98 protein-coding genes and 1 tRNA gene (1 of these 99 running past the window's edge) are annotated in these 114665 nt (G+C 66.9%); 59 read left to right on the forward strand and 40 right to left on the reverse strand.

All coding sequences use genetic code 11. From position 1 onward, the window contains the following. Positions 1-547, reverse strand: a 547-nt coding sequence (locus tag QRN07_RS03750; protein ID WP_502934774.1) for a pyruvate dehydrogenase E1 component-related protein, incomplete at its 3' end; no start/stop codon positions are given. Between the two features lie 313 nt (positions 548-860). Between QRN07_RS03750 and QRN07_RS03755 the strand changes: the two genes are divergently transcribed. From QRN07_RS03755 to QRN07_RS03770, 4 genes are all read left to right on the forward strand, one after another. Next, the gene (locus QRN07_RS03755; protein ID WP_285240361.1) at positions 861-2426 is read left to right on the forward strand and encodes an NCS1 family nucleobase:cation symporter-1; all 1566 of its coding nucleotides are present in this window, start codon (positions 861-863) and stop codon (positions 2424-2426) included. A 27-nt stretch (positions 2427-2453) separates the two neighbouring features. After that, the gene (locus tag QRN07_RS03760) at positions 2454-3206 is read left to right on the forward strand and encodes an aspartate/glutamate racemase family protein (RefSeq protein ID WP_050684028.1); all 753 of its coding nucleotides are present in this window, start codon (positions 2454-2456) and stop codon (positions 3204-3206) included. A gap of 15 nt (positions 3207-3221) precedes the next feature. After that, complete coding sequence (locus QRN07_RS03765) at positions 3222-3983, forward strand: SDR family oxidoreductase (RefSeq protein WP_050684027.1); 762 nt, start codon at positions 3222-3224, stop codon at positions 3981-3983. A 67-nt stretch (positions 3984-4050) separates the two neighbouring features. Beyond that, entirely contained in the window at positions 4051-4776 is a 726-nt protein-coding gene (locus QRN07_RS03770; protein WP_197273502.1) for a Pr6Pr family membrane protein, read from the forward strand. Between the two features lie 8 nt (positions 4777-4784). On the opposite strand, the gene QRN07_RS03775 is transcribed toward QRN07_RS03770, so the two are convergent. The 3 genes from QRN07_RS03775 to QRN07_RS03785 are packed head-to-tail and all read right to left on the reverse strand — an operon-like array spanning position 4785 to position 7825. Beyond that, positions 4785-5162, reverse strand: a complete 378-nt coding sequence (locus tag QRN07_RS03775) for a sterol carrier family protein (RefSeq protein WP_285240362.1) — start codon at positions 5160-5162, stop codon at positions 4785-4787. 28 nt (positions 5163-5190) lie between these two features. After that, a complete protein-coding gene (locus QRN07_RS03780) occupies positions 5191-6213 on the reverse strand; it encodes an asparaginase (RefSeq protein WP_285240363.1) in 1023 nt (340 codons plus the stop codon). Between the two features lie 37 nt (positions 6214-6250). Continuing rightward, complete coding sequence (locus tag QRN07_RS03785; RefSeq protein ID WP_285240364.1) at positions 6251-7825, reverse strand: molybdopterin-dependent oxidoreductase; 1575 nt, start codon at positions 7823-7825, stop codon at positions 6251-6253. 99 nt (positions 7826-7924) lie between these two features. On the opposite strand from QRN07_RS03785, the gene purD reads away from it, so the two are divergent. Further along, positions 7925-9244: a phosphoribosylamine--glycine ligase gene (gene purD / locus QRN07_RS03790; protein ID WP_050684023.1), complete on the forward strand. Its 1320-nt coding sequence runs from the start codon at positions 7925-7927 to the stop codon at positions 9242-9244. Next, positions 9241-10179, forward strand: a complete 939-nt coding sequence (locus tag QRN07_RS03795) for a phosphoribosylaminoimidazolesuccinocarboxamide synthase (RefSeq protein WP_050684022.1) — start codon at positions 9241-9243, stop codon at positions 10177-10179. Before purD ends, QRN07_RS03795 begins: the two co-directional genes overlap by 4 nt. Positions 10180-10189: 10 nt before the next feature. On the opposite strand, the gene QRN07_RS03800 is transcribed toward QRN07_RS03795, so the two are convergent. Then, the gene (locus QRN07_RS03800; protein WP_050684021.1) at positions 10190-11455 is read right to left on the reverse strand and encodes a helix-turn-helix domain-containing protein; all 1266 of its coding nucleotides are present in this window, start codon (positions 11453-11455) and stop codon (positions 10190-10192) included. Between the two features lie 133 nt (positions 11456-11588). Between QRN07_RS03800 and QRN07_RS03805 the strand changes: the two genes are divergently transcribed. Next, a complete protein-coding gene (locus QRN07_RS03805) occupies positions 11589-11831 on the forward strand; it encodes a hypothetical protein (RefSeq protein ID WP_056596359.1) in 243 nt (80 codons plus the stop codon). 187 nt (positions 11832-12018) lie between these two features. On the opposite strand, the gene QRN07_RS03810 is transcribed toward QRN07_RS03805, so the two are convergent. The 5 genes from QRN07_RS03810 to QRN07_RS03830 all read right to left on the reverse strand — a co-directional run bounded on the left by QRN07_RS03810 (position 12019) and on the right by QRN07_RS03830 (position 19399). Then, positions 12019-12095 (reverse strand) — tRNA-Pro (locus QRN07_RS03810). Positions 12096-12161: 66 nt separating this feature from the next. After that, the gene (locus tag QRN07_RS03815) at positions 12162-13988 is read right to left on the reverse strand and encodes an ABC transporter ATP-binding protein (RefSeq protein WP_056596362.1); all 1827 of its coding nucleotides are present in this window, start codon (positions 13986-13988) and stop codon (positions 12162-12164) included. Further along, positions 13985-15793: an ABC transporter ATP-binding protein gene (locus QRN07_RS03820; RefSeq protein WP_056596365.1), complete on the reverse strand. Its 1809-nt coding sequence runs from the start codon at positions 15791-15793 to the stop codon at positions 13985-13987. Before QRN07_RS03820 ends, QRN07_RS03815 begins: the two co-directional genes overlap by 4 nt. A 288-nt stretch (positions 15794-16081) precedes the next feature. Continuing rightward, on the reverse strand, positions 16082-17029 hold the full coding sequence (locus QRN07_RS03825; RefSeq protein ID WP_050684017.1) for a metallophosphoesterase: 948 nt from the start codon (positions 17027-17029) through the stop codon (positions 16082-16084). Between the two features lie 6 nt (positions 17030-17035). Continuing rightward, on the reverse strand, positions 17036-19399 hold the full coding sequence (locus QRN07_RS03830) for a transglycosylase domain-containing protein (RefSeq protein WP_285240365.1): 2364 nt from the start codon (positions 19397-19399) through the stop codon (positions 17036-17038). Positions 19400-19436: 37 nt separating this feature from the next. On the opposite strand from QRN07_RS03830, the gene sp36 reads away from it, so the two are divergent. From sp36 to QRN07_RS03845, 3 genes are read left to right on the forward strand one after another with little or no spacing between them, the layout of a single operon-like run. Continuing rightward, the gene (gene sp36 / locus QRN07_RS03835; protein ID WP_009359196.1) at positions 19437-19592 is read left to right on the forward strand and encodes a Sp36 family protein; all 156 of its coding nucleotides are present in this window, start codon (positions 19437-19439) and stop codon (positions 19590-19592) included. Position 19593: 1 nt separating this feature from the next. After that, entirely contained in the window at positions 19594-20127 is a 534-nt protein-coding gene (locus QRN07_RS03840; protein WP_050684015.1) for a RidA family protein, read from the forward strand. 14 nt (positions 20128-20141) lie between these two features. Then, a complete protein-coding gene (locus QRN07_RS03845) occupies positions 20142-21053 on the forward strand; it encodes an NUDIX hydrolase (RefSeq protein WP_050684014.1) in 912 nt (303 codons plus the stop codon). 173 nt (positions 21054-21226) lie between these two features. Here QRN07_RS03845 and QRN07_RS03850 read toward each other — a convergent pair whose 3' ends face one another. Next, entirely contained in the window at positions 21227-21904 is a 678-nt protein-coding gene (locus QRN07_RS03850; RefSeq protein ID WP_050684013.1) for a Crp/Fnr family transcriptional regulator, read from the reverse strand. A 252-nt stretch (positions 21905-22156) separates the two neighbouring features. Between QRN07_RS03850 and QRN07_RS03855 the strand changes: the two genes are divergently transcribed. Beyond that, the gene (locus tag QRN07_RS03855; RefSeq protein WP_056596370.1) at positions 22157-23341 is read left to right on the forward strand and encodes a MarP family serine protease; all 1185 of its coding nucleotides are present in this window, start codon (positions 22157-22159) and stop codon (positions 23339-23341) included. A 21-nt stretch (positions 23342-23362) separates the two neighbouring features. Here the strand turns inward: QRN07_RS03855 and aroQ are convergent, their stop codons facing one another. The 5 genes from aroQ to QRN07_RS03880 form a co-directional block, all read right to left on the reverse strand. Next, complete coding sequence (gene aroQ, locus QRN07_RS03860) at positions 23363-23827, reverse strand: type II 3-dehydroquinate dehydratase (RefSeq protein ID WP_056596373.1); 465 nt, start codon at positions 23825-23827, stop codon at positions 23363-23365. 178 nt (positions 23828-24005) lie between these two features. Further along, entirely contained in the window at positions 24006-26198 is a 2193-nt protein-coding gene (locus tag QRN07_RS03865; RefSeq protein WP_285240366.1) for an alpha-galactosidase, read from the reverse strand. A 118-nt stretch (positions 26199-26316) separates the two neighbouring features. Beyond that, positions 26317-27657 carry an ABC transporter substrate-binding protein gene (locus QRN07_RS03870; protein ID WP_056596379.1) on the reverse strand — a complete coding sequence of 447 codons (1341 nt, stop codon included), beginning with the start codon at positions 27655-27657 and terminating at the stop codon, positions 26317-26319. Between the two features lie 60 nt (positions 27658-27717). Further along, complete coding sequence (locus QRN07_RS03875; protein ID WP_285240367.1) at positions 27718-28647, reverse strand: carbohydrate ABC transporter permease; 930 nt, start codon at positions 28645-28647, stop codon at positions 27718-27720. A 13-nt stretch (positions 28648-28660) separates the two neighbouring features. Then, positions 28661-29593, reverse strand: a complete 933-nt coding sequence (locus QRN07_RS03880; RefSeq protein WP_056596382.1) for a carbohydrate ABC transporter permease — start codon at positions 29591-29593, stop codon at positions 28661-28663. Positions 29594-29835: 242 nt separating this feature from the next. On the opposite strand from QRN07_RS03880, the gene QRN07_RS03885 reads away from it, so the two are divergent. From QRN07_RS03885 to QRN07_RS03910, 6 genes are all read left to right on the forward strand, one after another. After that, positions 29836-30858, forward strand: coding sequence for a LacI family DNA-binding transcriptional regulator (locus QRN07_RS03885; RefSeq protein ID WP_050684006.1), 1023 nt, complete (start codon positions 29836-29838; stop codon positions 30856-30858). A gap of 160 nt (positions 30859-31018) precedes the next feature. After that, on the forward strand, positions 31019-31354 hold the full coding sequence (locus QRN07_RS03890) for a hypothetical protein (protein ID WP_285240368.1): 336 nt from the start codon (positions 31019-31021) through the stop codon (positions 31352-31354). After that, on the forward strand, positions 31354-32931 hold the full coding sequence (locus QRN07_RS03895) for a sensor histidine kinase (protein ID WP_285240369.1): 1578 nt from the start codon (positions 31354-31356) through the stop codon (positions 32929-32931). Before QRN07_RS03890 ends, QRN07_RS03895 begins: the two co-directional genes overlap by 1 nt. Continuing rightward, positions 32916-33575, forward strand: coding sequence for a response regulator transcription factor (locus QRN07_RS03900; protein ID WP_050684004.1), 660 nt, complete (start codon positions 32916-32918; stop codon positions 33573-33575). Before QRN07_RS03895 ends, QRN07_RS03900 begins: the two co-directional genes overlap by 16 nt. After that, positions 33572-35104 carry an SLC13 family permease gene (locus tag QRN07_RS03905; RefSeq protein WP_285240370.1) on the forward strand — a complete coding sequence of 511 codons (1533 nt, stop codon included), beginning with the start codon at positions 33572-33574 and terminating at the stop codon, positions 35102-35104. Before QRN07_RS03900 ends, QRN07_RS03905 begins: the two co-directional genes overlap by 4 nt. A 20-nt stretch (positions 35105-35124) precedes the next feature. Then, a complete protein-coding gene (locus QRN07_RS03910) occupies positions 35125-36324 on the forward strand; it encodes a glycerate kinase family protein (protein ID WP_285240371.1) in 1200 nt (399 codons plus the stop codon). On the opposite strand, the gene QRN07_RS03915 is transcribed toward QRN07_RS03910, so the two are convergent. The 5 genes from QRN07_RS03915 to acs form a co-directional block, all read right to left on the reverse strand. After that, positions 36298-37107: a DeoR/GlpR family DNA-binding transcription regulator gene (locus QRN07_RS03915; RefSeq protein WP_050684002.1), complete on the reverse strand. Its 810-nt coding sequence runs from the start codon at positions 37105-37107 to the stop codon at positions 36298-36300. The two genes, QRN07_RS03910 and QRN07_RS03915, sit on opposite strands and share 27 nt — an antisense overlap. A 58-nt stretch (positions 37108-37165) precedes the next feature. Beyond that, positions 37166-38077 carry a carbohydrate ABC transporter permease gene (locus QRN07_RS03920; protein ID WP_050684001.1) on the reverse strand — a complete coding sequence of 304 codons (912 nt, stop codon included), beginning with the start codon at positions 38075-38077 and terminating at the stop codon, positions 37166-37168. Further along, positions 38074-39045 carry a carbohydrate ABC transporter permease gene (locus QRN07_RS03925; protein ID WP_050684000.1) on the reverse strand — a complete coding sequence of 324 codons (972 nt, stop codon included), beginning with the start codon at positions 39043-39045 and terminating at the stop codon, positions 38074-38076. The genes QRN07_RS03920 and QRN07_RS03925 overlap by 4 nt, the downstream gene beginning before the upstream one ends. Before the next feature lie 63 nt (positions 39046-39108). Next, on the reverse strand, positions 39109-40419 hold the full coding sequence (locus tag QRN07_RS03930; protein WP_050683999.1) for an ABC transporter substrate-binding protein: 1311 nt from the start codon (positions 40417-40419) through the stop codon (positions 39109-39111). A gap of 206 nt (positions 40420-40625) precedes the next feature. Beyond that, entirely contained in the window at positions 40626-42623 is a 1998-nt protein-coding gene (acs, locus tag QRN07_RS03935) for an acetate--CoA ligase (protein WP_050683998.1), read from the reverse strand. Positions 42624-43030: 407 nt separating this feature from the next. On the opposite strand from acs, the gene QRN07_RS03940 reads away from it, so the two are divergent. The 3 genes from QRN07_RS03940 to QRN07_RS03950 all read left to right on the forward strand — a co-directional run bounded on the left by QRN07_RS03940 (position 43031) and on the right by QRN07_RS03950 (position 45989). Continuing rightward, the gene (locus QRN07_RS03940; RefSeq protein WP_285240372.1) at positions 43031-44449 is read left to right on the forward strand and encodes a hypothetical protein; all 1419 of its coding nucleotides are present in this window, start codon (positions 43031-43033) and stop codon (positions 44447-44449) included. A 71-nt stretch (positions 44450-44520) separates the two neighbouring features. After that, positions 44521-45315, forward strand: a complete 795-nt coding sequence (gene nth, locus QRN07_RS03945; RefSeq protein WP_285240373.1) for an endonuclease III — start codon at positions 44521-44523, stop codon at positions 45313-45315. Continuing rightward, positions 45312-45989, forward strand: coding sequence for an NUDIX hydrolase (locus QRN07_RS03950; RefSeq protein WP_056596400.1), 678 nt, complete (start codon positions 45312-45314; stop codon positions 45987-45989). The genes nth and QRN07_RS03950 overlap by 4 nt, the downstream gene beginning before the upstream one ends. 35 nt (positions 45990-46024) lie before the next feature. Here the strand turns inward: QRN07_RS03950 and QRN07_RS03955 are convergent, their stop codons facing one another. Together QRN07_RS03955 and QRN07_RS03960 are read right to left on the reverse strand one after the other, a co-directional pair. Continuing rightward, a complete protein-coding gene (locus QRN07_RS03955; RefSeq protein WP_050683994.1) occupies positions 46025-46216 on the reverse strand; it encodes a YegP family protein in 192 nt (63 codons plus the stop codon). Positions 46217-46366: 150 nt separating this feature from the next. Next, on the reverse strand, positions 46367-48076 hold the full coding sequence (locus tag QRN07_RS03960) for a bifunctional 3'-5' exonuclease/DNA polymerase (protein ID WP_285240374.1): 1710 nt from the start codon (positions 48074-48076) through the stop codon (positions 46367-46369). A 142-nt stretch (positions 48077-48218) separates the two neighbouring features. Here QRN07_RS03960 and ssd point away from each other — a divergent pair, with 142 nt between their 5' ends. From ssd to QRN07_RS03995, 7 genes are all read left to right on the forward strand, one after another. Then, positions 48219-49526 carry a septum site-determining protein Ssd gene (gene ssd / locus QRN07_RS03965; protein ID WP_350224278.1) on the forward strand — a complete coding sequence of 436 codons (1308 nt, stop codon included), beginning with the start codon at positions 48219-48221 and terminating at the stop codon, positions 49524-49526. An 80-nt stretch (positions 49527-49606) separates the two neighbouring features. Beyond that, on the forward strand, positions 49607-50815 hold the full coding sequence (locus QRN07_RS03970) for a TadA family conjugal transfer-associated ATPase (RefSeq protein ID WP_285240485.1): 1209 nt from the start codon (positions 49607-49609) through the stop codon (positions 50813-50815). After that, complete coding sequence (locus tag QRN07_RS03975) at positions 50815-51597, forward strand: type II secretion system F family protein (RefSeq protein ID WP_056596407.1); 783 nt, start codon at positions 50815-50817, stop codon at positions 51595-51597. The genes QRN07_RS03970 and QRN07_RS03975 overlap by 1 nt, the downstream gene beginning before the upstream one ends. Beyond that, positions 51594-52199, forward strand: coding sequence for a type II secretion system F family protein (locus tag QRN07_RS03980; RefSeq protein ID WP_285240375.1), 606 nt, complete (start codon positions 51594-51596; stop codon positions 52197-52199). Before QRN07_RS03975 ends, QRN07_RS03980 begins: the two co-directional genes overlap by 4 nt. Before the next feature lie 143 nt (positions 52200-52342). After that, complete coding sequence (locus tag QRN07_RS03985; protein WP_285240376.1) at positions 52343-52732, forward strand: DUF4244 domain-containing protein; 390 nt, start codon at positions 52343-52345, stop codon at positions 52730-52732. Beyond that, positions 52732-53136, forward strand: coding sequence for a TadE family type IV pilus minor pilin (locus QRN07_RS03990; RefSeq protein ID WP_285240486.1), 405 nt, complete (start codon positions 52732-52734; stop codon positions 53134-53136). Before QRN07_RS03985 ends, QRN07_RS03990 begins: the two co-directional genes overlap by 1 nt. A gap of 161 nt (positions 53137-53297) precedes the next feature. Further along, positions 53298-53675 carry an Rv3654c family TadE-like protein gene (locus QRN07_RS03995; protein WP_285240377.1) on the forward strand — a complete coding sequence of 126 codons (378 nt, stop codon included), beginning with the start codon at positions 53298-53300 and terminating at the stop codon, positions 53673-53675. A 58-nt stretch (positions 53676-53733) separates the two neighbouring features. On the opposite strand, the gene QRN07_RS04000 is transcribed toward QRN07_RS03995, so the two are convergent. After that, entirely contained in the window at positions 53734-56160 is a 2427-nt protein-coding gene (locus QRN07_RS04000) for a DEAD/DEAH box helicase (protein WP_285240378.1), read from the reverse strand. 77 nt (positions 56161-56237) lie between these two features. Then, positions 56238-56930 carry a GNAT family N-acetyltransferase gene (locus QRN07_RS04005; protein ID WP_285240379.1) on the reverse strand — a complete coding sequence of 231 codons (693 nt, stop codon included), beginning with the start codon at positions 56928-56930 and terminating at the stop codon, positions 56238-56240. 142 nt (positions 56931-57072) lie between these two features. Between QRN07_RS04005 and trhO the strand changes: the two genes are divergently transcribed. Then, the gene (trhO, locus tag QRN07_RS04010) at positions 57073-57966 is read left to right on the forward strand and encodes an oxygen-dependent tRNA uridine(34) hydroxylase TrhO (protein WP_285240380.1); all 894 of its coding nucleotides are present in this window, start codon (positions 57073-57075) and stop codon (positions 57964-57966) included. Here trhO and QRN07_RS04015 read toward each other — a convergent pair. Then, on the reverse strand, positions 57963-58550 hold the full coding sequence (locus QRN07_RS04015; RefSeq protein WP_285240381.1) for a hypothetical protein: 588 nt from the start codon (positions 58548-58550) through the stop codon (positions 57963-57965). The two genes, trhO and QRN07_RS04015, sit on opposite strands and share 4 nt — an antisense overlap. A gap of 47 nt (positions 58551-58597) precedes the next feature. Continuing rightward, positions 58598-59104: a DUF6023 family protein gene (locus tag QRN07_RS04020; protein ID WP_285240382.1), complete on the reverse strand. Its 507-nt coding sequence runs from the start codon at positions 59102-59104 to the stop codon at positions 58598-58600. A 74-nt stretch (positions 59105-59178) separates the two neighbouring features. Between QRN07_RS04020 and QRN07_RS04025 the strand changes: the two genes are divergently transcribed. From QRN07_RS04025 to proC, 5 genes are all read left to right on the forward strand, one after another. Then, complete coding sequence (locus QRN07_RS04025; RefSeq protein ID WP_285240383.1) at positions 59179-60828, forward strand: N5-glutamine methyltransferase family protein; 1650 nt, start codon at positions 59179-59181, stop codon at positions 60826-60828. A gap of 123 nt (positions 60829-60951) precedes the next feature. Then, entirely contained in the window at positions 60952-63681 is a 2730-nt protein-coding gene (gene topA / locus QRN07_RS04030) for a type I DNA topoisomerase (RefSeq protein ID WP_056596439.1), read from the forward strand. A 113-nt stretch (positions 63682-63794) separates the two neighbouring features. Then, positions 63795-64247 carry an SseB family protein gene (locus QRN07_RS04035; protein WP_056596444.1) on the forward strand — a complete coding sequence of 151 codons (453 nt, stop codon included), beginning with the start codon at positions 63795-63797 and terminating at the stop codon, positions 64245-64247. Positions 64248-64332: 85 nt separating this feature from the next. Further along, on the forward strand, positions 64333-65337 hold the full coding sequence (locus QRN07_RS04040; RefSeq protein WP_285240384.1) for a Ppx/GppA phosphatase family protein: 1005 nt from the start codon (positions 64333-64335) through the stop codon (positions 65335-65337). A 281-nt stretch (positions 65338-65618) separates the two neighbouring features. Then, a complete protein-coding gene (gene proC / locus QRN07_RS04045) occupies positions 65619-66452 on the forward strand; it encodes a pyrroline-5-carboxylate reductase (protein WP_050687435.1) in 834 nt (277 codons plus the stop codon). 28 nt (positions 66453-66480) lie between these two features. On the opposite strand, the gene QRN07_RS04050 is transcribed toward proC, so the two are convergent. Both QRN07_RS04050 and QRN07_RS04055 read right to left on the reverse strand, forming a co-directional pair. Continuing rightward, positions 66481-67119, reverse strand: a complete 639-nt coding sequence (locus QRN07_RS04050) for a potassium channel family protein (RefSeq protein WP_018761823.1) — start codon at positions 67117-67119, stop codon at positions 66481-66483. Positions 67120-67159: 40 nt separating this feature from the next. Continuing rightward, entirely contained in the window at positions 67160-68593 is a 1434-nt protein-coding gene (locus QRN07_RS04055) for a TrkH family potassium uptake protein (protein ID WP_050687439.1), read from the reverse strand. 103 nt (positions 68594-68696) lie between these two features. Between QRN07_RS04055 and QRN07_RS04060 the strand changes: the two genes are divergently transcribed. Then, complete coding sequence (locus tag QRN07_RS04060) at positions 68697-69908, forward strand: acetoin utilization protein AcuC (RefSeq protein WP_050687441.1); 1212 nt, start codon at positions 68697-68699, stop codon at positions 69906-69908. 77 nt (positions 69909-69985) lie between these two features. Then, the gene (locus QRN07_RS04065) at positions 69986-70582 is read left to right on the forward strand and encodes an ArsR/SmtB family transcription factor (protein ID WP_285240385.1); all 597 of its coding nucleotides are present in this window, start codon (positions 69986-69988) and stop codon (positions 70580-70582) included. Between the two features lie 103 nt (positions 70583-70685). Here QRN07_RS04065 and QRN07_RS04070 read toward each other — a convergent pair whose 3' ends face one another. Further along, complete coding sequence (locus tag QRN07_RS04070; protein ID WP_285240386.1) at positions 70686-72023, reverse strand: alpha-hydroxy acid oxidase; 1338 nt, start codon at positions 72021-72023, stop codon at positions 70686-70688. Between the two features lie 97 nt (positions 72024-72120). On the opposite strand from QRN07_RS04070, the gene QRN07_RS04075 reads away from it, so the two are divergent. Beyond that, the gene (locus tag QRN07_RS04075) at positions 72121-72813 is read left to right on the forward strand and encodes a FadR/GntR family transcriptional regulator (RefSeq protein WP_056597393.1); all 693 of its coding nucleotides are present in this window, start codon (positions 72121-72123) and stop codon (positions 72811-72813) included. Positions 72814-72894: 81 nt separating this feature from the next. On the opposite strand, the gene QRN07_RS04080 is transcribed toward QRN07_RS04075, so the two are convergent. After that, complete coding sequence (locus QRN07_RS04080; RefSeq protein WP_050684348.1) at positions 72895-73929, reverse strand: LacI family DNA-binding transcriptional regulator; 1035 nt, start codon at positions 73927-73929, stop codon at positions 72895-72897. Positions 73930-74283: 354 nt separating this feature from the next. Between QRN07_RS04080 and QRN07_RS04085 the strand changes: the two genes are divergently transcribed. Genes QRN07_RS04085 through QRN07_RS04105 form a run of 5 tightly spaced genes read left to right on the forward strand, consistent with a single transcriptional unit; the run spans position 74284 to position 80222 of the window. Further along, positions 74284-75720: a Gfo/Idh/MocA family protein gene (locus tag QRN07_RS04085; RefSeq protein ID WP_050684349.1), complete on the forward strand. Its 1437-nt coding sequence runs from the start codon at positions 74284-74286 to the stop codon at positions 75718-75720. Between the two features lie 30 nt (positions 75721-75750). Next, on the forward strand, positions 75751-76713 hold the full coding sequence (locus QRN07_RS04090; protein WP_285240387.1) for an NAD-dependent epimerase/dehydratase family protein: 963 nt from the start codon (positions 75751-75753) through the stop codon (positions 76711-76713). After that, positions 76710-77615 carry a 5-dehydro-4-deoxyglucarate dehydratase gene (locus QRN07_RS04095; RefSeq protein ID WP_056596458.1) on the forward strand — a complete coding sequence of 302 codons (906 nt, stop codon included), beginning with the start codon at positions 76710-76712 and terminating at the stop codon, positions 77613-77615. The genes QRN07_RS04090 and QRN07_RS04095 overlap by 4 nt, the downstream gene beginning before the upstream one ends. Next, positions 77615-78724, forward strand: a complete 1110-nt coding sequence (locus QRN07_RS04100) for a mandelate racemase/muconate lactonizing enzyme family protein (RefSeq protein ID WP_056596460.1) — start codon at positions 77615-77617, stop codon at positions 78722-78724. Before QRN07_RS04095 ends, QRN07_RS04100 begins: the two co-directional genes overlap by 1 nt. 46 nt (positions 78725-78770) lie before the next feature. Further along, a complete protein-coding gene (locus QRN07_RS04105) occupies positions 78771-80222 on the forward strand; it encodes an aldehyde dehydrogenase (NADP(+)) (RefSeq protein WP_050684353.1) in 1452 nt (483 codons plus the stop codon). 84 nt (positions 80223-80306) lie between these two features. Here the strand turns inward: QRN07_RS04105 and QRN07_RS04110 are convergent, their stop codons facing one another. Genes QRN07_RS04110 through QRN07_RS04125 form a run of 4 tightly spaced genes read right to left on the reverse strand, consistent with a single transcriptional unit; the run spans position 80307 to position 86001 of the window. Further along, positions 80307-81440 (reverse strand): M24 family metallopeptidase, encoded by a 1134-nt coding sequence (locus QRN07_RS04110; RefSeq protein WP_056596463.1) that lies wholly within the window; start codon positions 81438-81440, stop codon positions 80307-80309. After that, positions 81437-83500 carry a DUF6807 family protein gene (locus tag QRN07_RS04115; RefSeq protein ID WP_285240388.1) on the reverse strand — a complete coding sequence of 688 codons (2064 nt, stop codon included), beginning with the start codon at positions 83498-83500 and terminating at the stop codon, positions 81437-81439. The genes QRN07_RS04110 and QRN07_RS04115 overlap by 4 nt, the downstream gene beginning before the upstream one ends. Further along, entirely contained in the window at positions 83497-84681 is a 1185-nt protein-coding gene (locus tag QRN07_RS04120) for a dienelactone hydrolase family protein (RefSeq protein ID WP_285240389.1), read from the reverse strand. Before QRN07_RS04120 ends, QRN07_RS04115 begins: the two co-directional genes overlap by 4 nt. 51 nt (positions 84682-84732) lie before the next feature. Next, entirely contained in the window at positions 84733-86001 is a 1269-nt protein-coding gene (locus tag QRN07_RS04125) for an ABC transporter substrate-binding protein (RefSeq protein ID WP_285240390.1), read from the reverse strand. 380 nt (positions 86002-86381) lie between these two features. Here QRN07_RS04125 and QRN07_RS04130 point away from each other — a divergent pair, with 380 nt between their 5' ends. The 3 genes from QRN07_RS04130 to QRN07_RS04140 all read left to right on the forward strand — a co-directional run bounded on the left by QRN07_RS04130 (position 86382) and on the right by QRN07_RS04140 (position 89902). After that, positions 86382-87326: a carbohydrate ABC transporter permease gene (locus QRN07_RS04130; protein ID WP_050684358.1), complete on the forward strand. Its 945-nt coding sequence runs from the start codon at positions 86382-86384 to the stop codon at positions 87324-87326. Continuing rightward, positions 87316-88263 (forward strand): carbohydrate ABC transporter permease, encoded by a 948-nt coding sequence (locus tag QRN07_RS04135; RefSeq protein WP_050684359.1) that lies wholly within the window; start codon positions 87316-87318, stop codon positions 88261-88263. The genes QRN07_RS04130 and QRN07_RS04135 overlap by 11 nt, the downstream gene beginning before the upstream one ends. Positions 88264-88543: 280 nt before the next feature. Further along, a complete protein-coding gene (locus QRN07_RS04140; RefSeq protein WP_285240391.1) occupies positions 88544-89902 on the forward strand; it encodes an ABC transporter substrate-binding protein in 1359 nt (452 codons plus the stop codon). 143 nt (positions 89903-90045) lie between these two features. Here the strand turns inward: QRN07_RS04140 and QRN07_RS04145 are convergent, their stop codons facing one another. After that, complete coding sequence (locus QRN07_RS04145; RefSeq protein ID WP_285240392.1) at positions 90046-91791, reverse strand: HNH endonuclease signature motif containing protein; 1746 nt, start codon at positions 91789-91791, stop codon at positions 90046-90048. 163 nt (positions 91792-91954) lie between these two features. On the opposite strand from QRN07_RS04145, the gene QRN07_RS04150 reads away from it, so the two are divergent. Beyond that, on the forward strand, positions 91955-92542 hold the full coding sequence (locus tag QRN07_RS04150) for a DinB family protein (protein ID WP_056597397.1): 588 nt from the start codon (positions 91955-91957) through the stop codon (positions 92540-92542). Between the two features lie 12 nt (positions 92543-92554). Here the strand turns inward: QRN07_RS04150 and QRN07_RS04155 are convergent, their stop codons facing one another. Then, the gene (locus QRN07_RS04155; protein WP_050686770.1) at positions 92555-94570 is read right to left on the reverse strand and encodes a beta-galactosidase; all 2016 of its coding nucleotides are present in this window, start codon (positions 94568-94570) and stop codon (positions 92555-92557) included. A gap of 176 nt (positions 94571-94746) precedes the next feature. Between QRN07_RS04155 and QRN07_RS04160 the strand changes: the two genes are divergently transcribed. From QRN07_RS04160 to QRN07_RS04185, 6 genes are all read left to right on the forward strand, one after another. Next, positions 94747-96036, forward strand: a complete 1290-nt coding sequence (locus tag QRN07_RS04160; protein WP_285240393.1) for an ABC transporter substrate-binding protein — start codon at positions 94747-94749, stop codon at positions 96034-96036. 30 nt (positions 96037-96066) lie between these two features. Beyond that, positions 96067-97020 carry a carbohydrate ABC transporter permease gene (locus QRN07_RS04165; protein ID WP_050686766.1) on the forward strand — a complete coding sequence of 318 codons (954 nt, stop codon included), beginning with the start codon at positions 96067-96069 and terminating at the stop codon, positions 97018-97020. Continuing rightward, complete coding sequence (locus QRN07_RS04170) at positions 97017-97934, forward strand: carbohydrate ABC transporter permease (RefSeq protein ID WP_285240394.1); 918 nt, start codon at positions 97017-97019, stop codon at positions 97932-97934. Before QRN07_RS04165 ends, QRN07_RS04170 begins: the two co-directional genes overlap by 4 nt. An 11-nt stretch (positions 97935-97945) precedes the next feature. Then, the gene (locus QRN07_RS04175; RefSeq protein ID WP_050686761.1) at positions 97946-98575 is read left to right on the forward strand and encodes a hypothetical protein; all 630 of its coding nucleotides are present in this window, start codon (positions 97946-97948) and stop codon (positions 98573-98575) included. Between the two features lie 202 nt (positions 98576-98777). Then, the gene (locus QRN07_RS04180; protein WP_502934777.1) at positions 98778-99950 is read left to right on the forward strand and encodes an MFS transporter; all 1173 of its coding nucleotides are present in this window, start codon (positions 98778-98780) and stop codon (positions 99948-99950) included. A gap of 105 nt (positions 99951-100055) precedes the next feature. Beyond that, complete coding sequence (locus tag QRN07_RS04185) at positions 100056-101342, forward strand: ABC transporter substrate-binding protein (protein ID WP_285240396.1); 1287 nt, start codon at positions 100056-100058, stop codon at positions 101340-101342. A gap of 107 nt (positions 101343-101449) precedes the next feature. Here the strand turns inward: QRN07_RS04185 and QRN07_RS04190 are convergent, their stop codons facing one another. Together QRN07_RS04190 and QRN07_RS04195 are read right to left on the reverse strand one after the other, a co-directional pair. Continuing rightward, positions 101450-104857 (reverse strand): family 78 glycoside hydrolase catalytic domain, encoded by a 3408-nt coding sequence (locus QRN07_RS04190; protein ID WP_285240397.1) that lies wholly within the window; start codon positions 104855-104857, stop codon positions 101450-101452. Further along, positions 104857-106071 carry a Gfo/Idh/MocA family protein gene (locus tag QRN07_RS04195; protein ID WP_285240398.1) on the reverse strand — a complete coding sequence of 405 codons (1215 nt, stop codon included), beginning with the start codon at positions 106069-106071 and terminating at the stop codon, positions 104857-104859. Before QRN07_RS04195 ends, QRN07_RS04190 begins: the two co-directional genes overlap by 1 nt. 239 nt (positions 106072-106310) lie before the next feature. On the opposite strand from QRN07_RS04195, the gene QRN07_RS04200 reads away from it, so the two are divergent. The 6 genes from QRN07_RS04200 (at position 106311) to QRN07_RS04225 (ending at position 112243) form a co-directional block, all read left to right on the forward strand. Continuing rightward, a complete protein-coding gene (locus tag QRN07_RS04200; protein WP_285240399.1) occupies positions 106311-107033 on the forward strand; it encodes a YesL family protein in 723 nt (240 codons plus the stop codon). A 250-nt stretch (positions 107034-107283) separates the two neighbouring features. Beyond that, entirely contained in the window at positions 107284-108813 is a 1530-nt protein-coding gene (locus QRN07_RS04205) for an extracellular solute-binding protein (RefSeq protein WP_056596495.1), read from the forward strand. 87 nt (positions 108814-108900) lie between these two features. Further along, positions 108901-109911: an ABC transporter permease gene (locus QRN07_RS04210; protein WP_231686099.1), complete on the forward strand. Its 1011-nt coding sequence runs from the start codon at positions 108901-108903 to the stop codon at positions 109909-109911. Continuing rightward, entirely contained in the window at positions 109911-110783 is an 873-nt protein-coding gene (locus tag QRN07_RS04215) for a carbohydrate ABC transporter permease (RefSeq protein WP_050686754.1), read from the forward strand. The genes QRN07_RS04210 and QRN07_RS04215 overlap by 1 nt, the downstream gene beginning before the upstream one ends. Before the next feature lie 89 nt (positions 110784-110872). After that, positions 110873-111577 (forward strand): rhamnogalacturonan acetylesterase, encoded by a 705-nt coding sequence (locus QRN07_RS04220; RefSeq protein WP_056596500.1) that lies wholly within the window; start codon positions 110873-110875, stop codon positions 111575-111577. After that, a complete protein-coding gene (locus QRN07_RS04225) occupies positions 111578-112243 on the forward strand; it encodes a DUF1961 family protein (RefSeq protein ID WP_056596502.1) in 666 nt (221 codons plus the stop codon). It begins immediately after the preceding gene. A gap of 81 nt (positions 112244-112324) precedes the next feature. Here QRN07_RS04225 and QRN07_RS04230 read toward each other — a convergent pair whose 3' ends face one another. Next, positions 112325-113341 carry a LacI family DNA-binding transcriptional regulator gene (locus tag QRN07_RS04230; protein ID WP_285240400.1) on the reverse strand — a complete coding sequence of 339 codons (1017 nt, stop codon included), beginning with the start codon at positions 113339-113341 and terminating at the stop codon, positions 112325-112327. 151 nt (positions 113342-113492) lie between these two features. On the opposite strand from QRN07_RS04230, the gene QRN07_RS04235 reads away from it, so the two are divergent. Then, a complete protein-coding gene (locus QRN07_RS04235; RefSeq protein ID WP_050686747.1) occupies positions 113493-113840 on the forward strand; it encodes an L-rhamnose mutarotase in 348 nt (115 codons plus the stop codon). Between the two features lie 134 nt (positions 113841-113974). Continuing rightward, positions 113975-114665 carry the 5' portion of an L-rhamnose isomerase gene (rhaI, locus tag QRN07_RS04240; RefSeq protein ID WP_285240401.1) on the forward strand. 476 nt of this gene lie beyond the right edge of the window, so 691 of the gene's 1167 nt are visible here — the first part of the coding sequence; the start codon lies at positions 113975-113977; its stop codon lies off the right edge, out of view.

Below are 114665 nucleotides of genomic sequence, written 5' to 3' on the forward strand. Positions count from 1 at the left end.
GGGACTTTTCCTGCCGGAACCCGTCCAGGTCCTCCTCGGTCAGCCGGCCTTCCATAAACGCCCGGGCGTACATGCCGGGGGAGGCGTGGCCCTGGAAGAACACCTGGTCCCCGCCGCCCGGGGCGTCCTTGCCGCGGAAGAAGTGGTTGAAGCCCACCTCGTACAGGGTCGCGGCCCCGGCATAGGTGGAGATGTGACCGCCCACCCCGATGCTGGGCCGCTGCGCCCGGTGGACCATGACCGCGGCGTTCCACCGCATGTAGGCCCGGTACCGGCGTTCGTATTCCTCGTTGCCCGGGAACGGTGCTTCCTGATCCACCGGGATCGTGTTCACGTAATCGGTGGTGGTCACCATGGGCACCCCGACGCTCTGCGCACCGGCGCGCTGCAACAGGCTCCGCATGATGAATTGGGCACGCTCCGTGCCCTGTTCCCTGATCAGGGAATCCAGCGACTCAACCCACTCGGCAGTCTCTTCCGGATCACGATCAGGCAGCTGGTTAGTCAACCCGCTGAGGATATGGGAGGTATCTTCTCCTGCAGCCACGGAGGCCTCATTTCATCGTTGAATGATTGGCGACTGTTTTTCATGATGTGAGAAAACAATCTTGCACAACGAGATTATCCAGAGGGGCCAAACCGGTCAACCGGAGCGGTGGTCCGCGGGGTTCCGGTGGCGAGATACCGCTTGCCCACCGATTGTGACCGCCGGCATGCCTGATCAACCTTGACCGAAGGTGATACAGATCATACTATTATTTCACTATTCAATATCTTGATTCCGCATTGTGGAATAACAGCGAGGGTCATTCGATCCGGTCTCACCACAGCGGCAGTACTCCCAGAATTGGAGCCCCCCAATGCAGACCAACCCCCCGGTCGGCGTCGAAACTGCAGACCTGACAGCGCCGTCAGTGCTTCCCACCCACCCCTCCGCTGGCGGTGATGCGCTCTGCGAGGCCGCCAGCGCCGCCTCCGGCGTCGAGATCAGTCCCACTCTCTACAACGCGGATCTTGCCCCCACCAAAAAAGCCGGCCGCAGCTGGTCCGGCTACAGCATCTTCACCCTGTGGGCCAATGACGTGCACAGCCTGGGCAACTACGCCTTCGCCATCGGCCTGTTCGCCCTGGGCCTGGGCGGCTGGCAGATCCTCCTGGCCCTGGGCATCGGCGCCGCCCTGCTGTTCGGACTGCTTAACCTCTCCGGCTTTATGGGCGTGAAGACCGGGGTTCCCTTCCCGGTCATGAGCCGCATCAGCTTCGGCATCCGGGGCGCACAGATCGCCGGCCTGCTCCGCGGCGCCGTGGCCGTGGCCTGGTTCGGAATCCAGACCTACCTCGCGTCCGTGGTGTTCCGCGTGATGCTGGTGGCCATGGTCCCGTCCCTGGCCGACCTGGACCGGAACTCCATCCTGGGCCTGTCCACCCTGGGCTGGATCGCCTTCGCCATCCTCTGGGTGGTGCAGCTGGTCATTGTCAGCTTCGGCATGGAAATGATCCGCAAATACGAGGCTTTCGCGGGTCCGGTCATCCTGGCAACCATGGCGGCCATCGCCGTGTGGATCTTCATCGAAGCCGGCGGCGCCATCGCCTGGTCCGCCAACAACGCGCTGGAGGGCCCCGAAATGTGGCTCACCATTTTCGCCGGCGGCTCGCTGTGGGTCTCCATCTACGGCACCTTCGTGTTGAACTTCTGCGACTTCACCCGCTCGGCGAAGTCGAAGAAGGCAGTGGTCCGGGGCAACTTCTGGGGCATCCCCATCAACATGCTGCTGTTCGGCGTGATCGTGGTGGTGATGGCCGGTGGCCAGTTCAGGATCAACGGCACCATCATCCAGAGCCCCTCGGACATCGTCCAGACCATCCCCAACACGCTGTTCCTGGTCCTGGCCTGCCTCGCCCTGCTGGTCCTGACCATTGCCGTGAACCTGATGGCCAACTTCGTGGCCCCCGTCTACGCCCTTACCAACCTGTTCCCCAAGCGGCTCAACTTCCGCAAGGCAGCAATCGTCAGCGCCGTGATCGGCCTGGTGATCCTGCCCTGGAACCTCTACAACAACCCGCTGGTCATCCTGTACTTCCTGGGTGGCCTGGGCGCACTGCTGGGCCCGCTGTTCGGTGTGGTCATGGCCGACTACTGGCTCATCCGCCGCAGCAAGGTCAACGTTCCCGAGCTCTACACCGCGTCCCGCGAAGGCGCCTACTTCTACAAAAACGGCGTCAATCCGCGGGCCATCACCGCAATGGTCCCGGCGGCTGCCGTGGCGCTGCTGATCGCCTTTGTTCCTGCGCTGGCCGCAGCCGCCCCCTTCGCCTGGTTCTTCGCCGCAGGCATCGCCGCAGTGGTGTACTTCTTCGTCGCAGACCGCGGGCAGCGACTGGTGGACCAGGACGGCGAGGCCATCGCCGTCGCCAGCACGCACTGACCGCCCACCCTCCAGCCAAGGAATCCCATGCGCATACTCGTTGCAAACGTCAACACCACCTCCTCCATGACCGAGGCGATTGCCGCCCAGGCCCGCAGCATTGCGGCGCCCGGGACGGAGATTGTGGGCCTCACCCCGAGGTTCGGTGCGGACTCGTGTGAAGGAAACTTCGAAAGCTACCTGGCGGCGATCGCCGTGATGGACGCCGTGACCTCCTACCCCGAGCCGTACGACGCCGTGATCCAGGCCGGCTACGGCGAGCACGGCCGGGAGGGGCTGCAGGAGCTCCTCGACGTTCCGGTGGTGGACATCACCGAAGCGGCGGCCAGCACCGCGATGTTCCTGGGCCACAAGTATTCGGTGGTCACCACCCTGGACCGCACCGTCCCGCTGATCGAGGACCGGCTCAAGCTCGCCGGGCTGGACGCCCGCTGCGCCTCGGTGCGGGCCAGCGGCATGGCCGTCCTTGAGCTGGAAGAGGAGCCGGAACGCGCGGTGGAGGCCATCATCGGCCAGGCGCTGCGGGCTGTCACCGACGACAAAGCGGAAGTCATCGTCCTGGGCTGCGGCGGCATGGCCGGACTGGATGAGGAGATCCGGCGGCGCGCCGGCGTGCCGGTAGTGGACGGGGTGGCGGCAGCGGTGACCATTGCCGAGTCCCTGGTCCGCCTGCGGCTCTCCACCTCCAAGGTGCGGACCTACGCTGTGCCGCGGCCCAAGACCGTCATAGGCTGGCCCCTGAACAGCGCACCGGTGGACGCCGCGCGCCAGGGCAGCTAGGTACAGGAGATCGGCGTGGAGAGTCCCCATCCCAACGGACGCGTGGCAGTGGTCACCGGGGCCGGCTCCGGCATCGGCCGGGAAGTTGCCCGGCAGATGCTGGCCGCCGGCTACCGGGTGGCCCTCGCGGGCCGTCGCCGGGAGCCGCTGGACGACGCCGCCGGCGGCCATCCCGCCGCGCTGGTGGTGCCGTGCGACGTCACCCGGCCCGACGCCGTCGAACGCCTTTTTGCGGACGTCCTGGGCACGTGGGGGCGCGTGGATGTCCTGTTCAACAATGCCGGCGTCTTTGGTCCGGCGGCGGGCGTGGACGAGATCAGCCTGGCCGACTGGGACGCCACGGTGGCGGTCAACCTGACCGGGTCCATGCTGTGCGCGGCAGCGGCGGTCCGGGCCATGAAGGGGCAGGAGCCGCAGGGCGGCCGGATCATCAACAACGGTTCCATTTCCGCCCACGTGCCGCGGCCCAGGACCGTTGCCTACACCGTCACCAAGCACGCCATGACGGGGCTGACCAAAAGCATTGAGCTGGACGGCAGGGGCTTCGGGATCACCTGCGGGCAGATCGATATCGGCAACACCAGCACCGGGATCATGGACACCATCGGGGTGGGCTCCGGCGCGCTCCAGGCGGATGGCAGCCGCCGGGTTGAACCGATGTTCCCGGTGGCCGACGCCGCCCGGGCCGTGCTGATGATGGCGGACATGCCGGCCTCCGCCAGCGTGGGTTCCGTGGTGGTCACAGCCGCGGGAATGCCGTTCGTGGGCCGCGGCTGAGCCTGCCCCCGCAGGAATCCGGGCCGGCTTCGGCCGCCCGGGAACCGATGTGGCCTAGGATCAGGCCATGACCGCAAACAAGGGACTGGCTCTTTTCCGCACCTGGTTCGCGCTGCTGGGCTTCGTGGCAGTCCTGTTCCAGTTCCTGTACCTGATGCAGAACGTCCCGGGCGCAAGCGCCGGCAACTACTTCAGCTACTTCACCATCGAGTCCAACATCATCGCCTTCGTCACGCTGGGCATCGCCGCCTGGTTCGCCTGGAAGGGGGCGAGCCCCCGCTGGCTGGAACTGCTCCGCGGCGCCGCCACCGTGTACATGACCATCACCGGAATCACGTACAGCCTGCTGCTGAGCGACGTGGACGTGAACACACCACTGCCCTGGGTCAACGTGGTGCTGCATTACACAGTGCCCACCATCATTGTGATCGACTGGCTGGTGGACCTGCCCAAGACCAGGATCTCCATCAGGACCTCGCTGCTGTGGCTCGCATTTCCGCTGGCCTACCTGGTCTACAGCCTGATCCGTGGCCCCTTCGCCGACTGGTACCCCTACCCGTTCCTCGATCCCCGGCTGGGCGGCTATGGCACCGTGGCCGTGATGTCCGTCCTGATTGCCGTGGCGGCGTTCGCCTTTGCCGTGATCGCAGCGTTGTCCACCCGGCTGCAGAACCTGGTGCCGCACCCCGCCACCGCAGCGGCAGGGAGCAGGGTGGCCGGCACCGGGCAGGGCCCGGACCGGATTACCGGCACTGGTCCAGGTACCGCCACAGGTCCCGGCAGCGTCAGCTAAGGCAGCAGCTAAAAGGGCAGCAGCGCCGACAGGTCCGCGCGGAGCCCGGACGCTGCCACCTTCCCTGCCGCGACGGCGTCTGCCCAGCGGATCCTGCCGCTGACCATCCCCAGCCAGGTGGCGGCGTCGCACTCTATGACGTTGGGCGGGGTGCCGCGGGTATGCCGGGGACCCTCGACGCACTGGGTGACGCCGAACGGCGGCACCCGCACTTCCACGGAGTTGCCGGGCGCGCGGGCCGTGACTTCCTCCAGTGAATACCGCACCGCCGTTGCGAGTGTCTGGCGCGGAACCGCTGCGTCCGAGGGGGCTTCCTGGGCGCGCTGCCAGGCGGCGAGCGCGGCAGCGCCTTCCTCAAGATCAATCCGACGGCGGGCTATGGCCATGCGTCGGGCCTCCTTCCGGTGGGGTGGGTCAGGGCTGGTCCAGCAGGGCGGACACCGAAGGGCCCAGCCGGATCTGGCCCACGGGCCGGCCACCGCCCAGGACGGGTTCCACAACTTTGGCCAGGACGTCCGCCACCTTATCCGGGTCCACGGAACCTGCGGCCGCGAGCAAGGTCAGCGCCACCAGCGAGGTGGCCCGGAGGTTGCCGTCCAGGACCTTGATGGCCACGGAAACGCCCTGCGGCGTGGCCATGGCCAGGACGCCTTCCGCCCCGATCTTGGCGATGACTTCCAGGTCCTCCATCACCACGGTGTTGGCCTCGCCCTTGCCCTGCACTGCCCATGGGTAGTCCAGCATGGAGGTGGCAATGGTGGCGGCCCGGGCGTTGGAGTGTTTGTCCCCGGGGGCCTTGGCCAGCTGCGAGTACGCGCGGGCCAAGCCTTTCAGGGACAGTGCGGCCACAGGGGCGCCGCAGCCGTCAACACCCAGGTGCGCGATCCGTTCGTCGGCGTTTTCCTCGATGGCGGTGCGGACAGCCTGCTGCAGCGGGTGGTTGGGCTCAAGGTAGCTGGCGGTGTCCCAGCCGTTTTCGGTGCACGCCCAGAGGAACGCGGCGTGCTTGCCGGAGCAGTTGAACGCCAGCCTGGACCTGCCGCGTTCGGAGCGGACCAGCCAGTTCCGTGCGGTTTCGTCCTGTGGCCAGGCCTCGGGGCAGAGCAGCTGGTCCTCCCGGACGCCCGCAGCCTTCAGCATCCCGGACACCACATCCATGTGGTCCAGGGACCCGGTGTGGCTGCCGCAGGCCACCGCCACCTGGGCGCCCCGCAGCGGGACGCCGCACTGCATGGCGGCCAGGGCCTGGAACGGTTTGAGGGCCGACCGGGCATAGACGGGGGTGGAGATGTCGCCCAGTTCCGTGACCACGGAGCCGTCCGCCGCGAGGAGCACGGCGGAGCCGAGGTGGCGGGACTCCACAAAACCGCTGCGTTCAATAACGGCCAGTTCGACGGCGGAGTCCACGGTGAAGGTGGCGTGCGGGTTGTGGGGCATGCTGCTTAGTCTATGGTCCGGCCGGGCCTGCACCGCGCTACTGGACGGTGACCATCACGGACTGCCAGCCGGATGCGCCGTCCGGCACGGGGTCGGCGCGCTGGTCCGTCTGGACCTCGCCGGTGCCGTCCGTTGCCCGGACCTTGATGTAGTGCGGGCCCGGGGTGGCGTCCCACTGGTAGGACCACTGCCGCCAGGTGACCAGTGAAGCCTCCGTGGACAGCTCGGCTTCCGCCCAGTCGTTGTTGTCGATCTGGACTTCCACTTTGGTGATGCCGCGGGTCTGCGCCCAGGCGGTGCCGCCCACGGCGACCTTCCCGGCCGGGACCTTAGCGAAGGACTTGGGCACGTCCACCCGCGCCATGGTCTTGATGGGTCCGCGCTCCGACCAGCCGCGGTCGGTCCAGTAGGCCTTGCTGTCCGCGAACCGGGTGACTTCGAGGTCAACCACCCATTTGGTGGCGGACACAAAACCGTACAGGCCCGGGACCACCATCCGGACGGGGTAGCCGTGCTCCAGGGGCAGCGGTTCGCCGTTCATGCCGATGGCCAGGATGGCGTCCCGGTCATCCTGCAGGACTTCCAGGGGCGTGGAGGCGCTGAAGCCGTCAATCGAGGTGGAAAGGACCATGTCGGCACCGTCCTTGGGCTTGGCCCGGCGGAGGACTTCGCGGATGGGCAGGCCCAGCCACTTGGCGTTTCCGGCCAGGTTGCCGCCCACGGGGTTGGACACACAGGTGAGGGAGACGTGGGTTTCGATGAGTTCGGCATCCAGCAGGTCCTGGAACGTGAGCCGGACTTCCTCCTCCACCATGCCGTGGATGCGCAGCTCCCAGTCGGCGGCATTGATCTCGGGGACGCTGAGCGCTGTATCAATCCGGTAGAACTCGTTGTTGGGGGTCAGCCAGGACGGCATGCCGGCCACCGGGGACTGCACGCCCTCGGGAACTGCTGCGGCAGCCTTGGCCGGGGCGGGTAGCTGCATCGCGCTGCGGGCCTGGGCAATGTTGCTCCTGGCCGCGCTGAGCAGCCGGCCGCCGGTTGCCGCGATACCCGCACCAACGGCGGTGATGCCGGCCGCGGCAAAAAACCTCCGCCGGCTGGTGGCGGGCCGCCCGTCGTCCGCGGACTGGTCGGCGGGGGCTTCGGGCCACGCCTTCAGGCGCCACAGGGGAGCCACAAGCAACCGGAGGGCCACCAGGCCGGCCAGGGTGCCCAGGATGCTGGGGATCGCGTCGACAGGGTTGACGCCGGCGCGGGTCACCACGGCGCCCACAATCACGGCGCCCATAAACAGGACGCCCAAGACACCGAGCGCCCATTTACGGAACGCCACCACACCCAGCACGCAGGCCAGCAGCGCAATGGTCACACCCATGCCGGCGAACAGGGCCGCCTTGTCATTGGTGCCGAACGTGGCGATGGCGAAGTCCTTCATCCACGGCGGCGTGAAGTCGATGAAGGTTGACCCCAAGGCAAAGAGCGGGGTTGCCCTCGCCGTGAAGAACGCTCCGATGAGTTCTGCCACTGCCAGCACGACGGCGGCAGCCACCACGCCTGCCAGCGCCGCCATGGCGGTGGTTCCCTTGGGCCAATTCCGTTGCGTCTTCATGTCAGCTATTCGGAGTGGCGGGTGCCGCGGATTGTCCGGGCAGGTTGGCAAAGACACAGCTTAGGCCCGCTAAGGGTGCACCACGTACCCTTGTTGACTGTGAAGGTACTCGTCATTGGCCCCGGAGGCCGCGAACACGCCATTGTCCGCTCCCTGCTCGCCGACCCCAACGTGTCCGAGGTCCACGCTGCACCCGGCAACGCCGGCATCAGCAAACTGGTCCCGACGCACCGGATCGACGGCAACGATCCGCAGGCCGTGGCGGCGCTCGCCACCCGGCTCGCCGTTGACCTGGTGGTGGTGGGACCGGAGGCGCCGCTGGCGGCAGGGGTCTCTGACGCCGTCCGCGCCACCGGCATCCCGGTGTTCGGCCCGGACAAGGCAGCAGCCCAGCTTGAAGCGTCCAAGGCGTTTGCCAAGGAAATCATGGCCGAAGCCGAGGTGCCCACGGCCATGGCCCTGGTGGCCACGAACGCAGCCGAAGCTGCCTCTGCCCTGGACACCTTCGGCGCACCTTACGTGGTGAAGGACGACGGCCTGGCCGCCGGCAAGGGCGTTGTGGTCACCAAGGACCGCGACGAAGCCCTGGCCCACGCGCAGACCTGCTTCGACGCCGGCGGAACCGTGGTCATCGAGGAGTTCCTGGACGGCCCAGAAGTGTCCCTTTTTGTCCTGTGCGACGGCCACAACACTGTGGCACTGTCCCCGGCACAGGATTTCAAGCGGATCTTCGATAACGACGAAGGCCCCAATACCGGCGGCATGGGCGCCTACACCCCCCTCGAATGGGCACCCGAAGGGCTGGTCCAGGAAGTCATTGACCGCGTGGCGCAGCCCACCGTCAACGAAATGGCCCGCCGTGGCACCCCCTTTGTGGGTGTGTTGTTCGTGGGGCTGGCCCTGACCACCCGCGGCACCCGCGTCATCGAATTCAATGTCCGCTTCGGCGACCCTGAAACGCAGGCCGTCCTGGCCCGGCTCAAGACCCCTCTCGGTTCCCTGCTCCTGGCCGCTGCCAAGGGCGAACTGGACCGGGTGGATGAGCTGCGCTGGTCGAAGGAAACGGCTGTCGCCGTCGTCGTGGCGTCCGAAAATTACCCGGACACCCCCCGGACGGGCGACCGGATCCGCGGCCTCAAGAAGGCGGAAGCGCTGGACGGCGTGCACGTCATCCACGCCGGCACGGCGCTGGACAACGACGGCAAAGTGGTCTCCGCAGGCGGCCGTGTCCTGGCTGTGGTGGCCCTGGGCAGCGACCTGGTGGAAGCGCGCGAAAAGGCGTACGACGGCGTGGAGCTGGTGCAGCTGGACGGCTCGCAGTTCCGCAGCGACATTGGCCGCAAGGCCGCACGCAACGAGATTAAGGTCTCCACCGCCACCGGAGCCCTCCCCGTGACGAAGGCGAAAGGCCTGGCATGAGCGAGACACCCGAGTTCCGCGGTCTCAAGACCGAAACCCTGGACCTGCCCGGCTGGACGCACGTCTACTCCGGCAAGGTACGGGACCTGTACGAGCCCGCCGACCCCGCCATCCTGGAGCAGGTGGGCCAGGAGTGCGTCCTGGTGGTGGCCAGCAACCGGATCAGTGCGTTTGACCACGTCCTGGCCAGCGAAATCCCGGACAAGGGCCGCATCCTCACGCAGCTGAGCCTGTGGTGGTTCGGGCAGCTGGGCGTGGAACACCACGTCCTGGCGTCCACCGTTGCGGACGGCGTGCCGGAGGCCGTTGCGGGCCGGGCCATGATCTGCAAAAAACTGGACATGTTCCCCGTGGAATGCATTGCCCGCGGCTACCTCACCGGCACCGGGCTCGTGGAGTACCGGGCCAGCGGGACGGTCTGCAGCATCCCGCTGCCGGACGGCCTGGTGGACGGCTCACGCCTGGAGCAGGCCATCTTCACACCGTCGGCCAAAGCCGAGGTGGGGGAACACGACGAGAACATCACCTACGAGGCAGTAGTGGGCATGGTGGGCGATGACATCGCGGCCCGGCTCAGCGAGCTGACCCTGAAGATCTACACGACGGCGGAGAAGATCGCCCGGGAACGCGGCGTGATCCTGGCCGACACCAAGGTCGAATTCGGCTACGACGCCGTGTCCGGGGCCATCACCCTGGGCGACGAGGTCCTGACGCCTGACTCGTCCCGCTTCTGGGACGTGGCCACGTACCAGCCGGGACAGGCGCAGCCGTCCTACGACAAGCAGTACGTCCGCGACTGGCTGACGTCCGCCGAGTCCGGCTGGGACCGGAGCTCCGACACTCCGCCGCCGGCACTGCCCGCAGAGGTGGTCAGCCGGACCCGCAGCCGCTACGTGGAAGCGTACGAAAAGATCACCGGCCAGGCGTTCGCCTGACCAGCCGGTGCTAACTGGCCCCGGCAGCCGCTGCGGCGCGCTGCTGGGCCAGCTTGATCTCCAGGACGGCATCCAGCGCCTGCTGGACCCGGTCTGCGGCTCCGGCCGCGCTGAACGCCTTCTGGGCCTCCTGCAGGTGCACCAGGGCCTCGTCCGTCTCGCCTGCGGCTTTCAGTGACTTCCCCAGCAGCAGCGAAACCTCACCGGCCGTGTGTTTGGCCAGGGAATCACTTTCGCTGTGGATGCCGCGCAGCTTCTCGACGGCAGCCACGATGTCCCCGGTCAGGTACAGCCAGCGGGCGCGGATGAACGCCACTTCCAGCTCATCGCTTTTGGTTCCGCCCACAATGGAAAATGCCAGTTCGGCCCGCTCGATGGAGGACAGCGTCTCCGGCTCCACGATGCCGGAGGAAAGCCGCACCGCCGCCGAGGCCTTGTTGAACCGGGCCCACAGCTCAATGTCGTTGGCGGGCGAGAGCAGTTTCGCTGCCCGTTCGTGGTGTTTGACGCCCTCCACGTAGTCGTGGCGCATAAATGCGACGTTGCCGATCACCCAGGCCACCTCGCCGGCGAGCTGCGACATGGAGTGCTCATCCACCTGCTCGTACAGGGCCTGGCAGAACTTCCAGGCCTCGTCCAGCCGGCCGCTTTCGGCCAGGGCGCCGATCAGGATCCGGTGGGCACCGATCAGCACGGTGGAGTTCCGCGGCAGGCTGACGGACAGCTTGACCGCTTCGAGGGCGTGCTCCACGGCGACGGACAGCTGGCCCTGGCCATGGCAGACGGCGGCCAGCATCTGGCGGGCACGGACGCCGAGCCCCACCGATTCGGTGGCCATGGGGTGCTCAAGCAGGCGTTCGATGATGTTGCGGCATTCCTGCAGGTCACCCTGCTTCATGAGGCATTCCGCCTGCATATAGGTCATGTTCCACCAGGCACTGGTGTTTTTGCCGTCCAGCGCGATCTGGGCGGCGGCCGCAGCGTGGCTGGCAGCGAGTTCGTAGTCCCGCAGGTCCCAGGCCTGGCGGGCGTACAGCCCGGCCAGTACGTACTCGGCGTCGCTGACGGAAATAGGCTGGCTCCAGGCTTCCAGCGCCTTGGGCGCCAGTTCCAGCCGGCGTGCCAGTTCCTCGATCACTTCTGCTGTCGGTTCCCTGCGGCCCGTCTCCAGCAGTGAGATGTAGCTGGGGGAATACAGATCCCTGCCCAGTTCGGCCTGGGTCAGCCCCCGTTCGAGACGCTCCGCGCGGAGCTTCTCCCCGAATCCGTTACCCACGGGATATCCTCCTCTTCTGGGACTGTCTTTGTGCAAATGCTTGACAGTCCCTGTGGAAAACATTTTACAATGTATGTCAACAAGGACAGTGCTGGCTTTGTAACGAATCCGACTCGTATTGAGGAACCCAAACATGTTCAAGAAGATCGCATCAGCAGCCGTACTGGCTGCCGCGCTGGCATTCTCCGCTGCGGCCCCGGCCGTCCTGTCCGCCGGGTCCGTCGTGGACAACTCGGCAACCTCCGTAGCCATTGGCAACTGGCCTGATCCCGCGTCCAAGAAGACCAAGACCACCACGGAGCCCACCACCACCACCGAGCCCTCGGGAACCACTTACACGGCTTCGCGGATCGGCAACTGGCCGGACCCCGCGTAAACAGCTTCCTCACCTAAACGGAGGCAGGGAACGGCCCCGGAGCGGACGCTCCGGGGCCGTTTTGTCTCCCGGCGCCGGGAGTATCAGTTACGGACTGTGTCCTGCGCCGTTATGGAACCGGGATCTGAGGGAAGCAGGCAATTAATACAAAAAGAGGGCCTCCGTGTGGAGACCCTCTTTTTGTAATTGGTCGGGATGACAGGATTTGAACCTGCGACCTCGTCGTCCCGAACGACGCGCGCTACCAAGCTGCGCCACATCCCGATCCGCTGCAAAAGCAACTTTACAAGAATAGCGGATGCCGGGTCCCGATGCGAAATCGGCGCCCGCTCAGACCAGGGAGTCCTTCCATGCGCCGTGCAGATCGGCGAACCGGCCGCCGCCGCTGATCAGGTCGGTGGGGCTGCCGTCCTCCACAATCCGGCCGTCGTGGACCACCAGAACACGGTCCGCGGTTTCCACCGTGGACAGCCGGTGGGCGATGATCAGCGCCGTCCGGCTCTCCGCGTCCGTGCCGGCCAGCAGCCGGGCCAGGCCGGTCTGCACCAGGCGCTCGGACGGGATGTCCAGGGAGGACGTGGCCTCGTCCAGGATCAGCACTGCCGGCCGGGCCAGGAATGCCCGGGCGAAGCTGATGAGCTGCCGCTGGCCGGAGGAGACCCTCCCGCCGCGCTTGTTGACGTCGGTGTCGTAGCCCTCCGGAAGTTCCAGGATGAAATCGTGGGCGCCCACCGCGCGGGCGGCGTCCTCGATTTCCTCCCGGGAGGCTTCCGGCCGGCCCAGGGCGATGTTGTCAGCCACCGACCCGCTGAAGAGGAAGGCTTCCTGCGTGACCATGGTGATGTTCCTGCGCAGGTCGGTGGTGCTCAGGTTGCGCAGGTCCACGCCGTCCAGGGTCAGGGAGCCGGAGGAGACGTCGTAGAAGCGGGCAATGAGCTTGGCCAGCGTGGACTTGCCCGCGCCGGTCTGGCCCACCAGGGCCACCGTCTGCCCGGCGGGGATGTGCAGGTCCATGGTGGGGACAATGACAGGGCCGTCGCCGTACCGGAATTCCACGCCGGTGAAGTCGACGGCGCCGCGGGCGTTCTTCAGCGCCACCGGGTTTTTGGGCGGCCGGACGGTGGGCACTTCCTCGAGCAGTCCGGAGACCTTCTCCAGGGCGGCCTGGGCACTCTGGAATGAGTTGTAGAACATGGCCATCTGGTCCACGGGTTGGAAGAACCGCTTGGTGGACAGGATCAGCGCCAGCAGTACACCCACCGCGAGTTCGCCGCCCAGCACGCGGAAGCCGCCGAAGAGCAGGACCACGGCCACGCAGACGTTGCCGATCAGCACCAGGCCGGGTTGGAAGATGCCGTTGAGGTTGATGGACCGGACCGTGACCAGCCGGTAGTCCTCCGCCAGCTCGCCGTACCGGTCGGCGTTCTCCTTCTCCTTGCGGAACGCCTTCACGGCGCGGATGCCGGTCATGGTCTCCACAAAATGCACAATCAGGCGGGCCGAGACAACGCGGGATTCCCGGAACGCAATCTGGGAGTGCTTCTGGTACCAGCGGGCCAGGAAGAACATGGGGACACCGGCGGCCAGGACCAGGAGGCCGCTGCGCCAGTCCAGGGCAAACACCGTGATGGCGGTGAAGATCATAAACAGCAGGCCGGAGGCGAGTGAGCTTACGCCGGAGTCCAGGAGTTCGCGGAGCGCCTCGAGGTCCGAGGTCTGCCGGGCGATGATCCGGCCTGAGGTGTACTTCTCGTGGAATTCAAGGCTCAGCCGCTGGGTATGGCGGAACACGCGCAGCCGCAGGTCCAGCAGCATGGACTGGCTCAGCCGGGCGGTGGAGGTGACGTAGAGGGCCGTGAGTCCCGCTGTCGCAATCGCGGCCAGCAGGTACGCGACGCCGGTGAACACCAGCGGGAGGTTGTCGCCGGCCTGGAGGGCGGGCAGCGCGTTGTCGATGCCGAACGCGATCAGCGCCGGGCCGGCAACGCGGGCGGCCTGGGACAGGACCACCATGGCAATGGTCAGCCAGAACCGCAGCCGAACGGGCCGGATCAGGGATCCCAGAAGTGCCAGCGACCGCCGTCGGACGGCCTTGCTTTCGTTTTTGCTGAGGTGGGCGTTGTCCTCGTTGGCGGTGCCGAAGGTAGCGGAGCTCATCGGGTGGCCTCCTCTGCCTGGTCTTCAAGGGCTGACAGTTCGGAGTCAAGGTCCCGCGGTTCCGGGTCGAGGCTCGCGATCACGTAGCGGTAGTGGCTGTTCGTGGCCAGCAGTTGGGTGTGCGTGCCGACGGCTGTGATCCGGCCCTCTTCCAGCAGGGCGACGCGGTCGGCCAGGGCCACGGTGGACGGGCGGTGCGCCACGATCAGGGTGGTGGTGTCGCGCAGCACCTCCCGGAGCCGGGTCTCCACGAGCTCTTCCGTGTGGACGTCCAGGGCGGACAGCGGATCGTCGAGCACCAGGACCTGCGGGCGGGCTGCGATGGCGCGTGCCAGCGCGATCCGCTGCCGCTGGCCACCTGACAGGCTCAGGCCTTCCTCGCCGATCAGCGTGTCCAGGCCTTCCGGCAGGGAGTAGGCGAAGTGTGCCTGTGCCACGTCCAGGGCCTCTTCCAGGACCTCGTCGGTGCGGTCCCGGGCGCCCAGGAGGACGTTGTCGCGCACGGAGTTGGAGAAGAGCGTGGTGTCTTCGAACGCCACGCCCACCACCCGGCGGAGGTGCGGGACATCGAAGTCGCGCAGGTCCACTCCGTCGATGCTGATGCTGCCCCCGGAAACGTCATAGAGCCGGGGGACCAGCTGGATCAGGGCGCTTTTGCCGCTGCCGGTGATGCCCACCAGGGCCATGGTCTCGCCGGGCCGGACCTCCAGGTTGATGTCCTTGAGGATCGGTTTGTCCGGTGCGTCCTCGAACGCGAAGGTGGCGTTGGTGAACCGGAGTGCCCCCGCCAGCCGGTCGGGCCGTTTGGCCTCGGCGGGGGACGTGATGGTGTTGGCGGCGTCCATCACTTCGTAGTGGCGGTCGACGGCGGTCTTCGCCGTGAGTGCCATGGCGAGGAGCATGCCGGAAAACTCCACGGGGGACGCAATCACGGCGGCGGTGGCGAAGAAGGCCACCAAGGCGCCGATGCTGAGCTGGCCGCTGGCGCAGAGCATCACGCCCACTACCAGGCCGGCCCCGAGGGCGAGTTCGGGCAGGAGCGTGACCACCATGGTGAAGGACGCCTGATGGCGGGCCTTCTCTATTTCGGTCTGCCGCAGCTCCTCGGCCTGTTCGTTGAAGTTTTCCAGGGCTTCGCGGCTGCGGCCGAAGGCCTTCAGCACGCGGATGCCGTGCACCGATTCCTCCACCGTGGTGGCGAGGTCGCCGGCCTGGTCCTGGCTGCGCCGGGCAACCTTGCTGAACCGGGTGCGGAACCGGAAGCTGTACGCCATGATGGGGACCGCCGCCGCCAGGAAGATCAGGGCCAGCTGCCAGCTCATGGAGAACATCACCGCGATGCCGATGACCACCGTCAGGGTGGTCACCACCAGCATGATGGCGCCAAACGCCATCCAGCGGCGCAGGAAGTTCAGGTCCGTCATGGCCCGGGAGAGCAGCTGGCCGGATCCCCAGCGGTCGTGGAAGGAGACGGTCAGGTCCTGCAGGTGGCCGTACAGCGAAACCCGCATTTTGGTTTCCACGGTGGTGGCGGGGTTGATGACGAACTGGCGGCGGAGGGCCACCAGGCCGGCCTCGGCGATGCCGAGGACCAGGATGACGGCGGCGGAGATCCACACGGCATCCGTGGCTCCGCCGGGCTGCAGGGAGTCATTGATCAGGACCCGGAGCACCTGCGGAATGGTCAGTGCCACCACGCTGGCCAGGAGTGCGCACAGGAGGCCCATGACCAGCCGAGGGATGATGGGCCGGATGTGCGGGTAGAGGCGGCTAATGGATCTGAAGAATGATGTTTGCTTGGCCATGCCCGCTTTTCAACCTAAACCGAATGTGATTACCCTTGGCAACTACCTTATGCCATTGAGTGAGACGATTCACAGGGGTTCCGGCTTTGGTGGTGGACTTGCCCAGTTATTATGATCCGCAATGCGCCGGGCCCAAACCCCACGCTACCCGCAGCCCCCGCCGCCCGTTTCCCCCCGAGTTGCACTATCACTTGTGGTCCCCAAAACCCCGTGTTGGGGACCACAAGTGATAGCGCAACTCGGGGTGGAGAGGGGTTGAGGGGGTGGTGGCACGGGTGGGGTTGCGGCTTAGGCTCCGGCGGTGAGGGTCAGCAGTACTGCTTCGGGGCGGCACGCGATGCGAACCGGTGCGAAGCGTGAGGTGCCGATGCCGCCGGAGACGTTGACCGGCGTCGTGCGGCCATTGCTGTGCCAGTCGTTCAGGCCCTTGGCCCGCCAGGTGGGCAGGTCGCAGTTGGTCACCAGGGCGCCGTAGCCGGGGATGCAGATCTGGCCGCCATGGGTGTGGCCGGCCAGCAGGAGATCCGCGCCCTCGGTAGTGAAGTGGTCCAGGACCCGCTGGTAGGGGGCGTGGATGACAGCGACCTTGAGGTGGTCGTTGGCGTCCTGGTTGACGGTGCCGCGCGGCCAGCCGGCGTACTGCTCCCGGTTCAGGTGCGGATCATCAACGCCGGAGAAATCAAACCGCATGCCGTCCAGCACCAGCGACTGGCTCCGGTTGGTCAGGTCCACCCAGCCGCCCATGCCGAACCCTGAGCGAAGGCGTGGCCAGTCCAGTTGCGTTGGGCCGCCCTTCCTCTTGGAGGGGCCCAGCAGGTAGGCGGCAGGGTTGCGGGGGGTGGGCGCGAAGTAGTCGTTGGAACCCGGCACAAAAACACCCGGAAATTCCAGCAGGGGGCGCAGTGCTTCGAGGAGCGGATCCACTGCCTTGACGTGGCTGAGGTTGTCACCGGTGTTGACCACGAGGTCCGGCTCCAGGGCGGCCAGGGAGCGGAGCCATTCAGCCTTCCTGTCCTGGCCGGGGACGAAGTGGATATCGCTGAGGTGCAGGATGCGGAACGGCCTGCGGCCGGCGGGCAGGATGGCCAGGGTCTCATCCCGGACAACAAACTGGTTCTTTTCCCACAGGCCGTACGCTGCAGTGGCGATTCCCGCTGCGGCGCCGGCGCCTGCGGTGACGGCCAAACCGCGCCCCAGGGACTGGGCGCGGCTTACCAGGGCGGGATCAATCCTCATGTGTGGTCAGCCGTTCCCGTTGCCGTTCCCGTTGCCATTTCCGTTGTTGCCCTCGGTGGTGGGGGCCGGAGCGGGCTGGGTGGCTGCGGGAGCGGGTGCCTGGGTGGCGGGGGTCGGCGCCTGCGTGGCGGGCGTGGGGACTGACCGCTGCGGGGCGCCGTTGATCATGTTGCTGGGCGGTGCGGGGAAGGCCTCGGTCCCGTAGTTCGGCGCAATCTGCGTCATGAAGTTGGAGAACATGGGCCCGGCAATCATGTAACCATCGATGCCTTGGTAGAACTTGCCGTTCACCGTGATGTTCTGGCCTGGACGTTGCTGTGCACCCAGCGGGTCGCCGAACCAGGCGGCGGTAGCCAGGCCCGTGGTGTGGCCCACCACCCAGGTGGAGCCGTTGTTGTTCGAGGTACCGGTTTTGGCGCCGATGGGGAAATTGGTGCGGGTGGAGAGCCGCGGCTGGATCAGCGAACCTGAACCGCGGTTCATGACTTCCTGCAGCGCGTAGTTGACGCCTCGCGCCACCTCCGGCTTGATCGCGTCGCGGCAGTTGGCGGACTGGGCGGGCAGATCCGCGCCGGTCTGGTCCTTCACACCCGTGATGGCGATGGGCTCGCAGTACTTGCCGTCGTTGGCGAACGTGGCGAAGGCGCTGGCCATGGTCAGCGGTGCGGTCTGGGTGGAGCCCAGCAGGTTGGCCAGCGTGGACATGTCGATGTTGGGGTTCGGCGCGGCGATGTTGCCGGCGTCGTCCAGGACGATGTTTCCGTTCTGGTCCAGTTCGGGGAGTCCGCTGTGGAGGCCGACGGCGTCCACAACCTTCTGGATGCCGCAGAAGTCCAGCTGGGCTGCCGAGGCGAACGTGACGGTGTTGATCGAGTTGTAGAGCCCCTCAAGGACAGACAGCGGCCGGTACCACTGCGGCTCTGCGTTCTGGAGGTCATCGGCTGTACCAAGGCCCTGGTTCTTTTGTGCCGTGCTGTAGCCGCCGGTGACCTGGCCGCAGGTGTTGCGCCAGTTGAAGCCCAGCGGGTAGACGCGCTGCGCGGAGTTAACCACGGTATTCATGGTTTTGCCCTCGTTCAGCCACTCGGCAAACGTGAAGGGCTTCATGGTGGAGCCGGGCTGCGCGCCGCCCATACCGTTGAGGTCGTTGCCGTCCTTGTCCAGCTTGTCCACGTTGAAGTTCACCTGCGAATCGAACCCGCCCTCGGCCGGGAGGAAGCTGGTGTTTTGGGCCATCGAGACGATCTTGCCGGAGCCGGGCTGCACCGTAACCATGGCGGCGCCCCATTTGTCCGGGTTGGCGCCGGCGGCCGTATTGACCTGGTCCTGTGCCACGTTCTGGGCTGCGGGGTCCAGGGTGGTGGTGATGGTGAGGCCGCCGCCGTAAATCAAGCGCTGGCGTTCCTCTTTGGTGGCACCGTACGCCGGGTTGTTCTCCAGCAGGTGCAGGATGTAGTCGCAGAAGTACGGCGCGGTGGAGGCGTACGCACAGCCTTGCTTGGGCTGGGTTACCACGGGCTCCACGGGAGTTGCCACGGCGGCGTCGTGCTCTGCCTGGGTGATTTTGTTCTGGCTCAGCATCAAACTCAGCACCAGGTCACGGCGGGCCTTGGCGTTCTCCGGGTTGGTCACCGGGTCAAACGCCGAGGGGCTGTTGACCAAACCGGCCAGCAGCGCGGCCTGGGGGAGGGTGAGGTCCTTGGCGGAGGTGCTGAAGAAGTAGCGGGAAGCGGCTTCGATGCCGTACGCGTTGACGTTGAAGAACACGATGTTCAGGTAGCCCTCAAGGATCTGGTCCTTGCTGAACTCCTTCTCCAGCGCGATGGCGAGCTTCATCTCGCGGAGCTTGTCGCCTACGCCCTTGTTCACGCCGTTGAGCTTGATGTCTTCGTCCTTGCCTTCGGCGGCAAGGTTGGCGTTGAGGACGTTGTTGACGTACTGCTGCGTGATGGTGGAAGCGCCCTGCTTGTTGCCGCGCGCCGTGGCAACAAGCGCACGGAGGATGCCGGTGGTGTCAACGCCGCCGTGCTCGTAGAAGCGGCTGTCCTCCACCGCGATGACGGCTTCCTTCATAAACGGCGAAATGTTGTCCAGGGAGACCTTGGTCCGGTTCTCCTTGTACAGGCTGGCGATCTCGCTGCCGTCCGCGGCCAGGATCCTGGTGGTCTGGTTGGGCGGATCAACCTTCAGCTCCGCGGGGAGCGTGTCGAAGAACTCGATCGAGCCGCTGGCGGCGCTGCCGGAAACGGCTGCCGCGGGGACCAGCAGGCCCGCCACCAGGACACCGCAAATAGCACTCACGCCAAGGAAAACAAGGATCTTTCCCAGGGTGGTGGCCGTGTCAAAAAGGGGGTTCGTGCGAGTCGCCATGTTTTCCACTTTACCGGCAAGGACTAGTCTTTAGCTCATGACCAAATGGGAGTACGCGACGATTCCGCTCATCATTCACGCTACAAAGCAGATCCTGGACCAGTGGGGCGAGGACGGCTGGGAGCTCGTCCAGGTTGTCCCCGGACCGGACGGCAACGGACTGGTTGCCTACCTGAAAAGGGAGAAGCAGTAATATGTCAACCCCCGCAGAAGCCCCTGCCGGCGCGGAAACAGCGCCAACATCGGCAGTGGAGCAACGGCTCGCCGAACTGGGACTGACCCTCCCTGCCGTGGCCGCACCCGTGGCCGCTTATGTTCCCGCAGTGATCTCCGGCAACCACGTTTACACCTCCGGCCAGCTGCCGTTTATTAACGGCAAACTCGAAGCTACCGGCAAGGTTTCGCTGGGCACCGAGGGGCATGCCGACGAGCCCACCGTCTCACCCGAGGACGCCCACCGCTATGCCGCTGTCTGCGCAGTGAACGCCCTCGCCGCGGTCAAAAGCGTCATCGGCGATTTGGACCGGATCACCCGCATCGTCAAGGTCGTAGGCTTTGTCTCCTCCGACCCCACGTTCACGGGCCAGCCGGGCGTCATCAACGGCGCCTCCGAACTGCTGGGCCGGGTCCTTGGCGACGCGGGCCAGCACGCACGTTCCGCCGTCGGCGTTTCCGTTCTTCCCCTGGACTCCCCGGTGGAAGTCGAACTGATCGCAGAATTCAGCTAGGTCCGGTCCTTCCCTTGCCACAACTAGCACGACGCCTCTTCGCCCTTCCCCAGGAATTGGAGGGAGCGGCTCAAAGCTGGCTTGAACACGGCGAACGGACCCCCCGGGCAGCCCGACTGGCATCCTCGGTGGTGCTGCTCCGGGATTCGCCGACCGGGCTGGAAACGTGGCTGGCTTACCGGCCCGGTTCCTCCCCGCTGGGCGTCCTCGCGTTCCCCGGCGGTTCGCTGGACGCGTCCGACGACGACCCCATCGGTTGGTTGGGCCCCTCACCGCAGCAATGGGCTGACCACATGGGTACGGCCGACGTCGGATTGGCCCGCCGGCACGTGGTGGGCGCCATCCGCGAACTGTTCGAGGAGACCGGTTTGCTGCTGGCGGGCCCGGACATGTCCGGAACCGTCGAGGCCACTTCCACCCCGGAGTGGATGCGCGCCCGGCTTGCCGTGGCCGAACAGGAGCGCAGCCTCGCCCAGATCCTGGACAAGCGCGGGCTCCTGCTGCGGACCGACCTGCTCAAGTCGCTGGTCAACTGGCGCACCCCCGACTTTGCGCACCGCCGTTTCGATACCCGCTATTTTGCGGCCACCGTGCCCATGGGCCAACAGCCCAGCCTCCTGGACGGCCGCGGCGTATGGGGCCGTTGGGTCAACGCCGGCACCGTCATCGGCGGGCGCGGCACCACCGCCCTTGGTGATGAAGTGGGGCAGGAAAACACCGTGGGGCTGCCGCTGGGCCAGTTACTGGTCCCCGGTTCAGAGATCATGCTCGAAAAGATGGCGGCCGCCAATGGCTGCATCGCCTACCTCAGCTACAAACGCAAGGCCCACGTGTACCAGCCTGCCCTCGTGGAGGAGGACGGACACCTGATGCTTGAGGTCGAAGCCGCCAAAACCACCCCCGGCGAACCGCAGCGGGAGCGCTGATCCAGCCTTCGCAGTGACCGGCCGGGCAGACTGGACCCACGGATCCTCTGCGTGCTGCTCCTGCGTCGCTTTGACGCACGCTGCCGGATCCCCGGGTCCAGTCTCATGGCGGACGCCCGCGTTAAACGCGAAAGGCCGCCCTGGTCAGGACGGCCTTCCGAAAGGTGCGTTGTCTAGCGTGAACGCTGGCGCAAGCGCTGCATGTCCAGGATGACGACGGCGCGGGCCTCAAGGCGCAGCCAGCCGCGCTGGACGAACTCGGCCAGTGCCTTGTTGACCGTTTCGCGGGACGCGCCCACCAGCTGTGCCAGCTCTTCCTGGGTGAGCTCGTGAGCCACCAGGACGCCGTCCGTGGCGGGACGGCCAAAGCGGTCGGCCAGGTCCAGGAGTGCCTTGGCCACGCGGCCGGGAACGTCGGAGAACACGAGGTCCGAGAGGGAATCATTGGTGCGGCGCAGGCGGCGGGCCAGAGCCTGCAGCAGCTGGGCCGAGACCTCCGGGCGGGTGCGCAGGAGCGTATTGAGGCTCTCGTTCCTGAGGCCGGCGAGGCGGGTCTCCGACACCGCGGTGGCGGTGGCCGTGCGGGGGCTGGGGTCGAACAGTGCCATCTCGCCGAAGAGCTCGCCCGGGCCGAGGATGGCCAGGAGCGATTCGCGGCCGTCCGGGGACGTCCGGCCCAGCTTCACCTTGCCGGAGACGATGAAGTAGAGCTGGTCGCCCTGGTCGCCTTCGCGGAACACCGATGCTCCGCGGGAAAGGTCCACCTCGGTCAGCTCATCCGTCAGCAGACGGAATGCGTCGTCGTCGAGCGTGGCGAAAAGGGGTGCTCGGCGCAGTACCTCGATGTCCATGAAATCTCCTGAATAAAAGTGTCGGCTGTGGCGCTTGTGCCATTGTTTCAGAATTTTCAAGGTTCTGTGACGAACTTGGCACCGGAAACGCCCGCATGACGCCTGCTGATGACGGAATCCACAACATATCCGACCCCGGAGGAAGGCGGGAACCGGCGGTGCAGGACGGGCCCGAGGGGCCGCGTTGGCTCCACAGTGGATTGTCAGATACCCCCACTAGAATGGGGGTTCAACTTCTGATAAGGAGCCTTCGTGGCTGGCTTGACTGTCCTGGACCTGGTGCTGATCCTGGCGCTGCTGTCGTACCTCGTATACGGGCTGCGCAACGGCTTCCTGGTGACGGTCGGCGGGATCGCGGGTTTCGCGGCCGGGGCCGTGGCAGCCTTTTTCGCCGTCCCCCTGGTCAGCGGGTTCGTCCCGGACCCCGGCTGGCGGCTCACTGCCATCGTCGCGGCCGGTGTTGTCCTGGTGGTCCTGGGCCACAGCCTCGGCACCATGGTGGGGCGCCTGATCCGCGGCGCCGTGCGGATTCCGCCCCTTCGCGCGGTGGACCGGATAGTGGGCGGCGCGGCCAACCTTGCGGTGTCCGCGCTGGTGATGTCCATGCTGGCCTTCAGTGTGGGCTCGTTGGGCGTGCCGGTGGTGTCGGAGCAGTTGGCCGATTCGAAGGTGATCCGCTTCATCGACGGGCTCACGCCCACGCAGGTGAAAGCCACCATGGCGCAGCTGCGCTCCACGGTGGTCGGCAACGGCATTCCGGTCCTGCTCCAGGGCCTCGGCCAGGGGCCCGCGGTGGCCGTCCCCAACGCCAGCACCGACACGCCCGCGCTGAACAAAGCCGCGGAATCCGTGCTGCGGATCGCCGGGACCGCCTACCAGTGCGGACAGAACCAGACAGGCACGGGCTTCGTGGTGGCCACCGACCGCGTCGTGACCAACGCCCATGTTGTGGCGGGCGTGTCGCAGCCCGTGGTGGAGCTGCCCGGCGGTGACGCCATGCCCGGCCGCGTGGTCTACTTCGACACCCGGCATGACCTCGCGGTGCTGGCCGTGGACGGCCTGCCCGCCCCGGCACTGCCCTTCAGCGGCGACCTGCCCGGCGGGAGCCCTGCAGCGTTCGCCGGGTATCCGCACGGCGGCCCGTTCCAGTCCAAGCCCGCCACAGTCCAGGACATCGCCACCATCCTGGTGCCGGACATCTACGGCAACGACCCCGCACCGGAGGACATCTACCGGCTCGCCGGGGACATCCAGCCCGGCAATTCCGGCGGTCCACTGCTGACCACCAACGGTGAAGTGGCCGGCGTGGTGTTCGCCAAGGCCACCTCCGACACCGAGATGGGATTTGCCATCACCATGGACGACCTCAACCCGGTGGCGGCCCAGGCGTCCGGGCTCTCGGCACCTGTTTCGTCCGGGCAGTGCATCCAGAAATAGCACCCGCCACTGGCCTGGCGCCTACAGCACCTCGGCCAGGTACTCGATGGCCAGCCGGTAGCCGGTGACTCCGGCGCCGACGATGACGGCGGCGCACACTCCTGACAGGTAGGAATGGTGCCGGAACTCCTCGCGCTGGTGCACGTTGGTGATGTGGACTTCGACGGTGGGCAGCTGCACCGCGGCGAGGGCATCGCGCAGGGCCACGGAGGTATGGGTAAAGGCGCCGGCGTTGATGACGATGCCCGCCGCGTTGCCCCGGGCAGCGTGGATGGCATCGAGCAGGACGCCTTCGTGGTTGGACTGGACGCACTCCACGGAAAAACCGTGGGCCCGCGCGGCGTTGGCGGCCAGTTCCTCAATATCCGCCAGGGTGGACGTGCCGTATTTTTCCGGTTCCCGGGTGCCCAGGAGGTTCAGGTTGGGACCGTTGATAACAAGGATGGCGCCGCGGGCGGCATCGGCGGCGGTATTGGCGGAAGTCATGGTGCCAATCTAGCCGTTTGCCCCCGCCCCGGGCATTTCTTACGCCGGCCCGCCTTCCACGCCGCCCCCTGCCCCCTGCCCACGCCCACGCCCGAGATGGCACTTCGCGGCAGTGTTCGGGGGAAACATCGCCGCGAAGTGCCATCTCGCGCAGGGTGGGAGGGCAGGGGCCGTGGGTTTAGAGGGCCGTGACCTGCAACAGCACGCCGTGCTCTGGGTGCAGCGGCGGCATGGGCAGCCCCACCTCGGCCAGGAACGTCCCGGTGGCCACCGCCCCGCCGGCCAGCCATTCCGGCGGCTGGACGTAGGCAAAGGTGTGGTTGTGGCCGGCGTCCGCCGCTGTGGGGTAGATGGCTTCCACGCGGTAGCTTCGCCCGCCCTCCAGCCCCGGGATGCCGATCCGGCCCGGCTGTTCGGCCGCGGCGGTGCGGGTGCTGACCAGGGCGAACAGCGCCGCCGTCGTGCCCTCGGCTGCCGGCCGGTCGGCCACCACGCCGTGGAGCAGCAGCGCGTCCCCGGGAAGGTCGGCGTGGACGCGGGTGCCGCTGTGGAGCAGGCCCCGGTGTTCCTTGTAGAGGCCCACAAAGCGGCGGAGCTCATCGCGGTCCTTGCCCTGGACCGTGCGGACGTCCCATTCCATCCCGAAGTGGCCGAAGAGGGCCGTGATGGCGCGGAAGGAGAGGTCGTGGGTGCGGGCGGTGGTGTGGGACGTGGTGGGGCCGATGTGGCTGCCCACGAGTTCGGGTGGGACCACGGCCCCGGTCCAGCGCTGGATTGTCTGCCGTTCCAGGGCGTCGTTGCAGTCCGAGGCCCAGATCCTGTCGGTGCGCTCCAGGATGCCAAGGTCAACCCGGCCGCCGCCTGAGGAGCAGCTTTCAATTTCGACGCCGGGATGGGCCGCCCGGAGCGCGTCGAACAGGCGGTAAGCGGCGAGGGTCTGCCCGTGGACGGAGGGCCGGCCGGCATGGCCGTGTTCGGTCTGGTCCCGGTTCTGGTCCCACTTGAGGTAACTGATGTTGTTGCCCGCGAGCAGGGCATCGATCCGGTCGTAGACATACTGCCAGGCCTCAGGGTTCACCAGGTCGATGACGTGCTGGTTGCGCCATTCGAGCGGGAGCCGGCCGCCGTCGCCGGGTGCTGCCGCCGACGGGCCCACGATCCAGTCCGGATGCGCGCGGGCCACGTCCGAATCGAGGTTGATCATTTCGGGCTCCACCCACAGCCCGAACTCCATGCCGCGGGTGTTAACCGCGGCGATCAGCGGGGTCAGCCCGTCCGGCCAGACCGTTTCGTCAACAAACCAGTCGCCCAGTCCCGCGTGGTCGCTGCGGCGGCCGCGGAACCAGCCGTCGTCGAGCACAAAACGCTCCACGCCGAGGTCGGCGGCTGAATCCGCCAAATCCACCAGGGTGTCCAGGTTGTGGTCGAAGTACACGGCTTCCCAGGTGTTCAGCACCACAGGACGCGGTTTCCCGGCGGGCAGGCCCGTCGCTGCGGCAGGCAGGACGTGGTGGGCCCTGGCGCGGAACCAGCTGTAAAAGGCGGCGGTGACGCCGTCGAGGCCCGAGCCGGAGTAGGCGGCAAAAAGCGCTGGTGCGCTGTAGCTCTCCCCGGGTGCCAGGACGACTTCGGCAGAGCCCAGGAGTTCGGCCGCGCCTACGACGGTGCGGCCGTCCCCGACGGTATCGGCGAAGTGTTCGTGGTTTCCGCTCCACGCAAAATGGGTGGCCCAGACCTGGCCGTGGCGGTTGCCGAAGCCCGTGGTGCCGGCGGCGAAGAGGAGTGAGGAGTCATGTCCGGTCCTGCCATGCCGGCCGGCCCGGACCCAGGTGCCCTGCTGGATGTCCCGGCGCTGGGGGTGGCGTTCGCGGCACCACCGGCCGGTGAGGTCCAGCAATTCGGTGGCTGCCGGTGCAACCGGCAGGACGGTGGCCAGCTCGTCCACCTGGAACGGCGTGCTGCCGTGGTTGGTGAGGGTATGGCGCAACTCGAGGAGGCCGCCGTCGTGCAGGGTCAAGGTGGACGCGACGCTGATGCCCGTGCCGTCGTCGGCCTGGACGATTGTTGCCGTGCTGCCTTCCTGCACGGCTGAGGTGACCCGGAGCCGGGAGGAGAAGTCCAGTCCGCCGGACCCGTCGACGACCCGGTGTCCGCGCACCGCCGGACGGCCCCGCCAGGACGAGGATGCCTGTGGGAGGAGTGCGGCGGGCACACGGGCATCGACGGCGGAGTTCGTTATCGGGGCGGTCAACAGTCCCAGGTCCGGAAGTGTGCTGCCCAGGTCGGCCCCCCAATGGATGACCTCTGCCTCCCCGCTGTCGAAGCTGATCAGCAGGCTGGTGCCGGCGGAACGGAGGTGCAGGGGATCCATGAACGTCTCTTTCGGGTCAAAGTCTGTTGGCCGCCGCGGAAGGTGCGGGGCCGGCCTGGTTACTACGGTAATGCCGTTCCGGGTGCCGCCGTGGCGGCGGCACCCGGAGCCTGTGGTGTTACTTGAACAGGGCGTTGACCTGTTCGTTTGCTGCGGTGAGGGAGCTGGCTGGCGCCTTGCCGGAAACTACCGCGTCCATGGCCGGTTTCATGATGCCATCCACCTTGGCAGCGTTGTCGGCGATGGGAAAGAGGAAGGTGGTCCCGTCGTCAACCTGCTGGCTGAAGGCGGTAACATCCACGCCTTTGGCCTTGAAAGCCTCCACGGCTTTGTCCGCAGAGGTGGTGATGGCAGGGAACACCACAGCCTTGGACGCGACGACGTCCTGGCAGGCGGTGGAGCCCAGGTATTCGACCCATTTGATGGCCGCTTCAGGCTTTTTGGTGCCGGCGTAAATGGAATCCGCCAGGCCGTTGTACATGCTGGCGCGCTTGCCGCTGACCCCCTTGGGGGTGGGCGCAATGCCCACCTGGACGTCCTTGTAGCCGGTGTACTGGCCGATCATCCAGGAACCATTCGCATTGATGACCGACTTGCCGGCGGCGAACGTGTCGGCCATGCTGGCGCCCACGGTGGTTTCGAGCTTGGGCATGTAGCCCTTCTCCACGAGCCCTGCGAACCAGTCGATGCTTTCCTGGAACTTGGGGTCGTCGTAGTTGAACTTCTTACCCCACGGGTTTTTGTCCGTGTGGGTCCAGCCGGTGGTGCCCGTAAGGTAGCTCCATTCCGTCTGGCCCTGCCCGGAACCGGAGCCGGTCAGGCCCAGGCCGTAGACCTCGACGTTGTTTTTGTCGAAGCCGGCCTCGTCACCGCGGACCCCGTTTTTGTCCACGGTCAGGTGGGCGATGGTTTTCTCGTAGGAGCCGCCGTCGTCCGGGTTCCAGGTCAGGTCCGCCATCTGCGCGGCGCTCACGCCGGCGTCCGTGGCGAGCTTGGTGTTGTAAAACAGCGCGATGGTGTCCCAGTCCTTGGGCAGCCCGTAGCGTTTGCCGTCCTCGCCCACCCAGAGGTCCGCGAGGCCTGCGTTGTAGGCACCGGTGTCCACGTTGTCCTTGGCGACGGCGTCGTCCAGGGCCAGGAGCTGCTTGTTTTTGATGAATTCGGGGTACTTGCCCAGGTGGTCGGTGAAGACGTCCGGCGCCGTACCGGCCACAAAACCGTTGGTGAGGGTGCCCCAGTAGTCGTCCCAGCCGCGCTGGGTGACCTTGACGGTGATGTCGGGGTTGGCCTTGGTGAAGTCCTCGGCGCACTGCTTGTAGGCGGGAAGCTGGTTGGCATCCCAGAGCCAGTAGTTGATTTCGCCCTTGCCGGCCTCGGCTGATGAGCCGCCGCCACAGGCGGAGAGGGCAAGGACTGCAGCGGCTGCGGCAGCCAGGCTGCCAATGGTCTTCTTCTTCATGGTGGGCCCTTTCAAAGGCGTGTTGTCCGGGCAGGCCGCCATGGCATGCCGGAGAAGGGGTTATTTGATGCCGGAAAAACCGATGGAATTCACGATCTTCTTGCCGAAGATGGCGAACAGGATGAGGACCGGAAGGGCCGAGACCAGGGTTGCGGCCATCAGTCCGGACCAGTCGGGGGCGCCTTGCGGCGACTGGGATTTGAAGACGCCGAGGCCCACGGTGAGGACCCGGACGGATTCGTCCTGGCCCACCAGCAGTGGCCAGAAGTATTCGTTCCACTGCCCGATGAAGGTGAGCAGGGCAAGTGTGGCGAGCGGGGCCGCGGCGTTGGGCAGGATGATCTGGAAGAAGATCCGAAGATGGCTGGCGCCGTCGAGCTTTGCTGCTTCCTCCACCTCCCGGGACATGTTCAGGAAGAACTGGCGGAGGAAGAAGATGGCGAACGGCGTCATAAAGATGTAGGGGAGCACCAGGCCGAGCATGGAGTTCAGCAGCCCCATGTTTTTGATCAGCAGGAAGTTGGGCAGCGCCGTGAAGATGGGCGGCACCATCATGGTGGCCAGGAAGAGGCTGAACACCACGTTCCGGCCGCGCCAGCGGAGCCGGGCGAAGGCGTAGGCGGCCATGGCGCTGAAGAACACGGCGCTGGCGGTGGTGATGGCGGCAAAAAGCACCGAGTTGCGCAGGTAAATCCAGAAATCGATCTGCGCGCCGGAACCGCCGTCCGCGATCGCTTCCTCGGGGCTTTGCAGGCCGAAGACCCGCTTGAAGGCGCCGAGGTTGAAGTCTGCCGGCAGAAGGTTGGAGGCGTTGGTGGCCAACGATCCGTTGGTGGACAGGGCGGTGCGCAGGACCCAGTAGAACGGCAGGACGGAGACGGCCACGGCAATGGCCACAAGGGCCCAGGCGCCGGATTTGCGCCAGTTGATCGGCCGACGGCGGCGGGTACTTTTGACGCGCGACGTTGCGGGTGCGTGTGTGGTGGTCATGGTGGTGGTGTCCTTAGTCCAGGTCCGATTCGTTGCCTTTGAGGAACTTCATCTGGATGAAGGCCACAATGGCGAGGATGGCGAAGAGGATGACGGCAAGTGCCGATCCGTAGCCGAAGTCCGATTCGGTGAACGCCTTTTGGTAGATGTAGAACTGCAGCACCCGGCTGGCGTTGACGGGGCCGCCCTGGGTGGTGACGGCCACGGTGTCGAAGACCTGGAAGGAACCGATGATGGTGACAATCAGGACCAGTGCCAGGACCGGGCGCAGCAGCGGCAGGGTGATTTTCCGGAACGTTTGCATGGGGGAGGCGCCGTCCAGGTTGGCCACTTCATAGAGGTGGCTGGGAATGGACTGCAGTCCGGCGAAGATCAGGAGTGCCGTGTAGCCCATGTGCCGCCAGGTATTGATGAGGGCCTGGGTGGGGATGGCCCATTCCGCGCTGCCGAAGAACGCGATCTTGGGCAGGCCGATGCTGTCGATCAGGAAGTTGACGATCCCGATCTGGTAATCGAGCAGCCAGAACCAGAGCAGGGCGGCGATCACGTTGGCCATGAGGTAGGGCAGCAGGAGCGCGCCCCGGATGATTGTTGACTTAGCCACCCGGTGCATCAGGAGGGCCAGGCCCAGGGCGAGTGCCGTCTGGAGCACGATGTTGATCAGGACGTACTGCGTGGTGACGCCGAGGGCGTTCCAGAAAAGCGGGTCCTTGGCGATGGCCTGGTAATTGGCGACGCCGATCCATTCCGGCTCACCCAGGATGCTGTATTCGGTGAAGCTGAGGTAGATGCCGCGGAGCGTGGGGACCAGGTAGAAGAGGACAAACCCGATCATGGCCGGCGCGATGAAGAACAGTGCGATCTTGACGTCGCCCCGTCCACGGCGCCGCCGTGTCCCGGGCAAAACCTGCTCCGCTGGACTTGCGTTCCTGGTAAGTGTGGTCATCTTCGACCCTTCCTGCATGTGATGGATGTAACAACTGGGGATGAATCTACACGAGTAGATTGGAAGTGGCAAGGAAAAGTTTCCTGCCTCAAAAGTCCATACACAGGCTCGAATGCCTGGTATCAACTCGAGTAGATCACTCGGTTCCGCGCTGGTGCTGGCGGAAAGCGCTTCCACCGGCGGCAGCGTGCGCACCTGCGCCCCTGCCGCCGTCGTGCCCTGCGATGGCTAGCATGGACACTATGACTTCCACCGCAACCCAGGCGCCGCGCAGCGGCCCGGTGACCCGCAAGGACGTGGCCCGGTACGCAGGGGTCAGCACGGCAGTGGTCAGCTACGTGGTGAACGGGGGCCCCAAACGGGTAGCTCCGGCCACCGAAGCCAAAGTCCAGGATGCCATCCGGGTCCTGGGCTACCGGCCCAACGCCGCGGCACGGGCCCTGAAACTGGGCTCCAGTGAGACGCTGGGCCTCATCATTCCTGACATCACCAACCCGTTCTTCTCCCTGTTCGCCCATGCCGTGGAAGACGCCGCGGCGGCGTTAGGCTACGCCCTGGTGCTGAGCAACTCGGACGGCAACGTTGCCAGGGAACGCAACAATGTCCGCAACCTGGCCGCACGCCAGGTTGATGGCGTACTGCTGGCCAGCGTGCTCTTCGAACCGGACCTGGCATCCCTGGAAACGGCAGATATCCCGTCTGTGCTGCTCAACCAGGAACGCGACGCACCTGGTTTCAACAGCATCGGCGTGGACCTGGCCGCGGGGGCCCGGATGGCTGTGGAGCACCTGATTGGCCACGGTCACACCAACATCGGCCTGGCTATGGGAACCAACGTCTCCGGCAGCAAGGACGGCCGTGAGCAGGGCTGGCGGGACGCCCTTCGGGACGCCGGGTTGCGGGAGGGCCCCATCACCTACAGCGAGTTCGACAGGTCAGGGGGATACGTTGCAGGACAGCGGCTGCTGGCATCGGTCAACCGGCCCACGGCCATCTTCGCCAGCTCCGACATGCAGGCCATTGGCATCCTGCGTGCGGTGCGGGAAGCCGGACTGGACGTTCCAGGGGACATTGCACTGGCGTGTTTTGACGGTTCGGTCGAGTCGGAATACTCCTGGCCGCCCCTGACCACAGTGGTGCAGCCCGTGACCGCCATGGCGGAAGCCGCGGTGGCCTCGCTGGTTGGCGCCGGCCGCGGCGAACCGCCCCGGCACCGGTTGTTTGCCACGGAACTGAAGGTCCGCCAGTCCTGCGGCTGCCCCTGACAATGCCCGCGGCCGTCGCGCCCGATTAGTCACTGGCCCTTGGTGGAGCCGGCAGGCTCCGGGCCCACCCCACTGGACTGGGCCGCAGGATTCCGGGTTCATGAAGACATCTTCATGCACGCTTCATGCTGGCCTCATACGCCCCTGCAACGATAAATGCATGCAAATGATCCGACGCGTGCTTCTGATGGTGGCGGTACTGCTTGTCCCCGCGCTCCTGGCAGTGGCCGGCACCATGCTGGCGGCCCCGGCCGGTCCGCCCCAGGTGGACAGCAGGACGGTGGAAATGGGGGCCGGTCCGGACGGCAAACCGGCCCCTGGCCTGGAGCCCACGCCCACACCTGATCCGGCGCCTCCGCAGGCACCCGCACCGCCGGCTCCGGAGCCTCTCGTGCCGGCTGCGCCCGAGGCGCCGGCCGTGCCACCCCAGCCCGTGCCGGTGGTCCCGCCGGTAGTGATCGATGACGATGACGATGACGACGTGGGGGACGACTGATGACGATTGTGGGCGAACCGACAGAGGCGCCGGCACCGGCGCAGCCAAGCCGGAAACCCCGCGGAAGTGCCTGCCGGGACCGGCAGGGTTCCAGCATTCCGGCCCGCTGGCGGATTGCCGCTTGGATCCTTCTGACCACCGCGCTGACCCTCCTTGCGGTGCTGCTGACCATCAGGTCGCTCCTGCTGAACGGCGCCCAGGCGCAGGCGCACCAGGAGATCAGCCAGGAACTTCAGGAATTCCGGGCGTTCGCCAAAGAAGGGGTGGATCCCACCACCGCGAAACCGTTCTCCTCGATTGAGAAGATGCTGGAAACCTACCTCAGCCGCCAGGCGGCCGGCCGGAATGAGGTCATTCTGGGCAGCGTGGGCCAGCGCATCCTTTACACCCCCACAGGGGCACTGGCGTCCCCGCCCGGCGGACACAGACTACCGCAGGACCAGACCATGCTGGACCGAATCCGTTCCGGCACCGCAGCGTCCGGCATCGAGCAGACCGCCGGCGGTGAGCTGCATTGGGCCAGGCTGCCTGTCACCTCGGGCACCGACACGGGCTACCTCATTGTGGGCGACTACATGGCCCCGCGCCAGGCTGAAGTCAGCGGCACCATCTTCACCATCTTCTTCGTTTCCCTGGGTGGCCTGCTGGTCACCGCCGGCAGTGCCTGGCTGGTGGCCGGGCAGATCCTGTCCCCGGTCCGTGAAGTCCGGAGGGTGGCGGACGACATTTCCGAGACGGACCTCACCGCAAGGGTCCCGGTCCACGGCAAGGACGATATTGCAGCGCTCGCCGTCACCTTCAACACGATGCTGGACCGGCTGGAAACGGCCTACCGGACGCAGCGTGCATTTGTGGATGACGCGTCCCACGAGCTCCGCACACCCATCACCGTGATCCGCGGCCACCTGGAGCTGATGGAGGACAACGCCGTGGACCGGCAACGGACCCTGGCGCTGGTGGACGATGAACTGGCCCGCATGGGCCGGATCGTGTCCGACCTCCTGCTGCTGGCCAAAGTGGACCGGCCCGGCTTTATCCAGCTGCGGCGCCGCGAAACCGCCACCCTCCTCCTGGACATCGAAGCCAAAGCGCAGGTCCTGGGGGACCGGGGCTGGCCCATCCTGGAGATCGCCGAGGGGCCGGTGCTGCTGGACGCCCAGCGGATCACCCAGGCCGTGCTCCAACTGGCCACCAACGCGTGCCAGTACTCCCCGGCCGGCTCCGTGGTCAGCCTGGGCTCCCGGTTCGAAGGCGAAGGCAGCGGACGCCTCTTCACCGTTTGGGTTGCAGACCAGGGCAAGGGCGTCGACGCCGAAGAGGCCGCCCGCATCTTCGGCCGGTTCCACCGCGGGCACGCCGCCCACCAGACGGACAGGGCCCGACCCGGCGCAGGGCTGGGACTTGCCATTGTCCGGAGCATCGCCGAGGCGCACCACGGAACCGCATGGCTCCGCAGCACGCAGGGCGAAGGGGCCACCTTCGGGATCAGCATCCCGGCCCCGGACGGCACCGGAGTTACCGAAGACCAGGAAACACGCCACAACAACGAGGAGCAGGCCGCATGCGCAAGATCCTGATTGCCGAGGACGACCGGCGGATTTCAGACTTCATCGAACGTGGCCTGCGGGCAGCTTCATACACGTGCCTCACCGTTGATGATGGAGCCAGCGCCCTGCTGCTGGCCCGGTCCGGGGAGTTCGACATGCTCATCCTCGATATCGGGCTGCCCACCCTGAGCGGCTTCGAAGTCCTCGAACGGCTCCGCAGCGAAGGCTCCCGCACGCCGGTAATCGTCCTGACGGCCAGCGACTCGGTGGCGGACACCGTCTACGGGCTGGAAAGCGGCGCCAACGACTACATGACCAAACCGTTCCAGTTCGCCGAACTCCTGGCCCGGATCCGGCTGCGCCTCCAGGATGACAACGATCCCGTCCCGGTCCTGACCCTGACGCACGGCGACATGGTCCTGGACCTCCGCAGCCGGCGGGTCCACTGCGGCGACGACGTCGCTGACCTGACCGCCCGGGAGTTTTCCCTGCTGGAAGTCTTCCTCCGCCACCCTGGCCAGGTCCTCACCCGCGAGCAGCTGATTTCGCATGCCTGGGACATGGATTTCGATCCGGCGTCGAACGTGGTGGACGTCTACGTCCGCGCCCTGCGCGGCAAAGTGGGTGCGGCGCGGCTGGAAACGGTACGCGGCGCGGGATACCGGTTGCTGTGAGCGAGGTCTATTACGCAGCCGAACCGCGCACGGCACCCCGGCCTCCCGGGAAGGACAAGGGCAGCAAGCCTTTCGGCTTCCTTGGCGCCCCGGCGCTGATCGCCCTGGCCGCCGCGCTGGCCTGCATGGGTGCGCTCGCGGTCAACGCCGCCAACGGATGGGGCCTGGGCGTCCCGGCAGCTGCAACGCTTAGCATCTTCGTTGCCGCCGTCTGGTTCTGGATCTTCTCCCCAGTGGAGGACACCTACGTTGCCTTGGGTGCAGCCGTGGCGCTGGTCATCAGCGGCACCCTGCCTGCCCAGAGCCTGTTCGATGCGCTCGGCGAGGACTCCATCTGGCTCCTGATGGCCGCGTTCGTGATTGCAGGTGCTGTGGCCGCCACCGGATTGGCAGCCCGCGGCGCTGCGTTCATTGTTTCCGGCGCACGTTCCGTCCGGCAGTTGGCCTACCTGTCCAGCCTGGGCCTGGTGGTCACGGCGTTTGCCATCCCCGCCACCTCAGGCCGCGCGGCGCTTGCGCTGCCCATCTTCCTGTCCCTCCGGGCCGCCCTGAAGGACCGGCCCCGGGTGGTGCGGATGCTGGCGATCCTGTTTCCCACCGTCATCCTGCTCTCGGCAGTGGCCTCGTTCCTCGGCGCGGGAGCCCACCTGATCACCAGCCAGGTGCTGCAGTCTGCCGGGTTCCAGGGTTTCGATTTCGCGTCCTGGCTGCTGCTGGGCCTGCCGTTGGCCCTGGCCGCCGCCTTCCTGGCCACTGAACTGGTGCTCCGGCTCTTCACCGGCCCCGCGGACCGTGCCCTGCGCCTGGACATCAGCACGGACACCCTGCAGCACGGCACCGGGACCGGGACCCGGATCACCGGGCCACTGGACCTCGACGAGCAACGTTCGCTGTTCCTGCTGGCCGCCGTGGTGACGCTGTGGTGCACCGAACCCATCCACGGATTGGACCCTGCCCTGGTGGCGCTGATGGGTGCCCTGGTAGTCAGCTCGCCCCGCTATGGTTCCGTGAAATTGGGAGCGGCCCTGAAAAAGGTGCCGTGGTCCATGCTGCTGTTCATGGCTGCCACGTTGGCGCTGGGGTCCGCCCTGGTGACGTCCGGCGCCGCCCACTGGCTGGCGCAGTCCATCCTGGGGCCGGTAGCGTTCCTCGGCGCGGCCAAGCCGTATGTTTTTGTGGTGGCAGTGGTGCTGATTTCCACTGCCGCGCACCTGGTGATCCAATCCCGGTCCGCCCGGTCTGCGGTGCTGATCCCCATTGTGATCGCCGCTGCAGGGCCGATGGGGGTGGAACCAATGGCGGCAGCATTCGCCTCCACCGCCGCCGCCGGGTTCTGCCACACCCTCACCAGTTCCGCCAAGCCGGTGGCGATCTTCGCCGAAACCAACGGTGAACCGAACTACGACCCGGCCGACCTCCTCCGGCTCTCAGCGTGGCTGGCCCCCGTGAGCGCCGCCGTCGTTATTCTCTTCAGCTTTACAGTGTGGCCCCTCCTGGGCCTGCCGCTGTTCACTCCCGCACAACCCTAGGTAAAGGTGCCCTCATGGTTATGTCAGTTCCCCAGCGAATCCTGGTTGCCCCGTCCGGTTTCAAGGAAAGCCTTGATGCCGTTGAAGTTGCCGCGGCCATTTCCGCCGGCATCAGGCGCGTTATCCCCGGAGTCCACATCACCGCCATTCCCATGGCCGACGGCGGTGAAGGCACAGCGGCAGCGCTGGCCGATGCCACCCGCGGCAAGATCATCCGGGCCAGGGTCACCGGACCGGTGGGCGCCGCCGTCGAATCGTATTTCGCAGTCCTGGGCGGATCGGACCGACCCACGGCAGTGGTGGAAATGGCAGCAGCCGCCGGCCTGCGGCTGGTTCCCGCCGATCTCCGCGATCCAGGGACCACCACAACGCGGGGGGTGGGGGAGCTGATTCTTGCCGCACTCGACCAGGGCGCCGAACGGATCGTGGTGGGCTGCGGGGACTCGGGAACGTCCGACGGCGGTGCCGGCGCCCTGCGTGCCCTGGGCGCCAGGATCCTGGGTGCGGACGGCGCGGAGATCGCCGAGGGCGGTGCGGCCTTGACCGGCGCAGAAGTCCTGGACCTCTCCGGCCTGGATCCGCGGCTGGCCGGGTGCACGATGGAACTTGCCCTGAACCCCTACAACGTTTTGTGCGGGCCCGGGGGAGTGGCCCGGGTGTTTGGGCCCCAGAAGGGTGCCGGGCCGGAGCAGGTTGAAGTGCTGTCCGCCGGGCTGGACCGCTGGGCCGCCCTGTTGTCCCGGACCACGGGGGTTTCCGAGGAGTACCTGCGGACCGGGCCGGGTACGGGCGCCTCCGGCGGACTGGGTGCCGGCCTCGCCGCTGTGGGTGCCCGGCTGGTGCCCCGTTTTGACCTGTTGCTGGATTCCGGGCTGGCCGGGGTTGACCTGGACGCGGGCATCGCTGCCGCGGACCTGGTGGTTACCGCAGAGGGGGCCATCGACTTTCAGACACCACGGGGAAAGGTGCCCGCGGAAGTGGCCAAGCGCGCGCAACGCGCAGGCGTCCCCGTTCTCGCTTTTGCCGGTTCGATCGGCAGGAACGCCACCGACGTCCATGCGGCAGGCATCGACGCGATTGCCGGGATCATTCCCATTCCCATGGACCTGGACAGGGCTGTTGCCGAGGGCGCTGCCCTCCTGCAGGAAGCCACCGAACGGACGTTCAGGGTCCTGCTCCTGGGCTCCGCGATCTCATCCCGCCTTGGCAGCGCTGCCTGAGCCGGCGAGCCGCAGCCGGCCCACTTTTTCCTGCAGCACGCGCCGGGCTTCCGTGCCGAGCCCTGGATCGCTGATGATTTCATCCGCTTCCTCCAGGCCGGCGATGGTGCTCATGCCCTGGGTGCCCCACTTGGTGTGGTCGGCCACGACCACCACCTTGCGGGAGGCCGCCACAAATGCGCGGTCCGTTTCGGCCTCCAGCAGGTTGGGCGTGGTGAAGCCCGCGTCGGGGTCCATACCGTGGACGCCAAGGAACAGGATGTCCAGGTGCAGCTGTTTCAGCGCCCCGGTGGCGATGGGCCCCACCAGGGCGTCCGACGGCGTCCGCTCGCCTCCGATCAGGATCACCGTGGAGGCGTAACGGGCCGGGCCCGCTGCCGCGGAGTGGTGGAACAGGTCCGCGATGCGCACCGAGTTGGTCACCACGGTGATCCTGGGCCCGCCGGCCAGTTCCTTGGCCAGCGCCCACGTGGTGGTCCCGGCGCTAAGTCCCACCGCCATTCCCTCATGGACCAGCCCGGCAGCCTCCACGGCAATGGCCCGTTTTTCCGCTGTCAGCTGGGTGGACTTGAGCTCGAACCCCGGCTCATGGGTACTGGCATCCCCCGGAAGCTTTGCGCCGCCGTGGATCCGCTCCAGTTTCCCGACGTCTTCCAGCACCTCGATGTCCCGCCGGACCGTCATGAGCGAGACGCCCAGCTGCTGGGCGAGATCGGACACGCGGACCACCCGTTCTCGCTGGACGGCGTCCACGATGGCCTGGTGGCGTGCTGCGGGGAGCATGGGGTTCCTTTCGGGCTGCGGGTGGGGAAGGGCTTTCCCCGTTACCTTCCATCTTGGTCTACCCCTTGCTGGAACCGAGAGTCAGCCCCGCAACAAAGTGCCGCTGGAGCACGAGGTAGATCACCAGCGTGGGGATGACGGTGATAACGGCGCCGGCGGCCAGCAGGTTGTAGTTGTTCAGGAACTGGCCCTGCAGGTTGTTGATGGCCGTGGTGATCGGGAGCCGGTTGCCGCTTTGGATGAACAGCAGCGGCCAGAAGTAGTCGTTGTAGATAAAGATGACCTGCAGGGTGCCCAGTGCGGCGAACGCAGGCCGGCAAAGCGGCATGATGATTTCGCGGTACTGCCGCCAGATGCCGGCACCGTCCACCAGGGCAGCCTCGGTAAGGTCGGCGGACAGGGCCTTCATGTAGTTGGACAGAACAAAGGTGCAGAACCCCATCTGGACCGCAGTGTTGACGGCAATCACCACAATGTAGGTGTTGAGCATGTTGCCCGAATCGCTGAACGAATACGGCACCTCGAAATGTTTGGCCATTTCGAACAGCGGCGCTGCCAGGACCTGCGGCGGGAGCAGGTTGCCGGCGGTGAACATGATGAGCAGCGTGATGTTGAACTTCCAGCTGACCCGGCTGACGGCGAACGCCATGAGCGAGGCGAAGAAGAGCGTCAGCAGCACGGCCGGAACGGTGATGATCACCGAGTTCAGGAAGTAGGTGGAGAAGCCGCCCTGGGTCCAGGCCTGGATGAAGTTGTCGAAGTTGAAGGCTCCGGCCAGGCTGAAGTAGCCGTGCTCGTTGGTGGAGGCCACCGGCCGGAGGGCGGTGAAAACGGACCAGCCCAGCGGAACCAGCCACATGATGGCCAGGACCGTCAGGAAGATGTGCGTTCCGTAGTGGCGTTTGGCCCGGTTGCCGGACCGGCCGGCAGCGCCCTGGCGCGTGGTGGCGCGGGTTGCGGTGGTGCTCATTCTTTGCTCTCCTTGCCGAAGGTGCGGCTGAGGTAGAAAACGATGGGGACAAGGGAGATGACCAGGAGAACCACTGCCAATGCAGAGCCCACGCCGATCACCTGGCCTTCACCCACCAGGTTCTGGATTACCAGCGCGCTGAGCATTTCCAGGCCGTTGGTGCCGCGGTTGATCACGTAGACCACGTCGAACGCGCGCAGCGATTCGATGATGGTGATGACCACAATGACGATGTTGATGGGGCGCATGGCCGGGAACACCACGCGGAAGAACGTCTGGTACGCGTTGGCGCCGTCAATGGAGGCGGCTTCCTTGAGGCTGGGGTCCACGCCTTTGAGCCCGGCCAGGTACAGGAGCATCACGTAGCCGGCGTGGCGCCAGGTGGCGGCGATCATGGCGGCCCAGATGTTCACCGATGAATCCCCGAACCAGTCCACTGCCTGCGGGGTGCCGGCCGTTCCGAGCAGGAAGTTCAGGAGTCCGTTGTCCCGCTGGTAGAAGAGCTGCCAGATGATGCCGATCAGGGCCAGCGACAGCATGACGGGGGCGAAGAAGATGCTTTGGTAGATCTTGCTGCCGCGGATGTTCTGGTCCAGGAGGACAGCCAGGAGCAGGCCCAGCGGGGTGGCCACCAGCGCCAGGAAGCACAGCCACAGCAGGTTGTGCTGGACTGCCGGCCAGAACGGCGGGTAGTCCTGGGTGATGTATTGGTAGTTGTCGACGCCGGCGGGCCGGATATTGCCCAGGTCCAGGCCGTTCCAGCGGGTGAAGCTCAGCCCCACGGACATCAGCATGGGCAGCCACACCAGCATCAGTTCGATCAGGGTGGGGATGCCCACCATCAGGGACAGGACCACTTTGTCCCGGGTGGAGAGCCGGCGGACGCGCCCGCTTTTGGTCCTGCGTGCAGGAGCCCCGGACGGCTCCCGGGATTCCGGCGGAATCAGTTCTCGTGCTGTGGTGCTCATGGAAGTCTTCCCTCTGTCTGTCAGGTGCACGCCGGCAACCGGACCCGGTTGCCGGCGGTGGAACTACTGGGCGGCGTAGAGGGTCTTGGCCTGGGCCTCGAGGTTCTTGACGTCCATGGAACCGTCTTTGATGAAGGCCTGCAGGGCAGGGATCATCACGTTGTTCGCCATGGCCGGGAGGGCATCCCGGTCAAAAAACTGGCTGATGTACTTCGCATCGGCGATGGTGTCGGCGCATTTTTTGTTCAGCGGCGAGAACTTGGACGTGTCCGTGCCCTTGGCGGTGGCGATGTTGGACGCATCCACGGCGGCGTAGGCGTCCTGGGCCTCGGCGGTGCCGAGGAACGCCATGAAGTCGCGGGCGGTCTGGTTCTCGCCGCCCTTCTTGGACAGCAGCAAACCGTCGATGGGGGCTTCGACGGCGTCGCGGCCTTCCATGGCGATCTCCGGGAACGCGAAGAAATCGATGTCGGCCAGGACGGCCGGGTCGGTGAACTGCTGGGTCACGAAGGAGCCCAGCAGGTACATTCCCGTCTTTTTGGCTTCCAGGGCCTTGGCGGCGTCCTGCCAGGTCTGGCCCAGTGCTGCCGGATCCTGGAAGGGGAGCAGTTCGGCCCACGTTTCGAAGACGGAGCTGACCTTGGGCTGGTCCCAGGATTCCTTGTGGGCACAGAGGTCCACATGGAACTGGTAGCCGTTGAGCCGCATGTTCATGTAGTCGAACGTGCCCATGGCGGGCCAGCCGTCCTTGTCAGCGAAGCCGATGGGAATGATCCCGTCCGCCTTCATTTTGGTGGCCAGCGCCTTGAGTGCATCAAAGGTCTCGGGGACCTCGTAGCCCTTCTCGGTCCAGAGGCTCTTCCGATAGAAGAACCCCCACGGGTAGTTGTAGTTGGGGATGAAGTACATCTTGCCGTCAGGTCCGGTGGAGGCCTTCTTCAGGGCGTCGGAGTAGTTGGCCCCGACACTCTCCCAAACATCATCGATGGGGGCCAGCAGGCCCTTTTCGGCGTAGTACTGCATGCGGTAGCCGGCGAACCAGGTGAACGTGTCGTCCGGGGAACCCTGCAGGTAGGAGTTGATCTTGTTCTGGAAATCGTTGTGCGGCACGGTGTTGATGGTGACGGCCTTGCTGTTCTTGGCCGTGAAGGCGTCGGCGACGGCCTGGTAGGCCCGCTTGGGCACATCGTCCGAGGAGCCGGAGCCGAACGTCAAACCGGAGGAGCTGCTGCCCGATGCGGAGGGGCCGCTGCCGCCGGTGCATGCTGCCAGGAACGGGATACCGGCAAGTCCGGCTGCACCGACCCCGACCGTTTTGAGGATGGTCCGCCTGCTGGGAAAAGCAGCCGCCGACGCATCAAACTTTGAAGCCATGTTCTCTCCCTTGAAAAATAGCCGTGTGTGAGACACCTCACACGACCTGACTATAACCTCTCAAAAGCGAACATGGAAGCACGGGAAATAACACTTTGGCGTCGGGAAATTTTTGAATCGTCACAAAAGGCAGCGGCCCCTTGATCGCCGTCCTGACGGGGATCATGGGGCCGCTGTGGTGGCCCGCCGGGGCCATGCTGCGGGTGTTACTTTTTGAGTGAAGCTGCGATCTGCTGCATCACCGTGTTGTCCGCCAGGGTGGTGGCGTCCCCCGGGTCGCGGCCTTCGGCAACGTCCTTGAGGAGTCGCCGCATGATTTTTCCGGAGCGGGTTTTGGGCAGCTCCGGGACCACCAGGATGTTCTTCGGTTTGGCGATCGGACCGATTTCCTTGCCCACGTGGTTCCGCAACTCCTGGACCGTGGCGTCGCCGTCGTCCACGGCATCCCCGCGGAGGATGACAAACGCAACAACGGCCTGGCCTGTGGTCTCGTCAGCGGCACCCACCACGGCTGCCTCGGCAACAGCGGGGTGCGAGACCAGGGCGGATTCGATCTCGGTAGTGGAAAGCCGGTGGCCGGAGACGTTCATGACGTCATCCACCCGGCCCAGGAGCCAGATGTCGCCGTCCTCGTCCTTTTTGGCGCCGTCCCCGGCGAAGTACATGGTCTCGAAACGGGACCAGTAGGTTTCCTTGAAGCGTTCGGGGTCGCCCCAGATGCCACGCAGCATGGCCGGCCAGGGTTCGCGGATCACCAGGAAGCCGCCGTGGCCGTTCGGGACCGACTGGCCCATCTCGTCCACCACGTCCACGGCGATGCCGGGCAGCGGAACCTGGGCGGAGCCGGGCTTCGCGGCCGTGACTCCCGGGAGCGGGGCGATCATCTGGGCGCCCGTCTCGGTCTGCCACCAGGTATCCACGATGGGGGTCCGGTCCCCGCCGATGACCTTCCGGTACCACATCCATGCCTCGGGGTTGATGGATTCCCCCACGGACCCCAGGAGCCGGAGGGAAGACAAGTCGTACTTGTCCGGGATGTCCCGGCCCCACTTCATGAACGTGCGGATGGCCGTGGGCGCCGTGTAGAGGATGGAGACCTTGTACTTCTCCACGATTTCCCACCAGCGGCCCTGGTGCGGGGAATCGGGGGTGCCTTCATACATCACCTGCGTGGCGCCGTTGATGAGCGGGGCGTAGGCGACATAGGAATGCCCGGTGACCCAGCCGACGTCGGCCGTGCACCAGTACACGTCCGTTTCCGGATGCAGGTCGAACACCGCCCGGTGCGTGTAGGCGGTCTGGGTCAGGTAGCCGCCGGTGGTGTGGAGGATGCCTTTGGGCTTGCCCGTGGTGCCGGAGGTGTAAAGGATAAACAGCGGGTGCTCGGAATCATGGCCCACCGCGGTGTGCTCGGTGGATGCCGTTTCCACGGTGTCCGCCCACCACTGGTCCCGGCCTTCGTGCCAGTCCACGTCCTGGCCGTTGCGCTTGACCACCACCACGTTCTGCACGGTGTGGCCATCGGCGGCGAGGGCCTGGTCCACTGCCGTCTTCAAGGCGCTGGGCTTGCCGCGGCGGTACGTGCCGTCCGCGGTGACCACCAGTTTTGCTTCGGCGTCATCGATCCGGGAGCGGAGCGCATCCGCCGAGAAGCCGCCGAACACCACCGAGTGGACGGCCCCGATCCGGGCGCAGGCCAGCAGGGTGATGACGGCTTCCGGGATCATGGGGAGGTACACGGCCACCCTGTCGCCCTTGGCCACACCCAGGGACTCGAAGGCGTTGGCGGCCTTCTTTACTTCCTCGGTGAGCTGCGCGTAGGTGTAGGTGCGGGTGTCGCCGGGTTCGCCCTCAAAATAGATGGCAACGCGATCGCCCAGGCCGTTTTCCACGTGCCGGTCCAGCGCGTTGTAGGCGGCGTTGACTTCGCCTCCCACGAACCACTTCGCGAACGGCGGGTTGGACCAGTCCAGGGCCTCGGTGAAGTCCTTGTCCCAGGTGAGCAGTTCACGGGCCTTCCTGGCCCAGAACGCGGGCCGGTCCGCTGCGGCATCCTCGTATTCCTGCGCGGAGACCACGGCGCCGGCGGCGAACTCCGGGCTGGGCGGGAAGGTGCGGGTCTCGTGCAGCAGGTTTTCGAAAGCATCGCCCTGTTGCTGGCCTGCCGGAGCGGTGGCCGTGGAGCTAGGAGTGTCCTGGGACATGTGAACCTCATCATTCATCGATCTTTGCTGCGCGGGACACCGGGCAGGCCGGGTCCGGCCGTTGCGCGGCGCCGGGCACGGGCCAGTCACGGGCATCCCGCAAAGAGCTGTTCCGGAATCAAGCGTAATGCTTGATGCCGGGCCCTGTGTGCCGTGTCACAGCCCGGCCCGCGAGCGGCAGCCATTAAGCGGTGAATGGTGTTGGCGGCGAATTTTTTTGGCATCCGTGGCGGCGCGTGGCCAGCTAGTGAACAGGTGGGCTGTTGGCTAGGCTGAGATGGAATCGTGACTTTACTGCAGTGCGCTTCGGCGGGGCCCTGCCAGGGCCCGCCGCTGCGGATCCGCTGCCACGACGGCGCCATCTGGGTTCCCCCGGACCCTGGCGCCGCCACGCTAAGGAGAGACAAATGAACCAGCAGAGCTTCGGCCAAAAGACCGGCCCCGAGACGAAGGCGGGGCCCGGCGCAGGTCCAGCGGGCAGCGCAGCGCCCGGTGGGCAGACCGGAAACCCGTCCGGTACGGTCAACCCAGTGGCCGGCAATGACACCAACCAGGCAGTGACGGGTCCGTTCACCGTCCGGGACCTCGCTGTCTTTGCTGCCACGCTGGTCATGTTCGTCGCCTCGCTGCTGCCAATATTCGGCGGCTTGAACCTGTGGAACCTGAACAACCTCTTTTTCCTGGGCCTGGGCATCGTCCTTCCGCTGGGCGTCAGCGCGCTTTTCGCCTCCCGCCGGTTGGCGCCAACCACCAGGATCCGGGTGGGCTCGCTGTCCATCGACCAGTTCGCATCCGTGGTGGCCTCCTTTGCGGTGGCCTTCTTCTTCCTGGCCGCAGCCAGCAGCTACGCCCCGGTGTTCCTTGTGGGCCTGATCGGCGCCTTGATCCTTTTTGCCGCCACGGTGCTGGGCCGGTTCCTGCCGTACATCTCCGCTGACTTCAAGGGCCGCGCCGAAGCGCCCGCCCACGTGGTGGCCCGCGAGGCCGCCGTGCCGGTTCAGAAGCCCCGCACCCCCAAGGCCCCGAAGCCTGAGGCCGTCACCAAAACGGGCACCGGTTCGACCACCGCAGGCGCCACCCCGGCCGGTTCCACCACGCCGGGCCTGGGTGGAAAAGTGTCTGGTGGGTCCGGCTCGGGTTCGTCCGCTGTACCGGCTGCCGGATCCAGCAATGGTCCTGCCGCGGCGGCTGCGGCCGGTGCCGCCGCGCCCGCTGCGCCCGCTGCCTCCACCGGTGCAACTGCCGGCAGCATCGGCGCCTCGTCCGCCGCAGCAGCGGGATCCGCCGCATCCGTCCCCTCCGCATCCGGTACCGCCGCGCAGGCCGGACGCACCTCCGGTGACTCAGGACCCGCGACCCAGGCCGCCGACGTCGTCCGCCCCGCAGCTGCCACCGCAGACGAACCCCACCATCACGGTTCTGCTGCCGCCAACGCGTCCGCGGCCCCCGCCACCGGCGTACTTCCGGCCAGCACGCCGGCCGCCGCCGGTTCGTCCGCCCCCGGGGACCCGGCCGGGCAGCGTACGGAGCCGCCGGCAGCCACCGCAGTGCATCAGCAGGTCCGCCGCGATGAGCCCATCGGCGCCACCGTGGATCCCGCGAACCGGCCCGAAGAGCAGGACGACCAGTCTGCCCACGAGGCCTTCTGGTTCGCCGTGGCCCAGCACCGCACCGCGTTCGATCCCCGTTCCGGCGAACCGGCATTTGTGATCGAACCCGGCGGCTGGGTCCTGGCCCTGGAGGACCGAGGGAACGAGTTCCTGGTCCAGCACACCGACGGCCGGCTGGGTATCCTTCGCGACCTCAGCAACATCGAGCGCGGCTAACTTCCATGGCCGCGCCCCGGGTTGCGAAAACACCGACGGCGGTTCCGCCAGCCGCAGGGCAAGCCGCCGGGATGCCGGTGGTTTCGTCCGAGTCGGTGCTTGCCCTGAAACGGCGGGCGCGGCGCATCAACGGGGCCCTGGCGGAGAAGTATCCGTACGCGCATGCCGAACTCGACTTCCGCAATCCGTTTGAGCTGCTGGTGGCCACCGTGCTGTCCGCGCAAACCACCGACGTGATGGTCAACCAGATCACGCCGCTGCTCTTTACCCGGTTCCCGGACCCCCAGGCCATGTCGGAGGCCGAAGCCGAAGAGCTTGAAGCCATCATCAAGCCCACCGGATTCTTCCGGGCCAAGGCACGGAACCTCCTGGCCCTTGCCACCCGGCTGGTGGACGAATACGACGGCGTGGTCCCCGGGCGCCTTGATGCGTTGGTGACCCTCCCCGGGGTGGGCCGGAAGACGGCAAACGTGGTGTTGGGCAACGCGTTCGGTGTTCCGGGGATCACGGTGGACACGCACTTCGGCCGGCTGTCCCGGCGGTTCGGGTGGACGCAGTCCGAGGATCCTGTGCGGATCGAATCGGACGTGGCGGGGCTCTTCGAACCCAAGGACTGGACCATGCTGTCCCACCGCGTGGTGTTCCACGGCCGCCGCGTCTGCCACTCCCGGAAGCCTGCCTGCGGGGCCTGCCCGGTCGCCAACTGGTGCCCCAGTTACGGCCTGGGCGAGACGGATCCGGCCAAGGCAGCCAAGCTCCTGAAATATGAGCTGGCGCCCGGCAGTGAGGCACTGCTGGAACGGTTGCTGGCGGAGACGGGCAATGCTGCCGAAATCCGGATGGAATCCCAGAGAAGGAACCCTTGAGCGCCCGCAACGACCTGATGGATCTTGCCAGGCGGGTTGCCGGCGGCACAAACCCCGCACCGGATCCGCGGTGGGCTGCACTGACAGTTGATGCGCAGACCGCCCGCGAAGCCGCGGTGCTGATGCTGTTCGGACAGTTGGACGATGTTCCGGCCGTATCCGGCAAGCCCTTGGCGCCGGCAGACCTCGATGTGCTGTTGCTGGAGCGGGCCCACACCCTGGGCTCTCATCCGGGGCAGGTTGCCTTCCCCGGCGGCGGCCTGGACGCGGGGGAATCAGCGGTGGCGGCGGCACTGCGGGAAGCCGAGGAGGAAACGGGACTGGACCCGGCCGGCGTCGAAGTGCTGGGTACCCTGCAGCAGCTCGGACTGGCGTACAGCAACTTCCTGGTGACGCCCGTGCTGGGCTGGTGGCAGGCACCCTCGCCTGTGCACGTCGTTGACTACGGCGAGTCAGCCCAGGTTTTCCGGGTACCGGTGCGCGACCTGCTGGACCCGGACAACCGCGCCATGGCCACCGTGCACCGTGCAGGCCGGACCTTCGACAGCCCGGCGTTTGTGGTTAACGGGGTGGTGGTGTGGGGTTTCACCGGCATTGTCCTGAGCGGGCTCTTTGACCAGCTTGGCTGGGCCGTCCCGTGGGACCATGACCGGCTGCACCCGATGGACGGGTGACGGCTGGTTCCGATTGCGGCTGGTTCCGATTCCGGTCAGGCCTGCTGCTGGCGCAGGTCCACCACAATTCCGGTGGCTGCATTTTCCCGCATGGCCTTGACGCCGTCCCGGAGCGTAGCCAGGGACTTGAAGTTCGGTGAGACGGCCACCGTATTGCCCTCTGCGTCGGTGAGCCGCAGCCTGTACGAGTTGTCGCCAACCCGGTGAATTTCGAATCTGCCAGCCATCGACCGGACCTCCTGTGTGCGTCATTGCATACGTCATCGCAGCACCGGTCTGCATCAGTCGCCAGTACAAACTGTAGTGGGCGTCACAGTGCCCGTCGAGCTACCGCCCGGTAGGTTACTCCGGGTTCCGTAGCATCCGGCGCGTGTTGACTACTTGGCGTTGTCGTAGGAGTCCACCACGGTTACGCTGACCGGAAATTCCACCGGAATCCGGCCGAACAGCAGCTCCTTGGCGGCACTGGCGGCGTCCTCGATGGCCTGGATGCACGCCCCCACGGCCGCTTCCGGTGCGTGGACCATCACTTCGTCGTGCAGGAAAAAGACGAGTTCCGCCCCGGCCGCACCGTCCGCCCGGATGGTGCGCAGCCGCCGTCGTAATTCCGCGAGCCAGCACGCCGCCCAATCCGCGGCGGAGCCCTGGACCACAAAATTCCGGGTGAACCGCCCTCGTGAACGGGCAATGGACTCGGCGCGGCGCTGCTCCTCCGCGCTGGCGGACTGCTGGCTCCGGTACCACAGGGGAGATGGTGGCGGGCTGCTTCGGCCCAGCCGGGTGGTGACGGTTCCGCCCGCTTCACCTGCGCGGGCGGCGCGTTCCACAAAGTCCACGGCACGCGGATACGTCCGGGCGAGCTGCGGCATCAGCCGGCCGGCCTCCCCGGAGGTGGCCCCGTACATGGCACCCAGCAGGGCCATTTTGGCTTTGGCCCGGTCCCCGCCGAAGCCCTTGGCGGCGATTCCGGCGTAGAGGTCCTGGTCCCGGGCGGCCTCGGCCATCACTGTGTCCTGGGCCAGGGCCACCAGGACCCGGGGTTCAAGCTGCGAGGCGTCAGCAACGATCAGCTTGTGGCCCGGATTGGCGTGGACGGCGGCTCGGACCTGGCGCGGAATCTGCAGGGCGCCGCCGCCCCGCGAGGCCCAGCGGCCCGACACCACACCGCCCACCACGTATTCGGGCCGGAACCGGCCGCCGGCCACCCAGGCGTCCAGCCAGGCCCAGCCGTTCGCCGAATGCAGCCGGGAAAGCTTTTTGTATGCCAGCAGGGGGCCGATGGCGGGATGGTTGGATTCCTTCAGTTCCCATTGCCGGGTGCTTTTGACCTCGATGCCGCTGCGGTGCAGGGCGCGCATCAGCTCCTGCGGTGAATCGGGGTTCAAACCGGGAGCGTTCAGCAGCCCGCGCAGTTCGCCGGCCAGTTGTTCGAGCTTTACGGGGCGGCGGCCGGCGGCAGGGCGCGGGCCGAGGTAGCCTGCCAGCAGATCCTCGTGCAGGTCCTCCCGCCACGGAACACCCGCGTGCTGCATTTCGGCGGCGATCATGGCCGCCGCGGATTCGGCAGCAAGCAGCAGGAAAAGCCGGTTGCGCCGGTTATCCTCCGTGCCGGCCTGCGCCAGGGTGTCCTGTTGGGCCGCGTATTCCAGCCGCAGCTCATCAGGCGTGAATCGTGGCGTGGCATTGGTGCCGGGGTCCTCGAACAGGGCGCCCTGGTCTGCCGGGGGAGGAGGCGGCAGTAACGCTTTGGGCGGGAGAAGGGTGTCCTCGGCGGGCGTCCGGTCGGCACTTTTCGCATACGCCGTGTGGGCGGTGAACTCCGAGAAAGCCAGGATGTTGCCGCACAAGGACAAGTCGTAGCAGCGTTCCAGCTCCACCCCTGCACCGAGAAGCGCCGGGTACCAGTCCTGGGTGCGGTGCCAGATCCAGCGGGGCGCCTGCCTTGTGTTTTCCAGGCTGCGGACGACGGCGGCCAGTTCCGCTGCGGGGATCAGCTGCGGTTCCGGATTGGCTGGCAGTGGATCGCCTGCCTGGGTGAGCTCCTGCAGTGACGCGCCGTTGGGGTGGGCGGCGAGCAGCAGGTACATGCTCCAATTGTGCCCTGTCCGGCGGGGGTTCCTGATCGGTGGCCCGGGTTGGGGCGCGGGTGGCCGGCGCTGCGGCGCGGGTTTTCCACATAGGGGCAGGGGCACCTGCCGGGTGTGTGCATTTCGGTGGAAAGTGGCAGTCATGAGCAGGCACCAGCTGGGTCCGCCCCACCCGGGATCAAAGACGCCGGAAATTCTTACCGTCGGCGTCACCGGTGACGCGTCCGGCGCCCACGGTCCGACGGCACCTGCTGGACCTGGCGAACCTGCCGAGACCGCCACACGACGGTCCGCAGCGTCGGGTCCGGCCGGATTTTTTGGGACCAGCCTCCGGGGCCGGACCCGCTCGCGTCCACAGGACAGCGATGAGCCGGCGGGTGTGTGGCTGCCCGGGGAAGCAGGGGAGGTACTGCTTGTCACCGGATCCGGCTTTCTGCGGGCGGAAGTGGAGCGGATCGCTGCAGCAGCGGGCGCCCATCTTCGGATCGCAGCTGATTCAGGAGAGGCCGCGCGCTACTGGGACCAGGTGCACTCGGTACTCGTGGGAAGCGATATCAGGGAGCTGCCGCCGCGGCGCAGGGCGCCAGCCGTCGTCGTCGGGCTGGACGGGGAAGGCGACAGCCTCTGGCACCTGGCCGCGGCCTTGGGGGCCGAGCGTGTTGCCGTCCTTCCGGATGCTGCCGCCTGGCTTGCCGGCCATCTCAGCCGGGCGCGGGCCCCGGGACCCGGCGGTTTGGTCCTTGGGGTGACAGGAGGCTGCGGCGGGGCCGGGGCAACCACCGCCGCCATCTGGATTGCGCAGGCGGCAGCAGCCCTGGGGGCAAGGGTGCTGCTGGTGGATGGCGATCCGTGGGGTGGCGGGCTGGAACTCGCCCTTGCGGCCGAGGAATCGCCGGGCCTCCGCTGGCCTGATCTTGCCGAGGCGCGCGGCAGCATCGACTCCGCCCAACTGGCGGACGCGCTGCCCGTCTGCGGAGGTTTCGCGTTCCTGTCCTGGCCCGCCAGCCGGGAGCAACCAGTATCTGTGCCACCGGCAACCACGGCGGGTGTTTTGGAAGCGGCCCGCCGGGGCTACGAATTGGTGGTGGTGGACATCGGCCGGGGCTCCGGTCCGTTGCGGACTTTCGCCTGGGACTGCGACCGCATCATGGTGGTGGTCCCGGCCCAGCTGAAAGCGGCCGTGGCTGCTGTCCGGTTGCTTCACGAACTGCCACCAGTGGAGGCTTCGCTATTGATCCGGAGCCGGCGCGGGGCAGACCTGGACGCGTTGCAGATCTCCGATGCCGTGGGGCTCCCGGCGCACGGCCGGTTACCGGACGTGCGCGGCGTGGCTGCGGCAACCGAGTCGGGCCGGCTCCTGGGCCTGGGCAGACGTCGCCGCGTCAGGGCCTTTACGGCCGCGGTTTTGGATGGCCTGGGCGACGGCCTGCCCGGTGAGGAAGGACCGTGAGGGAACGGGCCGAGCCTTGGGGAGGGGAGGGGGGAGGCGACCGCGATGCAGTGCAGGCGCGCCGAGCCTGGTCGGGCGGAATAACCGGCCGCCGGGCCGGGACTCCTTCTGCAGGCAGGCAGGACGCCGGTCCATCGGTGGATTCCGGCCTGCTCGAATCGGTCCGTGCTTCCGTCATGGCGGATCCCGGGGCTGTCACACCATCCCGTGTGGCTGCGGCGGTGCAGGCCACCGGCAGGTTGCTGGGAACTGCCGGCGCGCTGGCCGCCGTCGAACGGATCAGCGCGGAGCTGAACGGGCTGGGCCCGCTGCAGGAGCTGACCCGTGATCCCGCAGTCACCGACATCTTTGTGAACGGTCCCGGGTCGGTCTGGGTGGATCGGGGGCAGGGTGTTGAACGGGTACGGGTGTACTTCGATGGAGAGGCGCAGGTCCGGGCATTGGCGTGCCGGATGGTGGCTGCCGGTGGCAGGCGGTTGGATGACGGCTCACCCTGCGTGGATGTGCGGCTGCCGGGCGGCTACCGGATCCACGCGGTCCTGCCGCCCGTGTCCACTGCCGGCACGCTGCTCAGTATCCGGATCCGCAGGGAGCGGGTGTTCAGTATGGCTGAACTACGGCTGGCAGGCATGTTTGACGGGCTCCTGCAGGACGTACTTGAGGCAGTGGTGCGGAACCGGCTGAACTTCCTCATCAGCGGCGCGACCGGGTCAGGCAAAACCACGCTGCTGGCCACACTCCTGGGGCTTTGCGCTCCGGCTGAGCGGCTGGTGCTCATCGAAGATGCATCGGAGCTGAATCCCGTGCATCCCCACGTTGTGTCCCTGGAGTCGCGCCACGGGAACGTTGAGGGCGGCGGCACGGTTGATCTGGGCGAGCTGGTGCGCCAGGCACTTCGGATGCGCCCCGACAGGCTGGTGGTGGGCGAGTGCCGCGGCGCGGAAGTCCGGGACCTGCTGGCGGCGATGAATACCGGGCACAGCGGCGCTGGCGGGACCATTCACGCGAACGCTGCGGCCGCCATCCCGGCCCGGCTCACGGCCTTGGGAGCACTGGCCGGGCTGAGCCCGGAAGGAGTGCGGCTGCAGGCCAACAGCGCCCTGGATGTGGTCATCCATCTTGACCGGACTGCCCTGGGGAGGGCAGTGACGTGCGTGGGGATCATCGGAGCAGGGCCGGCCGGACTCATGGTGACGCCGGCCCTGCGGCTGGAAGGCGGCCGGACGGTGCGGGGCCCGGGATGGGCTGTCCTCGCCGGACGGCTGGAGCTGGACCAGGAGTTCGTGTGATGGAACTGGCCCTCGCCGTCCTGCTCTTCCTTGCTGCAGCACTGACCCTGCGGCCGCCAAATGGAGCGAGGGCGAGGCTCCGCCGTGTCCGGCAAACCGGGCCCCGGGTTGCCGCATACCCGCCAGGCCCGGTGGTCAGGGTTGGCTCCGGCTTGCGGTGGCCGCCGGGCCGCAGCCAGTCGATGCAGTCCCCGTCCATGACCTTGCTGGTCCAGCAGCTGGCAGCCCTGCTGAAAGGAGGACGCGCCCCCGCGCGCATCTGGGACGAACTGTCCAAGGTCCAGGACAGCAGCGGCGGACGGGGGCGTGGGAACTTGTCGGCAGGCTCAACAGCCATGGTGGCTGCGGCGCATGCCGCGGCTTTGGGCGGCATGCCCGTGTCCGCGGCGCTCCGCCGGGCACTGCCAAAGGTGTTTCCCCGGCAGGGGAGCGAAACCCGGATCTGGTGGAACCTGGCTGCGTGCCTGGACATTGCCGAAGCGAGCGGCTGTCCTCTGGCCGACGTCCTCACCAGGTTCGCGGCGCAACTGGAAGCCGAAGACGACGCAGAAGCCGCACGGCACACGGCGCTGGCCGGCCCAAAGGCCACAGTCAGCCTGCTCACGTGGCTCCCCGTCCTGGGGCTTGGCCTTGGCTCGGCGCTGGGAGTCGATCCCTTGTCTGTCCTCCTGCAGACACCGTTGGGGCTGGGTACGTTGGCTGCCGGCCTCGGCCTTACCGTCGCTGGAAGGCTTTGGTCCGCACGGCTGGTGGCGGCTGCCGCCGGTGCTGGACAGCCATGAGTGGCGAAGCTCCCGCGCTGGCACTTTTTGCCGTGCTCGCAGTAGCGGCCTGGATTGGTGTGTCCGGAAACGGGCGGTCAAGGCGTTGGATCCGGAACTGGCCGCCACCTGGAACTGTTGATGGGGACAATGAGGCGCGCCGCAGGGGTCCCCCCGGTGGCGTCGAAGGGCTGGCGGACACAGCCATGATCCTGGAGCTCGTGGCGGCCATGCTCGAAGCGGGAGCCGGGATCGGGCGCGCCCTTGAGCTGGTGGCCGCCTCAGCAGACCCGATGTATTGCCAGGCCCTGCGCCCGGTGGTCGCAGCGCTTGCAATGGGCGCCGACTGGGAGACCGCATGGGGGAGTACGGGCGTCCGGCCCCAAGGAATCCTGGACTTGCAGGAGGCCCTCGGATTCGCCGCCCTGACCGGGGCGCCGTCGTCGGCCATTCTCTATGCCCAGGCGGCCAGGCTGCGGCGGGAACGCTTCCGGGCGGCGGAAAAACGCGCCGCGACCCTGGGCGTCAAGCTTGTTCTCCCGCTGGGGTTGTGCTCCCTGCCGGCCTTCATTTGCCTCGGTGTCGTTCCGGTGCTGCTGGCACTGCTGCCATCCGGTGCCTGAGCGGACGCCGCTGTCCCGTCCTCCACAGAGTCGGGCCGCGGCAGGTTATCCACTTAGCCCGATTGCCTCCTTTCAGCAGCACGCCTGCCCCTGAAGACTCGATGGGAGCCGGTCATCCGACCGGCAACACGGAAGGAAAGCACATGGCCATGAACCATCGCCACCCACATTCCAACGCTTCCGATGCCAATGGCGGCCCGCCGCCCGGACCAAGGGAGAGACGGCGCGGGAAGCTCTTCAGGGGTTCCGGGGAGGAACCGGCCCGGACGGATCTTCCGGAGAATGTGGTGGAGCTGTATCCGGGTGCCAGCCGGACACGCCACACGCTGATGAGTGGTCCCCGGCTACGCACTGCCCGGATACGACAGCGTCGCGGCAGTGCTTTTGCCCAGGCCGGAATGGCCACAGCGGAGTACGCCATAGCCACCCTGGCAGCTGTCGGCTTCGCCGGCCTGCTGGTGTTCATTCTCCGCAGCGATGAAGTCCGGGGTTTTTTGCTGAACCTGATCCGGACGGCATTGGCGCTTCCGTGATGGTCCGCGGGGCTGCAGTTGGCGGGTGCAGGGACCGCTCCGGGGGCAGTGTCACGGCCGAGTTCGCCGTCGCGCTGCCGGCCGTGGTTGCCTTGCTGTCCATGTTGCTTGCGGGTGCGGCGGCAGGAATTACCCAGCTGCGGCTGGAGGCGGGCGCCAGGGCCGGGGCCCGCGCACTGGCCCGCGGCGATGGACCGGAGACGGTCCGCGGGACAGTGGCCGCCCTGGCCGGGCCCTCAGCGTCAACGTCGGTATCGTCCCAGGGCGGCTGGTTGGGAGTTAAGGTCACGGACCGGGTGGGTGGCACCTTGGGAGCGATCATCCCCTGGACCCTTACAGCCACTGCCTCGGCACAGAGCGAGCGCGGGGTGCCCGACGTCACTGGGACCTGGCCGGGCCCCTGACTGCCCACCGGTTAATGATCGGGTTCCGCACGGTCGGGAAGATGAGAGCCGCACCAAGGCAGGCGGACACCGCGTCCGTGCGGCGTGGAAGCAACGCCGGCAGCAGTCAACAAGCCCGCAGGAGGGGCCTTGGAGGAAGAAAACCTGTTCAGGGAGGCAGCATGCCAGCGGTAGACGAACGGGCTCATCCAACGGATGACCGCAGGGAGCGCGGCTCGGGGACAATGTTGGCCTTGGGGCTTGCGGTTGTGGTTATGCTTGCCACCGCGCTGGTCCTCCTCTTGGCCCAGTCTGCGGTGCTGGCCAGCCGTGCGGCGGCCGCAGCCGATCTGGCAGCGCTCGCAGCCGCGGACGCCCACCGCGGAATTACGGCGGGGGACCCGTGCGCGGCGGCGGCCGTGGTTGCGGCGCGCCATGCCGCCGCGCTGCTGAGCTGTTTACCGCGCCCCGACCTGTCGGTGGAGGTTCGGACGGAAATGCTCCGGCGGACCCTGCTGGGTCCGGCAACGGGTCATGCCAGAGCCGGTCCGCCGCCGTGACCGAGGTCAGGTGAGCCGTTGTGAACTGCAGGTCCGGTCCGGCGCCGTGAACTCCTGGTCAGCCGGTGCTGCCGTCGGCTGGCGCTGGCCGGTTGTGGCCCTGGCCCCAGCCGGTGGAACCTGCAGGAGCCGGCGGCATCGCTTCGGTTGCGTCCTTCAGGAGCACGCCCAGGAGCGTCACGGCGCCGGTCTTGTCCAAAGGGTTGTTTTTGTTCCCGCACTTAGGGGACTGGACACAGGAGGGGCAACCGGACTCGCATTCGCAGGCCCGGATGGCGTCGCGGGTGGCCGTCAGCCAGACCTTGGCCTTGTCGAATGCGCGTTCGGCGAAACCTGCCCCGCCAGGGTGTCCGTCATAGACGAAGATGGTGGGCACTCCGGTGTCGGCGTGCAGCGCTGTGGAGACCCCGCCGATGTCCCACCTGTCACTGGAGGCCACCAGCGGCAGCAATCCGATGGCCGCATGTTCGGCGGCGTGCAGGGCGCCGGGAAATTCGGCTTCCACGAGCCCCGCTCCGGTCAGGGACCGGTTCCCCACCTCGAACCACACCGCCTTGGTAAAAAGATCCCTCGCGCCGAGTTCCAGCGGCTCCTCGCCGAGGACCTCGTTGGAGATCAAAGCCTTGCGCTGGAAGGAAACCACCTGCGTGGTCACCTTGACCTCGCCGAAATGCACCGAAACGTCGCCCCACGGGGCGGTCCGCTGGGTCTCGAGGACCTCGATCTGGGTGACATCGCGGGCCGTGGTGTAAAAATCGGGATTGGCCCGGCGCACCATCACGCAGTGGTCGTCCTCGTTGAGGTCCTCCACCACGTAGCTGTCCCCCTGATGGACGTACACGGCCCCGGTGTGGGCCTGGTAGTGCGTTTGCGGGGAATCCATGGTCCCCAGCAGGGAGCCGGTGTCGGCGTCCACGATGTTTACCGGTCCGCCGCCGTCCGCCCGGAGATGGACCATGGCGGCGGCACTCTGGGAATGCGTCCAAAACCACCCTGCGGGCCGGCGACGAAGGTATCCCTGCGCCACCAGCTGATCCAGGAGTCCCTCGGCCGAAGGACCAAACAGGGCCAGTTCGCCGGTTCCCAGCGGAAGTTCAGCTGCCGCGGCGCACAGGTGCGGTCCCAGGACGTAGGGGTTGGACGGGTCAAACACGGTGGCTTCCACGGAAACGTCGAAGATCGCCTCCGGATGGTTCACCAGGAACGTATCCAACGGATCGTCGCTGGCCACAAAGGCGGCGATGGCGTCCTGCCCCGCCCGGCCGGCCCGGCCGATCTGCTGGAACAGGGACGCCCGGGTCCCCGGCCAGCCGGCAACGAGGACGGCGTCGAGCCCGGAAATATCAATGCCCAGTTCCAGCGCCGAGGTGCTGGACACCCCCAGAAGTTCCCCGGAGCGGAGGGCCTTCTCCACCGCCCGCCGCTCCTCAGGAAGGTACCCCGAACGGTAGGCTGCCACCCGCTGCGGCAGGCTGGGATCCACCTCGTCCAGGAGGCGCTTGGTGATGGCCGAGATGGTCTCCGCCCCGCGCCGCGACTTGATGAACGCGATGGTGCGGATGCGCGCCGACACCAGGTTGGCCAGCAGGTCCGCTGTTTCGGCCACAGCGGTGCGCCGCACGTTGGCGCCGTTCTCGCCCCGGGCCTCGGTCAGTGCCGGCTCCCAGAAAGCCACTGTGGTGGCCCCGTGGGGCGAGCAGTCCGTGGACACGGCCTCCACCGGGGCGCCGATCAGCCGGGCGAACGAGGTATCCGGTTCCGAAGCCGTGGCGGAAGCCGCGATGAACACCGGCTCCGGGAAAGACGTTCCCGCCCCGTAGTAGGCACAGATCCGCCGCAGCCGCCGCATCAGGTTGGCCACGTGCGAGCCGAACACACCCCGGTAGCTGTGCGCCTCATCAACGATCACGTAGCGCAGCCGGCGGAAGAACCCGGCCCACCACGCATGGTTGGGAAGGATCCCGAAGTGCAGCATGTCCGGGTTCGCCAGGATGAAGTTGGCGTGGTCCCGGATCCAGCGCCGGGATGCCGGGTCGGTGTCGCCGTCGTAGGTTTCCGCGCGGACGGTAGGCAGCTTCAGGGCCCGGATCGCATTAAGCTGGTCGGCCGCCAGCGCTTTGGTGGGGGAGAGGTAAAGGGTCACGGCGCCGTCGTCGTGGATCCTGCCGGGTTCAGCGAGCACCCGCAGCTCCGAACGGTGGATGGCATCCAGGGCAGGCAACTGATACGCCAACGACTTGCCAGACGCCGTTCCGGTGGCCACCACAACATGCCTGCCGGCGTGGGCCACGTCTGCCGCGCGGACCTGATGCTTGTAGGGTTCGTGGATCCCCAACGTGCCATAGGCCGCCACAACGTCGGGGTGCACCCATTCCGGCCACGGCGCGTGCACTGCTTCGCGTGCCGGGATGGTGCGGACATGACGGAGCTGTTCCGGATCCGGGCCGCGGCCCAGCAGGGGAATCAGGGAGTCATGGGGGTTCACCCCGACATTCTTTCATCCGGTGGCACCCGGCGTCGCCGAATCCGCCCAAGGGGTAACCGGCGGCCGGCGCCCGGCCGTCAGCTGAGGGAAAGGTCCCCGCCGTCGTGGTCTGCCGAAAGCATCAGAACCCGGGAGACTGCGGTCCAGCCGAGGTGGGAATACAGTTTCTGGCCGTCGGTGGAGGCCAGCAGCAGCCCGTTCAGCACATCATGGCCGAAGGCCTGCGCCGCGAGGGCCCGCATGATGAAACTGCCCAGGCCGCGGCGCTGGAACGCCGGGTCCGTAACAATCTTGTCGAACACCGCGGTGTTGCCCACCACAAACAGCCTGCCACTGGCGGCGATGGTTTCGCCGGACCGCACTTCGGCGTAGTGCACGCCGTCCGTTTCGGAGGTGGACAGTTCCAGGTCATCGTCAGGCAGCCACGGATCCTCGGCGTCCTGGGTTTCCATGTCCACAATCATCATGGTCTGCGAATCCGAGGTCACGTTGAGCCCGTGCTGCTGCGCCAGCCGGGCGTACCGGGCGGTGTCGTTGGTGAGGATGGTCAGGACCATGGCCGGCGCCACCGCCACCTTGGCTGCCAGTTCGGCAAATTCAGCGTCCGAGGGGTCGGCTGCAAAGAATTCCCAGTCCCCGCTGCTCTCGGACCGCAAGGCGGCAGGGAACCGGCCCTCGGTGGAGGTGCGGTAGCCGCGGCAACCCGCCCAGCCGGCCACCCATAGTTCAAGAAGGCCTGTGATGTCTTCAATCGTGGTTTCCGGGCTCATGGCATGAGACTATTCCAGCCCGACGGCCAGCAACAGTGGCTGCAACAGTGCTTATCCAATCGTGATGCGCCAACGCCCCGGCCGCAGGCACCCTGCGGCGGGCGGACGGTGTCCGGGAACCCGAGCCGGTACCCTTAAATACGTGGCTTTAAACCGAATTGTGCTCTTTTACGGCTTTACCCCCCTCTCAGACCCGGACGCCGTCCGGCTCTGGCAGCGTGCCCTCTGCGAGAAGCTCGGCCTTACGGGCCGGATCCTGATTTCCCGGGACGGCATCAACGCCACGGTGGGCGGCGAAATCGGCGCGGTAAAGCAGTACGTAAAGACAACCCGCGAATACAAGGGCTTTGCAGGCATCGACATCAAATGGTCCGACGGCGGCGCAGCGGACTTCCCGCGGCTGAGCGTCAAGGTGCGCGATGAGATTGTCTCCTTCGGCGCGCCCGGGGAACTTAAGGTGGACGCGAACGGTGTGGTGGGCGGCGGGAAGCACCTCCAGCCCGAGGAACTGCACGAGCTGGTGGCCAACCGGAAACAGGCGGGCGAGGACGTGGTTTTCTTTGACGGCCGGAACGCCTTCGAGGCCCAGATCGGCAAGTTCAAGGACGCGGTGGTGCCCGATGTGGCCACCACGCACGACTTCATCAAGGAGCTGGAGTCCGGCAAGTACGACGCGCTGAAAGACAAACCCGTGGTCACCTACTGCACCGGCGGCATCCGCTGCGAGGTCCTGTCCAGCCTGATGGTCAACCGAGGTTTCAAAGAGGTGTATCAGCTGGACGGCGGGATTGTCAGGTACGGCGAGACCTTCAAGGACCAGGGTCTCTGGGAAGGGTCGCTGTACGTTTTTGACAAGCGGATGCACCTGGAATTCAGCGAGGACGCAAAAACCATCGGCCAGTGCGTCCGCTGCGCAGCCCCGACCAGCAAATTCGAGAACTGTTCCAACCCCAGCTGCCGCACCCTGACGCTGTACTGCTCCGAGTGCGCTGCCAGCCCGGAAACCCTGCGCTGCCCGGAAGGCTGCGCCGCCTAAGGGAACCGGCGGAACCGGTAAGCGTAGTTGGCTGCGGAGCCGGCCTCCACCGTGACGTGCACTGCCGTGTCCGAGGCAAGGTAGACGATGCTTTCGCGGTTGATGCCGCACCGCTGGGCCAGGTCCGCGAGGTCCATGGCGTCGGTGCGGAAGGTAAACACAACGCGCCGCAGGCTCCGGCAGGCCAACGCCAGCGCATAGGTGCCGGCCGCCAGAACCGGAGTGTCCTCCTTGAGGACCTCGCCGGGCGCCAACACGCCGGCGCCGGCGTACGCCACCGGCTGGGAAGCATTGGGCAAGGTCCGGGCCACCCAGTCAGCCAGCCCGTCCGGCGGCACAGGTTCCCGGCGGAGCGGATCGTAGGTGATGTCGGGTTCGGGGGTGGCGGGCGCGGCGGTGGATTGGGGCGCTGAACGCGGCAGGCCGTCGTCGTACGAATATTCGCAGCCGGTCAGGGCGACGGAGGACCCAAGCACCAGCAACCCCACTGACGCACGCCCCACGGTGGCCGTGAGCGTCCGTGCCTGCGTAGCCCGTGCCCTTTGCAGGCCACGGGGCGCGGAGGATTCCCGCACGGTGGGCATACGTCGACTGTATGCCTGCGGTGGCGGCCGGGCCAGTGCTGCAGGCCTTATTGCGTGGGCGTCACCTGGTACGCAAAGATCAGCGGCGCGTCGACGCTGGACGCGCTGATGTCCAGGGTCCCGGCCGACGAGACCGTGAAGCGTGTGGTCTCGAGGCTGCCGTTGCAGGCCGCACCTGCGTCCACTATTTCAACCCCGTCAACGGACACGGCGAAGAACGCTTTTCCGCCGCCTTCGCAGGTCACGGACAGGGTGTACCGACCGGCCGGAACATCCGCCGCTTCCGGGCTGATCCGGTCCCGGTTGAGGATTTTCCCTTCATCCTGGAGGAGGGTGCCTGGGTCGGTGGGCAGGGCCGTGGCCCGCCACTGTGGGACGTCTGCGTTTTCCACGGACAGCCCGGGCGAACATCCCGTCAGTGCCGCTGCCATGACCAACGCCCCCAGTGCAGCCCAGGCGGCGGGCCTGCGGGCCGGCAGGCGCAGGGGCCCGGACAGGCCGGAGGGCCCGGCAGGACGGCGCGCACGCAGGAGGGCAGGGAGGCAGGAAGGCATGCTTCCACGCTACCGCCTGCGCAGGGTGGCATGGCACCTCGGGAGCCGGCGGAGGACCGGACTAAACTTGGCCGGTGCCTAAATCCCCATTCGAGTTCACCGCCGGCAACACCCTCGATGCCCCGCGAAGCGACCGGCCGCACCTGCTGCAGGCCCTGGCCGCGGACCTGCGCCGCGCCGGTTACACGCTGGACGGCGTGGCGCAGCTGCTGGGCCCGTCAGCCTCCGCTGCCCTGAACCGGGACCAGATCATCCCGGCCCAGCTCGCCACGGATGCCGCCGCCAGCCGTGACAGCGGCACCGGGCCGCTGGCCGCCGTCGTCCGTCTTTGGCTCCTCGCCGAACCGCAGGAACGGGTGGCGCTCGACGCCGCGCTGCCGGGCCTGGGTGCGGACGGCCTGGTGGAGCTGGGACTCGTTGAGCCCGTCCCCGGCACCGCGCGGTTCGCAGCGCGCGCCGACCTGCGCCCCTACGGCTGGGATGCCAACACGGACGGCAGCGGCGGCGCCGAACTCTGGGTGGCCAGCGACCTCGCCGCCCACCAGCAGGAAGGCGTGCTGCGGCACGACCACGTGCTGGGCATCGGGCAGGCCTCCACCACCCTGGTCCAAACCACCGTGCGCCGCCACACGGAACGGGCCCTGGACCTGGGCACGGGCTGCGGCATCCAGGCGTTCCATCTCCTGCATCACTGCGAACACGTCACCGCCACGGACATCTCCGAACGGGCCCTGGCTTTTGCCCGCTTCAATATCCTGCTCAACGCCGAGGCCCTGTCCGTGGACCCGGACCGGCTGGCGGACCGGGTGAGCCTTCGCCTGGGATCGCTGCTGGAGCCCGTGGCCGGTGAGGAATTCGACCTGGTGGTTTCCAACCCGCCGTTCGTGATCACCCCGCGCCGATCAGGCGAGGACGCCGCCGGCCAGTTCACCTACCGGGACGGCGGCCTCCCCGGTGACGACATCGTGGCCTCCCTCGTGGCAGGGCTTCCCGGCCTGCTGTCCCCGGGCGGGACGGCGCAGCTGCTGGGCAACTGGGAAGTGGAGGCCGGCACTGAATGGCACCACCGGCCCCGGGCCTGGGTCAGCCCCGGCACCGACGCCTGGTTCATCCAGCGCGAGCAGGTCAGCCCCGAACAATACGCCGAAACCTGGCTGCAGGACGCCTCCGAGTCCCGGAACCGGGACCACTACCGGGAGGCCTACGGGGCCTACCTCGCGGACTTCGCAAGCCGGAACGTGGCAGGGATCGGGTTCGGCATGGTCTGGCTCCGCCGGCCCGCGGCCCCCGGCCAGGCCACCATCAGCCGGTTCGAGGAAATCACCTACCCCATCGAGCAACCCATCGGCCCGCATCTGGGCGCCGCCGTGGAGCGCAACGACGACGTGGCAGCGGACAGCATCGAAGCGGCGCACCTCATCGTGGCCGAGGACGTCACGGAGGAACGGCACCAGCGTCCCGGTGCCGAGCACCCGGGCGTGATCCTGCTCCGGCAGGGCGCCGGCCTGCGCCGGACCAACCTGTTGAGCACCGCACTGGCGGGGTTTGTGTCCGCCTGCGACGGCGACCTGACCGCCGGCCAGATCGCCGGTGCGCTGGAGGCCCTGCTGGGCGGAAGCCTGGCCGGGGAGGACGGATTCGATGCCCTGTCCTTCCGGCAGGAACTGCTCGCCGAAGTGGAAAACCTGGTCCGCGACGGCTTCCTCCTTCGGGCGGCCGGCTGACCCGTTCCGGCCGCTTCGCGGAGGCCGGTGTTTTCCACAGGAATGCGCACATTGGCCCAAAATATGGTGAACTAGGCCAATATGGGCTCATCTGCCCCAGCAACCTTTTTCTGTAGGAGCATCGTGCCAAGCAAGGCCAAAACCGGCAAGAAACTCGTGATTGTGGAGTCTCCGGCCAAGAGCAAGACCATCGCCAAGTACCTCGGCGAGGGTTTCATCGTTGAGGCCTCCATCGGTCACATCCGTGACCTGCCGCAGCCGTCCGAGCTTCCCGCGGAACTGAAAAAGACCTCCGTCGGCAAGTTCGCCGTCGACATTGACCACGACTTCAAGCCTTATTACGTCGTGTCAGCGGATAAAAAGAAGAAGGTGTCCGAGCTCAAAGCCGCGCTCAAGGATGCCGACGAACTTTACCTCGCAACTGATGGGGACCGCGAGGGCGAGGCCATCGCGTGGCACCTGCTGGAAGTGCTGAAGCCCAAGGTTCCGGTGTACCGGATGACGTTCGGCGAAATCACCAAGGAAGCCATCCAGCGCGCCATGGGAAACCTGCGCGACGTGGACACGGCACTCGTGGACGCACAGGAAACCCGCCGTGTGCTGGACCGCCTGTACGGCTACGAGATCTCCCCGGTGCTGTGGCGCAAGGTGGCCCGCGGCCTGTCCGCCGGGCGTGTGCAGTCCGTGGTGACGCGCATGGTGGTGGACCGCGAACGCGAACGCATGGCGTTCCGCGCCGCGTCCTACTGGGACCTGACCGGCCAGTTCGGGGCCGGGTCCGGCTCCTTCAAGGCCAAACTGGCTGCCGTGGACGGTGCCAAGGTGGCCACCGGCCGGGACTTCAACGACGACGGCGTCCTCACCTCCCGCAACGTTGCCCACCTCAACGAGGAGCTGGCCACGTCGCTGGCAGCAGGGCTCCAGGACGCCGCGTTCGCCGTCCGCTCCGTGGACACCAAGCCGTACACCCGGCGCCCCGCCGCGCCGTTCACCACGTCCACGCTGCAGCAGGAAGCCGGCCGCAAGCTCCGGTTCTCCTCCAAAAGCACCATGCAGGTGGCGCAGCGGCTGTACGAAAACGGCTACATCACCTATATGCGTACCGACTCCTCCTCGCTGAGCGACGAGGCCGTCACGGCCGCCCGCCGGCAGGCATCCGAGCTGTACGGGCCGGAGTACATCCCGGCCACCCCGCGCGTCTACTCCGGCAAGGCCGCCAACGCCCAGGAAGCCCACGAGGCCATCCGTCCCGCCGGCGACTCCTTCCGCACCCCGGCGCAGGTGGCCAAGCAGCTCTCCGGCGACGAGTTCCGCCTCTATGAACTGATCTGGAAGCGGACCGTCGCCTCCCAGATGGGTGACGCCAAGGGTTCCACGGCCACCATCCGCCTGGGCGCCACCGCCACGGACGGCCGCGACGCCGAATTCTCCGCCTCCGGCACCGTGATCACCTTCCCGGGCTTCCTGGCCGCCTACGAGGAAGGCAAGGACGAAAGCCGCGGCGACGACGACTCGGACGACGCCCGCCGCCTCCCGAACGTGGGCAAGGGAGACGCGCTGACGGCGTCGGACATCCTGGCAGTTGGCCACGAAACCTCGCCGCCGCCGCGCTTCACCGAAGCGTCGCTGACCGCGGAGCTGGAGAAGAAGGGCATCGGCCGGCCGTCCACGTACGCCTCGACGATCTCCACCATCCAGGACCGCGGATACGTCCGGAAGCAGGGCTCCGCGCTGGTGCCAAGCTGGATCGCGTTCTCCGTGATCCGCCTCCTCGAGCAGCACTTCACCGACTACGTGGACTACGAATTCACCGCGGACATGGAAGGCGACCTGGACAAGATCGCCAACGGCCAGGCTGTCGGAGCTGCCTGGCTGCGGCACTTCTACTTCGGTGAAGACGCCGACCCGGGCCTGCTCAGCATCGTCAACAACCTCGGCGAGATCGATGCCCGCGAAATCAATTCGATCCCCATCACGGACGAGATCACGCTGCGGGTGGGCAAGTTCGGCCCGTACCTGGAAAGTTCCGCCGCCACGGTGGATCCCAAAACCGGCGAAATTGTGGAGAACTCCCGCGCCAACGTCCCCGAGGACCTCGCACCCGACGAGCTCACCGCAGCCAAGGCCGTGGAACTCATGGAGACCGCTGCGCCGGAGGAGCGGGTGCTGGGTGCTGACCCGCACACCGGCCACACGGTGGTGGCCAAAAACGGCCGCTACGGCGCCTACGTCACTGAAGTCATTCCGGAAATGACCGAGGAACAGATCGCCAACCAGCCGGTGGAGTACTACAAAAACGGCAAGCCGAAGCCCCCCAAGAAGCCGGTCAAGGCGAAGCCGCGCACCGGTTCGTTGTTCAAGTCCATGACCGTGGACTCCGTCTCCCTGGATGAGGCGCTGCAGCTTATGAGCCTGCCGCGCGCGCTGGGTGAGGACGCCGAAGGCAACCTCATCACCGTCCAGAACGGCCGGTTCGGCCCGTATCTGAAGAAGGGCACCGACTCCCGTTCCATCGGCACGGAAGAGGAAATCTTCACCATCACGCTGGAGCAGGCGCTGGAAATCTACTCCCAGCCCAAGCAGCGCGGGGCTCGCGCAGCGGTTCCGCCGCTGGCCGAGTTCGGCCCGGACCCCGTCTCGGAGAAGAACATCGTGGTGAAGGAAGGCCGGTTCGGCCCGTACATCACCGATGGCATCACCAACATCACCGTCCCGCGGGCCACCTCCCTGGAGGAACTGACCCGGGAGCAGGCTGTGGAGCTTTTGGCTGAGAAGCGCGCCAAGGGCCCGGTCAAGCGCACGACGACGGCCCGCAAGGCACCTGCCAAAAAGAAGGCCGCTGCCAAGAAGTAAGCCGTGGCCCGGACCGGGGATCAGCCCGGTCCGGCGCGGATTGTCTCCGGTCCGGGCTGCCCGGCCGGCAGGCAGGAATTGCGGTGTTGCGCGCAACGTGATCGGGTAGGGGGATGAGTGAACAGCCTGCAATGACCGACCCCACGCCCCTGAACGACCTCGAGGAGAAGCTCGCCCAGGGCGGCCAGCCCGAGGCCAGCCCCGTGGACGTCATCCTGTCGTTCCTGAACAGCGAGGTCTACATCCTCAGCCCCGATGGTGTGGAAGGCCTGGACGCACAGGTGGAGCCGCTGGTCCTGGGCAACGCCGACGGTGATCCCGTCCTGGCCGTGTTCTCCCACCCCAGCCGGGTGGACGGACAGTTCCTGGAAGCGGCCCCGAACGTGCTGGGCACGCAGGGCGCCGCCATCATCGCCAACATCGGTGAGGAGCTGGGCATGGTCATCAACCCCGGCGCCGCCTACGGCTTCGAAATTAATCCCGAGGGCGTGGCCAATATCAAGCGCGACTTCAAGCGCGCCGACGAGCTCGCTGATGACGCCGCCGCGGATCCGGCCGGAGCCTGAGCCAGAACCTGTGACGCAGGACTTGTGACGCCGGGGTGCGTGCCGGGATGCCGGCGCGGTTGCCCGCAGGGGGAATAATGGCAGGATGCGGCTAGGCGTCCTTGATATTGGATCAAACACTGTCCACCTCCTCCTGGTGGATGCTCACCCCGGCGCGCGCCCTGTGCCGTTCGCTTCGCACAAGCGGCCGCTGTCCCTGGTCCAGTACCTGGAGCCGGACGGCAGCATCAGTGAGGAGGGCCAGCATGAGCTGACCGAGTTTGTTTTGGAGGCATGGGAGTTCGCCGCCCGGCACAAAGCCGATGACCTCTTGGCGTTCTGTACCTCCGCGATCCGCGAGGCCACCAACGGCGCGGCGGTGCTGGCCCGGGTGAAGCACGAAACCACCGTCACCCTGCAGGAACTGACAGGCAGCGAAGAAGCGTCCATGACGTTCTTCGCGGTTCGCCGCTGGCACGGCTGGGGCGCCGGTCCCATCCTCAACCTGGACATCGGGGGCGGCTCCTTCGAAATGGCGTTCGGCCAGGACGAGCTGCCGGAGATGGCCACCTCCGTTCCGCTCGGCGCCAGCAGGCTGACACGCGACTGGCTGTCCGAGGACCCGCCCTCGGCCCGCAGCGTCAAGGAACTCCGCCGCTACATCCGGGCCACGCTGAAGCCTGCAGTCAGCAGCTTCGACGGGCTTGGCAGGGCCAACGTGGTGGCCGGAACCTCCAAAACCTTCCGTTCGCTGGCCCGGATCGCCGGTGCAGCCCCCAGCGCCTCCGGTCCCTACATCAAACGTGAACTGCAGGCCTTCGACCTTGGCGTCTGGGCGCAGCGGATCTCGGCCATGAAGGCCGAGGACAGATTGCACCTGCCGGGCGTCTCGGAGGCGCGGGCGCACCAGCTCCTGGCTGGCGCCCTGGTGGCGGAGGCGGCGCTGGAACTCTTCAAATTCAAGAAGGTCCGGATCTGCCCCTGGGCGCTGCGCGAGGGCCTCATCCTGCGGCGGCTGGACCAGCTGGTGTTTGCCGGCCCGCTGGAGCCCGCGCCGCACGTTGCTGCAGCCGCAGGCCGCATTGCCGCCGAGGCCCCTGCCGGCGCTTGACCGTTGGTTTTCCCGGCGCCTGGCTCCCGGCGTTGGCGTTGGCGTTGGCGTTGGCGTTAAAAGCGAAAGCACCGGGGCCGGCAGCAGGAAAATGGGGGGAAACCCGCTGCCGGCCTCCGGTGCCTCGGGCAGGAATCCCCATCCCTGCCGCATCACTCGCACCCTCAATGAGGTAATAACTACATTAGGGACCCAACTTGTGAAGTCCCTGCAGTGGATCTGGGAGCCGGCTGGGAATCTTCACATCTGCGCCGGAACAGCCGAACTGCAATGATGGAGTCATGAGCAACCGAATCGCATTCCTTGGCTGTGGATCCATGAACGAAGCCATCCTTGGTGGCCTGGTGGAATCGGGAACAAGTCCCGCAGACATCGTGGCCACCGTCCGGAGGGCCGGTCGCGCTGCGGAACTTGCCGAACGCCATCCGGGAATCACCGCCATTGCCGGCGAAGAGGAACCGGACAACAACAAGCAGGCCAGCATTGGCTCGGCCGTGGTCATCCTTGGCGTCAAACCGGTGGGCATCGCCGACCTGGCCCGCGAAATCAGCGGTTCCCTGTCGCCGGACACCATCGTGGTGAGCGTCGCGGCGGCGGTGTCCCTTGCCCAGCTTGAAGCTGCCCTGCCGGATGGCCAGCCCGTCATCAGGTCCATGCCCAACACGCCGGCCCGGCTTGGCCGCGGCGTGGTATCGGTCTCCCCGGGCACCAACTGCTCCCCGGACCAGCTGCAGCTGGTTAAGGAGCTCCTGCAGGGCACCGGAACCGTGGTGGAGGTACCCGAGGAGCACGTGGACGCGCTCTCGGCCATCAGCGGCTCCGGCCCGGCCTACGCGTTTTACCTCGCCGAGGCCATGGCGACCGCTGGCGAGGAACTGGGTCTGGACCGCGAACTGTCCCAGCTCCTGGCCCGCGAAACTGTGGCCGGAGCCGGCTTTATGCTGGCGGAACCAGGCGCCGATGCCGCCGCGCTGCGTAAATCGGTGACCAGCCCCAACGGCACCACCGAACGCGCCATTGCAACGTTCGACGAGCAGGGCATCCCCGCGATCATTGCCGCCGGCGCCCGCGCCGCCGCTGACCGGGCAGCGGAAATCACGCAACAGCTCGGCTGAGGCCCTGGTCCACCGCCACCGCCCGGGATCAGGGCCTTGCCGCGAAGCGTTCCAGCAGGTCCACGTGGCCTGACACGATCAGCATGTCGCGGGAGGAGACCTTGGTTTCGGGCCGGGCGTAGGTGAAGTCCTCGCCGGGAGACTTCACACCCACGATGGTCACCCCGTACTTGGAACGGACCTTCGACTCGTCAAGGGTGAAGCCCACCGTTTCGCGGGGTGGGTACATCTTCACGATGGCGAAGTCGTCGTCGAACTCGATGAAGTCCAGCATGCGGCCGGACACCAGGTGTGCGGCCCTGACGCCGGCGTCGGCTTCGGGATAAATCACGTGGTTGGCGCCGATCCGGGTGAGGATCTTGCCGTGGGAGGGCGTAATGGCCTTGACCCACAGGTGTTCGATGCCGAGGTCCACGAGGTTCACGGTGATCAGCACCGAGGACTCGATGGAGGTTCCCACTCCCACAACGGCGGAGCTGAACTCCTGCGCGCCCAGCTGGCGGAGCGCGTCGATGTTGGTGGCGTCCGCCTCCACCACGTGGGTGAGCAGCGGTGCCCATTTCTGGACCAGGTTCCGGTCGCGTTCGATCGCGAGCACTTCGCGGCCCTGCTTCACCAGCTGTTCAGCGGTGGACGACCCGAAGCGGCCAAGCCCGATGACCAGCACGGGTGCGTTGTGGGCCGGCCTGCGGGGAGCGTCTGGTGAACTAGCCAATGATGGGCCTCTCTTCGGGGTAGTGGAACAGCTGGCTGCGCTGGCGCAGCGCCAGTCCGGCGGCGAGGGTCACGGTGCCCACACGGCCGGCAAACATCAGCGCCGTCAGGACATACACGCCTTCCGGCGGCAGCTCGGCGCTCAGGTTGGTGCTGAGCCCCACGGTGGCGAATGCGGAGATCGTCTCGAACAGTACCCGGTCCATGGATTCGCCGCTGATGTGGAGCAGCAGGAACGCTGACACAGAGACCAGCGTGGCTCCGGCCACGATGACCGAGATGGCCACCCGCATGGTGCCCTGCGGGATGGTCCGGCCATAAACCTTTACGTCGGCGTCGCCGCGGGCTTCGGCAACGATGGCCAGGAACATCACGGCAATGGTGGTGACCTTGATGCCGCCGGCTGTTGAAGCGGAGCCGCCGCCGGCAAACATCAGGGCGTCGGTGAGGAGCATGGTGGTGGACTCCATCTGGTTCTGGTCCACCAGGTTGAAGCCGCCGGACCTGGTCATCACGGACGCGAACAGGGAATGGGTGATCTTGTCGCCCAGGTCCATGCCACCGATGGTCCGGAGGTTTTCCCATTCCATCAGCCCCCACAGGACCGAGCCCGAGACCAAGAGGATGAACGAGACCTGGATGGTGAGCTTGGTGTGGAGGTTCCACTTCTTCCAGTTCAGCCCGTTCTGCTGCAGGACCATCACCACGGGGAAGCCCAGGCTGCCCAGGAATACACCCAGCATGAGGGGAACCAGGATCCAGAGGTCCGTCTCGTAGGGGACGATGCCGTCAGAATGGGGCGTGAAGCCTGCGTTGTTGAACGCGGAAATGGCGTAGAAAATACCGTGCCAGACGGACTGCCAGAACGGTTCGCCCAGGGTGAGGAACCGAGGGATCAGGGTCAGCGCCAGGATCCCCTCGATCACCACCGACGTGGTGATGACGATCCGCAGCAGGGTGCCCACCTCACCCAGGCGGCCGGCGTTGTTCATGGCTTCCTGGGCGATCAGCTTGCCGCGGACGCCCAGCCTCTTGCTCACCATCAGCGCGAGCAGCGAGGCGAGTGTCAGCGTGCCGAGACCGCCGACGAAGATGCCCACCAGGATGACAAGCTGACCGAAAAACGACCAGTGCACCGCCGTCGACACCACTGTCAGGCCCGTGACGCAGACTGCCGAGACGGCCGTGAACATGGCCTGGTACAAGGGTGTGGGGGTTCCCGTGGCTGAGGCGAACGGCAGGGACAGCAGGAACGTGAACAACAGGCACACCGCGGCGAATGCGCTGAGGGCAAGGCGGGCGGGGGAGGTGTTGGCGATGTCGTCAATGAAGTCGCGCAGCCGCGTGAAGATCCAGAGGCCCTCCCGGTCCTGCGCTGCGGGGTGCCAGCTGGCCGGGTTCCGGGGCCTCGACTGGCTTTGCGTCATTTGTGCTTTTCCTCGGTCGAAACTGCTTCCCTGAGTAGTAAACCACTAATACCGGCGTAATGGCCGGGGCTTCGGGGCACCGCGCTCCGGTAGCCTGTGATTGATGACATACCTGCCCGGTCTCAGCCAGCCCGCGCCGCCAACCACTGTGGCGTGGAGTCCTGCCATGACGGCCTACAACTTTGGTCCCGGCCACCCGATGGCGCCTGAGCGGATGGACCTGACGGCGCGGCTGGCCGGCAGCCTGGGCCTCTTCGACCTGCCGCACGTGGACGTCGCGGCCCCGGAAGTGGCCACGGACCAGGAACTGTCGACAGTGCACTCCGCAGACTTCGTGGCGGCCGTGCGCCGCGTCAGTACCGATCCCACCCAGACGGACCAAGCCCGCGGCCTGGGGACCGATGATGATCCTGCCTTCGCCGGCATGCACGAGGCCGCCGGCCGGCTGGCGGGCGGCTCGCTGATGTCTGCCTCGCGGATCCTGGATGGCTCCGCGCTGCATGCGGTGAATTTCGGTGGCGGCATGCACCATGCGTCCCGGGAGAGGGCCAGCGGGTTCTGTATTTACAACGACGCGGCCCTGGCCGTGCAGCGGCTGCTGGACGGCGGCGTCAGCAAAGTGGCGTACATCGACGTGGACGCCCACCACGGCGACGGGACGCAGAGCATCTTCTGGGACGATCCCAGGGTGCTCACCGTGTCGCTGCATGAAAGCGGCCTGACCCTGTTTCCCGGGACCGGCTTCGCCAACGAGACCGGCGGGACCAATGCCGAAGGAACGGCGGTGAACGTTGCGTTGCCGTCAGGGACCGGGGACGCCGGCTGGCTGCGGGCCTTCCACGCCGTGGTGCCGCAACTGGTGGCTGCCTTTGCGCCGGAGGTGATTGTCAGCCAGCACGGCTGCGACTCGCACCGCGGGGACCCCCTCACGCACCTCAATCTCAGCGTGGACGGACAACGCGAGGCGGTCACCGCCGTCGGGAATATGGCTGCACGCCATTGCGGCGACCGCTGGATCGCCACCGGCGGCGGTGGATACAACGTGCTCCAAGTGGTTCCCCGGGCCTGGAGCCACCTGATAGCAATCGCCGCGGGCCGTCCGGTGCCGTTGCGGACCCCTGTGCCGGATGACTGGCGCCGGTATGTGGAGGAGAAGTTCGGGACCGCTGCGCCGGGCCTGATGGGCGATGACGTGGAGCTGTGGTGGCGTTCCTGGGAGGTGGGATTTGATCCCAACGACGCCGTGGACCGCACCGTGATGGCCACCCGCAAGGCTGTTTTCCCGGTGCATGGGCTGGACCCGTGGTTTGACTGAAACCGCCCCCGGCCGGGGCACTGCATCCGCCGAAATAGTGGATGCCTTTCGGCGTATATGTCGCTAGGGTGGGAGGCATGGTGACAGACGACGTATTTGCCGTCATTGCGGAATCGACCCGGCGGGACATTTTGATGTGCCTGCGTGCCGGCGACAAAGCCGTGGGGGAATTGGTGGAGGAGCTGGCCGCGAGCCAGCCCACAATTTCGAAGCACCTGAAAGTTCTGCGCGAGGCCCAGCTGGTCAGCATGCGGGCCCAGGGCCAGAAGCGTTACTACGCTCTGAACCGGAAGCCGCTGGAGGGCATTGCCAGCTGGCTGGAGACGTTCGACGTCGGCGGCGGGGCTGCCGCGGAGACGGCCCCTTCCGTACAGCCGCCTGCGCCGGGCCAGGCTCCGGCGTTTGTGGTGGCAGCACCGGCCCCGTCTGCAGAAACCACAGCCCGCTCCACCGCAGGCGACATACCGCTGGCAGCCGTTGCGGACTCCAGCCCGGCGGATGTCCTGGTGCGGGACGGTGCCGAGTTGAGTGCCGCCGTCGTGATTCCCGGCGGCACCAGCACCACGCTCAGCGACGACACTGTTCCCCAGCAGATTGGCCGCACCGTGGGCCGTGCCGCCACGAAGGCCGCGGACCTGCTGGCGAACCTCCCCAAGTTCGGCCGCAAGAAGTAGCCCTCACCCAACTGACTCGCAGTTGTTGTCGTTTTCAGCGCTCAAAACGACAACAACTGCGAGTCAGTTGGGAGGGAGGGGGCGGGGCCGGGGTGGGCTCGGGCTACTTGTTGAGCAGGCGGACGTGGTCCGGGGTGAGCTCCGAGATCCGGCTGACGCCCAGCAGCGCCATGGTGCGGGCCATGTCCTTCTCCAGGATCTGCAGGGCGCGGTCCACGCCCAGCCGGCCGCCGGCCATCAGGCCGTAGAGGTATGCGCGGCCAATCAGCGTGAAGTCCGCGCCGAGGGCCAGTGCCGCGACGATGTCCGCGCCGCTCATGATGCCGGTGTCCAGGATGATCGCGGCGTCGGAGTTGTCCTTGGTGAAGGCTTCCTTGACCTCAGGCAGCAGGTGGAACGGGATGGGCGCCCGGTCCAGCTGGCGGCCGCCGTGGTTGGACAGCACCACACCGTCGGCCCCGTGGTCCACCACGCGGCGGGCGTCCTCGGCGGTCTGGATGCCCTTGACCACCAGCTTGCCCTTCCAGGTCTCGCGCAGCCAGTCGAGGTCCTCAAACGTGAGGGTGGGATCGAACATGGAGTTGATGAGGTCCGCGACGGTGCCGGTGTAGCGGGACAGCGATGCGAAGGTCAGCGGCTCGTGGGTGAGGAAGTTGAACCACCAGGCCGGCCGGTAGGAGGCGTCGAGGACGGTCTTGACGGTCAGTGCCGGCGGAATGGTCATGCCGTTGCGGACATCGCGCAGCCGGGCGCCGGCGACGGCGGTGTCCACCGTGACCATCAGGGTGTCGTTGCCCGCCTTGGCGGCGCGTTCGATCAGTTCCAGGGACCGGTCGCGGTCCGTCCACAGGTAGAGCTGGAACCAGTTGCGGCCGTTCGGGGCTGCCGCTGCGACGTCCTCGATGGACGCGGTGCCCATGGTGGAGAGGGTGTAGGGGATCCCGGCGGCTTCGGCGGCCTGCGAGCCGGCGTACTCGCCCTCGGACTGCATCATCCGGGTGAAGCCGGTGGGGGCGATGCCCACGGGCAGGCGGGAGGTCTTGCCCAGGATCTCGGTGCTCAGGTCGATGCTGGAGACGTTCCGGAGGATGCCCGGACGGAACTCGATGTCCAGGAACGCCTGGCGGGCGCGGCGGAGGGTGATTTCCTCCTCGGCGGCACCGTCCGTGTAGTCGAACGGTGCCTGCGGGGTGCGGCGCTTGGCCATGTCGCGCAGTTCCCAGATGGTGCTGGCGCGCTTGAGCCGCGCCTCCTTGCTGAACTCCGGCTTTTTGAACTGCATCAGCGGGGCCAGGTCCGAGTACTTGGGGATCCGGCGCTTCAGGGCCGCGGGCACTGACTTCGCAGCGGCGGCGGGAGCGGAAACAGGCGCGGCCGGAACGTCCGTGGCGGCCGTGGCCGGTGTGGTTTCCGGATTGTTGGGCTGGATGGTGTGGGTCATGGCGTCCTCCATTGGGCCGGCAGGTCCGCGGCGGAACCTCTGTGGTCTAACCACACTGTAGGGCATGTGGTCCAACCACATCAACTACCATTGCATCATGCGTACCCACCAGCTGGTCCTGACCTGGATCGAGAACGAACTTTCCGCTGGCCGGCTGATGGTGGGCGGCCGGCTGCCGGCCGAACGGAGCCTTGCTGAGCAGCTGGCCGTGTCGCGGACCTCGGTCCGGGAAGCCATCCGGATCCTTGAAGCCATGGGGGTGGTCCGTGCCGGGGTGGGCTCGGGCCCCGAAGCCGGCACCGTGGTGATTTCGGATCCGACGGCGGCCCTGGGCTCGGCCCTCCGGCTCCACGTGGCCACCCAGCACCTGCCGGTCAAGGACATCGTGGAAACCCGGGTGCTGCTCGAATCCTGGGCGGTGTCCCAGGCCAGCCCGGACGCCCCGGGGCTCCGGAACGCTGCGGCGCTGCTGGCCGGGATGGACGAGCCGGGCCTGTCAGTGGACGAATTCCTGGCCCTGGATGTGCAGTTCCACCTGGCATTGGCGGATGCTGCCGGCAACGCCGTGGTGAGCGCCATGATGGGCTCGCTGCGCGAATCGATCCAGGGTTACGCGGGGCGGCTGACCGCCAACCTTCCTGATTGGGCGGCCACCGCGTCCCGGCTCATGGCAGAGCACCACCAGATCCTCGACGCCATTACCGCGCACGACGGCGGGCGGGCGGCAAAGCTCGTGGCGGCCCACATCGAGGGGTACTACCAGGAGGCGGGGCTGGGTCCGTCCGCCTGACCCTCAGGGGCCAGACGGAAAGGGGCCAGACGGCGCGGAGCCAGGCGGCGGCGGAGGGTGGTCGGGCCGGACCGGGAAAGCTCAGCCGTGGACTGCCTGCCGTGGAGCCTTGGCCGGTCCGGTGGAAGCCCGCACTTCCAGCCGTGGCTGGTAGCGGCTGCCCGGGGCGTCGTTGTCTTCCTTCCGGATGAGGGCCCGGAGCTGGTGCCAGGCCTGCTCGCCGAGTTCGGTGATGGGTACGGCCGCCGTCGTCAGGGCGGGGGTGGTGTACTTCGCGAAAGGGATGTCGTCGAAGCCTGTCACCGAAATGTCCCCCGGGACCTGCAGGCCGCGCTCATGTAGCCCGCTCATCAGGCCCATGGCCACGAGGTCGTTGAAGGCCAGGATTCCCGTGGCGCCGCTTTCCAGGACGGCGTCCACTGCCCCGTGGCCGGTGTCGAAGTCCGAGCCGCCTTCCAGCATCCTGACCTCCACCTGGGGGTGGGCGGCCTTGAAGGCCTCCAGGCCCTGGAGCCGGAGCCCGTTGGAGGCACTGCGGGGCGGGCCGGACAGGAACGCAAGGCGGGTGTGGCCAAGTTCCACCAGGTGTTCGGCGATGTCCTGGACCCCCTGCCCGTAATCCACCACCAGGCTGGGGATGTCGTCGGCATCGGTGGTCCGGTTGATCAGCACCAGGGGCCGCAATGACGGTGCGATCTCTTCCAGTTCGGCATCCGACATGCGCGGGGCGCAGAGGACCAGCCCGTCGCACCGGCGCCGGGCTTCGCCGGCCAGGATCGCTTCCTCGCTGGAAACCTCGAAGGAATCGGCGATGAGGACGCGGTAGCCGTCTTGCGCGGCGGCGCGGCTCAGGCCACGCAGGATGGCCTGGAAGGTGGGGTTGGCCAGGTCCGGGACCACAATGCCAATGGTGTCTGTTTTGCCCAGCGCCAGGCTGCGGCCCACAGGGTTGGGCTGGTACTTCAGCTCCGCAGCGGCTGCCCGGACGCGGGCGGCGATATCCGGGTCCACCGTGAAGTTACCGTTCATCACGCGGGAAACCGTGGCGTGCGAGACGCCTGCCTTGACGGCGACATCTGCGATGCCGATCCTGCCGGTTGCCGATCTCCTGACCATGGTGGTCCCTTCGTTTTATGCCGGGGCAGGGGGCGTTGGCCTCCTGCCTCCGGTGGCGGCATCCCACGCCGGGGTGCCGGGTAATGAGTCACAGCATATAACGGTGCGGGAAAACGATTTCTACTGTTTTCCCGCGTTTTCCCACACTATCCGGACGGTTTTCCGCCCGGATGGCACGACAGTGCCGAAGAAAACGGTTTCTGCCAGTGTCCATATGGTTGACGGATGGTGCCGGAGGTTGATACAAATCATATAGCGATCTGAGAAAACGCTTTCTCGCCGGGCGGAACAAAATGCCCACGCCGAACCTCCTGGAGCCGCCCACGCGGCCGGGTACACGTCGAAAGGGACCCCATGGTCAGCACAGCCGAGTCGAGTTCACCAGCAACGGCACCCCAGTCCGCTCCCACGGCCGGCACCGCTGCCGCAGGGACCGGAAAAGCCCGCCTCGCCCTGATCGGCACCGGCGGCCGGTCCGAAATGTACATCCGCGCCGTCTACGGCGAGCACGCCGGGACCGCCGAGCTGGTGGCGTTTTCCGACGTCAACCCCGGCCGGGTGGAGTTCTACCAGAAGCTGATCCAGGAACTGGGCGCGCCGGGACCGGTGGCATCGTTTGATCCCGCCGACCTCACCGCGTTCATCCAGGCCAACAACATCGACCGCGTTGTGGTCACCACGCCCGATTACACCCACGCCGACTACATCGTCGAAGCCCTGCGCGCCGGCGCCGACGTGGTGGTGGAGAAGCCGCTCACCATCGACGCCGAAGGTTGCCGCCGGATCACCGCCGCGGTGCAGGAGACCGGCCGGAACGTGGTGGTCACGTTCAACTACCGCTACTCACCGCGCAACAGCGCCCTGAAGGAGATCATCCAGAGCGGCGTGATCGGCAAGGTCACCTCCGTCGACTTCAGCTGGGTCCTGGACACCGTCCACGGCGCCGACTACTTCCGCCGCTGGCACCGCGAGAAGAAGAACTCCGGCGGCCTGCTCATCCACAAGGCCTCGCACCACTTCGACCTGGTCAACTGGTGGATCAATGACGTCCCCGAGCGCGTCTTCGCCTCCGGTGGGCTGAAGTTCTATGGCGACAAAAACGCCGCGGAACGCGGACTTGGCCCGCGTCCGGAACGTGGCACACCCGACGCCGATGCTCCCGCCACCACGGCGAAGGATCCGTTCACCCTTGACCTGCGGGATGACGAGCGGCTCAAGGCCCTCTTCCTGGACAACGAGCACTACGACGGCTACCGCCGCGACCAGGACGTCTTCACCGGTGGCATCACCATCGAGGACAACCTGGCGCTCGTCGTCGAATACCAGGGCGGGCCGCGCCTGAGCTACTCCCTGAACGCCCACAGCCCGTGGGAGGGCTACCGCGTTTCCGTCAACGGCACCGAAGGCCGCGCCGAACTTGAGGTGGTGGAGCGGGCCGCCGTCACGTCCAGCACGGACAAAAAGACGGTGGTGGACCCGAGCGCAACCCCCATCGAGGAAGACGACGCCATCCGCCGCAACGGCGAGCGCCTGGTGGTCCAGCGCCACTGGGAAGCTGCCTACGAGGTGCCGATCGTCAACGGCGAAGGCGGACACGGCGGCGGCGACGCCCTGCTGCTGTCCGACCTGTTCAACGGACCCGGCGAAGACCCGCTGGGCCGGCCGTCCGGCTACCTGGATGGCCTGCGTTCGGTATCTGTCGGCATCGCCGGCAACCGCTCGCTGGAATCCTCCCTGCCCGTCCGCATCGAAGACCTCGACCTCGGTGTCGACCTTCGCCGCGGCGCCTAATCCGTGCCCTGAGAACCTGAAGGAACAACCATGAGCAGGATCTTTGTTACCGGCGGCTCCGGCCGGCTGGGCCGCAGTGTGGTGGGCGGGCTCGCAGCAGCCGGGCACCACGTCATCTCGGTGGACCGGGACGCCGTCCCGGCGGACCAGTTGCCGGCCGGCGTCGAACAGCAAACCGCCGACCTCCTGGCGCCGGGCGAAGCCGCCCGGCTGATCCGGGAAACCCGGCCCGACGCCGTCATCCACCTTGCGGCGATCGCTGTCCCGTTCAGCGCGCCGGAGGACGTCATTTTCGCAACCAACACCCGGCTCGCGTTTGCCGTTGTGTCGGCGGCAACGGACGCCGGCGTGCACAGGATCGTCACGGCCAGCAGCCCCACCGTGCTGGGCTACGGATCGCCGGCCGGCTGGTTGCCGGAGGCGTTCCCGCTGGATGAACGGACCGTCCCGAAGCCCTGGAACGCGTACGCCCTGTCCAAGCTGATCGCCGAACAGACAGTGCAGATGTTCGCTGCGGCCCAGGGCCAGGGGATCCGCTACGCGGCCTTCCGGCCCTGCTACGTGATCTCGCCCGAAGAGTGGGAAGGCGCGCCAACCCAGCAGGGTCACACGCTGGCCGAGCGGCTGGCGGACCCCGCGCTCTCCGCGCCTGCCCTGTTCAACTACGTGGACGCCCGGGACGTGGCTGACTTCCTGGACCTGCTGCTGGCAAAAATGGACACCATCCCCAACGGCGAAACCTTCTTTGTGGGCGCTGCCGATGCCCTGGCCGTTGCCCCGCTGGCGGAACTGATGCCGGCGTTCCTGCCCGGCAGCGAAGCCATCAGTGCCGGCCTCACCGGCACCAGCCCAGCCTTCTCCATCGCCAAGGCCCAGGACCTCCTGGGCTGGCAGCCCAAGCGCAGCTGGCGCACCGAACTCAAATCCAACATCCCCAACGAAGAGCCCGCCGCGCTGGTCAGCGCCGGCAGCGGCCCCAAGGAGACAGCATGAAATTCGACGGCGTACTTTTCTTTCCCGTCACCCCCTTCACGGCCGAAGGTGCCGTGGACACGGACCTGCTCAAGGAGCACATCAGCTCCCGGCTGCCTTTCGGCCCCGGCGCCGTTTTTCCCGCCTGCGGCACCGGTGAATACCACGCCCTGAGCCTCGAAGAGGTGGGCACCGTGGTGCGCGCCGCCGTCGAGGTTGTGGCCGGGAAGGTCCCCGTCGTTGCAGGCGCCGGCGGCCCGCTGGGCCACGCCCTGGCCTCGGCCCGGGTTGCCGAGGAAGCAGGCGCCGATGCGCTCCTGGTCCTGCCGCCTTACCTGGTGACAGGTCCCACCGACGGCCTGGTGGCCTACATCGAGGCCGTGGCGGACGCCAGCTCACTGCCGGTCATCGTCTACCACCGCGGCAACGCGAAATTCACGGCAGCGTCCATGGTGCGGCTTGCAGCCAACCCCAAGGTCATTGGCTTCAAGGACGGCCTGGGCGACGTGGGCCTGGCCCAGGAGATCGTCTCGGCGGTCCGCGCCACCGGCCGGGAGGACTTCGCGTTCTTCAACGGCCTGCTGACTGCGGAACTGACCCAGGGCGCCTACCGGGGCCTGGGCATTCCGCTCTACTCCTCCGCCGCGTTCGCCATGGCCCCTGAAATCGCCAAGGCCTACTATGACGCCTACATTAACGGTGACGAGGACCGGCGCAACGCCCTGCTGGCGGGCTTCTACGCGCCCCTGGTCCGGCTCCGCGACCAGACCCCCGGCTTCGGCGTCTCGCTGATCAAGGCCGGGCTCCGCCTGGCCGGGCTCCCCGTGGGCCCCGTCCGGCCACCGCTGACCGACCCCACCGAGGACCAGGTCCTGGAGCTCAAGGCCATCCTCGCCAAGGGCTACGAGCTGGCCGGCAGCTGATGAGCGCCCCCGCCGCCGGGGCGGTCCGCACCGCACCGAGGATCACCGGGCTCTCCACCCGGCTGATCACGGTGCCCCTGCGCCTGAGCTGGGGAGCGGACGCGCCGGAAAACCACGTGATTGTCACCGAACTCCACACGGACGACGGCGGCACCGGCCACGGTTTCTCCTGGACGCCAACCATCGGCCCGCACGCCGTCAAGGCGTTGCTGGACCACGACATTGCCCCGTTCATCACCGGGCTCCCGGCCCACCCCGAAACGGTGTGGGACGCCTTGTGGAAGCGGCTGCACGAAGCGGGCGGCGGCGGGCTCACCACCATCGCCATGGCCGGGGTGGACCTTGCCCTCTGGGACCTGCAGGCGCGGCAGGCCCACACCTCCGTTCCCGGCCTGCTGGGCCAGCGGCAGGAATCCGCCGAAGTTTACGGCTCCGGCGTCAACCTGCACTACACCCTTGACGAACTTGTGAACCAGGCCCGCCGCTGGGTCGCCGCCGGGCACCGGGCCGTCAAGGTCAAAGTGGGTAAGCCGGACGTGCGCGAAGACGCCGAACGCCTGGCAGCAGTGCGCTCCGTGCTGGGGCCGGACCGCAAACTCATGATCGACGCCAACCAGCGGTGGGACCTGCCCACCACCTTCAAAGCACTGGACGTTTTGGCTGAATTCGGCCTGGAGTGGCTGGAGGAACCCATCCGGGCCGACGACCTGTGGGCCTACCGCAGGCTCCGCAAGCATTCGCCGGTCCCTATCGCCCTTGGCGAAAACCTGCACACCATTTACCGGTTCCGCGATTTTATTGAAGCGGAAGCGGTGGACATCATCCAGCCCAACATCATCCGGGTAGGCGGCATCACGCCGTTCCGGCGGATTGTGGAACTGGCACGGACCAACAGCATCAAGGTGATGCCGCACCTGCTGCCCGAGCTTTCGGGGCAACTGGCGCTGACCCTGGCAGAGCCCACGCTGGTGGAGGATGTTGAACAGGCATCCTTTGAACAGCTGGGCATCCTGGCCGGACCGGCGCCGGTGACCTTCAGCGACAGCCGGGTGAGCCTGACGGACCAGCCCGGCCTGGGATTCAGCTTCCGGGATCCCTGGCAGCCCTGATCGATCCCGCAGCCACCACACCAGATACAAGGAACAGGTACCCAACGTGACTACTGCAACGCTTTCCCTGTCAGACCTCACCGCCGCAGCCACTACGGCGGCCAGGATTTCGGCCGCCGCCTCAGACGCGGAGCGGGCCGCCTGGCTCACGGCCGTGGCTGATGCACTGGATGCCAACTCCGCCGAACTGGTGGAGATCGCCGATTCCGAGACCCGCCTGGGTGTTCCGCGGCTCACCGGCGAGGTGGCCCGCACCTCCGGCCAGCTGCGCCTGTTTGCCAAGGTCATCACCGAGGGCTCCTACCTTGAAGCGGTCATCGACCACGCTGACCCGGCCGCCACGCCGCCCAAGCCGGACCTCCGCAGGCTGCTGAAGCCGATCGGCCCGGTGGCTGTTTTTGCTGCGTCCAACTTCCCGTTCGCGTTCTCCGTGGCCGGCGGCGACACTGCCTCTGCACTGGCGGTGGGTTCCTCAGTGATCGTCAAGGCGCACTCCGGCCACGTCCGGCTGTCCGAGCGGACCGCGGAGATCGTGACCGCAGCCCTGCTCGGTGCCGGCGCCCCTGAAGGCCTGTTTGCGCTGGTCAGCGGCCGCGAAGTGGGTACCGCGCTGGTCCAGGATCCCGCCATCAAGGCCGTGGGCTTCACCGGATCCATTCCCGGCGGGCGGGCGCTCTTTGACCTCGCCACCTCCCGGCCCGAACCCATCCCGTTCTACGGCGAGCTGGGCAGCCTGAACCCCGTGGTGGTCACCGCCGCCGCGTTGGAGAACCGCTCCGCCGCCCTCGCGGCTGGCCTTGCGGGTTCCTTCACCCTGGGCGCCGGCCAATTCTGCACCAAGCCGGGCCTGGTGTTCATTCCGGCCGGCACCACGTTTGCCGCCGACCTCGCCGAAGCCAGCAAGGACAAGCCTGCCCTGCCGATGCTGACCGGCAGGATCGCCGAGGCCTACCCGGGCGGCCTGCACAGCTTCGCTGCCGTCCCCGGCGTGGAGGTGGTCAGCGGCAGCGTTGACCAGGACGCCGCCGCCAACGGTGCAGCCCCGGTGATCTTCTCCACCACCGCAGCCCACGTGCTGGACCGCCCCGAAGAACTCCTCGAGGAGTGCTTCGGGCCCACCACCATGTTGATCGAGTACACCAACCAGGCAGAGCTGGCCGAGGTCCTCGCCAAGGTTCCCGGCAGCCTGACCGCCACGGTCCACGCCGAGCCCGGCGAAGACGTCGCTTCTGTGGTGGAACAGCTGGCCGGCCTGGCAGGACGCGTGCTGTTTGACGGCTGGCCCACCGGGGTGGCAGTCAACTGGGCGCAGCAGCACGGCGGCCCGTACCCGGCCACCACCTCACTGTTCACCTCGGTAGGGGCCACCGCGGTCCGCCGGTTCCAGCGTCCGGTGGCCTACCAGGATGCCCCCGAATCGGTGCTGCACCCCGCCCTGCAGGACGCCAACCCGCTGGGCATCCCGCGCCGCGTGGACGGCAAGCTGGTCCTGCCGTAACTCCAGGGACCTGCAGCAGGCTGCTTCATTCAACAGAAAACCCCGGGACGGATGTCCCGGGGTTTTCTGTCTGCCGGGCAGGCCCTACAGCTGCAGCGTGAGGGGCCGTGCCAGCCCGTTCACGGTGGCCGCGGGCCAGCGCGGATCAGCCGTGAGGACCTGGACGCCCGAGCCGGTCAGCTGGACCGTATCCTCGATCTTGACGCCGGGTCCTGACGGGTTCCACGTGAAGGGCTGGTCCTGGACCACGGTATCGGTGACAGCAGCCGTGACCCGCGGATCCCGGCCCGCGTAGCCGGCGGGGCCGCCCTGGTGATGCTGTTCCCACTGCTCGGCGCCGAAGCCGTGCCGGACATAGGCGGACTTGATCTCGGTAAAAACCCGGTCAAGGGTGGTGCCGGGGACGGTGGCGTCGAAGATGTCGGCTTCCACGGCCGCGATGCGGGCCTCGGCGTCGCGCTCGGCCGGACTGCCGGCGTCGAACCTGACCCACCGGGTGATGTTGGCAACCAGGCCGTCCCGGCGGGCGCACACCACGGCCATGGCGCGGCGGCCCAGCGGCGAGTGGGTGGCCAGCGGGTGCCGGAACTGGCTGCGGGCGCTGCCGTTGCAGAGCAGGACCAGGGGCTCCGCACCGGCGGCCACCACCCGCCCGGCCAGGGCTGAGGCGATGTCGAACTCCGTGGTGCGGGGTGTTGCGGTGGACAGGACGTCCGTCAGGATGACAGCCAGTTCGGCGCCCAGCCTGGCGTAGCGGTCGCTTTCCGCCGGCAGCAGCTGCTGCCTGGCGGCCCGGAGTTCCGCCGCGACATCAGCTTCGGCCAGGGGAGCTGAGCCGGGTGCCCCCAGGGCTGCCGCGGCCTCGTGCAGGCTTCCGTACCAGGGCGCCGTGTGGAGGGCGACGCCGGACGGCAGCTCCTCGGCGGCGATCCGGCCCGCTTCGTTGTTGAAGGTGACCAGGTGGTCGCCGTCGCGGTCCACCAGCATCGCGGCAACGGGGTCGCCGGCGAGGCTGATGTGGACGCGGCTGCCGTCCAGGTACCAGGTGAGGGCCGTGTGGGTGGAGAGCAGCAGGGAATCCCGGCCGGCCGCGTCCAGGATGTCCAGGACCCGGCGCCGTTTGATGGCCCGGTCCGCCGCGGAGGCAGGGGCAGCGCGCGTGCCGGACTCCGGTGCGGGTGGCTGCAGCTGGCCGGGGTTAACTGTTGTCTGGCTCATGTGAGGTCCCTTTGCTGCTTGATCAGTGCTTCGATGTCGGGGGTGCCCAGGATGCCGTCCGCCACCAGGACGGTGACGCGGCGCCGGACGGGATTGCCGGGGGTGGCGATAACCGGGGTGTCCCAGGCGAGTGACTGGCCCACCCCGGGGTAGCCGTCAACGCGGACGAACCACGGGTCCGTGGAGCCTGTTTCGGCGAGGAAGACCAGCGTGGCACCGGCCGCGGCACCGCCGTCGTCCGTGGTGAAGGACCCGGACCAGGCCAGCCAGGGCGCCACGCTGCCATGGACAGCGGACTCGCCCTCGCTGGCCGCGGTCCGGACGGAGGCGTCGGTGCAGGCGGGGAACCGCCAGAAGAAGCCGCCGTAGCCGCCTTCGTGGCGGCCGTTGGAGCCCGGGCTGCCCAGGCTCACGGGATGTCCGCCGGCGGGGGAGAGCGCGAAGTCCAGCCCCAGCTGCCACACGCCGGGCCCGACGCCGGACCAGGACCAGGTGCGTTCCTCCACCAGGACGGGGGTGCCGTCCGGGCCCTGCCAGGACAGGGTCTCCTGCAACGTTCCCGGCTTCCCGTCCGCTGCGTCGGTCTGCGCCGCGGCGGTCACCGTGATGCTGCCGTGGTCAGGACGCCAGACGTACTGGCCGGCTGCGCGCGTGTAGGTGCGGCCGCCCCAGAAGTTGATGCCGTCCACATCCTGGAGGGCCACGCCGGCGCCGAGGTGCCACACGTGGTCCAGCGGCTGGTGGTCCGTGACCACGGTGCCCGCAGCGGTCCGGACAGGGTGCAGGTAGGGCCGGGGTGAGGACACCGCACGGATGCGGCTGCCGTCCTGGTACCCGGCCACGGTGTGGCCGGACAGCTTCAGGGTTCGTGCGGGCGGCAGGGAGCGCGCCCAGGGGACGCCGAGTTCTGCAAACGTCGCCTGGGACTTGGCTGCCCGGTCAATGAGGCCGGCGATGCCGTGGACCACGGGATGGGCGTCGTCGCCTTCGCCCTCCCAGGTCAGGTGCGCGTCGGGGATGGCCTGCGGGTCCGGGGCGGTACGGATGGCTTCCAGGACAGCGGTGAACGCGCCGGTGTCTGCAAGGGAACTGAGGAGCGGAACGCCGGTGGCCCGGGCCGCGAGCAGGTTCTCCAGCAGGTCCGTCCGGGTGTGCTGCTGCCGTTCTTCGCCTTCCGGGGTGCTGATGACCACCTCGTCCCGGGTATAGAACAGGGTGATCTCGCCGCGGGTTCCGTGGATGGTGACGGAGGGGTCCAGTTGCGTGGGAGCGCACAGGGTCAAGGCGCACAGCAGGGTGGTGCCGGTGGCGGTGCGGACCCGGAGGACCGAGGTGTCGTCGCTTTCGGTGTGATGGGCCCGGTAAAGGTCAGCCTCCACCGAGACGACATCCGCCAGCGTGTGGGCCCCGGCCAGGTGCAGGCCCGTGGCCACGGCATGCGCCAGGGCGTTGGTGGCCACGCCGTCCACCACGTCAACGCCGCCCAGGTTCCGCTTCCCGGCCCAGCGGGAGCGTTTGAAGTATCCCTTGGTGCGGAGCCACTGGCCTGTGGCGCTCAGCCCCAGCACGTCACCGATGGTGCCCGCCGCGACGAGCTCCCGGATGGCCGGCAGCGCGGTGGAGCCGAGGCTCTGGAAGCCCACCTGGACGCGCCCGCCGGACGCCTCTGCGGCGGCCAGCATGTCCTGGAACCGGGCCAGCGATGCGGCCGGCGGCTTCTCCACGTAGACGTCCACCCCGGCCGCCAAGGCAGCGATGGCCAGGGGCGCATGGGTCTGGATGGGGGTGGCGAGGATGACCACGTCGGCGCCCGGTCCGTCGGCGAGCAGGGCGTCCAGGGTGGGGAACACGGCCACCGAACCGGCAAGTTTGCCTGGTTCGGGCGGGTTGGGGTCGGCGACGGCCACCAGTTCCAGGGCGCCGGCTGCTTCCAGCCGCGCGAGGTTTGCCAGGTGGCGCTCGCCGAAGCCGTGGACGCCTACAAGCGCGATGCGCGGAATGGCCGGCGGAGTGGCTGCTGCAGCCGGGGTGCCGTGTTCAGCGGTTGATTGCTGGGTCATGAATGGGGTCCTTGGGGGCTGGAGGGAATGCGGTGGGAGGCGTCGTCTGCAGGTAGCGGGGCGGTGGCGCCCAGGGTGCGGCCGAGGAATTCGAAGGCCTGGTCCTGCATGGCGGCCGTGAAAACGTGCCCGCCCGGCCAGAACGCTCCGGTGTACCTGTCCGCCGGGTGGAGGTTTTCGAGGATGGCGTGGGCCTGGCGCATGCCGGCTTCGGGAAACAACTGGTCGGCCAGCGCGTACTGGACCAGGAATGCCGCGGCAGGGGAGCGTGCGGTGAGTTCGGGCCAATCGCCCAGTTTCCACAGCCCGGGTGTCTGCAGCAGCCAGGAGTGGGCATCGAGGTAGGCGGGCAGCAGCGATTCGAAGGTAGTCATCATGCAGATGATGACCGAGGCGCGGATCGCCGGGGTGAGCGCAGCCAGTGCAAGGGACCGGCCGCCGCCACCCGAGAAACCCATGCAGCCAAGCCGGCCGGCGTCCACGCCTGGCAGGCCGGCCAGGATGTCCAGTGCGGCGAGATCGTCATGGGCCACCATCCCGGCCAGGCTGGTGCCCAGCAGGCCGGCCGTTTTGGCAACGGTGTCCTCGTGAATGCCCGCGGCAGCGTTGTACAGGTCAGCATCGGAGGGCACGACGCCGTCCTGCCGCCATTGCGCCCGCCTTGCCTCCAGCCCCGCCCCGGTCCGCCACGGCGGGGTGGACAGGTCGAAACCGCGGCTGCCCCAGGCGAACGAATCGTGGGCCAGGACAGCGAATCCCCGCCGGGCGGTTTCCGTGGCCAGTGCCTGTCCGTCGTACAGGCCGGCCCGGGCTGCGGCCGCCGACGGGTGGCTGTCCGGCAGCTCCACCAGCCGGTCCGCGCCACCGAACTTATTGCCGCCATGGCAGTGCAGCGCCAGTACCCCGGGGAGCTGGCCGGAACTGCCGGCCGGCCGGACCAGCCAGCCAGTGGTGCGGGGGCCAAAACCCAACTGCCAGCTGAGCTGGGAGGTGGTGACGCCGTCGTGCTCTTCTTCCCACTGCACTTCCACCTGCGGCGCTGCCGACGCGCCGGGAACCCCCAGCGCGTCGGCGAACTCCTGCGAAGCCGGCGTTCCGGCCCGGTACCGCGGATGGGCCCGGACATAGGCAGGCCAGTCCTCGTAGGCGGCAATCGCGCTGGGCCGCACTGTGTTGTTCACGAAACTGCCTCCGGACTGTGGTTGATGTGCACTGGCGATACGTGGGGCCGGTCAGCCCAGGTTCTGGTTGACCTCGGAAATCATGGCCTTGGCGGCCTCCTGTGGGGAGACCTTCCCGAACAATACGTCCGTGTTGTACCGGTTCAGTACTTCCAGCGTGGCGGACGAGCCTGCGGGGAACGGCAGGGGAGCGGACACATTGAGCTCCGCGATGCGGTCAAGATAGCCCGCCTCCTTCTGCTGTGCGTCCTTCAACAGCGGCAGGATTCCGGCTTTGAGCTCGGTGTTGGCCGGCATGCCGCGGTCGCTCTTGATCTTGGTGGCAGCGTCCATGTTGTTGACCAGGTAGTTGATGAACAACGCTGCTTCCTTGGACTGGGCGGACTTGCCGGAGATGGCGTATTCCATGGAGGAACGGAGCCACGCGCCGGGCTGCTTGCTCTCGCCGGGCATCTTCATCATGACCAGCGGCGCACCGGAGTAGGACGTCATCTGGTTGCTCCAGGAAATCTTCATGGCCTGCTTCCCCTGGCCCATGAGGGTCAGTTCGGGCTGGGCCGAGCCGTCCTCCACGGTCTGGGATGCTGACGGTGCCCCGCCGGTGTCCATCAGCTTCTTGTTGAGCTCGAACCAGCGGGCCAGGGTGTCCTCGCTGATGCCCATTTTTTTGCCGTCGTCGGTGTAAAGGGTTTCGTTGTTCTGGCGCGCCCAAACGGCAAGGAACGAATCGTTGGACATCGGCGTGGTGCCGAAGGTGCCGGCCGGTGACTTGCTGGCCACTTCGGCCGCGATGTCCACGTAGTCGTCCCAGGTCCAGGTCTCGTCATCCGGCAACGGCACACCGGCGGCCTCGAAGACCACCGGATCGATGACCATGGACATGGAGTTCACACCCGCGGTGATGGTGTACTGCTTGCCGTCGATCTTGCCCAGATCCACGGTACCTTCGGCGAACTTGGACGTATCCAGCTGCTCGCTGACGGTGCCGAGGTCCAGCAGCACCCCCCGGCTGGCGTATTCGCTGGGGTAGGAGCCGCTCATGGCAAAAACATCAGGGGTGGTGCCACCGGCGATCTGGGTGGCCATCTTGTCCCAGTAGGAGCTGAACTCGGTGTTTTCGCCCTGGACCTTAATGGTGGGGTTGGCGGCCTCGAAGTCCTTGATCACGTCCAGGGTGGTCTTGGCACGGGAGTCGTTGCCCCACCAGGCGAACCGGATGGTGACCGGATCCTCCACGGTTCCCACCTTTCCGGCCTGCGGGCTGCTGCCGCAACCTGTCAGGACCATTGCCAGTGCCGCCGTCGCCCCGGCAACCCCCATTACAGATCTATTAAGACGAAACCGCATTGTCCTGCCCCTTTGCTTGTGTGATCTAGTGTTGAGTGACGCCCAGCACAGAAAACGTTTTCTCAAAAACTAACAAAGGGCTATACAGGAGTCAAGAAAGCGTTTACTTTGGTACGGAGCCGCTTTTTCGACAGCACCACTCCTGCAGCGCAGGGCCACCCGTTTTCCGGTACACGGATGCAGCGGGCCCGGCAGCAGGAGGTGCCGAACTTATCGCCCTCGGCGATTATCACCTACGTGGAGGCCACGATGACCAAAGGAGACCACATGGCCGCGAAGCACATACCCAGGACACCGCGCCCGGCAGGAATGCCGGCAGCAGCGGTCCTGATGACAGGGACGGAGTCCCCGCAATGAGCGCCATGAGCGAGCTCAGCTCCATCAGCCGGCGGAAGGGCAAGATCACCGCCGAGGAAAAGAAGGCCAACGGCCGGGACAACAAGGCCGCGTACATCTTCCTACTGCCGTGGCTGGTGGGCCTCGTGGCCATCACCATCGGCCCCATGCTGATGTCCCTCTACCTGTCCTTCACGGACTACAACCTGCTCCAGCCGCCGGAATGGACCGGCCTGGAGAACTTCACCCGGATGCTGACCGACGCGCGCCTGCACAACTCGCTGGGTGTCACGTTCACCTACGTGTTCATCGGCGTTCCGCTGCAGCTGGCGGTGGCCCTGCTCATCGCGCTGGTGCTGGACAAGGGCCTGCGCGGCCTGCCGTTCTACCGCTCCATTTTCTACTTGCCGTCGCTGCTGGGCGGTTCGGTGGCTGTTGCCATCCTCTGGAAGCAGATCTTTGGCACCACAGGCTTGGTCAACCAGGTCCTGGCGATGTTCGGCATCCAGGGGCCGGGCTGGATCTCGGATCCCAGCACGGCGCTTGGCTCCATCATCCTGCTGCACGTCTGGACTTTCGGCGCCCCCATGATCATCTTCCTGGCCGGCCTCCGGCAGATCCCGGTGATGTACTACGAGGCAGCCAAGGTTGACGGCGCGTCCACCCTCCAGCAGTTCTGGCGGATCACCCTGCCGATGCTGAGCCCCATCATCTTCTTCAACCTGGTGCTGCAGATCATCGGATCCTTCCAGTCGTTCACCCAGGCGTTCATCGTCTCGGGCGGCAATGGCGGACCCTCCGACTCCACCATGTTCTTCACGCTCTACCTCTACCAAAAGGGATTCGGCCAGTTCGACATGGGCTACGCCTCGGCCATGGCATGGTTCCTGCTGGTCATCATCGGTGTATTCACCGCCATCAACTTCATCGCTTCTAAGTATTGGGTTTTCTATGACGACTAAGCTGGAGACGCTGCCCACCCCGGAGAAGAAGTCCGGAGGCGCCGGCAAGCCTACGAACAACCGCAAGGCCCGAGTCCGCGAGTCCAGGGGAACCCTGGCGTTCAGCCGGGCCCAGCGCACCAAGGCGCTGACGAAGCATGCCATCCTCATCCTGGCCGGCGGCCTGATGATCTATCCGCTGCTGTGGATGGTGGTGTCCTCCCTGCGGCCCAACGAACTCATTTTCCGCGACCCCGGCCTGTGGCTGAGCAGCCTGGAAATGTCCAACTACACGGACGGCTGGTCCGCCCTGACCCACCCGTTCGGCCACTACATGCTCAACTCCGCCATCGTGGTGATCGGCTCCATCCTGGGCAACCTGATCTCCTGCTCCATGGCCGCCTACGCGTTTGCCCGGCTGCAGTTCACCGGCAAGAAGCTGTTCTTTGGCATCATGCTGCTGACCATCATGCTGCCGTTCCACGTGGTGATCGTCCCGCAGTACATCCTGTTCTCGCAGATCGGCTGGGTTAACACCTTCTGGCCGCTGCTGGTTCCCAAGCTGCTTGCCACGGATGCGTTCTTCGTGTTCCTGATGGTCCAGTTCATCCGCGGCATCCCCAAGGACCTGGACGAGGCGGCCCGGATCGACGGTGCCGGACACCCGCGGATCTTCCTCCGCGTGATCCTGCCGCTGATGGTGCCGGCCCTGGCCACCACCACCATCTTCACCTTCATCTGGACCTGGAACGACTTCTTCGGCGCCCTGATCTACCTCACGGACCCGGACATGTTCACCGTTCCCGTGGCGCTGCGGGCCTTCGTTGACTCGCAGTCCGCCACGAGCTGGGGATCACTGTTCGCCATGTCCATCGTCTCGCTCCTGCCCGTGTTCCTGGTGTTCCTCTTTGGCCAGCGCTTCCTCATCAAGGGCATTGCCACCACCGGCATCAAATAGGCCTGCTGCCCCGCAGCACCAGCCCTCCCGCAAGCGGGCGGCCCGTCGATCCGGCGGGCCGTCCGCTTGTCCGCTGTCCGGATGACGCCGCTCCCGGGACTTTCCGGTCGCGTTACCGGGCTGCCGGGCCGGCCGGAAAATTGCCGTGAAAACGTCTTGTAATACAAGTTAGCCACTTGTACTATTAGGTCCAGTAAACGTTTTCGCAGTAACCCGGCGGCTCACGCCCAACATCCCGCATCAATCCCCAGCACCAGATCAACGAAGATCGGAGTTACCAGTGCAGCTCTTTTCCCGCACTGCGCCGGCCGCCAAAAAGGCAGCAGCCGCACCATCCCACGGCGCTCCCCGCCGAATCCGCAAGACGGCCCTGGTGGCCGCGGCCGCAGCCGCCGTCATGGCGCTCAGTGCCTGCGGCGGAGGCTCGGCACCGCAAAGTGCCGACGGAACCGTGGAACTTCGGTTCTCCTGGTGGGGCGGCGACAAGCGCGCCCAGCTGACTCAGGACGCGATCGCCAAGTTCGAAGCCGAAAACCCCAAGATCAAGATCAAGCCCGAATACGGCGACTGGAGCGGATACTGGGACAAGCTGGCCACCCAGGTGGCAGCGAACGACGCCCCGGACATCATCCAGATGGACGAAAAGTACATCACGGAGTACTCCAGCCGCGGCGCCCTGCTTGACCTGTCCAAGTACGACATCGACACTGCCAAGTTTGATGAGGCAGCCCTCAACGCAGGCAAGAGCGAAGACGGCCTGACCGGCATCGCCGCCGGCATCAACGCCGCCACCATCCTGGCCAACCCCAAGGTCTTCGAAGCCGCCGGCGTTGCCCTGCCGGATGATGCCACCTGGACCTGGGCCGACTTTGAGCGCATCGCGGCTGAGATCACGGAGAAGTCGCCCAAGGGCACCTACGGCGCTGCGGCCTACGGCACCGACGAAGCGTCGCTGGGTGTCTGGCTCCGCCAGGACGGAAAGTCCCTTTACACCTCCGACGGCAAGCTGGGGTTTGAACCCCAGGACATTGCACAATGGTGGGCTTTCCTGAAGGACATGAGCAAAAAGAAGGCTGTCCCTTCAGCCTCCGAGGTAGTCGAAGCCGAAGCTGCGGCCCTGGACCAGAGCGGCCTCGCCACCGGCAAAAACGGCATGGCCTTCTGGTGGTCCAACCAGGCCCCGGCTTTGGAAAAGGCTTCGGGCAGCGACCTGAAGATCCTGCGCTTCCCCACCAACACCGGTAAGGCCGACGACGCCGGCCTCTGGTACAAGGCATCCCAGTTCTGGTCCGCGTCCTCCCGGACCAAGCACCCTGAAGAGACCGCCAAGTTCATCAACTTCCTGGCCAACAACGTCAAGGCCGGCGAATCGCTCCTGGCCGACCGCGGCGTCTACCCCAACACCGACGTCCGGGCAGCAATCGAGCCCAAGCTAACGCCTGCCGACGTCAAGGTGGTCAAGTTCATCGACCAGATCAAGGACGAGCTGGGCGAGGCTCCGGCACCGCCGCCGAAGGGCGCCGGCGCCATCCAGGAGATCATCAAGCGCTACACCTCGGAGGTCCTCTTCGAACGGTTGTCCCCTGAGGACGCCGGCAAGAAGGCATCCGACGAAATGAAGTCAGCCATCAGCAACTAGGCTTCAGTTACAACACCCCGGCCCCGGCAGGAACTCCACGGTTCCTGCCGGGGCCGGGGTGTTTTGCGTCGTTTCTGATCGGATGCCGCCTGCCGCGCTTCGGGTTTCAGCCATGACGCCAGGCCGCTCCGATCGATGCGGGTTTATGTCTGGTGGTGGTTTCGCTGTGGCTTTTGGCGCGGGTCAATGTGCGGTGGCGGAATGAACCAGGGGACGCCGTTTGTGACGTGTACCTGCCATTGCTCCTTGTGGATGAGGTGGTGGTGGCTGGTGCAGAGAAGGGTGCCGTTATCGGTGTTGGTGGGTCCACCGTGTGACCAGTAGGAAATGTGGTGGGCTTCGCACCAGGGGGCGGGGATGGTGCAGTTGGGGAAGGCGCAGCCGTGGTCGCGGGCGGTGATGGCTTTGCGGATGTGGGGTGGGAAAATCCGGGTGGTCCGGCCGATGTCGAGGATGCGTCCTGCGCTGCCGAGGAGGATGGGGATGATGTCGGCGTCGCAGGCGATTTCGCGGACGGTCGCAGGGGTGACGGGTCCAGTGAACGCAAACGATCCGGCGCCCGGGATGCTACCGGGGTCCGGGACCGGGCGGCCGCCGGTTGTGGACGTGCCGTAGCCGTAACGGGGTCCTTTGGCGGTGGTTTGTTCCAGACGGTTCAGGAGGTCACGGTAATCGATGGTGACCAGGACCTGGGGGCGGAGTCCTCCGGCGCTGGGGAGGTTGCCGGAGGTGAGGGCTGTTTTACAGGCCCCGACCAGGCCGTCGAGGAGTTGCTGGGCGCGGGTCCGCCGGTCCAGGTTGAGATCCGGGTCCACAGTGGCTGTGGCCGAACCGGTATGTCCGGGTTCACTGCCGATACCCGCGTTCCCAGCGTCGTATGCCCCATCGGAGTCGTTTGCGTTGGTGGTCCTGGGGTTGGTGGCCGTACTCATGGCGGTGAGGAGACATTCGTATTGGGCGGGTGTGGCGAAAATATCCAGGCGGTTCAGTCCACGGCGGGCGGGCCGGATGAAGACTCCTTGCCGCTGGCGCAGCTCGTGTTCACTGGGTTCGGTGCCGTCGGCGTCGATCGCTTCGGTCCAGTGCCGGGCGATGCGGGCCAGGAAGTCGGCGTCGTTGTTGGCGGCTGCCTGCGTGAGGGCGTGCTCCATCCGGGTGGTCACGTCTTCGGTGACATGGTGGCTGACGTGGTCCAGGGCCAGGGTAATGATGGTCGCAGGGCGGGAGGCGACGGACCCGGTGGTAAGTGCGGCAGCGAGCTGCGGGCGTGCCGGTGCTTGGGTGTAGCCGGTGAGCCCCGACTGGGGCAGTACCGCGGCGGCAAGACTTATACGACGATGTGCTTCGGCGACGGGAATCCGGAGCCGGACGCGGAGGAACTCGGCGGTGTTTTTACACCCGTCATCAGCCGGTGAACCCATGGCCCTATCGGGGGAGGCCTGGGCTGTGGCGGCAGTAAATGCTGCGTCGCCCAGGCCGGCAGGGTCGGGACTGCCATGGGGCCAGGACGGGTCGCTCCCAGCAACGTCAGCGGAGCTGCCGGTGGTGTTGTCCCAGCCGGTGATCCAGGTCCGGCCCGTCCCGGTGCGGCTGGCGTCTGCGATGGCCTGCGCGCGGGTGCGGTCCACGGCGGAGGCGGCGAGGATCTGCACGTACTCCAGAGTCCGGGATATCTCCTCAATCTGGCTTGCGTATTCGGCTGCCTCGGCGAAGGTGGCAAGTGCCAGCTGGCCCGGCCCAGCCGCGGCGACCGCCTGCAGCGCAGTGAGCGCTTTTGCGACGCCGGCCTCATCCGTGCTGCAGGAGGAGCTCCCTAAAGTCGGACCAGCGCCGCACGGAAGCGCGGCGTTTGCGCCGTGCCCTGTGTGCTGAACCTTGGAAGCGTCCATAAGAAAATTCTCTCAAGGGGGTACGACATTTAAGGGCCTGCCCGGGCGCCGGGCAGTCACGGTGCCGGCGCGGCGAGCCGTTTCTGCCGGCGCAAGGCACGGCGGAATTTCCACACCGCGCAGAAGCTGCCAATCGGACCCTGTTGCCGGTAGCGTGCAGGACATGGACCACAAGGAGACCCTCCACAGCTACCTGCGGATCCGGCGGCAGGATCTGCTGGGCAAGCTGGACGGCCTGGACGAGTACGACATCCGCAGGCCACTGACCCCCACCGGTACCAACCTGCTGGGACTGGTGAAGCACGTGGCCAGTGTCCAGCTGGGCTACTTCGGCGAAGTGTTTGGCCGGCCGAGCGGACGCCACCTTCCCAGCCTGGACGATGACGCGGCCCCGGACTCGGACATGTGGGCCACCGCCGCGGAGAGCCGGGACGACATCGTTGAGCTGCATCACTTTTCCGCCGGGCACGCGGACGCCACCATCGAGGCGCTGCCCCTGGACGCCGCGGGCGCCGTCCCGTGGTGGCCAGTCGAGCGCAGGGCCGTGACATTGCACCGGATCCTGGTCCACCTATGCGTGGAGACCGCCCAACACACCGGCCACGCCGACATCCTCCGTGAACTGATTGACGGCCAGGCCGGCTTCCGGCCGGGCGATCCCAACCTCACCGACCGTGGTGCGGACGGCTGGGCGGAGCACCATGCCCGAGTGGAAGCCGCGGCCAGGGCGGCGTCCAAAACGCAGCCCTGACCGGCCCCCGGCTCAGTCCTCCGCGATGACCGCCACCAGCCCGGCCCCCACGGAACCGGCGAAAGCCTCGCCGGTCAGCACATCCGTGCCGGCAGCCCGGACGCTGGCTGCCTCCCGGGTGTGGTTGATGGCGAAAAGGTAGCTGCTGCCGTCCGCCGCGCGGCGCCGGGTCAACTCCACGCCGGGGTCGGCGGCGGCCACCGGGCCAACCCCGGATTCGGCAAGCAGCCTGTCCACCACGGACTCGATGCCCTCCGGGCCGGGGAACGTGGCGAGGTACCACGCAGCGCCGTCGCCAACTGCGTGCCGGGTCAGGGCGGGAACCCCTTCGAGCGGGTATTCCGTGAAGGACCGGATGGCCTCCGCGCCGGTGAGGTGGACGTGTTCGCTCCAGACGGCGGCAACGGTGCCGTCGTCCAGCTTCAGCGCGGACCCGGCCAGCAGCGGGTGGAATTCCTCCACGCGGATGCCCAGCAGGTCCCGGAAGGCGCCGGGGTAGCCGCCCAGCCGGACGTGGTCCGAGCCGTCCACAATGCCGCTGAAGTAGCTGACCAGCACGGTGGCGCCGGCGGCCGCAGCAGCAGCAACCGAGGCCGCGGCTTCGTCGCTGACGGCGTAGAGCGTGCAGACGAGCACCAGGTCGTAGCCGGCCAGGGAAGCCGACGGGTGGACGATGTCAACGGAGACGCCCCGCAGGAACAGGGACCGGTGGAAGGCGCGCAGCACATCCAGGTACTTCACGTCTTGGCTGGGCTTGGAATCTATTTCGCTGGCCCACCAGGCCTCGTAATCAAAGACAATGGCCGCCCGCGATTCCACCCGGGAACCACGCACGGGCGCCAGCCGCTGCAGCGCGCCGCCGAGTTCCACCACCTCGCGCCATACCCGTGTGTCCCGGCCGGCGTGCGGGACCATGGCCGAATGGAACTTCTCGGAGCCGGCAAAGCTCTGCCGCCACTGGAAGAACATCACGGCGTCCGCGCCCCGGGCCACGTGCGCCAGCGAGTTGCGGAGCATTTCACCGGGCATCTTGGGCTGGTTGCGCGGCTGCCAGTTAACGGCCGACGTCGAATGTTCCATCAGGATCCACGGGTCGCCGCCCGCAATTCCCCGGGTGAGGTCCGCGCTGAACGCCAGTTCGATGTGCCGTTCGGGGTCGGCCGCCACCAGGTAGTGGTCGTTGGCGATGACGTCCAGGTCCTTGGCCCAGTCGAAGTAGTCCATGGATTTGGTGGCGCTGGACGCCATGAGGTTGGTGGTGCAGGGGACCGCGGGCGTGATCTCCCGCAGGACCGCCACGAGGTCGCGGTAATAGTCCATCAGCGCCCACGAGTTGAAGCGCTGGAAGTCGAGCTGCTGGCCGGGGTTCAGGGTGCTGGGCGCGGCGGACGGCGGCAGGATCTCGTCGAAGGCGCCGTAGTTCTGGCTCCAGAACGCGGTACCCCAGGCGGCGTTCAACGCGCCGATATCGCCGTAGCGCCGTTCCAGCCACACGCGGAACGCCGCTGCGTCTTCCGGGCCGTAGAACTCAGAGACGTGGCAGCCCAGTTCGTTGTCCACATGCCAGAGCGCCAGGGCGGGGTGGTCCTTGTAGCGTTCGGCCAGTTTGCGGGTGATCCCGGTGGCGTAGCGGCGATACGCGGCCGACGACGGGGTGTAGTGCCGCCGTGAGCCCGGTCCCAGCACGGTACCGTCAGCCGTCACCGGGAGGATTTCCGGATGTTTGCGGACCAGCCAGGCCGGCGGCGCCGCCGTGGCGGTGGCCAGGGCCACCTTCACGCCGATGCCCGCCAGGTTGTCCAGCACCTCATCCAGCCAGCCGAAGTCGTAGGTGCCTTCGCTGGGTTCCAGCAGCGCCCACGAAAAGATGCCCACGCTGAGGAAGTTCACGCCGGCTTCCTGCATCAGCTCAAGGTCTTCCAGGCGCACGCTGGTGGGCCACTGCTCAGGGTTGTAGTCGCCGCCGAAGCCGATACCGTCCACGTTGTTCCACACGCTTGCCGGGCCGATGGGTTCCTGCGCTGTCATGGGACTCCTTTGTCTGCTGAAGGGCCGGAATTTGGTAGGACATCTGATCATTGGAAAACGCTTGCCCAAATTCCGGAATAGGGATATTGTATCGTTTCAGAAGCCGTGTAAGCCAGCTCACTGCCCGTGTTGTGGTGAGACCGAAGGTATTACACACATCGAGCAAGGAGGCTCCCGTGATCAACAGAAGGCACTTCATCACCACCGTCGCCGTCGGCACCGCATCTGCCGCGGCACTGGCTGCGTGTGGAACAGGATCCAGCAGCTCCGGCGAAACCGGTTCAGCGGAAAAACCCGTCACCATCAACTACACCTGGTGGGGCAACGATGACCGCGCCGAGCGCACCCGCAAGGCCATTGCCTTGTTTGAGTCCAAAAACGCGGACATCAAGGTTAACGGCAACTTCACCGATTTCGCCGGCTACTGGCAGAAGCGTGCCACCGAAGCTGCCGGCGGCGGCCTGCCGGACGTAATGCAGTGGGACCTGTCCTACCTGCGGGACTACGGCCAGCGCAACCAGCTCCTGGACCTCAGCACCGTGAAGATCAACACGGACGCCTTCGAGAAGTCCCTGCTGCCGTCGGGCCAGATCAAGGGCAAGACCTTCGGCATCCCCACCAGCACCAACGCCTTCGCCGTTTACTACGACCCCGCCAAGCTGGCTTCACTGGGCATCGCCGAACCGGATGGCAGCTGGACCTACAAGGAATTCAACGAATTCCTTGTGTCCGTGGGCAGCAAGAGCAACGGGGCCCTCTTCGGCAGCACCGACTACACCGGTGTCTGGTGGATGTTCAACGTCTGGCTGCGCCAGAACAACATCGAAGCCTTCACTTCGGAGGGCAAGCTCGGCTTCAGCAAGGACGACCTGAAGAAGTGGTGGAACCTCACCGCCGACCTGCGCGGCACCCCCGCCATCATTTCCGAAGAGCGGGTTACCCAGCTGGCACCCAAGTCACCGTTCGGATCCAACGTCACGGCCACGGAGGTCACGTGGGACAACTTCATGGCGGGCTACCTCGGTGACAGCGGCGCCAAGGAACTCAAGCTTGTGCCGGTTCCGTCGGACGATAAGGACAACCTGGGCCTGTTCCTGAAGCCCTCCATGCTGATGGTTGCCAGCGCCAAGACCAAATACAAGGACGCGGCAGCCCGCTTTATCGACTTTATGGTCAATGACCCCGAGGTGGGCCAGATCTTCAAGACCTCCCGCGGCGTTCCGGCGTCCAAGACCCAGCGGGACGGCACCACCTTCGAAGGAACCGACAAGGTGGTGGTGGATTACGAAACCTCCATCGCGCAGTACCTCAAGGACGCTCCCGAGCCCCCGATCGTGGGCTTCGGCACGCTTGAAACCTCTTTCAAGCGGGTTGCCTCGGACCTGAACTACGGCAAGCTCGACATCAACGGTGCCGCCGATGCCTGGTTCAAGGAAGCCGAAGACCTCATCAAGCAGAATGCCTGACCCAGGCTTCATGACTGACGGACTGAACTCGTGACTCAAAGCCCAACCCTGAGCAGGCGTTCAGCGACGTCCGCTTCCTCGCTGCCGCGCAAGTCGCGGCAGCGAGGGGTGGACGCACGCGCCGGCTATACGTTCCTCTTGCCCTGGCTGCTGGGATTCATTGTCCTGACCCTTGGACCGATGGTTTCCTCGCTGTACCTCTCCTTCACCAACTACAACCTGTTCGACCCGCCCAAGTGGATCGGGCTGGACAACTACGCCACCATGTTCCAGGACGAACGGTTTATGCAGTCCGTGGGCGTGACCGTGGGCTACGTGGTTTTCGGTACCCCGCTCAAGCTCGCCGCCGCCCTGGCCGTGGCGATGCTGCTCAACAGCGCCCGCATGGGCCAGGGCTTCTACCGCTCCGCGTTCTACGCCCCGTCCCTGATCGGCGCGTCCGTGTCCATCGCCATTGTCTGGAAGGCAATGTTCGGGGACTCCGGCCCTGTGGACCAGGGCCTGTCCTTCTTCGGCATCAACCTGGGCGGCTGGGTGGGCAACCCCACCATGACCATGCCGATGTTCATCCTGCTGACCGTGTGGCAGTTCGGCGCCCCGATGGTGATCTTCCTCGCCGGGCTCAAGCAGATCCCCGCGGACCTCTACGAAGCCGCGTCCATGGACGGTGCCGGCCCGGTGCGTAAGTTCTTCAACATCACCTGGCCCATGCTCTCCCCGGTGGTCTTCTTCAACCTGCTGATGGAAACCATCCACGCGTTCCAGATCTTCAGCTCGGCGTACATCATTTCCAACGGTGAAGGCGGCCCCGCCGGTTCCACCCTCTTCTACACCCTCTACCTGTACCTGCGCGGCTTCTCCGACTTCCGGATGGGTTACGCCTCGGCGATGGCCTGGCTGCTCCTGATCGTTGTGGGCATCATTACCCTGATCATCTTCCGCACGTCCAAGTCCTGGGTCCACTACAGCGGGGACGCAAAATGACAACCATGGCAACCCCCACCCAGTCCACACCCGACGCCCAAATGCCCCAGTACAACCCCAAATCCGAGTCCATGGGCGCCAAGCGGGTCAAAAGCACCCTCTTCCACATCGTGGCCCTGGCACTCACAGCGGTGGTCCTGTACCCGGCGCTGTGGATGGTGGCGTCCTCCTTCAAGCCGAATTCCGAGATCGGCGGCACCAACACCTCGCTGTGGTCCAGCAACTTCAGCATGGACAACTTCGTCACGGCGATGGACGGGATCGGCGGGGTCACCACCCTGCAATTCTTCACCAACTCCCTGATCCTGGCCGTCGGCGCCGTCGTCGGCACCGTCCTCTCAGCCAGCGTTTCGGCTTACGCCTTTGCCCGGATCAAGTTCCCCGGCCGCAGCGTGTTCTTCGGCATGATGATCGCCACCCTGCTCCTGCCCTTCCACGTGGTGATCATTCCGCAGTACATCATCTTCAACCAGCTGGGCCTGGTGGACACCTACGTTCCACTGCTGATCGGCAAGTTCCTCGCCGCTGATGCGTTCTTTGTGTTCCTGATGGTCCAGTTCATGCGCAACCTCCCGGCAGAACTGGACGAGGCTGCCCGGATCGACGGCGCCGGCCACGTGCGGATCTTCACCTCGATCATGCTTCCACTGATGAAACCGGCGCTGATTTCGACGTCGATCTTCTCCTTCATCTGGAGCTGGAACGACTTCCTGGGCCCCCTGCTGTACCTGAACACCCCGGACAAGTACCCGCTTCCGCTGGCGCTGCGGCTCTTTGTGGACCAGACCCAGTCCTCCGACTACGGCGCCATGATCGCCATGTCCGTCCTGGCGCTGCTGCCGGTGCTGATCTTCTTCCTGATCTTCCAGCGGTACATTGTTGAAGGCGTCTCCACCCAGGGCCTCAAAGGCTGACGGAGCAGGAAATGAGCATCATGGACAGCACCACACCCGTACCGGGCCGGCCGGAGCCCCTCCCGGTGAACCGCTTCGCGCTGTTTTCCGAAACCCTGCTGGCGGGGGTGCTGGTGCTGGTGCTGTCCATTCCGCTGGTCACCATCCCCGCAGCCTATGCCGCCGGCATCGCCCACCTGGAACGCCACCTCTCGGGCCGCGACGATTCCGTCCGGAGCCTTTGGGGAACGTTCCGGGCGGCGCTGCCCGGCAGCTGGAAACTGGGAATCACGACGGCGGCCGCCGCCGTCGTGATTATCCTCAACCTTCTCCTCGCCTGGGTGGGCCAGCTGCCGGGCCGGGAAGTGGTGCTTCCCGCCACCCTGGTCCTGGCCACCTGCGCCACCATTTTGCTGCTGCGCACCGCGTCCGCCTGGTCCGACTTCGCCGGGGACCGGGCCGATGCCAGGGGAACCTGGCAGTCCGCGCTGGCCGCTGCGCAGTCGATCTCCCTCCGGGACTGGACCGGCTCGGTCCTGCTGGCCGTGGCGATCTTCGGTTCCGTGGTGTTTGTCTGGATGCTGGTGGCCCTGTTTGTGGTGGTCCCCGGCATGCTGGTCCTCGCTTCCGCTGCCGTGAAAATCCGTTCAGCCCGCGCCTGAAGCACCCGCGGGGCCCATTCCGGCGGCCCGCCCTGTTTTAATGCCCATCACTACCGAGTTGAGCGACGTGTCCCCCGAGCAGCACCCCGCCGAATGCTCCAGCTCCGCCAACCCCCGGACCCGTTCCGGCCCGCTGCCCGCCGCGGGCCAGCTGCGCTGGTACCACCCGCTGCTGCGGCACAACTACCGGCTTTACCTGGGCATGCAGCTGGCAGGCAGCGTGGGAGTCTGGATGCAGCGGCTGGCCCAGGACTGGCTGGTGCTGCAGCTGACCGGCAGTCCCGCGGCGGTGGGCGTGGCCGTGGCGCTGCAGTTCCTGCCCATGCTGATTGTGGGTCCGCTGGCCGGACTGGTGGTGGACCTGTTCCCGAAGCGCAGGATCATGATGGTGTGCCAGTCGGTCATCATCCTCCTGGCGCTGGGCCTGGCGGCGTGGGTCGCCTCCGGCTCCATCACAGTTTGGGCGGTGTACGCCAGCTGCGTGGCGCTGGGCATCACCGCGGCGGTTGACCAGCCTGCCCGCCAGGTTTTTGTCAACGAGGTGGTGGGGGACGCGGCGCTGCGGCCGGCGATCGGGCTCAACAACGCCCTGGGCCAGCTGGGCGCCATGGCCGGGCCGGCACTGAGCGGAATCCTGATTGCCCAGGCCGGATCCGCAGCGGCCTTTGCCGCCAACGCCCTGATCGGGTTGCTGGTGCTGGGCCTGATTGCGGCCATGCGCAGCGCTGAGCTGCACCCCGGCACTCCTGCGGTGCGGGGCCGAGGCCAGCTCCTGGCCGGTTTCAGCTACGTGCGGGACCGGCCCAGGCTGCTGCTCACCATCCTGCTGGCCGGCCTGCTGGGTGCGTTTGGAATGAACGGTCCGGTGGTGCTGGCTGCCTTCGCGGAACGCGTCTGGCACAACGGGGTGGCAGGCTTTGGCCTGTTCAACACCGTCAGCGCCGTGGGCGCCCTTGCCGGCGCGCTGCTCGCCGCGAGGCTGGGACGGATGGGCCGGAAGGGCATCGTGGCCGCCGCCGCAGGCTTTGGCATCGCCCAGGCTGCTGCGGCATTGATGCCCACCGTGGAGACGTTTATGGTGATGCTGGTGGTGGTGGGGCTGATGACCCTGCTGTTCCTGACCAGCGCAGCCACCGCCGTCCAACTCGAGGCCGGGCCGGCTGTCCGCGGGCGGGTCATGGCCCTGTATCTGCCGTTGCTGATGGGCGGGCACGCCCTGGGTGGACTGCTGGCCGGCTGGCTGACGGAACAGTTCGGCGTCCGGACCGGGCTGGTGGTGACGGGCGCACTTTGTGTGGTGTCCGCCGTCGTGATTGGCCTGCTCCTGTGGCTCCACGGCCGTCGCGTGCGGGTCCGCAGCACCGCCGGTGATTGAAAAAGTAAGATTCTGTGAGGTCTTGACGCGTAATTCACATCACACTTAGTCTGGTTCGGAAAGCGGTTTCTATGGACGCTCCACTGCCAGAACAGAGGATGAACAATGATGTTTCGCGCCAAAAAGCCCGCCCTTCCCGCAACAGCGGCCCTGCTCACGGCGGTGGTCCTGGCCGTCTCGGGTTGTGGGGGTGCGCCGGCGGACCAGGATGGGCCGGTCACGCTGCGGTTCAGCTGGTGGGGTTCGGACACCCGCCATAAGCTCACCGAGAAGCTGATTGCTGCCTTCGAGGCTGAAAACCCCAACATTAAGGTGAAGGGGGAGTATGGCGACTGGAGTGGTTACTGGGACAAGCTGGCCACGCAGGTGGCCTCCCAGGATGCGCCGGACGTCATCCAGATGGACGCCGCCTATCTGGGCGAGTACTCCGGGCGCGGTGCCCTGCTGGAGCTCAAGGACGTGGATCTGTCCAAATTCGACCAGCCCGTGGCGGATTCCGGCAAGGTGGACGGCAAGCAGTATGCCGTGACCAGCGGCGTGAACGCCATGGTGGTGCTGGCCAACCCGGCCCTGGTTGCCGCCAGCGGTGTCGCACTGCCGGATGACAAGACCTGGACCTGGGACGACCTCGATTCCACGGCTGCGGACATCACCAAGGCCAGCGCTGACGGCGTATACGGAACCGGGCAGGTCAACAGCGACGCCGCTGCCAACCTGTGGTTCCGGCAGCACGGCAAGTCCCTGTTCACCAGCGACGGCAAACTCGGCTTTGACGAGGCAGCCCTGACGGAGTGGTACGAGTACCAGGCCAGGATGCGCGATTCGAAAGCTGTTCCGCCCGCTTCCATCATTACCGAGGATGCCAGCGCCTCAATTGACCAGCAGGGCCTGGCCACCGGACGGTTCGTGATGAACATGTACTGGTCCAACCAGCTGGGTGCGCTCAGCAAGGCATCCGGGCAGGACCTGGCCATCCTCCGGCCGCCAAGCGTTGCCGGCAAGGCCGCGGAAGCCCAGCAGTTTTACAAGTCGTCCATGTTCTGGTCCGCCAGCTCCAGGACAAAGCACCCGGCCGAGGCGCAGAAGTTCATCGACTTCGTCACCAACAACGCTGCCGCCGGTGACATCGGGCTTGCAGACCGGGGCATTCCGGCCAACTCCGACATCAGGGCAGCCGTGGCCGACAAGCTGACCCCGGCCGATGCCAAGACGGCCAAATTCATCGACGAGATCTCCAGTGAGCTGGGCGGTGCGGTCCCCGTGCCGCCGGCCGGTGGCAGCGCCGCCGTCGAGGCCCTGACCCGCTACTCCCTGGAAGTCCACTTCAGCCGGTTGTCACCGGCGGAGGCCGCGAAGCGGGCCCTTTCGGAAGCGCAGAGCGCGCTCCTCTAGGCGGCCGCCCACCTACCCACCCCGCGAGATGGCACTTGGCGGCAGTCGCGGTGCCGAACATTGCCGCGAAGTGCCATCTCGCGCAAGGGTCTGTTGGGAGCGGATGCTTATCCTGTTGTGGGCGTGAACACCCAAGCGCCCGGGTGGACCCGGAAGTCCCGGGTGGATCCGGCATTGCCTTCGTCTTCCGGGCCGGAGCGCACGACGGCGGCCGCCGCCCCCGGGCCTTCGACCTTGTAGGTGCCGGCCGGCAGGCGGACGGCAGCGGTGACGCCGGCCGGAACCGTAAGTTCCAGGTGCATCAGCCCGCCGGCCCGTCGCCAGGCCACGGCGACGTTTCCGCTGGCCACCGGGACTGAACCGTGGGCGTGCGCCAACCGGCACAGCGGCGGCTCCACCAGGACCTCGCTGCCGCCGGGCACCGTGAAGCGGACGCCCAGCAGGTGCTCCAGGATTTCCTTGACCACGGAGGCCGACCAGGCGTGCGACTGGCTGTAGTCGGTGCCCTCAACCAGGTCCCAGGCTTCCCAGGTGAACGAGGCGCCGCGCTCCAGCAACGCAGCCCACCCTGGCTGGTCCTTGGTTGTCAGGAGGTCAAGGACCGCATCCGTCAGGCCCGCCGCCAGCAACGCCCGCAGCAGCCGGTGCACCGTGAGCGGGCCCTGTTGCATCCCCATCCCAGCTGCCCGGCGGGCATCGGCGGCTGTATGCGCCGGGTCCGTGATGCCCAGCGAGAGCGGGAAGGACGTTGCATGCTGGGAGGCGTGGGAGCTGGGTGTGCCGTCGGCGTGCAGCCCATCCACCATCACGCCGTCCACCCGCAGCCGGGTACGGATGGAGTGCCCAAGGGTGCGTGCAGCCGCTGCATACCGGATGCCTGCTTCCTCCTGGCCGGCGGCGGCGCAGAGTCCGGCCGTGGCCAGCAGCGCCGAATAGGCCTGGGCGTTGACGGTGGTCTTGGCGGCGCAGGCCATGTCGTACCCGAACCGGCCGGGCTCCGGCCAGTCAACGATGCCGTGCAGGTAAGGCCCGGAGCCGCCGCCCAGTTCGGTGACCAGTCCCGCCGTCGGCCCTTCCGTGGCGAGGTGGCGCATTGCGTAGTCCGCGGTGTCGCGCAGGTGCGGCAGCAGATCCCCGACCAAGGCAGTGTCACCGGTCCGGTGATGGTATTCGGCCGTCCATTCCGGCAGCATCAGGGAGAAATCCGGGATGTCCCGCTTCCCGTCGCCGTTGGGATAGACGGCGTTGTAGCGGCCGCGCTCGGCCGGGTCCTGCCAGTACCGGGCCGCGGACCAGCCGAACTCCCGAAGCGCCTGGGCGGTGTAGGCATGTTCGCCGAACAGGACCATGGTGGCGTAGGAGATATTGACCGCATCGGCCAGGAACTGGCCCTTTTCGCGGGTGGGGGTGTCCACGAACTGCTCCTGCACGCCGTACAGCGCCGAGTCGCGCAGCAAGCCGAACACGGCATCCAGCGTGGCATCCGAGCTGCCGAAGCTGCCCATTTCCGGGTGCCGGGCATGCACCACAACGGCACCCATCCGGGTCACGTCGCTGGCATCCACGCCGGGAAGCTCGAGGTACCGGAAGCCCAGGTGCACGGCGGCCCGGAAGCGTTGCGGCCCCGCCGCCTGGGTGTAGGGGAAGGACATGTCCGTGTTTTGGCTGGCTGTTTTGCCGGCATCCACGCGGCCGTCCGGCCGCAGGGTGTAGCCGGCCCGGATCAGGACCGTCCGGCCCGGGACGCCGGCGCGGAAAACGACTTCCGGCCGGCCGGGCAGGACCTGGCCGAAATCAGCCACCAGCGTGCCGTCCTCGGCCCGCAGGAAAGCCTGCGGTGCCACGAAGTCCTCGGCCATCGACGTCCGCCGGGGGTGCAGCAGGGGAAAGTCCGCCACCGGGTGCCTGCCCAGGCTGATGGCGTGTGGAAGGTCCGTGATGGCGGGCGGCGCCGCTGCTGCCAGGCCGTCCAGGTGCTCCACGGGGTCGCCCTCATCGTTGCGGTAACCAGCCTGCCGGTAGGGCGCTTCGCCCGCGTGCCAGTCCGGCCCGGAGCCGAAGACCTCGCGCCGGCCGTCGTTGTAGTCCACGCTGAGCCGGACCAGCAGGCCGGGCAGGCCCGCCGCCCGGCCCTGGCCCGGGCCGTACCAGTGCAGCACGGCAGTGAGCGGAACCGGGATGCCCGTGGGCTGGGCGGCGAGCAGGGCCGTGACGTCTGCCGCATCATAGTAGCCCTCGCCGGGGTAGCCGAACGAGGTGCTGGACAGCGCGGGCACGCCGGCCAGGGCGAGCTGCGCGTGATGGTTGGCGGCCATAAACAGCCGGGCCCGCCGGACGGTGCCGGTCAGCGGGAGATCCTTACGGAAGATCGTCCACTCGTCCGGCTGCCGGTGTGCCGTGGTGTGCGGCCAGTGGGCCAGGCACGCGGCGGCGTGGTTTTCGGTGCCGTCGAACCGGTGGTCCAGCAGCAGGGCATCCTGTGGGGCGGTCTTTCCGGCCGGCGCTGCCGCTGCGGATCCGGTGATGCGCAGCGAGGCGTACTCCGCCTGGCTGCGCGGGCCCTGATGCAGGGCCAGCCGGCCGTACGGCCTGAACGCGGGGGAGTCCGGCCCCGGGTGGGGTGCCACGCCGTTCGCAGCGGGTGCTGCCGGGGCTCCTTCTGACGTCTGCACAGCCAGCAGTTCCTCGCCGTCCAGGGCCGCGGTGACGGTGGTTCCGTCGTCCGAGACCACGAGGTTGTGCCAGGACCCGGCGTACAGGTCCTTGCCGGGCAGCCGGGCCTGATGGACCTTGCCCCGGGGCGCGGCCTGAGCCGTGGCCAGGACCTGGGTATCCGGGGTACCGGGGGCCGGGATCTCCCAGTCCGGGGCATGCCGGAGGACCAGGGTGCCCGCCGAATTCAGTTCCAGCAGCAGGCCGGTGCCCGGGCCGGAGCTGCGCAGGATGATCCCGGCCCAGCCCATGGCCGGCCGGAGCCGGGCCACCAGGCGGAAGCTGCGGACCGGCGGGACCGGAACCGGAAGGAACGGCGTGCCGGCCACACGCAATGCGCCGGCCAGGATGGCTGCCGGAACGCGGCCGCCGGGCGCGCGCCGGAGCCATTCGGCGTCCCAGCCGTCCGCGGCGGGCCCCGTGGTGAACGCAGTCGGGCCGCTCCAATCACCAGGGATGCCCGCTGCGTCCAGCACCTGGACCTGCCACGCGTAGTCCGTATCGCCGTCGAGGTCCGGCCCGCCGTACGGAACACCCCGGTGGCCGGCTGCCGGGACGGTGCCCGAGCGCCACAGCACCGCTCCCTGCCCATCCTGCACAACAATCCGGTAGCCGGTTTGCCGGGCCAGCGCGGGATCCGCCCCGGCTGGTTGATCGAACTGCCAGCTGAATGCCGGGCGCAGCGACGCCGTCAGGCACCCTGTCAGCCCATCGGTGAGCAGGCCAACGGCGAGAAGGTGGCCTGCACCGCCGTCGGCCGGGTCTTCATCCAACCCTGCCAGCGGTCCCTCCGTCGCAGGCATCAGGCGGGCAGGGTAAAAGCGGTGGGAGCGGTGCTTGCCCAAGGCAGCCCCAGTTCCCTGAAGGTGGCATGCCGGCTGGTTGCCTGCTCCAGGGCTTCCTCGATGCCCGTCACCACGGCGTGGGCCGCGTCGGCGTCACCGATCCATTGGACGTATGCGCCATCGATCGGCGCGGGCAGCGGGGCGGTCCGGATGGCCTCGAGCACCAGCATAAAGGCGCCGCTGTCCAGCAAGGGGCTGATCAGCCGCTCGCCGTTGCGGCGGTGGGCCAGGAGGTTGCCGGTCAGGTCATCGCGGCCGAAGGTTTCCTCCGTGGTGCCGGCGGCCGTCCGGACGGTCAGCCGGTCCTCGGTGTAGTGGAAGACCGCGGTCCCGGCGGAACCGTGCAGCGTCACATAAGGCTCCACCGACTCCGCCGCGCACAGGGTCAGGGCGCACGTGATGGGCAGCCCGGCCGCGGTGCGGATGCGGATGACGGACGTATCATCCGATTCGATGCTGTTGGCCCGGTACAGCTCCGTTTCCACCGACACGACATCGGCAGTGGTGCGGGCGCCGGCGATCCGGAGGGCCGTGGCCACCGCATGGGCCAGGGGGTTGGTGGCGACGCCGTCCACCACATCCACCCCGTCGATGCTGCGCTTGCCGGCCCAGCGGGAGCGCTTGTAGTAGGCCTTGTCCCGAACCCAGCGGCCAGTGGCTGAGATGCCCTGCAGGGTGCCGATGGTGCCGGCGGCCAGCAGTTCCCCGATGGCCCCGAGTGCATGGGAGCCGAGGCTTTGGAAGCCGATCTGGACGCTCCGGCCACTGGCTGCCGCGGCGTCGGCCAGCCGGTTGAAGTCCGCCAGGGACGCCACGGGCGGCTTCTCCAGGTACAGATCGGCGGATGTGGTGAGCGCGGCAAGGCCCAGCGGCGCGTGGGTCTGGATGGGGGTGGCCACGATGATCAGGTCCAGGTCCTGCGTGCCGGCCAGCAGCTCCGCCAGGCCCGGAAATACAGCCGCCGACGGCGGGACGGAACCTTCGGCGGGTGGCTGCGGATCAGCCACCGCCACCAGGTCAACCTCACCCGCCGCTGCCAGCCGCTCCAGGTTGCGGAGGTGGTGCGTGCCGAACCCGTGCACCCCCACCAACGCGACCCGCGCGGCAGGAGCGGCCAAGGGTCCGCCTTCCGGGTCGGCTTTCGGGGACAGTGTTCCGGCGGGCGTGCCCATGGTTCTCCAGTTCCGCCCCCGTTCCGGGGCAAGGTGATGGTGCCGGCCACGATGCCAGCAAGCGCTTTCCACGTTCAAGTGTGCGCCATGCCCGGCCGGACCGTCCAGCTCTGTAACGATTCAAACCGAGGCTTGACGTTACTGCCGGCAAGGGTCTACATTTTCGAGAAACCGATTACTTACGTGACGTGGACCACGCAAGCCCACAATTCTGCAACGATGGAGAAGGGAGTTGAGCCATGCTGTCTGGAACCTTCAGCGCCCGGGCCTACTCGTTCTTTGACACCCTGCTGTGGATCGCCTGCCTGAACCTGCTGTGGATCGTCTTCGCCCTGCTGGGTCTCGGCATCCTGGGCACAGGCCCGGCCACGGCCTCGGCGCAGATCCTGGTGCGCAAGCGGTCCAGGGGTGAGGCCGCACCCCTGCTGCGTGGCTTTGTGGCCGGCTACTTCCGCAACTTCGTCCGGGCCAACGCCCTGGCGCTGCCGCTGATGGGAGTGTCACTGGCGCTGTTCCTGAACTGGAACTGGTTCGCCGGAGCAGCCGGGGTTCTTGCCGAGGTTATGGCAGCCCTGATCTTTGTGCTGGCCCTCGTTTTTGCCGGCATCGCCTGCCATGTGTTCCCCATGTATGCGCGGTACCAGCTGCCACTGGCGCAGTACCTGCTAATGTCATCACGTTTTGCGGTCCGGCACCTGGCCGGCACCGTGATCCTGCTTTTCGTTTCTGCGGCAGTTTTTTTTGCCAGCAGCAGCCTGCCTGGCCTGATTCCGTTCTTCAGCATCGGCGCCTGGCTGTACATCACCGGTTGGCTCTGCGACCGGTTCTTTACGGCCAACGATGAATCGGTGGCCGACGCCGGGGGAGCAACCGCCACCCCGGCACCTGAACCGGCGGCTGCGGCCACCCTGGTGCCCGGCGCCACGCCGGGCCGGGTCCTGCAGGGGACTACTCCCACCTAAGATCCCGGCGCACGCGGGCCGGTGGTCCGGTGCTGCCAGCAGCCGGCCCGCTTGGCCATCGTGCCCAGCCCTTGCCCTTGCCCTCATCCGTCCCATCCCGCCCTGCCCTGGCCGGCCTTTGCCGCGAAACCGGCCGGCCCACACCGGTCGCCGCACAAACCGGCCACCGCAAAACTGAAACGTATCAACCCAGCACGCCTTACTGAACTGACCCGCACAAGAACCCCGAAGAAGTGGAAAAGGAACAATCATGATCCGTAGGAAACTGACCCTGGCTGCCGCCGTCGTCACCGTTGCTGCCGTCTCCCTCACCGCCTGCAGCGGCGGCGAAACGCCCGCCGCAGACCTCACCAGCGTGTCCATCATGGCCCCGTTCCTCGAAGCGCAGCCGCCCGGCGCGGATGGTGCCGTGCAGAAGAAGCTTGAGGAGCTGACCGGCAAGGACATCAACATCACCTGGACGCCCAACGCCTCCTACGAGGACAAAACCAACATCACCCTGGCGTCCTCCGAGATCCCGCAGGTCATGGTCATCCAAGGCAAAACGCCCGGTTTCGTCAAAAACGCCGAGGCCGGCGCCTTCTGGGACCTCACCGACAAGCTGGCTGCCTACCCCAACCTGAAGACCACGTTCCCGGACATCCAGCAGAACGCCAGCATCAACGGCAAGGTCTACGGCGTCTACCGCGGCCGCGCCCCGATGCGCGCCGCCGTGATGTTCCGCCAGGACTGGCTGGACAAGCTGGGCCTGCAGCCGCCTAAAACCACCGAGGACCTGTACAAGGTGGCCAAGGCCTTCACCGAACAGGACCCGGACGGCAACGGCCAGAACGACACCTGGGGCATCACCATCCCCAAGTGGGGCGCCCTGGGCACCAACAGTCCGTACGACATCATCGAGGAATGGTACGGCGCCGGGAACCGCTGGACCGAGAAGGACGGCAAGCTGATCCCCAGCTTCGAAACCGACGAATTCCTTGAAGCCAACAGGTTCGTCAAAAAGATGGTGGATGAAAAGCTCATCAACCCGGATTTCGCCACCTTTGATGGCACCAAATGGAACGAACCCTTCTTCAACGGCAAGGGCGGCATCATTGTCGACGTCGACTCCCGGGTCAGCGTGCTGGTGACCCTCTTCAAGCAGGCCGACCCCAACAACTTTGAAAACAAGGTGGGCTTCGTGGGGAACCTTGAGGGTCCCGACGGCGAGCTCCACGCCCACCCCTCGGACGGGTACTCGGGCTTCCTGGCCATCCCCAAGACCAGCGTCCGGACCGAAGCGGAACTGACCAAGGTCCTGGAATTCCTCAACACCATGAACGGCAAGGACGTCGCAGTCCTGCTCAACAACGGCATTGAGGGCGTCAACTTCGCCCTGGAAGACGGCAAGGCTGCCACCATCAAGCCTGAAACGGAGGAAGGCAAGGCGGTCAGCACGGATATCAAGAGCTTCGCGCAGCTGGGCATGAACGTGGCCGGCAACACCTTCTACCCGGTCAAGCAGCCCACCGACTACGAGCAGCAGGTCTTCGACAAGCGTACCGAAGTCATGGCCGAGGACCTCAAGAGCGCCGTCTACAACCCGGCAGCACCGTTTGTATCCGCCACCTACGTGGCCAAGGGCGCCCAGTTGGACAACATCGTCTCCGACGCGCGGATCAAGTACCTCGCAGGCCAGACCGATGAGCAGGGGCTGAAGGACGCCATCAAGCTCTGGAACACCAGCGGCGGCGACAAGGTCAAGGACGAGATCAACAAGCTCTGGCAGGACAACAAGTAACAGCCAGTTCCTCCGGGGGCCGGGGCCGGCACTGACGTGCGGTCCCGGCCCGGCCTGACTCCACCACTTCCAGAAAGGAGGCCCTGCATGTCACAGCTGACAGACGCGCTGGCCTCGAACATCGGCGCCGGCGACGGCCCGGGCCTTGGCAAGGGCAAAGGCACGCGCCCCGGGAAACCTGCCAAGGTTCCGCGGGGCAAGTTCTCCGTCCATTTTGCGCACTACAAATGGCTGTACCTGCTCCTCCTTCCCGGGGTGCTGTACTTCGCAGTGTTCCGCTACGGCCCCATGTACGGGGTCAGCATCGCGTTCAAGGAGTACGTCCCGTTCCTGGGCGTCAACGGCAGCCCGTGGGTGGGGTTCTCGCATTTCCAGGACTTCTTCGCCAACCCGGACTTCCCCCGGCTGCTGGGCAACACCCTGATCCTGGCGTTCCTGAACCTGGGCATAGCTTTCCCGCTGACCATCGTCCTGGCCTTGCTGCTGAACGAGGTCCGGCTCAGCATCCTCAAGCGCACAGTGCAGACCCTGGTGTACATTCCGCACTTCCTGTCCTGGACCATCGTCGCGTCGTTGAGCTTCCTGCTCTTCGCCCTGGATATCGGGCCGCTGTTCCAGCTGCTGAACAACCTCATGGGAACCGACATCGACTTCCTGTCCGACCCCGCCTGGTTCCGGCCGCTGATTGTGCTGCAGGACATCTGGAAAAACACGGGCTGGGGCACCATCATCTTCCTCGCCGCCCTGGCCACCGTGGACCAGGACCAGTACGAGGCCGCCATCATCGACGGCGCCGGACGGTTCCGGCGGGTTTGGCACATCACCCTTCCCGGGATCCGTTCCACCATCATTGTGATGCTGATCCTGGCCATCGGACAGACCCTCAACACCGGGTTTGAACAGATCTACCTGATGACCAACGCCTTGAACCGTGAAGTGGCCGATGTGTTTGATACCTACGTCTACTTTGTGGGCATCACCCAGGGCGCCTACAGCTACTCAACGGCCGTTGGCCTGTTCAAATCCCTGGTGGGCATTGTGCTGATCTTCGGCACCAACGCCCTGGCCAAGCGGTTCAACCAGAGCGGACTGTTCTAATGAAGATCCACAACACCACTGGCGGCCGGATTTTCGACGTCGCCAACTACGTTTTCCTGTCCCTGATCGGCATCGTGACGCTGCTGCCGTTCATCTACGTCTTCGCCGGTTCCTTCGCCACGGAAGCGGAGATCACCAGCCGGCCGTTCTTCATCTGGCCCGAGCAGTTCACCCTGGGCGCCTACGAATACATCTTCTCCACCCCGGCGTTCATCCGGGCCCTTGTCACCACCGTGCTGGTGACCGCCGTCGGCACCCTGGTGCAGCTGGCCTTCACGGTGACCATGGCGTACCCGCTGGCCAAAAAGAACCTCCGCGGCCGGCAGGTCATCCTGTCCCTGGTGGTGTTCGCCATGGTGTTTTCCGGCGGTATGATCCCCACGTTCCTGCTGGTCAAGGACCTGGGCCTGCTCAACAGCTACTGGGCGCTGATCCTGCCGGCGGCCATCAACCCGTTCAGCCTGATCATCATCAAGAACTTCTTCCAGGAGCTTCCTGCGGAGCTCGAGGAATCGGCCAAGATGGACGGCGCCACGGAGGTGGGGATCCTCTGGCGGATCCTGCTGCCGCTGTCTAAACCGGTCCTGGCCACATTTGCGCTGTTCTACGCCGTGGGCATCTGGAACGACTTTATGTCCCCGCTGCTGTACCTGTCCGATAACTCCAAGTGGACCCTGCAGATGTACCTCCGCCAGGTCACCGCGGCCTCGGACCTGCTGGGCACGGGGAACGTGGATCCCAACTACATCCCGCCGGAGCAGGGCATCAAGTTCGCCGTGATTGTGGTGGCCACGCTGCCCATCCTGATTTTCTACCCGTTCCTGCAGAAGCACTTCGCCAAGGGAATGCTCATCGGCTCGGTCAAGGGCTAACCCCCACTTGCCCTATCACTTATGGTCCCCAAAACCGGGTTTTGGGGACCATAAGTGATAGGGCAACACGTTGTTTGGAAAGGAATGCAATGAAGATCCTGCTCGCCGGAGACTCCACGGTGGCCGCCTGTCCCGCCTATGAGTTCCCGATGTCCGGCTGGGGTGCCCACCTGGCCCCGCTCACCTACACCTGGGCGGCGGTGCACAACTTCGCCAAGGGCGGGGCCAGCACCGAATCCTTCCGGGCGGAAGGCCTCTGGGACCGGCTCCTCGCGGAAACGGGGGAGGGCGACCTCGTCCTGATCCAGTTCGGCCACAACGACCAGAAGCAGCAGCACCTGGCTGCCCGCACGGGGTACGCCGCCAACCTCCGCACCATGGTCCAGGACGTCCGGAACCTGGGCGGGCTCCCGGTCCTCTGCACCTCCGTGGAGCGGCGGCACTTTGTTGCCGGGCCGTCGTCGGGCGCGGTGCCGGCGGAGAGCCTGGAGGATTATCCGGAGGTGGTCCGCGAGATCGGGCTGGAGCTGGGGCTGCCGGTGCTGGACCTCAATGCCTGGACGCGGGCGCTGTACCGGCAGCTGGGGGAGTCAGGCTCGCGGGCGCTGTTCTGCCACTTCGGACCCGGGGAGCACGCCCACTGGCCGGAAGGGCTGGCGGACAACACACACTTCTCGCAGGAAGGCGCCGCCCGGGTGGCGCGCGAGGTGGCCCGGCAGCTCACCTTGGCCGGGTACGGCCCCGGCGGCGCCGGAGCTGTTCCGGCATTAAGCACGACGGCGGGACGCGCCTAGGTGGGCGCCGCACCAACCGTCCTCTACCGGAACGCCCTGGCCGGGCCCGCGGATGCTGCCGGCTGGGTGGCCGAAGGGCCCTTGGGAATGGGTGCCCGGGACGGTGCCCTGGAACTGTGGGGAACCAGGGACGACGCCGAATTCGGTGATCACGCGCACTGGACCTTCTGGTGCCCGGTGGAATTCCCGGACCGGATCCGGATCAGCTGGGACTTCCTGCCGCTGGCGGAACCGGGCCTGGCCATGCTCTTCTTCGCTGCCGTGGGGCAGGGCGGGACGGACCTGTTCTCCCCGGACCTCGCGCCGCGCACCGGCTACTACCCGCAGTACCACTCGGGGGACATTGACGCCCTGCATGTGTCCTACTTCCGGCACAAGTACGCGTCCGAGCGGGCCTTCCGGACCTGCAACCTGCGCAAAAGCGCCGGCTTTGAACTCGTGGCGCAGGGCGCCGATCCGCTGCCGCCTGCGGAGGATGCCACGGACTTCTACCGGCTGGAGGTGGTCAAGGATGGTCCCCTGGTGGCGTTCAGCGCCAACGGACTGCCGCTCTTCGACTGGACCGATTCCGCTGCCACCACACTGGCCGGCGGCCGCATCGGGTTCCGCCAGATGGCACCGCTCCGGGCGGCCTACCGCAACCTGGTGGTGGAAGCCCTGGCCTGAACCCGCGGCGGCCGTGCCGCCTCGTGCCGCCTTGTGCCGCATCGTGGCGTCCGCCGGGGCGTCCGCCGGGCCAGCGGTGCCTCAGGCAGGACCGGCAGTGCTTTGGCGGACCACCAGTTCCGGGGTGAACACCACGGCGCGGTGGGTGGCGTTCTGCGAGTCGACCTCCTCGACAAGGAGTTCAATGGCGGTGCGCCCCAACGCTTCGGTGGGCTGCCGGACGGAGGACAATGGCACCACGGCGGAGACGGCAAAATCGATGTCGTCATAGCCGATCAGGGCCACGTCATCGGGGATCCTGACGGTATGGGTCATGGTGAGGGACTGCATCACACCCAGGGCCAGGAGATCGTTCGCGCAGAAGATTCCCTCCGGCAAACCGTCCAGGCCGCGCTCCACCAGCATGTTGCCCACGCTCCGCCCGGCCAGCACTGTCTGGCCCTCGGAACCCAGCACCTCCAGCGTGGCACCGGACTCCTCGTCCACCGCCCGCCGGGCACCCTGGAGCCGGTCCGCCACCTGCCGGATGCTGGTGGGTCCGCCCACAAAGGCCAGCCGACGGCGGCCCGTGTCCAGCAGGTGCCGCGCAGCAAGGTACCCGCCGGCGTCGTCATCCACGGCGACGGAGCTGAACTTGGACTCGTCCGCCTGCCGGTCCACCAGGACCGTGGGTACACCGCGCTCGCGGAGCAGGTCCAGGCGCTCGCTCACGTCCCCCACCGGCGAAATCAGCAGGCCCTGGACGCGCTGTTCCTGGAACAGGTCGATGTAGTTCGCCTCCCGGCCGGCGTCGTGGCCGCTGTCGCCAAGCAGTACGGCGCTGCCCTGCAGCGCGGCGGCGTCCTCTGCCGCGCGCACCACGGACGTGAAGAACGGGTTCCCCACGTCGAGGACAATCAGCCCGATGGTCCTGCTGTGTCCGGCACGCAGCTGGCGGGCCGCGTCATTGCGGACAAACCCCAGCTCGTCGATGGCCCGCAGGACGCGGTCCTTGGTCCGTTGGGACACCCGGTCCGGGTAATTGAGAACGTTGGAGACGGTACCCACCGCCACGCTGGCCTGGTTGGCGACGTCCTTGATACTGGCGGTGCGGTTCATGATTCTCCGTGCTGGTAGGCGAAGGTGCCGGGTGTTCCGAACCGCTGCTTGGACAACCGGACGGAATGCTTGACACCCACTCAGGTTCAAGAGTACTTTGAATCGTAACAATGAAACGATTCAAAGTTTGCGAAATTCAGGAGGGTTCCAGATGAGGGTGTGCTTCCGCTCCTCCGTCCAGCCGGCACTGATCGACGAGTACCGTCGCCGCCACGCCGCCGTGTGGCCGGAGATGCTGCAGGCCCTCAAGGATTCCGGCTGGCACAACTACTCGCTGTTCCTTGGCGGGGACGGGCTACTAGTGGGCTACGTCGAGTGCGACGACTTCGATGCCGTCCGGGCCCGGATGGGCCTGACGGAGGTCAATGCCCGCTGGCAGGCGGAAATGGCCACCCTGTTTGAGGACTCCGGCCAGGCGCCCGATGAAGGCTTCCAGGTACTGGAGGAAGTCTTCAACCTTGACGGCCAGCTCGCAGCGGCGGGCACTGCCCCGGGCTGATCCGCCCCAACCGGGCCGGCAGCCCCACCCGGCGGCCGCCCACCACAACCAGCCCGCCCGCGCCGCACCAATCGGCGCCGGCAGCGGGCCGTCACCAAAACCACACGCAACACCAGACACCGGAAAGATCCATCATGAATGACGTAGCAATGGCGCTGGGCAGGCTCGAGGAGCTTGCCATCGAGGTCCCGTCGTGGGCCTATGGAAATTCAGGCACCCGGTTCAAGGTGTTCGGCACCCCCGGCACGCCGCGGACGGTGCACGAGAAGCTCGCGGACGCGGCCAAGGTCCACGAACTGACGGGCCTGGCGCCCACCGTGGCCCTGCACATCCCCTGGGACAAGGTGGACGACTACGAGGCCCTCAAGGAATACGCCGCGGGCCTCGGTGTTGGCCTGGGCACCATCAACTCCAACACGTTCCAGGACGACGAATACAAGTTCGGCTCGCTGACCTCCTCCAACGAGGCCGTGCGACGCCGCGCCGTGGACCACCACCTGGACTGCATCGACGTCATGCACGCCACCGGGTCCAAGGACCTGAAGGTCTGGCTGGCTGACGGCACCAACTATCCGGGCCAGGACGACATGCGCGGCCGCCAGGACCGGCTGGCCGAGTCCCTGCAGGAAATCTACGCAGCCCTGGGCGAGGACCACCGCCTGGTGCTCGAGTACAAATTCTTCGAACCTGCCACCTACCACACCGACGTGCCCGACTGGGGAACCTCCTACGCGCAGACCCTGGCCCTGGGCGAGAAGGCATTTGTCTGCCTGGACACCGGCCACCACGCCCCCGGCACCAACATCGAATTCATCGTGATGCAGC

Origin of the sequence: Pseudarthrobacter sp. MEB009 (genome assembly GCF_030208875.1) — a bacterium.
GTDB lineage: Bacteria > Actinomycetota > Actinomycetes > Actinomycetales > Micrococcaceae > Arthrobacter.

Excerpts from the sequence above, each read along its gene's own strand:
- QRN07_RS03870 (WP_056596379.1), bottom strand. The coding sequence starts at position 27,657 with ATGAAGAAGAAGACCATTGGCAGCCTGGCTGCCGCAGCCGCTGCAGTC.
- QRN07_RS03915 (WP_050684002.1), bottom strand. The coding sequence starts at position 37,107 with ATGCTCCCCGCAGCACGCCACCAGGCCATCGTGGACGCCGTCCAGCGA.
- QRN07_RS03795 (WP_050684022.1), top strand. The coding sequence starts at position 9,241 with ATGAGCGAGACACCCGAGTTCCGCGGTCTCAAGACCGAAACCCTGGAC.
- QRN07_RS04125 (WP_285240390.1), bottom strand. The coding sequence starts at position 86,001 with ATGGGGGTTGCCGGGGCGACGGCGGCACTGGCAATGGTCCTGACAGGT.
- QRN07_RS03815 (WP_056596362.1), bottom strand. The coding sequence starts at position 13,988 with ATGAGCTCCGCTACCTTCGGCACCGCCAACGAGGACAACGCCCACCTC.
- sp36 (WP_009359196.1), top strand. The coding sequence starts at position 19,437 with ATGACCAAATGGGAGTACGCGACGATTCCGCTCATCATTCACGCTACA.
- QRN07_RS04110 (WP_056596463.1), bottom strand. The coding sequence starts at position 81,440 with ATGAGCCAGACAACAGTTAACCCCGGCCAGCTGCAGCCACCCGCACCG.
- QRN07_RS04035 (WP_056596444.1), top strand. The coding sequence starts at position 63,795 with ATGAGTGAACAGCCTGCAATGACCGACCCCACGCCCCTGAACGACCTC.
- QRN07_RS03830 (WP_285240365.1), bottom strand. The coding sequence starts at position 19,399 with ATGGCGACTCGCACGAACCCCCTTTTTGACACGGCCACCACCCTGGGA.
- QRN07_RS04195 (WP_285240398.1), bottom strand. The coding sequence starts at position 106,071 with ATGGGCACGCCCGCCGGAACACTGTCCCCGAAAGCCGACCCGGAAGGC.
- QRN07_RS04020 (WP_285240382.1), bottom strand. The coding sequence starts at position 59,104 with ATGCCTTCCTGCCTCCCTGCCCTCCTGCGTGCGCGCCGTCCTGCCGGG.
- QRN07_RS03885 (WP_050684006.1), top strand. The coding sequence starts at position 29,836 with ATGACTTCCACCGCAACCCAGGCGCCGCGCAGCGGCCCGGTGACCCGC.
- QRN07_RS04230 (WP_285240400.1), bottom strand. The coding sequence starts at position 113,341 with ATGAACCGCACCGCCAGTATCAAGGACGTCGCCAACCAGGCCAGCGTG.
- aroQ (WP_056596373.1), bottom strand. The coding sequence starts at position 23,827 with ATGACTTCCGCCAATACCGCCGCCGATGCCGCCCGCGGCGCCATCCTT.
- QRN07_RS03755 (WP_285240361.1), top strand. The coding sequence starts at position 861 with ATGCAGACCAACCCCCCGGTCGGCGTCGAAACTGCAGACCTGACAGCG.
- QRN07_RS04150 (WP_056597397.1), top strand. The coding sequence starts at position 91,955 with ATGGACCACAAGGAGACCCTCCACAGCTACCTGCGGATCCGGCGGCAG.
- QRN07_RS04190 (WP_285240397.1), bottom strand. The coding sequence starts at position 104,857 with ATGCCTGCGACGGAGGGACCGCTGGCAGGGTTGGATGAAGACCCGGCC.
- QRN07_RS03975 (WP_056596407.1), top strand. The coding sequence starts at position 50,815 with ATGGAACTGGCCCTCGCCGTCCTGCTCTTCCTTGCTGCAGCACTGACC.
- ssd (WP_350224278.1), top strand. The coding sequence starts at position 48,219 with ATGAGCAGGCACCAGCTGGGTCCGCCCCACCCGGGATCAAAGACGCCG.
- QRN07_RS03960 (WP_285240374.1), bottom strand. The coding sequence starts at position 48,076 with ATGTACCTGCTGCTCGCCGCCCACCCCAACGGCGCGTCACTGCAGGAG.
- QRN07_RS04130 (WP_050684358.1), top strand. The coding sequence starts at position 86,382 with ATGAGCGCCATGAGCGAGCTCAGCTCCATCAGCCGGCGGAAGGGCAAG.
- QRN07_RS04170 (WP_285240394.1), top strand. The coding sequence starts at position 97,017 with ATGACAACCATGGCAACCCCCACCCAGTCCACACCCGACGCCCAAATG.
- QRN07_RS04100 (WP_056596460.1), top strand. The coding sequence starts at position 77,615 with ATGAGCGCCCCCGCCGCCGGGGCGGTCCGCACCGCACCGAGGATCACC.
- QRN07_RS04205 (WP_056596495.1), top strand. The coding sequence starts at position 107,284 with ATGATCCGTAGGAAACTGACCCTGGCTGCCGCCGTCGTCACCGTTGCT.
- QRN07_RS04085 (WP_050684349.1), top strand. The coding sequence starts at position 74,284 with ATGGTCAGCACAGCCGAGTCGAGTTCACCAGCAACGGCACCCCAGTCC.
- QRN07_RS03910 (WP_285240371.1), top strand. The coding sequence starts at position 35,125 with ATGTCAGTTCCCCAGCGAATCCTGGTTGCCCCGTCCGGTTTCAAGGAA.
- QRN07_RS03940 (WP_285240372.1), top strand. The coding sequence starts at position 43,031 with ATGAACCAGCAGAGCTTCGGCCAAAAGACCGGCCCCGAGACGAAGGCG.
- QRN07_RS03865 (WP_285240366.1), bottom strand. The coding sequence starts at position 26,198 with ATGGATCCCCTGCACCTCCGTTCCGCCGGCACCAGCCTGCTGATCAGC.
- QRN07_RS04115 (WP_285240388.1), bottom strand. The coding sequence starts at position 83,500 with ATGACCCAGCAATCAACCGCTGAACACGGCACCCCGGCTGCAGCAGCC.
- QRN07_RS03840 (WP_050684015.1), top strand. The coding sequence starts at position 19,594 with ATGTCAACCCCCGCAGAAGCCCCTGCCGGCGCGGAAACAGCGCCAACA.
- nth (WP_285240373.1), top strand. The coding sequence starts at position 44,521 with ATGCCGGTGGTTTCGTCCGAGTCGGTGCTTGCCCTGAAACGGCGGGCG.
- QRN07_RS03925 (WP_050684000.1), bottom strand. The coding sequence starts at position 39,045 with ATGAGCACCACAGCACGAGAACTGATTCCGCCGGAATCCCGGGAGCCG.
- QRN07_RS04145 (WP_285240392.1), bottom strand. The coding sequence starts at position 91,791 with ATGGACGCTTCCAAGGTTCAGCACACAGGGCACGGCGCAAACGCCGCG.
- QRN07_RS03980 (WP_285240375.1), top strand. The coding sequence starts at position 51,594 with ATGAGTGGCGAAGCTCCCGCGCTGGCACTTTTTGCCGTGCTCGCAGTA.
- QRN07_RS03900 (WP_050684004.1), top strand. The coding sequence starts at position 32,916 with ATGCGCAAGATCCTGATTGCCGAGGACGACCGGCGGATTTCAGACTTC.
- QRN07_RS03920 (WP_050684001.1), bottom strand. The coding sequence starts at position 38,077 with ATGAGCACCACCGCAACCCGCGCCACCACGCGCCAGGGCGCTGCCGGC.
- QRN07_RS03995 (WP_285240377.1), top strand. The coding sequence starts at position 53,298 with ATGCCAGCGGTAGACGAACGGGCTCATCCAACGGATGACCGCAGGGAG.
- QRN07_RS04215 (WP_050686754.1), top strand. The coding sequence starts at position 109,911 with ATGAAGATCCACAACACCACTGGCGGCCGGATTTTCGACGTCGCCAAC.
- QRN07_RS03990 (WP_285240486.1), top strand. The coding sequence starts at position 52,732 with ATGGTCCGCGGGGCTGCAGTTGGCGGGTGCAGGGACCGCTCCGGGGGC.
- QRN07_RS04135 (WP_050684359.1), top strand. The coding sequence starts at position 87,316 with ATGACGACTAAGCTGGAGACGCTGCCCACCCCGGAGAAGAAGTCCGGA.
- QRN07_RS03760 (WP_050684028.1), top strand. The coding sequence starts at position 2,454 with ATGCGCATACTCGTTGCAAACGTCAACACCACCTCCTCCATGACCGAG.
- QRN07_RS04095 (WP_056596458.1), top strand. The coding sequence starts at position 76,710 with ATGAAATTCGACGGCGTACTTTTCTTTCCCGTCACCCCCTTCACGGCC.
- QRN07_RS03825 (WP_050684017.1), bottom strand. The coding sequence starts at position 17,029 with ATGAGGATTGATCCCGCCCTGGTAAGCCGCGCCCAGTCCCTGGGGCGC.
- QRN07_RS04210 (WP_231686099.1), top strand. The coding sequence starts at position 108,901 with ATGTCACAGCTGACAGACGCGCTGGCCTCGAACATCGGCGCCGGCGAC.
- QRN07_RS03780 (WP_285240363.1), bottom strand. The coding sequence starts at position 6,213 with ATGCCCCACAACCCGCACGCCACCTTCACCGTGGACTCCGCCGTCGAA.
- QRN07_RS03880 (WP_056596382.1), bottom strand. The coding sequence starts at position 29,593 with ATGACCACACTTACCAGGAACGCAAGTCCAGCGGAGCAGGTTTTGCCC.
- proC (WP_050687435.1), top strand. The coding sequence starts at position 65,619 with ATGAGCAACCGAATCGCATTCCTTGGCTGTGGATCCATGAACGAAGCC.
- QRN07_RS04090 (WP_285240387.1), top strand. The coding sequence starts at position 75,751 with ATGAGCAGGATCTTTGTTACCGGCGGCTCCGGCCGGCTGGGCCGCAGT.
- QRN07_RS04155 (WP_050686770.1), bottom strand. The coding sequence starts at position 94,570 with ATGACAGCGCAGGAACCCATCGGCCCGGCAAGCGTGTGGAACAACGTG.
- QRN07_RS03805 (WP_056596359.1), top strand. The coding sequence starts at position 11,589 with ATGTTCAAGAAGATCGCATCAGCAGCCGTACTGGCTGCCGCGCTGGCA.
- QRN07_RS04235 (WP_050686747.1), top strand. The coding sequence starts at position 113,493 with ATGAGGGTGTGCTTCCGCTCCTCCGTCCAGCCGGCACTGATCGACGAG.
- QRN07_RS04040 (WP_285240384.1), top strand. The coding sequence starts at position 64,333 with ATGCGGCTAGGCGTCCTTGATATTGGATCAAACACTGTCCACCTCCTC.
- QRN07_RS04075 (WP_056597393.1), top strand. The coding sequence starts at position 72,121 with ATGCGTACCCACCAGCTGGTCCTGACCTGGATCGAGAACGAACTTTCC.
- QRN07_RS04080 (WP_050684348.1), bottom strand. The coding sequence starts at position 73,929 with ATGGTCAGGAGATCGGCAACCGGCAGGATCGGCATCGCAGATGTCGCC.
- QRN07_RS04185 (WP_285240396.1), top strand. The coding sequence starts at position 100,056 with ATGATGTTTCGCGCCAAAAAGCCCGCCCTTCCCGCAACAGCGGCCCTG.
- QRN07_RS04005 (WP_285240379.1), bottom strand. The coding sequence starts at position 56,930 with ATGAGCCCGGAAACCACGATTGAAGACATCACAGGCCTTCTTGAACTA.
- QRN07_RS03930 (WP_050683999.1), bottom strand. The coding sequence starts at position 40,419 with ATGGCTTCAAAGTTTGATGCGTCGGCGGCTGCTTTTCCCAGCAGGCGG.
- QRN07_RS03850 (WP_050684013.1), bottom strand. The coding sequence starts at position 21,904 with ATGGACATCGAGGTACTGCGCCGAGCACCCCTTTTCGCCACGCTCGAC.
- QRN07_RS04180 (WP_502934777.1), top strand. The coding sequence starts at position 98,778 with ATGCAGCTGGCAGGCAGCGTGGGAGTCTGGATGCAGCGGCTGGCCCAG.
- QRN07_RS04015 (WP_285240381.1), bottom strand. The coding sequence starts at position 58,550 with ATGCCCACCGTGCGGGAATCCTCCGCGCCCCGTGGCCTGCAAAGGGCA.
- QRN07_RS03875 (WP_285240367.1), bottom strand. The coding sequence starts at position 28,647 with ATGACCACCACACACGCACCCGCAACGTCGCGCGTCAAAAGTACCCGC.
- acs (WP_050683998.1), bottom strand. The coding sequence starts at position 42,623 with ATGTCCCAGGACACTCCTAGCTCCACGGCCACCGCTCCGGCAGGCCAG.
- QRN07_RS03770 (WP_197273502.1), top strand. The coding sequence starts at position 4,051 with ATGACCGCAAACAAGGGACTGGCTCTTTTCCGCACCTGGTTCGCGCTG.
- QRN07_RS03785 (WP_285240364.1), bottom strand. The coding sequence starts at position 7,825 with ATGAAGACGCAACGGAATTGGCCCAAGGGAACCACCGCCATGGCGGCG.
- QRN07_RS03985 (WP_285240376.1), top strand. The coding sequence starts at position 52,343 with ATGGCCATGAACCATCGCCACCCACATTCCAACGCTTCCGATGCCAAT.
- QRN07_RS04200 (WP_285240399.1), top strand. The coding sequence starts at position 106,311 with ATGCTGTCTGGAACCTTCAGCGCCCGGGCCTACTCGTTCTTTGACACC.
- QRN07_RS03955 (WP_050683994.1), bottom strand. The coding sequence starts at position 46,216 with ATGGCTGGCAGATTCGAAATTCACCGGGTTGGCGACAACTCGTACAGG.
- QRN07_RS04070 (WP_285240386.1), bottom strand. The coding sequence starts at position 72,023 with ATGACCCACACCATCCAGCCCAACAATCCGGAAACCACACCGGCCACG.
- QRN07_RS04055 (WP_050687439.1), bottom strand. The coding sequence starts at position 68,593 with ATGACGCAAAGCCAGTCGAGGCCCCGGAACCCGGCCAGCTGGCACCCC.
- QRN07_RS04220 (WP_056596500.1), top strand. The coding sequence starts at position 110,873 with ATGAAGATCCTGCTCGCCGGAGACTCCACGGTGGCCGCCTGTCCCGCC.
- QRN07_RS04175 (WP_050686761.1), top strand. The coding sequence starts at position 97,946 with ATGAGCATCATGGACAGCACCACACCCGTACCGGGCCGGCCGGAGCCC.
- QRN07_RS04065 (WP_285240385.1), top strand. The coding sequence starts at position 69,986 with ATGGTGACAGACGACGTATTTGCCGTCATTGCGGAATCGACCCGGCGG.
- QRN07_RS04060 (WP_050687441.1), top strand. The coding sequence starts at position 68,697 with ATGACATACCTGCCCGGTCTCAGCCAGCCCGCGCCGCCAACCACTGTG.
- QRN07_RS03820 (WP_056596365.1), bottom strand. The coding sequence starts at position 15,793 with ATGGCCAAGCAAACATCATTCTTCAGATCCATTAGCCGCCTCTACCCG.
- QRN07_RS03895 (WP_285240369.1), top strand. The coding sequence starts at position 31,354 with ATGACGATTGTGGGCGAACCGACAGAGGCGCCGGCACCGGCGCAGCCA.
- QRN07_RS03890 (WP_285240368.1), top strand. The coding sequence starts at position 31,019 with ATGCAAATGATCCGACGCGTGCTTCTGATGGTGGCGGTACTGCTTGTC.
- QRN07_RS03775 (WP_285240362.1), bottom strand. The coding sequence starts at position 5,162 with ATGGCCATAGCCCGCCGTCGGATTGATCTTGAGGAAGGCGCTGCCGCG.